This window comes from Variovorax sp. P2_H12 (assembly GCF_056403395.1).
The window spans coordinates 54,190-138,874 of sequence record NZ_JBFUFO010000011.1 but is presented as its reverse complement, the minus strand read 5'-3'; the positions used below and the strand labels follow the sequence as shown (position 1 = coordinate 138,874).

Annotated in this window: 86 protein-coding genes and 2 pseudogenes (1 of these 88 cut by a window edge); 25 read left to right on the top strand and 63 right to left on the bottom strand. The window is 63.8% G+C overall.

The window, feature by feature from the left end:
* Positions 1–159 precede the first annotated feature (159 nt).
* Complete coding sequence (locus AC1DYK_RS10290; RefSeq protein WP_478166184.1) at positions 160–1,599, bottom strand: ParB/RepB/Spo0J family partition protein; 1,440 nt, start codon at positions 1,597–1,599, stop codon at positions 160–162.
* A gap of 510 nt (positions 1,600–2,109) precedes the next feature.
* On the opposite strand from AC1DYK_RS10290, the pseudogene AC1DYK_RS10285 reads away from it, so the two are divergent.
* The 3 genes and pseudogenes from AC1DYK_RS10285 to AC1DYK_RS10275 all read left to right on the top strand — a co-directional run.
* A pseudogene (locus tag AC1DYK_RS10285) lies at positions 2,110–2,313 on the top strand (IS21 family transposase); the annotation flags it as partial.
* 279 nt (positions 2,314–2,592) lie between these two features.
* Positions 2,593–3,075 (top strand): helix-turn-helix domain-containing protein, encoded by a 483-nt coding sequence (locus tag AC1DYK_RS10280; RefSeq protein WP_478166183.1) that lies wholly within the window; start codon positions 2,593–2,595, stop codon positions 3,073–3,075.
* Positions 3,072–3,725, top strand: coding sequence for a nucleotidyl transferase AbiEii/AbiGii toxin family protein (locus tag AC1DYK_RS10275; RefSeq protein ID WP_478166182.1), 654 nt, complete (start codon positions 3,072–3,074; stop codon positions 3,723–3,725). Before AC1DYK_RS10280 ends, AC1DYK_RS10275 begins: the two co-directional genes overlap by 4 nt.
* Before the next feature lie 473 nt (positions 3,726–4,198).
* Here AC1DYK_RS10275 and AC1DYK_RS10270 read toward each other — a convergent pair whose 3' ends face one another.
* From AC1DYK_RS10270 to AC1DYK_RS10210, 13 genes are all read right to left on the bottom strand, one after another.
* Entirely contained in the window at positions 4,199–5,053 is an 855-nt protein-coding gene (locus tag AC1DYK_RS10270) for an SDR family NAD(P)-dependent oxidoreductase (protein WP_478166181.1), read from the bottom strand.
* Positions 5,054–5,154: 101 nt separating this feature from the next.
* On the bottom strand, positions 5,155–6,156 hold the full coding sequence (locus tag AC1DYK_RS10265; RefSeq protein ID WP_478166180.1) for an NADP-dependent oxidoreductase: 1,002 nt from the start codon (positions 6,154–6,156) through the stop codon (positions 5,155–5,157).
* A gap of 91 nt (positions 6,157–6,247) precedes the next feature.
* On the bottom strand, positions 6,248–6,970 hold the full coding sequence (locus tag AC1DYK_RS10260) for an SDR family NAD(P)-dependent oxidoreductase (protein ID WP_478090965.1): 723 nt from the start codon (positions 6,968–6,970) through the stop codon (positions 6,248–6,250).
* A gap of 63 nt (positions 6,971–7,033) precedes the next feature.
* Complete coding sequence (locus tag AC1DYK_RS10255; RefSeq protein ID WP_478166179.1) at positions 7,034–7,942, bottom strand: alpha/beta fold hydrolase; 909 nt, start codon at positions 7,940–7,942, stop codon at positions 7,034–7,036.
* Positions 7,943–8,008: 66 nt separating this feature from the next.
* Positions 8,009–8,995, bottom strand: a complete 987-nt coding sequence (gene acuI, locus AC1DYK_RS10250; protein WP_478166178.1) for an acrylyl-CoA reductase (NADPH) — start codon at positions 8,993–8,995, stop codon at positions 8,009–8,011.
* Positions 8,996–9,072: 77 nt separating this feature from the next.
* The gene (locus AC1DYK_RS10245; protein ID WP_478166177.1) at positions 9,073–9,654 is read right to left on the bottom strand and encodes a TetR/AcrR family transcriptional regulator; all 582 of its coding nucleotides are present in this window, start codon (positions 9,652–9,654) and stop codon (positions 9,073–9,075) included.
* Between the two features lie 29 nt (positions 9,655–9,683).
* Positions 9,684–10,949, bottom strand: coding sequence for an NADH:flavin oxidoreductase/NADH oxidase family protein (locus tag AC1DYK_RS10240; protein WP_478166176.1), 1,266 nt, complete (start codon positions 10,947–10,949; stop codon positions 9,684–9,686).
* A 7-nt stretch (positions 10,950–10,956) separates the two neighbouring features.
* Positions 10,957–11,355, bottom strand: coding sequence for a helicase (locus AC1DYK_RS10235; protein ID WP_478166175.1), 399 nt, complete (start codon positions 11,353–11,355; stop codon positions 10,957–10,959).
* A gap of 36 nt (positions 11,356–11,391) precedes the next feature.
* Positions 11,392–12,135 (bottom strand): alpha/beta fold hydrolase, encoded by a 744-nt coding sequence (locus tag AC1DYK_RS10230; protein WP_478166174.1) that lies wholly within the window; start codon positions 12,133–12,135, stop codon positions 11,392–11,394.
* Positions 12,136–12,297: 162 nt separating this feature from the next.
* Positions 12,298–13,236: an alpha/beta fold hydrolase gene (locus AC1DYK_RS10225; protein ID WP_478166173.1), complete on the bottom strand. Its 939-nt coding sequence runs from the start codon at positions 13,234–13,236 to the stop codon at positions 12,298–12,300.
* Positions 13,237–13,308: 72 nt separating this feature from the next.
* Positions 13,309–14,097, bottom strand: coding sequence for an SDR family NAD(P)-dependent oxidoreductase (locus tag AC1DYK_RS10220; protein WP_478166172.1), 789 nt, complete (start codon positions 14,095–14,097; stop codon positions 13,309–13,311).
* A gap of 52 nt (positions 14,098–14,149) precedes the next feature.
* The gene (locus tag AC1DYK_RS10215; RefSeq protein WP_477650191.1) at positions 14,150–14,986 is read right to left on the bottom strand and encodes an alpha/beta fold hydrolase; all 837 of its coding nucleotides are present in this window, start codon (positions 14,984–14,986) and stop codon (positions 14,150–14,152) included.
* 66 nt (positions 14,987–15,052) lie between these two features.
* The gene (locus AC1DYK_RS10210; RefSeq protein ID WP_477650192.1) at positions 15,053–16,135 is read right to left on the bottom strand and encodes an alkene reductase; all 1,083 of its coding nucleotides are present in this window, start codon (positions 16,133–16,135) and stop codon (positions 15,053–15,055) included.
* Between the two features lie 134 nt (positions 16,136–16,269).
* On the opposite strand from AC1DYK_RS10210, the gene AC1DYK_RS10205 reads away from it, so the two are divergent.
* Complete coding sequence (locus AC1DYK_RS10205; protein WP_478166171.1) at positions 16,270–16,893, top strand: TetR/AcrR family transcriptional regulator; 624 nt, start codon at positions 16,270–16,272, stop codon at positions 16,891–16,893.
* Between the two features lie 382 nt (positions 16,894–17,275).
* Positions 17,276–17,994, top strand: a protein-coding gene (locus AC1DYK_RS10200) for an IS6 family transposase (protein WP_478166170.1) whose coding sequence is annotated in 2 segments (ribosomal slippage) — positions 17,276–17,677 and positions 17,680–17,994 — 717 coding nt in all. Because the reading frame shifts where the segments join, the coding sequence is not laid out codon by codon here.
* A gap of 82 nt (positions 17,995–18,076) precedes the next feature.
* Here AC1DYK_RS10200 and AC1DYK_RS10195 read toward each other — a convergent pair.
* The 5 genes from AC1DYK_RS10195 to AC1DYK_RS10175 all read right to left on the bottom strand — a co-directional run bounded on the left by AC1DYK_RS10195 (position 18,077) and on the right by AC1DYK_RS10175 (position 24,757).
* A complete protein-coding gene (locus tag AC1DYK_RS10195) occupies positions 18,077–18,973 on the bottom strand; it encodes a LysR family transcriptional regulator (RefSeq protein WP_478166169.1) in 897 nt (298 codons plus the stop codon).
* A gap of 55 nt (positions 18,974–19,028) precedes the next feature.
* Positions 19,029–19,835: an oxidoreductase gene (locus tag AC1DYK_RS10190; RefSeq protein ID WP_478158674.1), complete on the bottom strand. Its 807-nt coding sequence runs from the start codon at positions 19,833–19,835 to the stop codon at positions 19,029–19,031.
* A gap of 41 nt (positions 19,836–19,876) precedes the next feature.
* On the bottom strand, positions 19,877–22,954 hold the full coding sequence (locus AC1DYK_RS10185; protein ID WP_478166168.1) for an efflux RND transporter permease subunit: 3,078 nt from the start codon (positions 22,952–22,954) through the stop codon (positions 19,877–19,879).
* Positions 22,951–24,054 (bottom strand): efflux RND transporter periplasmic adaptor subunit, encoded by a 1,104-nt coding sequence (locus AC1DYK_RS10180; protein ID WP_478166167.1) that lies wholly within the window; start codon positions 24,052–24,054, stop codon positions 22,951–22,953. Before AC1DYK_RS10180 ends, AC1DYK_RS10185 begins: the two co-directional genes overlap by 4 nt.
* 85 nt (positions 24,055–24,139) lie before the next feature.
* Positions 24,140–24,757, bottom strand: a complete 618-nt coding sequence (locus AC1DYK_RS10175; protein ID WP_478090692.1) for a TetR/AcrR family transcriptional regulator — start codon at positions 24,755–24,757, stop codon at positions 24,140–24,142.
* A gap of 106 nt (positions 24,758–24,863) precedes the next feature.
* Here AC1DYK_RS10175 and AC1DYK_RS10170 point away from each other — a divergent pair, with 106 nt between their 5' ends.
* Complete coding sequence (locus AC1DYK_RS10170; protein ID WP_478166166.1) at positions 24,864–26,336, top strand: efflux transporter outer membrane subunit; 1,473 nt, start codon at positions 24,864–24,866, stop codon at positions 26,334–26,336.
* A 291-nt stretch (positions 26,337–26,627) separates the two neighbouring features.
* Here AC1DYK_RS10170 and AC1DYK_RS10165 read toward each other — a convergent pair whose 3' ends face one another.
* On the bottom strand, positions 26,628–27,764 hold the full coding sequence (locus tag AC1DYK_RS10165; RefSeq protein WP_478166165.1) for an MATE family efflux transporter: 1,137 nt from the start codon (positions 27,762–27,764) through the stop codon (positions 26,628–26,630).
* A 378-nt stretch (positions 27,765–28,142) separates the two neighbouring features.
* On the bottom strand, positions 28,143–28,496 hold the full coding sequence (locus AC1DYK_RS10160) for a DUF4148 domain-containing protein (protein WP_478166164.1): 354 nt from the start codon (positions 28,494–28,496) through the stop codon (positions 28,143–28,145).
* 339 nt (positions 28,497–28,835) lie between these two features.
* Here AC1DYK_RS10160 and AC1DYK_RS10155 point away from each other — a divergent pair, with 339 nt between their 5' ends.
* Positions 28,836–29,243, top strand: a complete 408-nt coding sequence (locus AC1DYK_RS10155) for a hypothetical protein (protein WP_478166163.1) — start codon at positions 28,836–28,838, stop codon at positions 29,241–29,243.
* Entirely contained in the window at positions 29,189–29,929 is a 741-nt protein-coding gene (locus AC1DYK_RS10150; protein WP_478166162.1) for an IS6 family transposase, read from the top strand. The genes AC1DYK_RS10155 and AC1DYK_RS10150 overlap by 55 nt, the downstream gene beginning before the upstream one ends.
* 235 nt (positions 29,930–30,164) lie before the next feature.
* Here the strand turns inward: AC1DYK_RS10150 and AC1DYK_RS10145 are convergent, their stop codons facing one another.
* The gene (locus tag AC1DYK_RS10145; protein WP_478158667.1) at positions 30,165–30,593 is read right to left on the bottom strand and encodes a CBS domain-containing protein; all 429 of its coding nucleotides are present in this window, start codon (positions 30,591–30,593) and stop codon (positions 30,165–30,167) included.
* Between the two features lie 297 nt (positions 30,594–30,890).
* Positions 30,891–31,607, bottom strand: a complete 717-nt coding sequence (locus tag AC1DYK_RS10140) for an IS6 family transposase (protein ID WP_478166161.1) — start codon at positions 31,605–31,607, stop codon at positions 30,891–30,893.
* A 23-nt stretch (positions 31,608–31,630) separates the two neighbouring features.
* Between AC1DYK_RS10140 and AC1DYK_RS10135 the strand changes: the two are divergent.
* A pseudogene (locus AC1DYK_RS10135) lies at positions 31,631–31,741 on the top strand (transposase); the annotation flags it as partial.
* A gap of 259 nt (positions 31,742–32,000) precedes the next feature.
* On the opposite strand, the gene AC1DYK_RS10130 reads toward AC1DYK_RS10135, so the two are convergent.
* The 5 genes from AC1DYK_RS10130 to AC1DYK_RS10110 all read right to left on the bottom strand — a co-directional run bounded on the left by AC1DYK_RS10130 (position 32,001) and on the right by AC1DYK_RS10110 (position 36,794).
* The gene (locus AC1DYK_RS10130; RefSeq protein ID WP_478166160.1) at positions 32,001–32,654 is read right to left on the bottom strand and encodes a hypothetical protein; all 654 of its coding nucleotides are present in this window, start codon (positions 32,652–32,654) and stop codon (positions 32,001–32,003) included.
* Between the two features lie 42 nt (positions 32,655–32,696).
* Positions 32,697–33,662 (bottom strand): tripartite tricarboxylate transporter substrate binding protein, encoded by a 966-nt coding sequence (locus tag AC1DYK_RS10125; protein ID WP_478166159.1) that lies wholly within the window; start codon positions 33,660–33,662, stop codon positions 32,697–32,699.
* A gap of 141 nt (positions 33,663–33,803) precedes the next feature.
* A complete protein-coding gene (locus tag AC1DYK_RS10120) occupies positions 33,804–34,760 on the bottom strand; it encodes a Bug family tripartite tricarboxylate transporter substrate binding protein (RefSeq protein WP_478166158.1) in 957 nt (318 codons plus the stop codon).
* Positions 34,753–36,129, bottom strand: coding sequence for an amidase (locus tag AC1DYK_RS10115; RefSeq protein WP_478166157.1), 1,377 nt, complete (start codon positions 36,127–36,129; stop codon positions 34,753–34,755). Before AC1DYK_RS10115 ends, AC1DYK_RS10120 begins: the two co-directional genes overlap by 8 nt.
* Positions 36,126–36,794 (bottom strand): RraA family protein, encoded by a 669-nt coding sequence (locus AC1DYK_RS10110; protein WP_478166156.1) that lies wholly within the window; start codon positions 36,792–36,794, stop codon positions 36,126–36,128. The genes AC1DYK_RS10115 and AC1DYK_RS10110 overlap by 4 nt, the downstream gene beginning before the upstream one ends.
* Before the next feature lie 75 nt (positions 36,795–36,869).
* Here AC1DYK_RS10110 and AC1DYK_RS10105 point away from each other — a divergent pair, with 75 nt between their 5' ends.
* Positions 36,870–37,826: a LysR family transcriptional regulator gene (locus AC1DYK_RS10105; RefSeq protein ID WP_478166155.1), complete on the top strand. Its 957-nt coding sequence runs from the start codon at positions 36,870–36,872 to the stop codon at positions 37,824–37,826.
* Between the two features lie 86 nt (positions 37,827–37,912).
* Positions 37,913–38,599 (top strand): TetR/AcrR family transcriptional regulator, encoded by a 687-nt coding sequence (locus tag AC1DYK_RS10100; RefSeq protein ID WP_478166154.1) that lies wholly within the window; start codon positions 37,913–37,915, stop codon positions 38,597–38,599.
* 7 nt (positions 38,600–38,606) lie between these two features.
* Here the strand turns inward: AC1DYK_RS10100 and AC1DYK_RS10095 are convergent, their stop codons facing one another.
* The 10 genes from AC1DYK_RS10095 to AC1DYK_RS10050 all read right to left on the bottom strand — a co-directional run bounded on the left by AC1DYK_RS10095 (position 38,607) and on the right by AC1DYK_RS10050 (position 47,859).
* A complete protein-coding gene (locus AC1DYK_RS10095; protein ID WP_478166153.1) occupies positions 38,607–39,233 on the bottom strand; it encodes an N-carbamoylsarcosine amidohydrolase in 627 nt (208 codons plus the stop codon).
* The gene (locus AC1DYK_RS10090) at positions 39,226–40,293 is read right to left on the bottom strand and encodes a 2,5-dihydroxypyridine 5,6-dioxygenase NicX family protein (protein ID WP_478166152.1); all 1,068 of its coding nucleotides are present in this window, start codon (positions 40,291–40,293) and stop codon (positions 39,226–39,228) included. Before AC1DYK_RS10090 ends, AC1DYK_RS10095 begins: the two co-directional genes overlap by 8 nt.
* A gap of 43 nt (positions 40,294–40,336) precedes the next feature.
* Positions 40,337–41,167, bottom strand: a complete 831-nt coding sequence (locus tag AC1DYK_RS10085; RefSeq protein ID WP_478166151.1) for an alpha/beta fold hydrolase — start codon at positions 41,165–41,167, stop codon at positions 40,337–40,339.
* Positions 41,164–41,946, bottom strand: a complete 783-nt coding sequence (locus AC1DYK_RS10080; RefSeq protein ID WP_478166150.1) for a maleate cis-trans isomerase family protein — start codon at positions 41,944–41,946, stop codon at positions 41,164–41,166. The genes AC1DYK_RS10085 and AC1DYK_RS10080 overlap by 4 nt, the downstream gene beginning before the upstream one ends.
* A gap of 16 nt (positions 41,947–41,962) precedes the next feature.
* Positions 41,963–43,192, bottom strand: a complete 1,230-nt coding sequence (locus AC1DYK_RS10075) for an FAD-dependent monooxygenase (RefSeq protein ID WP_478166149.1) — start codon at positions 43,190–43,192, stop codon at positions 41,963–41,965.
* A gap of 119 nt (positions 43,193–43,311) precedes the next feature.
* Positions 43,312–44,025: an ABC transporter ATP-binding protein gene (locus AC1DYK_RS10070; RefSeq protein WP_478166148.1), complete on the bottom strand. Its 714-nt coding sequence runs from the start codon at positions 44,023–44,025 to the stop codon at positions 43,312–43,314.
* Positions 44,022–44,819 carry an ABC transporter ATP-binding protein gene (locus AC1DYK_RS10065; RefSeq protein ID WP_478166147.1) on the bottom strand — a complete coding sequence of 266 codons (798 nt, stop codon included), beginning with the start codon at positions 44,817–44,819 and terminating at the stop codon, positions 44,022–44,024. The genes AC1DYK_RS10070 and AC1DYK_RS10065 overlap by 4 nt, the downstream gene beginning before the upstream one ends.
* The gene (locus AC1DYK_RS10060) at positions 44,816–45,808 is read right to left on the bottom strand and encodes a branched-chain amino acid ABC transporter permease (RefSeq protein ID WP_478166146.1); all 993 of its coding nucleotides are present in this window, start codon (positions 45,806–45,808) and stop codon (positions 44,816–44,818) included. Before AC1DYK_RS10060 ends, AC1DYK_RS10065 begins: the two co-directional genes overlap by 4 nt.
* A complete protein-coding gene (locus AC1DYK_RS10055) occupies positions 45,805–46,677 on the bottom strand; it encodes a branched-chain amino acid ABC transporter permease (protein ID WP_478166145.1) in 873 nt (290 codons plus the stop codon). The genes AC1DYK_RS10060 and AC1DYK_RS10055 overlap by 4 nt, the downstream gene beginning before the upstream one ends.
* 45 nt (positions 46,678–46,722) lie before the next feature.
* Positions 46,723–47,859, bottom strand: coding sequence for an ABC transporter substrate-binding protein (locus AC1DYK_RS10050; RefSeq protein ID WP_478158661.1), 1,137 nt, complete (start codon positions 47,857–47,859; stop codon positions 46,723–46,725).
* Between the two features lie 400 nt (positions 47,860–48,259).
* On the opposite strand from AC1DYK_RS10050, the gene AC1DYK_RS10045 reads away from it, so the two are divergent.
* Together AC1DYK_RS10045 and AC1DYK_RS10040 are read left to right on the top strand one after the other, a co-directional pair.
* Positions 48,260–48,877, top strand: a complete 618-nt coding sequence (locus AC1DYK_RS10045; RefSeq protein WP_477650111.1) for a type IV toxin-antitoxin system AbiEi family antitoxin domain-containing protein — start codon at positions 48,260–48,262, stop codon at positions 48,875–48,877.
* A complete protein-coding gene (locus AC1DYK_RS10040) occupies positions 48,874–49,719 on the top strand; it encodes a nucleotidyl transferase AbiEii/AbiGii toxin family protein (RefSeq protein WP_478166144.1) in 846 nt (281 codons plus the stop codon). The genes AC1DYK_RS10045 and AC1DYK_RS10040 overlap by 4 nt, the downstream gene beginning before the upstream one ends.
* A 438-nt stretch (positions 49,720–50,157) precedes the next feature.
* On the opposite strand, the gene AC1DYK_RS10035 is transcribed toward AC1DYK_RS10040, so the two are convergent.
* The 6 genes from AC1DYK_RS10035 to AC1DYK_RS10010 form a co-directional block, all read right to left on the bottom strand.
* A complete protein-coding gene (locus AC1DYK_RS10035; protein ID WP_478166143.1) occupies positions 50,158–51,063 on the bottom strand; it encodes a LysR family transcriptional regulator in 906 nt (301 codons plus the stop codon).
* 84 nt (positions 51,064–51,147) lie between these two features.
* Complete coding sequence (locus AC1DYK_RS10030; protein ID WP_478166142.1) at positions 51,148–52,608, bottom strand: efflux transporter outer membrane subunit; 1,461 nt, start codon at positions 52,606–52,608, stop codon at positions 51,148–51,150.
* On the bottom strand, positions 52,605–53,597 hold the full coding sequence (locus tag AC1DYK_RS10025) for an HlyD family secretion protein (protein ID WP_478166141.1): 993 nt from the start codon (positions 53,595–53,597) through the stop codon (positions 52,605–52,607). The genes AC1DYK_RS10030 and AC1DYK_RS10025 overlap by 4 nt, the downstream gene beginning before the upstream one ends.
* Positions 53,598–53,620: 23 nt before the next feature.
* Positions 53,621–53,833, bottom strand: coding sequence for a DUF1656 domain-containing protein (locus AC1DYK_RS10020; RefSeq protein ID WP_478166140.1), 213 nt, complete (start codon positions 53,831–53,833; stop codon positions 53,621–53,623).
* Positions 53,830–55,848 carry an FUSC family protein gene (locus AC1DYK_RS10015; RefSeq protein WP_478166139.1) on the bottom strand — a complete coding sequence of 673 codons (2,019 nt, stop codon included), beginning with the start codon at positions 55,846–55,848 and terminating at the stop codon, positions 53,830–53,832. Before AC1DYK_RS10015 ends, AC1DYK_RS10020 begins: the two co-directional genes overlap by 4 nt.
* Positions 55,845–56,156: a hypothetical protein gene (locus AC1DYK_RS10010; protein ID WP_478166138.1), complete on the bottom strand. Its 312-nt coding sequence runs from the start codon at positions 56,154–56,156 to the stop codon at positions 55,845–55,847. Before AC1DYK_RS10010 ends, AC1DYK_RS10015 begins: the two co-directional genes overlap by 4 nt.
* 419 nt (positions 56,157–56,575) lie before the next feature.
* On the opposite strand from AC1DYK_RS10010, the gene AC1DYK_RS10005 reads away from it, so the two are divergent.
* Entirely contained in the window at positions 56,576–57,313 is a 738-nt protein-coding gene (locus AC1DYK_RS10005; protein ID WP_478166137.1) for an AraC family transcriptional regulator, read from the top strand.
* A gap of 56 nt (positions 57,314–57,369) precedes the next feature.
* On the opposite strand, the gene AC1DYK_RS10000 is transcribed toward AC1DYK_RS10005, so the two are convergent.
* Both AC1DYK_RS10000 and AC1DYK_RS09995 read right to left on the bottom strand, forming a co-directional pair.
* On the bottom strand, positions 57,370–58,149 hold the full coding sequence (locus AC1DYK_RS10000) for an SDR family oxidoreductase (protein WP_478166191.1): 780 nt from the start codon (positions 58,147–58,149) through the stop codon (positions 57,370–57,372).
* Positions 58,150–58,359: 210 nt separating this feature from the next.
* Positions 58,360–59,526 carry a PrpF domain-containing protein gene (locus AC1DYK_RS09995; protein WP_478166136.1) on the bottom strand — a complete coding sequence of 389 codons (1,167 nt, stop codon included), beginning with the start codon at positions 59,524–59,526 and terminating at the stop codon, positions 58,360–58,362.
* A 166-nt stretch (positions 59,527–59,692) separates the two neighbouring features.
* Here AC1DYK_RS09995 and AC1DYK_RS09990 point away from each other — a divergent pair, with 166 nt between their 5' ends.
* From AC1DYK_RS09990 to AC1DYK_RS09960, 7 genes are all read left to right on the top strand, one after another.
* Positions 59,693–60,049 carry a Zn-ribbon domain-containing OB-fold protein gene (locus AC1DYK_RS09990; RefSeq protein ID WP_478166135.1) on the top strand — a complete coding sequence of 119 codons (357 nt, stop codon included), beginning with the start codon at positions 59,693–59,695 and terminating at the stop codon, positions 60,047–60,049.
* 4 nt (positions 60,050–60,053) lie between these two features.
* Entirely contained in the window at positions 60,054–61,190 is a 1,137-nt protein-coding gene (locus tag AC1DYK_RS09985) for a thiolase family protein (protein ID WP_478166134.1), read from the top strand.
* Positions 61,191–61,201: 11 nt separating this feature from the next.
* A complete protein-coding gene (locus tag AC1DYK_RS09980) occupies positions 61,202–61,981 on the top strand; it encodes an SDR family NAD(P)-dependent oxidoreductase (protein WP_478166133.1) in 780 nt (259 codons plus the stop codon).
* A 26-nt stretch (positions 61,982–62,007) separates the two neighbouring features.
* Positions 62,008–62,976, top strand: a complete 969-nt coding sequence (locus AC1DYK_RS09975) for a Bug family tripartite tricarboxylate transporter substrate binding protein (RefSeq protein WP_478166132.1) — start codon at positions 62,008–62,010, stop codon at positions 62,974–62,976.
* Between the two features lies 1 nt (position 62,977).
* The gene (locus AC1DYK_RS09970) at positions 62,978–64,168 is read left to right on the top strand and encodes a CaiB/BaiF CoA transferase family protein (protein WP_478166131.1); all 1,191 of its coding nucleotides are present in this window, start codon (positions 62,978–62,980) and stop codon (positions 64,166–64,168) included.
* A gap of 9 nt (positions 64,169–64,177) precedes the next feature.
* Positions 64,178–64,954: an enoyl-CoA hydratase/isomerase family protein gene (locus tag AC1DYK_RS09965; protein ID WP_478166130.1), complete on the top strand. Its 777-nt coding sequence runs from the start codon at positions 64,178–64,180 to the stop codon at positions 64,952–64,954.
* Between the two features lie 104 nt (positions 64,955–65,058).
* Positions 65,059–66,054: a Bug family tripartite tricarboxylate transporter substrate binding protein gene (locus AC1DYK_RS09960; RefSeq protein ID WP_478166129.1), complete on the top strand. Its 996-nt coding sequence runs from the start codon at positions 65,059–65,061 to the stop codon at positions 66,052–66,054.
* Positions 66,055–66,100: 46 nt separating this feature from the next.
* Here the strand turns inward: AC1DYK_RS09960 and AC1DYK_RS09955 are convergent, their stop codons facing one another.
* The 3 genes from AC1DYK_RS09955 to AC1DYK_RS09945 are packed head-to-tail and all read right to left on the bottom strand — an operon-like array spanning position 66,101 to position 67,715.
* Complete coding sequence (locus AC1DYK_RS09955) at positions 66,101–66,301, bottom strand: hypothetical protein (protein ID WP_478166128.1); 201 nt, start codon at positions 66,299–66,301, stop codon at positions 66,101–66,103.
* Complete coding sequence (locus tag AC1DYK_RS09950) at positions 66,250–66,807, bottom strand: TSUP family transporter (RefSeq protein WP_478166127.1); 558 nt, start codon at positions 66,805–66,807, stop codon at positions 66,250–66,252. The genes AC1DYK_RS09955 and AC1DYK_RS09950 overlap by 52 nt, the downstream gene beginning before the upstream one ends.
* 11 nt (positions 66,808–66,818) lie before the next feature.
* On the bottom strand, positions 66,819–67,715 hold the full coding sequence (locus AC1DYK_RS09945) for an oxidoreductase (protein WP_478166126.1): 897 nt from the start codon (positions 67,713–67,715) through the stop codon (positions 66,819–66,821).
* A gap of 88 nt (positions 67,716–67,803) precedes the next feature.
* Here AC1DYK_RS09945 and AC1DYK_RS09940 point away from each other — a divergent pair, with 88 nt between their 5' ends.
* The 3 genes from AC1DYK_RS09940 to AC1DYK_RS09930 are packed head-to-tail and all read left to right on the top strand — an operon-like array spanning position 67,804 to position 69,541.
* Positions 67,804–68,682 (top strand): MurR/RpiR family transcriptional regulator, encoded by an 879-nt coding sequence (locus tag AC1DYK_RS09940; protein ID WP_478166125.1) that lies wholly within the window; start codon positions 67,804–67,806, stop codon positions 68,680–68,682.
* On the top strand, positions 68,682–69,224 hold the full coding sequence (locus AC1DYK_RS09935; RefSeq protein WP_478166124.1) for an EamA family transporter: 543 nt from the start codon (positions 68,682–68,684) through the stop codon (positions 69,222–69,224). The genes AC1DYK_RS09940 and AC1DYK_RS09935 overlap by 1 nt, the downstream gene beginning before the upstream one ends.
* The gene (locus AC1DYK_RS09930) at positions 69,212–69,541 is read left to right on the top strand and encodes an EamA family transporter (protein ID WP_478166123.1); all 330 of its coding nucleotides are present in this window, start codon (positions 69,212–69,214) and stop codon (positions 69,539–69,541) included. Before AC1DYK_RS09935 ends, AC1DYK_RS09930 begins: the two co-directional genes overlap by 13 nt.
* Before the next feature lie 330 nt (positions 69,542–69,871).
* On the opposite strand, the gene AC1DYK_RS09925 is transcribed toward AC1DYK_RS09930, so the two are convergent.
* From AC1DYK_RS09925 to AC1DYK_RS09860, 14 genes are all read right to left on the bottom strand, one after another.
* On the bottom strand, positions 69,872–70,744 hold the full coding sequence (locus AC1DYK_RS09925; protein WP_478166122.1) for a LysR substrate-binding domain-containing protein: 873 nt from the start codon (positions 70,742–70,744) through the stop codon (positions 69,872–69,874).
* A 27-nt stretch (positions 70,745–70,771) separates the two neighbouring features.
* Positions 70,772–72,010 carry an MFS transporter gene (locus AC1DYK_RS09920; protein ID WP_478166121.1) on the bottom strand — a complete coding sequence of 413 codons (1,239 nt, stop codon included), beginning with the start codon at positions 72,008–72,010 and terminating at the stop codon, positions 70,772–70,774.
* Positions 72,011–72,237: 227 nt separating this feature from the next.
* Positions 72,238–72,960 (bottom strand): ABC transporter ATP-binding protein, encoded by a 723-nt coding sequence (locus AC1DYK_RS09915; protein WP_478166120.1) that lies wholly within the window; start codon positions 72,958–72,960, stop codon positions 72,238–72,240.
* Positions 72,953–73,705 carry an ABC transporter ATP-binding protein gene (locus tag AC1DYK_RS09910; RefSeq protein ID WP_478166119.1) on the bottom strand — a complete coding sequence of 251 codons (753 nt, stop codon included), beginning with the start codon at positions 73,703–73,705 and terminating at the stop codon, positions 72,953–72,955. Before AC1DYK_RS09910 ends, AC1DYK_RS09915 begins: the two co-directional genes overlap by 8 nt.
* The gene (locus AC1DYK_RS09905; RefSeq protein WP_478166118.1) at positions 73,702–74,715 is read right to left on the bottom strand and encodes a branched-chain amino acid ABC transporter permease; all 1,014 of its coding nucleotides are present in this window, start codon (positions 74,713–74,715) and stop codon (positions 73,702–73,704) included. The genes AC1DYK_RS09910 and AC1DYK_RS09905 overlap by 4 nt, the downstream gene beginning before the upstream one ends.
* The gene (locus AC1DYK_RS09900; protein ID WP_478166117.1) at positions 74,712–75,581 is read right to left on the bottom strand and encodes a branched-chain amino acid ABC transporter permease; all 870 of its coding nucleotides are present in this window, start codon (positions 75,579–75,581) and stop codon (positions 74,712–74,714) included. The genes AC1DYK_RS09905 and AC1DYK_RS09900 overlap by 4 nt, the downstream gene beginning before the upstream one ends.
* A gap of 15 nt (positions 75,582–75,596) precedes the next feature.
* Complete coding sequence (locus AC1DYK_RS09895) at positions 75,597–76,775, bottom strand: ABC transporter substrate-binding protein (RefSeq protein ID WP_478166116.1); 1,179 nt, start codon at positions 76,773–76,775, stop codon at positions 75,597–75,599.
* Positions 76,776–76,862: 87 nt separating this feature from the next.
* Positions 76,863–77,504 carry an isochorismatase family protein gene (locus tag AC1DYK_RS09890; RefSeq protein ID WP_478166115.1) on the bottom strand — a complete coding sequence of 214 codons (642 nt, stop codon included), beginning with the start codon at positions 77,502–77,504 and terminating at the stop codon, positions 76,863–76,865.
* Positions 77,501–78,544 (bottom strand): 2,5-dihydroxypyridine 5,6-dioxygenase NicX family protein, encoded by a 1,044-nt coding sequence (locus AC1DYK_RS09885; RefSeq protein WP_478166114.1) that lies wholly within the window; start codon positions 78,542–78,544, stop codon positions 77,501–77,503. Before AC1DYK_RS09885 ends, AC1DYK_RS09890 begins: the two co-directional genes overlap by 4 nt.
* Before the next feature lie 23 nt (positions 78,545–78,567).
* The gene (locus AC1DYK_RS09880; protein WP_478166113.1) at positions 78,568–79,563 is read right to left on the bottom strand and encodes an amidohydrolase family protein; all 996 of its coding nucleotides are present in this window, start codon (positions 79,561–79,563) and stop codon (positions 78,568–78,570) included.
* 17 nt (positions 79,564–79,580) lie between these two features.
* Positions 79,581–80,096 carry an aromatic-ring-hydroxylating dioxygenase subunit beta gene (locus tag AC1DYK_RS09875; RefSeq protein ID WP_478166112.1) on the bottom strand — a complete coding sequence of 172 codons (516 nt, stop codon included), beginning with the start codon at positions 80,094–80,096 and terminating at the stop codon, positions 79,581–79,583.
* Positions 80,093–81,403 (bottom strand): aromatic ring-hydroxylating oxygenase subunit alpha, encoded by a 1,311-nt coding sequence (locus AC1DYK_RS09870; protein ID WP_478166111.1) that lies wholly within the window; start codon positions 81,401–81,403, stop codon positions 80,093–80,095. Before AC1DYK_RS09870 ends, AC1DYK_RS09875 begins: the two co-directional genes overlap by 4 nt.
* 9 nt (positions 81,404–81,412) lie before the next feature.
* Entirely contained in the window at positions 81,413–82,684 is a 1,272-nt protein-coding gene (locus tag AC1DYK_RS09865) for an NAD(P)/FAD-dependent oxidoreductase (protein WP_478166110.1), read from the bottom strand.
* Positions 82,681–82,998: a non-heme iron oxygenase ferredoxin subunit gene (locus AC1DYK_RS09860; protein WP_478166109.1), complete on the bottom strand. Its 318-nt coding sequence runs from the start codon at positions 82,996–82,998 to the stop codon at positions 82,681–82,683. The genes AC1DYK_RS09865 and AC1DYK_RS09860 overlap by 4 nt, the downstream gene beginning before the upstream one ends.
* Positions 82,999–83,735: 737 nt before the next feature.
* Here AC1DYK_RS09860 and AC1DYK_RS09855 point away from each other — a divergent pair.
* On the top strand, positions 83,736–84,685 hold the beginning of the coding sequence (locus AC1DYK_RS09855; RefSeq protein ID WP_478166108.1) for a xanthine dehydrogenase family protein molybdopterin-binding subunit. Its footprint extends 1,432 nt past the window's final position; only the first 950 of its 2,382 coding nucleotides appear in the window; its start codon is at positions 83,736–83,738; the stop codon falls past the right edge of the window.

Below are 84,685 nucleotides of genomic sequence, written 5' to 3'. Positions count from 1 at the left end.
CAGTCCGCATCCTTGTCTCGCCACAGATGTCGCCCCGCAGATCCGGCGGCATGACCAATCAGCAGGCCAACGACCCTCAATACGCGAGAGGCTGTAAGGCCGAACATTGCTTGCATTCCAGGGGAGCCCTTGTAGTATCAATCTGCACCAAAAATACGGTCACCCCACCAACGCCAACGCCACATGCGCGTTGTCCGTCAACGCGGCTTGAAGCGCTGCCGTCCGATGGGCCGTCAGGTCAAGCATCAAGCGCTCGGAGAACTCGCCGCGCTCGCCCTTCACCGCCGAGCGACTTTGCAGGTGCGCCGGCACCGGCTTGCCCGCCTTCTTCAACTCCGCCACGAGCGCCTTCTTGTCCTGCGCGCGCATCAGCCCGCGCGTCACCTCGATGCGCCCATCGTGAGACATCGTGACGATGACGCCGCAAGAGGCAAGCTGCTTGGTACTCCATTCGGCCAGCGAGGCGTGCAGCAGCGAGATGCTCTCTCGAATCTGCTCGGCGTCGGCCTCGGCCTGCTCGATTCGCACTGCGAACGTCTCCCGTTCCTCGCTGTCCTCTTCGACTGTGTCCCACTCGCGATTCAAGGCGGCGATCGCCGCGCGGGCGTCCTCGGCCAGGGCCTTCCATACCTCCATCCCCTGCGCTTGCTCGTCGGTCATCTTGCGAGCTTTCGGCCGTTCACGATCGAAGCTGTTCATCGTCGCGTAGTCCACCCGCAGATGTGCCTCTACCCAGGACCAGCCCGCTGCCCGCTCCACCTCTGCCGCCTCATCCAGACGGGCCACTGCCAGTTGGTGAACCAAGGCGCCATACTGCAACCAGCATTCATCGGTAGACACGGAGAACAGGTCGCGGCGGACGATCCCGCCCGCAGCCTCGTAGGCCTCGATGCCGACAAACCTCGCGAGTGCACTGTCCCCTTGAACTTCGTCGTCGTTCACAAGCGCCTGCCTGAGCATGTACGCCGAGCGGTTGTACTCATGCAGCGAATCCCACGCGGCGATCTGCAGCGCATGGTCATCCACCAGGCACAAGACCTTCAACTGATCCATATCCGCCTGGCCGTCGCGGAACAACTGGATGAAACGCGGTGCGAGGTTCGCGAGCTTCATGCGCCGCTGCACCGTCAGAACAGACACGCCGAACTGATCGGCCACCTGCTTTTCCGTGCGGCCCTCCGCGATCAGCCGTGCGAAGGCCTCGAACTCGTCGGCAGGATGCATGTTCAGCCGACCCGAGTTCTCTGCCATCGAGATTGCGACGGCACGCTCGGACTCGTACAGTCGGCAGTCGATGCCTTGGTCCTCGGCGAAGTAACCCTCTGCTGCCAGGGAAAGACATGCGGCCAACCGCCGACCGCCCGCGTCCACGGCGAAGCGGCCATCGCCGACCGCAGTGACGGACAGTCGTTGAAGCAAGCCCTGCGACTTGATCAGCGCCGCCAACTCTGCGAGGCCTTGGTCGCTGCGTTGCTTGCGCACGTTGGCAGGAGAATGAAACAGCTGGCTCAGCGGGATGGTCACATCGCGGCCTGCGGAAGCTGAAGCGGCATCACGGGTCTGTGCAGTTGCATCCACGATCGTTTCGGTATCGGTCATATGAAATTCCTTTTGGTGGTTAAAAAAGCTACCGGGTCCCTAGATTTCGAGCCCATCGATTGATGGGTTCGAGGGCGAGTGGCTGGCTCCCGGATCTCGCCGCCGTTTCCCTGAGTTCGTCGCCCGGGGAACGGCGCGGCGGATCGGACAGGGGAGCAAGGGGGAAGACTTCGTAACGCGACAGCGTTATGAACACCCCCTTGCAGGGCGAGAGCCCGGTCCCCGGGCCGAGCGGACGCAGAGTCCCCGGAAGAAGCGACGAACTCAGGGGAACGGAGAGCACGGCAGAACCGCCACGCGCCCTCGAAGCCGGCGCGCGCCGAGCGCCTACGCGGCCACGGGCCGCCTGGCCAGGGCAAGCGCAGCGCGCAGGGCGACCGGAGGACGCAGCGCCGCAGGCGCGCAAGCGTCAAGGATGGAAGCCCGAAGGGAGGAGACACCGAAGGTGGCTCGATGCGAAGCACGACAGCCTGGTCCCGGAACGGGAGACGCCCTCTGTGTTCAGCCCCGATGTCGTTCCAACCCGGCGAGGCGATGCAGGTCGACTACGGCGAGGGCGCGCCCACGCGCGTGAAGGGCACCGAGCGCTTCCGCAAGCCGCGCCTGTTCGTGGTCACGTTGCGCTATTCCCGGCGCACCTTCCGGCGTTTCGTGTGGTCCAGCCAGGAAGTCTGGGCCCAGCTGCATGCGCGAGGCGAAAGAGCAGCCGGCGGCTGCGGAGACGGCGAGGCGGGTCTCGACTGCGACGCCCGAGGTTGCTCGGGAACGCCTCGACAGGCGTGCGTTGGCAGGAGCCAGGATGCGGTTTCAGCATGGACAGGAAGGGTCCGGCGGAGCGATCGGTCCGCACTTGCCTCCGGCAGCGCCGGCGCGCCCCGTCGGTTTTCAGTGGCGGTTTGCGCAGTCGGCGAGCGGCTTGGCGCTGACGTGTGAAACGTCTAGAATGCCCAAAATATCAGACATATTTTGAACTGTTGACCTACCATGAACCTGATGGATATCGGCCATGCAGTCCGGATCCGGCGCATGGACCTGGGCTTGTCGCAGGTGCAGCTCGCGCACCTGAGCGGCCTGTCGCGCCAGACGCTGGTGGGACTGGAGAACGGGACCTTGAACGATCTCGGCGTCAACCGGGTCGCGCAGGTGTTGGCGGTCCTGGGCCTGGACACGCCTGAGCCATCCACGCAGGCCCGCGACAAGAAGCGCGGTCTGTGGATGGCGGCCAAGACGGCGAGCGTCAGCTACGCGCGCGAGCTGGCTCCTGAAACGCTGGGCCAGGCCTTAGCCAGCGGTGCCGTTCCCACGCCATTCGCCGCGCACTTGACCCATCTGCTCGACGAGGCCCCGGTGCCGATCGTCGTGATGGCGGTGGAGGAAGCGGCTTCAAGGGCGCATGTGTCGCCACGGCAGGTATGGCGCAACGTGGCGAAGCTCGCCAAGGCACTGTCCGTGCACCGCCAGGGACTGTGGGCATGAAGGTGCAGTTGCCCGGTGGGGCCTGGGAGGCACTATTTCCCCGGGCGCTGGTGCTGATCGACGAGATCAGCAGGCACGGCGGGCTCAGCGACCCGTTCTGGACGTTCGGTGGCGGCACCGTGCTGATGTTTCGCTACCGGCACCGCCTAAGCAAGGACATCGACATCTTCGTCCCGGATCCCCAGTACCTCGGCTTTGTCACGCCGAGGCTGAGCGATGCGGCGGGGGACTTGACGGCCGACTACGTTGAAATGGCGGGCTCTTTCGTCAAGCTCCAGTTCGAGGAAGGTGAGATCGATTTCGTGGCCGCCCCCAATCTGTTGGACGATGCTTGGGAGGAATGGGACATTGGTGGCCGCATCGTCAAGGTGGAGACGGCTGCCGAGATCATTGCGAAGAAGATGTACCACCGTGGCGACCGCGCTACGGCGCGGGACCTGTTCGACCTGGCCTTAGTGGCCGAACGCGAGCCGCAGGAACTGGCGCATGCCAGATCGTTCCTGCTGCGCCACCGGCAAGCCTTCCTGGCGCAGATTCAGGATCCACATCCCAGCCTGCGCGCCGGATTCGATGCCATCGCCACGCTGGAATACACCCCGAGCTTCGAGCACTGCGTGACGGTGGCCACCGAATACCTGCGCGGGTTGTGACTACCGAAAGATCAATCTCCGGCCGAAAGCAGAATCCAGGTCTGCGCCCATCGAAGAAAGTGGGGAAGCATCGGGCCAGCCCTCGCGGGCGATGCGCACGACCTGTTCGTTGCGAAGCGGCCGATTGCTCCTGAGGAGGCGCCGGTTGACCCGCGCATGGAGCGCGGCGAAGCGGTTGATCGAAAGCGGATGGTGCTCGGGCACATCGCCCGCAAAACGCGACCGAGGCAGCCTTCTCGCCGGGCATCTCCATGGCTGCCGAATTCAACATCAATCCGGTGAAATTCGAATGAAGTGGCGCAGTCCGTTCGCCAATGCGATCCGAAGGCGATGCGTTGTCAACGCTGCTTTCAAATGTCGCAGCGCCAGCGAAGTTGAAATGTCGCATTTCTGGCTTCTTCTGATGGGCCCGACGAACGCCGTGACTGCCTTGCCTCAGGCGATCCGCTCACTTTGTTAGTTGCCTGCTTCTCTCAAGTCACTCTTCGCGCCGGCAGCGTCAACCGCGGCTTGCCGAGCACTTGAGACGCAACCCGCGACGCGAACCGCCGCGTCAAGAAACGCACGCCGAAGCACGACAGCTTGTTGAACAGGCCGGGCACCACCGTGCGCTTGCCGCGCAGCATCGCGCGGATCGCGGCGTGCGCCACGAACTCCGCGCTTTTCGTCGACGCGTTCGCGATCCACGAGTAGTCGCCACCTCCGGACGCGGCGTGGAACGCGGTTTCGGTGCCGCCAGGGCAGATGCAGGTCACCGACAGCGGCGTGCCGCGGTGCTCGTCGTGCAGGCCCTCGCTGAAGTTGCGGACGAAAGCCTTCGACGCGGCGTACAGCGCCATGTTCGGCACGGACTGGTACGCGCCGGTAGACGCGATGTTCACCATGTGCGCGGGTCTGGTGCCTGCCTTGCGCGCGTCGACGAAGCACCGCGCGAGCGCGACGAGCGAGGTCATGTTGAGTTGGACCAGCTCCGCGTCGCGCGCCCAGTCGACCTCGTCGAACCGGCGGAAGTAGCCGAACCCGGCGTTGTTGATCAGGATGTCGATCGGGCCGCTGGCGGTCGCGGCGTCCCACAGCGTGCGCGCGGCATCGGGCTTACCCAAATCTGCGATGACGATCTCGACCTTCACGCCCTTGCAGCTTGCGGCGACCGCATCGAGTGCGTCGCGGCGCCGCGCCGTCAGCACGAGATCAACGCCGAGCGCCGCGAGCTCACGCGCGATGGCCGCGCCAATGCCGCTGGCTGCGCCGGTCACCAGCGCGCGCTTGCCAATGTTGCCGGTTGTGTGTGTACTCAAATCGTTCTCCTTGTCGTGTAGATCGGCCAAGGAACTCCAAGGCCTGCGAGGTGCGCGCGTCGGCCATACGATGGCGTGACCAGCCTGAAAAAGGGCTTGATCGAAGACGCTGGCGGAGGCATGCGCGGCAGCTACATCATTTGCACCACGACCTTGCCCTTTGCGCGTCCACCGTCTACGTAGGCCAACGCTTTGTGGGTGTCCTGAAACGGGAATACTTTGTCGACGATGGGGCGGATGGCGCCTGATTCGATGAGGGACGTGATCTCGCGCAACTGCGCCCCATCGGCTCGCATGAAGACGAAGGTGTATTGGCCTCCGATCTTCTTTGCCTTGTTCCTGATGCCGAAACTCAGCAGGCGCAGCACCTGTTGGAGCGGCCAAGCCAGTCCTCGCGCAGCTGCGAACGCCGGGGTGGGTGGCCCGGAGATGGAGATGAGATGCCCGCCCGGCTTGAGAATCTGCAGGGACTTCTTCAGCTCGTCGTTGCCGAGGCTGTTCAGCACCACGTCGTAGTCACGAAGCACGGTGGCGAAGTCCTGCTGCTTGTAGTCGATGACGACGTCCGCGCCCAATGCCTTCACCCAGTCGATGTTGGCCGTACTGGTGGTCGTGGCCACGAACGCCCCGAGATGCTTGGCCAGCTGGATGGCGATGGTGCCGACGCCACCGGAGCCGGCAGGGATCAGCACCTTCTGCCCCTTTTTCAGCTTGGCGGTTTCCACCAGCGTCTGCCAGGCGGTCAGCGCCACCAGGGGAAGGGAGGCGGCCTCAAGCATGCTGAGATTCCTGGGCTTCAGCGCCAGCGACGATTCCTTGACGGCAATGAACTCGGCGAAGGTGCCGATGCGATCATCGTCGGGGCGCGCATAGACCTCGTCGCCGGGCTTGAAGCTGCGAACGCGAGCGCCGACCCGCACGACTGTACCGGCTACGTCGTTGCCCAGAATAAGGGGGAGGCGGTAGGGAAGAATCAGTTTGAATTCGCCGCTCTTGATCTTCGTGTCCAGAGCATTGACGCTCGCCGCGTGGATCTGGATCAGAACGTCATCGTCCCGCACCTCCGGTTCGGGCATTTCGCCGATGCGGCCAGCTTCTTTCTTTCCATAGCGGTCGATGATGAATGCTTTCATGAGAGCGCTGTTCTCCAGAGTTGTTGAATGATGGGTTTCGGGGGCTGCCCGCAGGGTGAACTCTTGAGCCTTGGCGCTCGAGTCGACAGTGTTACCAGTTCTCCTTGAACGGCCGCAGGTCAAGCTCCTGCGTCCACGCCGATGTCGGCTGCCGGTGCAGCATCCAGTAGTTCTCGGCGATGGCGTCATAGCCGAGGAGTCCTTCCGCACCGGCACGCTCCACCCTTGCTGGAAAGGCGCTCTGAAGCCGGTCGCCGAGGATGCCACCGTCGATGACGACATGCGCGACGTGGATCCCCTTCGGACCGTACTCGCGAGCCATGCTTTGCGCGATCATGCGCAGCCCCGCCTTGGCGGCTGCGAAGTGGGCGTAGCCGGGCTTGCCGCGCAGGCTGCCGGAGGCGCCCGTAAAGATCACCGTGCCGCGCCCCAATGGAACGAGCCGGCGTGCGGCCTCGCGACCGACCAGGAAGCCGGAGTAGCAGCCGACGCGCCAGAAATCCTCGAACTGCGCAGCGGTCAACTGCGTGAAATCGATGACGGCGTTGTTGCCCGCGTTGGAGACGACGACATCCGCTGGCGCGCGACCCGGCCCCGGGTTCATCGCGCGGTCGAACGCGGCGATCACCTGTGCTTCGTCGGTCACGTCCGTCCGAAGCGCTTCGGCACTGCCAACGCCCGACGCGGTGATCTCGGCAACCACCGCCTCGATCTTGGCCGAGGTACGCCCTGCCACGATGACGTGGTACCCCTCGCGCGCGAAGCGCTTGCAGACGGCACCGCCGACGCCGCGCACCGATCCCACGCCGAACACGACTGCAGTTGGCTGATTCATTTCTTCGTCTCCATTCTGTTGATGAAAGTGGCCGTGCTTGCGTCATCGCACAAGCGTGCCTTGAACTGATGCGTTGTATTGGATCGCTTCAGCATTGAGAAGGGACAGCGCCTCTGGAACGAACGCGCTGTGGTACTGGAAGATCCCGCCATGCCCGGCGTCTTCGTAGATGATCAGTTTCGATCCCGCAATGCGGCGCGCCATGTCGTTGCTGTTCACGGTGGGCACCATGATGTCGTTGTCGCCATTGGCGATCAGCACCGGAATGCGGATGCTGCCCAGATCCTGGGGTGCCTGCCGGCCCCAGGCCTTGATTGCTTTCAACTGTCGCAAGAAGGCGCTGGGCGTCGGCCCCTTGTCCCGATCCGCCTTGCGCTCTTTCAGTCGCTCCAGGAAGGCCTTCGCGGCTTGGCGACCATTGGGTGAGGACGTGAAGAACAGGTAAGTCTTCGGATCCCGAAGCGTCAGCAAGCCCTTGATCATCAGCGGCCAGGAGATCGCCCCGACCTCGTCAATGCCCTTGCCGCCTGCGGGCCCCGTGCCGGTCAGGATGAGTCGGCGCACCAGGTCAGGGGCTTTCAACGTGATGTCCTGCGCCACGAAGCCTCCGAGGGAGAAGCCGAGCAGATCAATTTTCTTGAAGCCGAGCGCGTGGACCAGCGCGATGGCATCACGCGCCATGGCATCGATGGTCACGGGCGCGGTTCCGCCTGATGCGCCGATGCCCCGGTAGTCGGTGGCGATGACGCGATGCCTGCGGGCAAGGCCATCAACGATCCGCGGGTCGAAGTTGTCCAGTACCGCGCCCCAGTGGTTGAGCAGGATCAGTGGCACGCCATCGCGCGGCCCCAGGTCACGGTATGCGAACACCGTCCCCTCGACGTTGATCGATCGGGTGGGGGCGTTGGCGTAAAAGCTGCCCGCCCCCCGTTGTTTGTCGGCGTTGGTCATTGTCTATTCCATGTGTCTTATGCGGAGCGAAAAATCATGAGGAGCGCATGGCCGCCGAACTGATGGTTACCCGTTCACATCGACGATGGTGCGCCCCTGGACTTTTCCGGCGAGTACCCGGTCGGCGATGCCAGTCACTTCGGCCAGGCCGATTACCTGGGTCGTGCGTGCGAGCTTGTCCAGTTCCAGATCGCTGGCCAGCCGTGACCAGGCCTGTAGGCGCACGTGCTGCGGCGCATTGACCGAGTCGATGCCGGCAAGGGTGACGTTGCGCAGGATGAAGGGTAGGACCGAAGCAGGCAGATCCGCGCCCTGGGCCAGACCGAAAGCCGCGACCACCCCGCGATACTGGGTCTGCGCCAGCACGTTGGCCAGCGTATGGCTACCGACCGAATCAATGGCTCCGGCCCAGCGCTCCTTGGAGATCGGTGCGCCGGGTTCGCTCAGGGTGTGGCGGTCGATGATGTCAGCCGCACCAAGAGCGCGTAGGTAATCGGCTTCCTCGAGACGACCAGTGGACGCGATCACCCGATAGCCGAGCTTGGAGAGCAGGGCGATCGCCACCGAGCCGGCGCCGCCGTTAGCGCCGGTCACCAGGATGTCGCCGCGCTCCGGCGTTAGGCCGCCATGTTCCAGCGCCAGCACGGACAGCATCGCGGTGTACCCAGCCGTGCCGATGGCCATGGCATCCCGGCTCGAAAAGACCTCCGGGATCTTGACCAGCCAGTCGCCGCTCACCCGCGCCTTCTGGGCGAAGCCGCCGTGGTGGGTCTGGCTCAGCCCCCAGCCGTTGGCCAGCACGCGGTCGCCGGCCACGATGCCGGGGTAGGTCGAGGTCTCGACAGTACCGGCAAAGTCGATGCCCGGAATCAGCGGAAACTGGCGAATGACCGGTGACCGGCCGCTGACAGCCATCGCGTCCTTGTAGTTCACCGTCGAATAGTCGATCGCGACGGTGACGTCGCCCGGCATGAGGTCGGCTTCGTTGAAGTCGACCAAGGCCGTGGAAATCACTTCGCCGGTCTTGGTGGCCAGCAGCGCCTTGAAGGTCATGTTCACTTCTCCTTTGAGGTTAGGGGTTTCATATGTTGAGCATCATGCTGACGCGCAAAAAAAGGGCGGATGCAAACTCAATCCTCCCCAGGGGCGAGATGCTTTCGCGCCGCCTCCAGCACCGATTCGGACAGAGGTTCTTCGTCGACCGCGCGCGCCAGTACCACCGCCCCAATCATCGTGGCGGCAGTCGCCAGGGCGCGCTCGTGCGCACCGGGCTGGCCCCGGTCGGCCGATTGGCGGGAAACGACGTCGATCATGTCTTTGATGCGGCGCGTGATTGCGCGCCGCACCGCCGGCGCCTGACGTGGCATCTCCGTTCCCAGGGCGGCGACCGGGCAGCCGACCTCCGGGTTCTTCACATGATCTTCTGACAGATACGCGCGGACCAGTGCCTGCGAGGATCGCTCGGCAGGCACTGCGGCCGTGATGCGCAAGAAGGTGGCGATGGCCTCGGCACCTGCGCGATCCGCCAATTCGGCCAGCATGGCCTCGCGCGAGGCGAAATGCGCATAGAACCCGCCGTGGGTGAGGCCGGCCTGCTTCATGATGTCGGCAATGCCGATGCCGTCATAGCCACAGCGGCGGATCGCGCGTGCGCCAGCTTCGACGATGCGCTCGTGTGTGGCTTCCTTGGATCGGATTGTGGATCGTTTCATATGGCGCTCACCAGCGATGAGTTCTGATCTCAATCCCTTGGCACTAAAGTACGCACCCGCAGGCGCCGCGTGCGAAAGGTGCCCCAGCCGTTGTTGAGCGCGGACTTCAGGAATGCCGGCAGCCCACCTTCGTCGGAACGTGGCGCCTTGCCTCTTGCAATGCGCTTGAGCTGGCGCGTGTACCAGAGCACCTCCATGATCCCCATGCGATCGACCGCCTTGATGCCGGTGCTGATGGGGCGCACCTGCTGGAGGCTGTCCCGCGATTGGAGCAGGGCGGCTGGCGCGTCGGGGTCGATCGCCAGCAGTCGCGCGAGGCCCACGAGATCGAGCGCGCCGGAGCGCAGGGCCGCGTTCATGCCGGCGGCCGTGCGAAAGCCGCCCGTGACCATCAGCGGCACCTTCACGGCGGCGCGCACCTTGCCGGCAAACTCGAGGAAGTAGGCTTCGCGGGCCACGGTGGAAGCCTTCTTAGCTTCCTGCATCGCACCGCTCATGGCGGGTGCCTCGTAGGTGCCGCCAGAGATCTCGACCAGGTCGATGCCCGCGTCGGCCAACTCGCGGATCGTCTCGAGTGACTCTTCCTCGGTAAAGCCTCCGTGCTGGAAGTCGGCCGAGTTGAGCTTGATGCCCACCGCGAACTCCGGACCGACCTGACGGCGGATCTCCGCATAGACGGCGAGTACGAAGCGTTGCCGCTTCTGGGGGCTGCCGCCCCACTCATCGGTGCGGCGGTTGTGGTGGGGGGAGAGGAACTGGTTGATCAGGTAACCGTGCGCACCGTGGATCTCCACGCCGCTGAAGCCAGCCTTCTTGCAGATCGCCGCACTGCGGCCGAAGCGTTCGATGACGTCCTCGATCTCGCCCGTCGTGGCTTCGCGTGGTGTCTCGAAGAAGGCAGCCATGTCCTCGCGGAAAGGAACGGCCGAGGGCGCGAGGTTGAACGCATTCAGCCCCTTGGTCGACTGTTTGCCCGGATGGTTGAGCTGGGCCCAGATGGCCGCCCCTTGCTCAGTCGCAGCTTGTGTCCACTGGCGCAGGACAGCCAAGTCCGACTCGTCCTCGATGACGACGTTGCCAGGCTCGCCCAATGCGCGGCGGTCAATCATCACGTTGCCCGTCATGATCAGTCCCAGGCCCGAGGCGCCCCAGCGTCGGTACAACTGCACCAGGTCGGAGTTCGGACGATTGTCGTAGGTGCCCAGCGCCTCGCTCATGGCCGCCTTGGCGAGCCGGTTGCGCAGCACGCTGCCATTGGGAAGTCGAAGGGGTTGGTTCAACAGATCGGCTTCCATGGGTGGCTCAGAACGTGGTGCGGTCATAAGGGGAGACGGCCTTCGGCGGCTGCAGGAATGCCGTCAGGCCCTGGAACCACATCACCTCCAGGAAATCGCCGCTGATGGTCAAGTCCTTGCTGCCCAGGCCTCTCAGGAAAGCGGCCTGACTGTCCTTGGCCGAAAGGATCGAGAAGCCTTTGCCGGCATCCTTGAAGCTGAAGGTGAAGCGCGGCTGGTCCACGAGCCCGGCCACGGAGCGGATGGCGCCATTGCGGATCACGAAGGTGCGGCCGACACCCGCGTCGGTGCGGATCTGGAACACCAGTTCCTTGCCCGCGACGTAACGTGCGCAGTCGGGGTTGTTCTTGATCTGCCGCTGCAGCAGTTGGGTGAACATCCACAGCAGGAATTTGAACTTGAGCATGGTCGGTGGCTTCGGGACGATGGATCCGGGCTGCCGTTACTCACCGAGGAAGTGCACGGCGTGGTGCAGAAAGCGCTGCGGATACTGGAACTGCGCGCCGTGCCCGGCATCGGGGTAGATGAACAGCTGCGCGTTGGGGATGTTGCGCGCCATGTAAAAAGAATTGACCGTCGGGATCATCACGTCGTGCACGCCGTTGAGGATGAACGTCGGCTGCTGGATACCGCGCAGGTAAGCAAACGGATCGTCTTCAGCAACCTTGGGCAGGTAGTGCATGTTGGCTTCGATCTGCGCAGAGGCCACTTCGTGGGACGAAGGCGGATCCTGATCGGCGCGCCGGTGGCGGCGTTCCCAGAACTCGCGGGCGGCCTGTTTGGCGGCCTCGGACCGGCCGAAGAACAGGTACTCGAAGTCTTCGTACACCGGTACCGGTCGTGGCGCCGTGGTCAAGACCTTGGGTTCCATATCGGGGTCGCCGCCCCGCGGGCCGGTTCCAAGCAGCATCAGCTTGCGCACCAGATTCGGATGGCGCCAGGTCAGGTCCAGCGCCTGGAAGCCACCGAGCGAGAAGCCCAGGACGTCGATCTGCTGCAAGCCTAGTGCGCGAACGGCTGCCGCCGCGTCATCGGCCATGTCCTCGATGCGGGTGCGAGGGGTGCCGCTGGAGGACGCGATGCCACGGCCGTTGTAGAGGATGACCTCGCGGCCCTCGGCAAGACCGTCCGTCATCAACGGGTCCCAGTGGTCCATGCCGCCACGGAAGTGCTGCAGGAGCAGCAAAGGCGGCTGCGAGGTGTTGGCGTTGCCCCAGCGGCGGTAGGCGAATCGAGTGCCACCGACCTCCACAAACTGGGTGGGTGCGGTCAGATGCGTGACAGACATCGGGGTGTCCTTGAATGGGAGAGTTGAGATGCAGCCCGGTGCAGAAAAGCCGGCTCCGAATCACTTCGCCAGGAAGGCCAGCGCCTTGGGCACGAAGTCCTCGTGGTACTGGAAGATGCCCCCGTGGCCCGCATCGGGGTAGACGATCAGTTCGCTGTTCGGCAGGCGCTTAGCCAGGTCGTACGTATTGCTGGTCGGCACCATCCGGTCGTCGTCACCATTGGCCACCAAGACCGGCTGCTTGACCACCGACAGGTCGGTCGGGCGTTTCTGCCCCCACGCACTCAGCGCCTGAAGCTGGGCCACATAGGCACCTACGGCGATCTCCTTGTCCCGGTTCTCGGTGCGCTCCTGCAGGCGCTTCAGGAAGGCCTTCCCGGCCTCGATACCGTTTGGCGTGCGCGTGAAGAACAGGTACTGCTTCGGGTCCTGGCCGGTGAACGTCGCGCGCAACAAGTCGTAGTTCGACACGCCCGCCACGGTGCTGATACCCGGGCCGCCCGCAGGTCCCGTCCCCGTGAGGATCAGCTTGCGCACGAGTTGCGGCTCCTTGAGCACGATCTCCTGGGCGATCATCCCGCCCATCGAGAAGCCGAAGAGATCCACCTGCTTGAACCCCTTGGCCTTGATGAAGGTGATGGCGTCGTCCGCCATCTGTTCGATGGTGTTGGCCGGCGAGCCGGTGGAAGCGCCGACGCCGCGGTTGTCGAACGCGACAACGTGATGTTTCGCGGCGATGCCATCCACCACGCGGGGATCCCAGTTGTCCAACACGGCGGCCAGGTGGACGAGGAAGATCACCGGCGTGCCGCCGCTCTTCTGGCCCAGCTCGCGGTAGGCGAAGTCAACGCCGCCCGCGGAGATGAGCTGCGTCGGCACCCCCCTCCATACCGTGCTCTGCGCTGTGGCGATCTTGGTGGGGGCACCCCAGGCCACCGGCGGTCTGTCGGCCGCGGCGCAGACCGACAACAGGATGGCAGAGAGTACGAGCAGGCACAAGCCGACTCGTGATAGGTGAAGCATGAGGTCTCCGTTTGGATTTGTGAGGGATCGGTGAGGAACTGGCCGCAATCAGAGTTGCGATTGATAGCGCTCGGCTGCGTGGGCTTGCCGGATGTCCGACAGCAGCGCCTGGCGCGCAGCGTCCAGTGCATCCCAGCGCCCGGCCTCGTGCAGCGGCGGGATCGTGACCAGCTCACGGCGATCGAAACCGACGAGGGCCGCATCGACCAGTTCGCCGACGTCCATCACGTCGGTGAGCGTGTTGACGTCGATGCCAGCGCGGCCCCAGATCTCCGTGCGGGTGGCCGCGGGCAACACGGCCTGCACGTAGACCCCCTTGGCAGCCAGCTCCAGGCTCAGACCCTGCGACAAGAACAGCACGAACGCCTTGGTGGCGCCGTAGATCGACATGCCAAACTCGGGTGCGAAACCTACCACCGAGCCGATGTTGACGATCGCACCAGTGCCCGACTGCACGAAGCGAGGAGCGGCTGCTGCGGCCAATCGGGTGAGCGCCGTGGTGTTGAGCGCGACCAACTGGTCGATGCTCTGTGCGGACTGCTGCAGGAAGCCGCCCGATTGCGCCATGCCGGCGTTGTTGATCAGGATGCCGATGCGGGCGTCGTCGCGCAGGCGCGCCTCGACCACCGCGAGTTCAACCTGCTGGGTGAGATCGGCTTGCAGCACGTCAATGGCGACCTTGGCCTCATCACGCAGGCGCGCCGCCAGTGCTTCCAGTCGCACCTTGTCGCGCGCGACCAGCGCCAGGTCGTGGCCCCGGCGGGCGAAGCGCTCGGCGTAGGTGGCTCCGATGCCGCTGGAGGCGCCGGTGATGAGGACGGTGGGCAGTGTGCTCATGGATTCTTTCTCTGCAGGTCGTTGGTTGCTGCGGTCAGGAGGCGGTGTCGATTTAGTCCAGGAACAGCCCCGTGTGGGCGACGAACAGCTCTGGGTACTGGAATTGCGAGCCGTGACCCGAGTCCGGGTACAGGATCAACTGCGCGTTGGGGATGTGCTGCTGCAGCGTGAACGAGTTGATGCTCGGCACCATGATGTCGTCGTGACCGTTGACGACCAGCGTGGGCTGCTTGATCTCCTTGAGGTAGGCATAGCGCTCACCGCGCGGCTGCGTCCACTCGACGATGGATGCGAACTGGGCCTTCAGGACCTCGACGGAGGACGCCGGATCTGAGTCCTTGCGCTCCGTGCGTCGCTTCCAGAACGCGCGGCCAGCAGCTTGACCGGTCTCGGACGGCGAGAAGAATAGGTACAGGAAGTCTTCTTCTGTGGGAACGGGATTGCCCGCGACCTGCATCACGCGCGGATTGGGGTTGGACTCGCCGTTACGCGGTCCGGTGCCCACCAGCACCAGCCGCCGCACGAGTTCGGGGTGGCGGTGCGCGAGGCTCTGGGCGACGAAGCCGCCGATCGAGAAACCCAGCACGTCCACCGCAGTCAACAGGCCCAAAGCCTGCACGAAACTTGCGATGCCGTCAGCCATGCCATCGACGGTGGTGGCCGGCTCTCCGCCAGAACTGGCCACGCCGGCATAGTTGACCAGGATGACCGGGCGGCCCTGCGCCAGGCCGTCGGTGACGAGCGGGTCCCAGTTGTCCATGCCGCCACGGAAATGTTGAAGGAACACTAGCGGCGTGCCGGTCTCGGCGCCAAAGCGCCGGTAAGCGAAGCGAACACCATTCGCGTCAACGAACTGGGTGGGCGCGGTGAGATGGATATGAGTCGTCATGTGAACCTCGTTCTAGATAAGCCGCAATGGGGACCCACCGTCGAGTCCCACGTGAATCGCCCGATCTCAGTCAGCAAGCGCCGGGTAGTCCGTGTAGCCCGCAGCCCCTCCGCCATAGAGCGTGGCCGGATTGAGCTGCGCCAACGGTGCGCCGGTCTTCAGGCGTTCGACCAGATCGGGGTTGCTGATGAACGGGCGGCCGAAGGCGAACAGGTCCCCCTTGCCCTCGTTGAGCCGGGCAGTGGCGAATTCCAGGTCGTAGCCGTTGTTGGCCAGGTAGGTCTGCTTGAACCGGCGGCGCAGCGCGTCGTAGTCGAACGGGGCGACATCGCGCGGGCCGCCGGTCGCGCCCTCGACCACGTGCAGGTAGACGATGCCCAGCGCGCTGAGTTGCTCGGCGATGTAGTCGTATTGCGCCTGCGGGTCGCTGCTGGAGATGCCGTTGGCCGGTGACACGGGAGAGATGCGCACCCCGGTGCGATCGGCACCGATTTCTTTCACCACGGCGCCGACGACTTCCAGCAACAGGCGCGCACGGTTCTCGATGGAGTCGCCGTAGGCGTCCGTGCGCTGGTTGGCGCCCTCCTTGATGAACTGCTCCAAGAGGTAACCATTGGCGCCGTGGATTTCCACGCCATCGAAGCCGGCAGCAATGGCGTTGGCCGCGGCTTGGCGAAAGTCGTTGACGATGCCCGGCAGCTCGCTGATTTCGAGGGCGCGTGGCTCGGACACATCGGCAAATCCGTTGTTGACGAAGGTCTTCGTCGCCGCGCGGATGGCCGAGGGCGCGACCGGCGCAGCGCCGCCAGGCTGCACGTCGACGTGCGAAACGCGGCCCACATGCCAGAGCTGCACGAAGATGCGCCCACCCTTGGCATGCACGGCTTCCGTGACCTGGCGCCAGCCCGCGATTTGCTCGGCCGTATACAGACCCGGGGTGTCCTGGTAGCCCTGGGCTTGCGCCGAGATCTGGGTGGCTTCCGTGATGATCAGGCCGGCCGAAGCGCGCTGGGCATAGTAGGTCGCGGCCAGTTCGCCGGGCACCAGCCCGGCGCCAGCCCGGTTGCGGGTGAGCGGGGCCATGACGATGCGATTGGCGAGCGTGAGGCTGCCCAAGGCATACGGTTCGAAGAGCGTGTTCTCGGTCATGTTGGTTCAGCGTCCAGTGTTGGGAGAAGCATCAATAATGACGAACATAATCTAAAATGTCAAGACTTTGATTATGGTCGACATCAATGTATAGTGAAACCTTCAAGCAGGCATAAACCCACCGTCGACGAGAAATGAAGATCACCAAGGCACAGGCGCAGGCCAATCGGGCGCACGTGATCGAGACGGCGTCCACACTGTTTCGGGAGCGTGGCTACGATGGGATTGGTGTTGCCGATCTGATGGCTGCTGCTGGCTTCACCCACGGCGGCTTCTACAAGCAGTTCCGCTCCAAGGCCGACCTCGTGGCCGAATCGGCAGCCTGCGGCATTGCTCAGACAGCGGCGCTGACCGCCGGCGTGGACATTCCGGAGTTCGTGAATGTGTACCTCTCGCGCGAGCACCGCGACGCCCGCGCGAGCGGCTGCACGATGGCTGCGCTGGGCGGGGATGCTGCGCGTCAACCGGAAGCGGTCCGGGCCACGTTTGCGACCGGCATCGAGAGCCTGCTGGCTGCGCTGAGCCGCGAGGGGCTTGCGTTGGACGATGCAGCCTCAGGCAAGGCGAGAGCCAAGTCTCTCGACATACTGGCGCGCGCGGTCGGCGCCATCGTCATGTCGCGCGCCTGTCCGGACGATTCACCGCTGGCTGACGAGATCCTTGAGGTTTGCCGCGACGAGATCCTCGCGTCGCTGAGGCTTGCTGTGAGTCCGTCTGTGGCAGCGCGCGTACCTGTGCGCAAGCGGCGCACGGGTTGATCTTCGGCCTTTAGCGAGCGGCAACTGGTCGAGCAGATCCAATGGCCAAGGGTGCGGGGGCCACGACCTTGCAGGGCAACCTGACAGCACGGCTGGAGCGCGGTGAGTTCGATCTGATCGCTCTGAGCCGCGTACTGATTTCAGACGTGCAATGAGCGGACAGAGTTCGCGAAGGGCGCACGCAGGAACTGAAAGGCTTTGATGCCGCCAATCTGGCCGCGCTGGCCTGACCGGACGGCGCTGGATGGCACTGCCCAGCGCGTGTTCCCACGGTCTCATGACCGCAGATGCGCACTTCGCTGCTGCGAAAGCCGGGCTGCGGGTTCTGGTGCAATCTGTGTCTCGGGATAGGCTACCCGTTTTGTGAACTACGGGCAGGTCGATGGCGAAGAAGCTTCAGAGCATGGACGATCTGTTCAAGGGACGGCTCTTCGAGCGAGAGATCATCGTTCTATGCGTCCGCTGGTATCTGCGCTACAAACTGAGCCTGCGTGACCTCGTGGAAATGATGGCCGAGCGCGGCCTTGCCCTGGCCCATACGACGATCATGCGCTGGGTCCAGCGTTTCGTGCCTGAGTTCGAGAGGCGCAGGAATCGCTTCGCCCGCAAGGCCGGTCGCTCGTGGCGCGTGGATGAGACCTACGTCAAGATCCGAGGCAAGTGGACCTATCTTTACAGGGCTGTCGATCGAGACGGCCAGACCGTGGACTTCCGCTTGAGCGCGAACCGCGATGTCAAGGCGGCCAAGGCGTTCTTCTGCAAGGCGCTGGCGACTCAAAACGACCTCCAGTGACCATCACGCTGGACGGCTACGCTGCCTCGCATCGCGCCGTGCGGGAACTGTCCGCGCAAAGCACCCTTTGGAAGCGCACACGACTGCGGTCGTCCAAGTATCTCAACAACATGGTCGAGCAGGACCATCGGGGCGTGAAGTCGCGCATCAACCCCATGCTCGGCTTCAAGGTCTTCGATCGAGCGGCCGTGACGATCGCCGGCGTCGAGCTGCTGAATCGCATTCGCAAAGGCCAGTTCAGTCTCCGCCGGATGCGCGTCAAAGGCCAAGCCGCGCCCGCGGTCTGGAATGCAGTGCTCTCAGCATGATCAGCGCATCGCGCTCACGAATTTGTTCGGCCGCGCGGAAGATTTGCACCAGAACCGTCGTCAACCCATCGCGCGCCAATCCTTAACGCGCGCCAGCAGGTCTAAACCGGTTTTCAAGAAAATCAAGCAGTGCACGGTGCACCGCCGTGCTGTGTCGACGCTGCAGGTACACGGCGGAAAGCCACATGTCGCTGCGCACGAAGTCCGACAAGACGGGTACCAGTCGTCCGCTCTCGACGTAGGGTTCGAGCATGACAGAAGGCAGATAGACGACGCCAGCCCCCAGCAGTGCGGCCTGGATCAGTGGGCCGGCTTCCGTTGCATCCAGCCTTCCGTGAACCGCGACCTCGACTGGCTGCCCGTCTGCTTCGAACCGCCACTTCGGCAGAGGATTCAGATGGGTACTGATCAGCGCGACGTGGTGAGCGAGGTCGCTGGGATGAGCTGGCACGCCGTGCTTGCGCCAGTAAATGGGCGCGGCGCAGACACTGAGCTCCATTGCCACCAGCTTTCTGACGATCAGGTTCTCGTTGGCCGAAGCCCCGAATCGGAGAGCGATGTCGACGCCATCCTCCGCAAGATCGACCATTCGGTTCGTGAGAACCAGACTGATGCTGACTTCGGGGTAGTGGCCAAGGAAGGCGTTGATCAGTGCCGGCAACTCCGTCAGGTCCATGCCGTGCGGCGCCGAGATGCGCAGGCGCCCGCTCGGGACCCGCGCGCGGTTCTGCAGTTCGGCTTGCGTGACGTCGGCCAGCTCAAGCATCGGCTTGCTTCTTTCGAGAAGCAGGTGGCCGGCGTCCGTCAGGCTGACCGCACGGCTGGTGCGGTTCAGCAGCCTGACACCGAAACGGCGTTCGAGGGTTGCGATGTACTTGCTGATGGTGCCCCTCGACAGCGACAGATGCTTGGCGGTGCGGGAGAAGCTCCCGGAAGAGGCGACTTCGCTGAATGTGCGCAGGAGGTCCAGGCTGTCCACGATGTTCTCCGTCTTTGATGGGCGATGTTCGTCAAGACGCTTGAGCGCCCGGCCCTCAGGCGAGCCCGAGTTTTCTTCGCAGGCTCGCATCCACGGGTCCGGACGGCAGGAAGCGGCGCAACTTAGTTAGAAGCGACGCTTGCCCGGGGGGGGTGTAACGCATGCGCCACGGGCCGAGGCCCGCTTCGACGACGGTGCTCGCCACCCTGTGCGGTTCGGGCGCATTGTTGACGCTGTCGGACACCGAGACTGTCACCAGGTCCCGTTCGCGGTCGTAGCCCGCGATCCGTGTCTTGGCTCGGGGCGCATTGGCGTCGAGGTTGGTCCGCGTGAAAGCCGGCTGCACCAGGGCGGCGCGAATGCCGAACTGGCGCACTTCGTGATCGAGCGATTCAGACAGCCCTTCCACCGCATGCTTGGTGGCCGCGTAGATCCCCATGTACGGCGCGGGCAATACGCCGAGTACCGAGCTGACGTTGACGATTCGCCCACGACGATGCGCACGCATGTGAGGGAGTACGGCGCGCGTCATGCGGAGCATGCCGAAGACGTTGGTGTCGAAGAGCGCCACGGCCTCGGCCGTCGAAGTCTCCTCGACCGCACCCATCATCATCATCCCCGCGTTGTTGACCAGCACGTCGATGCGCATGGCACGGTCAATCACGGATTCGACGCCGAGTTGAACCGAGCGTTCTTCCCGAACGTCGATCTCGACGAACTCGACACCGGCCAGTGCGGGCGCATGGCGTAGGTCGCGCACGGTGCCGAACACGCGGCAGCCCCGCGCGACGAACATCTCCGCGGCTACGCGCCCGATGCCCGAGGACACTCCCGTTACGACGACAACTGATGAAACTGACATGGTGGTTCTTTCGGTCTTGAACGAATGGTGAGGAAGCGCCATCAATGCGTGGCCGGGTTGCCCTTGCCGGGCCGGATCCTGAACCAGATGGCATACATGGCCGGCAGGAATACCAGCGTCAGGATCGTCCCCGCGAACGTCCCGCCGATCAGCGTGTAGGCGAGCGCCCCCCAGAACACCGAGTGCGTCAGCGGGATGAACGCAAGGATCGCCGCGAGCGCCGTCAGGATCACAGGGCGGGCACGTTGCACTGTCGCCTCTACGACAGCATGGAACGGGTCGAGCCCTTGCTCCTGATTGTGGTGGATCTGCCCGAGCAGGATCAGCGTGTTGCGCATCAGGATGCCCGACAGCGCGATGAGCCCCACGAGCGCATTGATGCCGAAGGGCTGCTGGAACAGCAGCAAGGTCGGTACGACGCCGATCAACCCTAGCGGGCTCGTGAGGAACACCATGACCATCGCGGAGATCGAGCGCACCTGGAAGATGATGATCAATAGCGTGATCGCCAGCATGATCGGGAACAGAGGCAGCATCGCCTTGGTCGCCTTCTCCGATTCCTCGATGGAGCCGGCCTGGATGATGTGGTAGCCGGCCGGTAGGTTCTGCATCAGGGGCTGCAGCTTCGCGGTGATCGCGGTCGACACGTCGGGGGGCTGCAGCCCGTCGGCGATGTCGCCCTGCACCGTGATCGTGGGCATGCGGTCGCGTCGCCTCATGACAGGTTCTTCCATGCGCACCTCGACCTCGCCGACCTGCGACAGCGGAATGCGCTGGCCGCCAGCGCCGGCGAGCGTGAAGTCCACAACCTTCGCGGGATCGAGCCGGGTTCCGCCGGCGGAACGGGCCACCACCTGCACCGTGCGGATGTCCTCACGTACGGTGGTCACCGGCACGCCGCTCAGCAGGAATTGCAGTTGTTGCGCCACCGCGCTGGAGGTCAGCCCGACGGCCTGAAGGCGGTCCTGGTCCAGGGTGAAATGCAATGTCGGCGTACGGGTGCCCCAGTCGGTACTGACGGTGCGCATCATCGGGCTGGCATCCATGACTTGGCGCACTTCGTCCGCGATCTTGCGCAGCTCGTTCGCATCGGGCCCGGTGACACGGTAGGCGACAGGAAACGGCGAGTACGGGCCGAACACGAGCTGGGTCACGCGCACCCGCGCCTCGGACGCGAGGCCGTCGGCAATGGCATGACGCAACCGGTACTTCAAGGACTCGCGTTCCTCCTGGCTGGCCGTGCGCACCACGATCTTGGCGAACGACGGATCGGGCAGTTCGGGCCCCATCGCAAAATAGAAGCGGGGCGCGCCCTGTCCTATGTATGACGTGACGATCTGTGCCTCCGGCTGCGTGGAAAGCCAGGCCTCGACCTTGGCCGTGGCGTCGCTGGTCTGGGTGATCGAAGTGCCGTAGGGCATCTGCACTTCGACGAGCACTTCGGGCCGGTCGGAGATCGGAAAGAACTGCTTCTTGACCACGCCCATGCCGAGAATCGACACGATGAAGAGGCCCACCACGGCGCCCGCCACCAGCCACTTGCGCGCAATGACGCGTGCCAGAACACGACGCAGCCGGTTGTAGCGTGGTGTGTCATAGATCGCGGCGTGGCCGCCTTCGATCTTCTTGAAGTTCGGCAGCAGCTTGACGCCCAGGTAGGGTGTGAACACCACGGCGACCACCCAGGATGCGATGAGCGCGATTCCGACGATCCAGAACATATTGCTGGTGTACTCACCCGCGGTCGACGGCGCGAATCCGTTGGGCATGAAGCCGACGGCCGTGACTAGCGTGCCCGATAGCATGGGCGCCGCCGTGTGGCTCCAGGCGTATGCAGAAGCGGCCACATGGCTGTAGCCCTCCTCGATCTTCACGACCATCATTTCGATGGCGATGATGGCGTCGTCCACCAGCAAGCCGAGCGCGAGGATGAGCGAGCCGAGCGTGATCCGGTCGAAATTCTTGCCGGTCGCGGCCATCACCACGAAGACCACCGCTAGCGTCAGCGGCACTGCCGCGGCCACCACGAGGCCAGCACGCCAGCCCATGCTTAGAAAGCTCACCAGCATCACGACCAGCAAGGCCGCGAAAAACTTGATCATGAACTCGTCGACCGATGCGCTGATGTTCACCGACTGGTCCGTGACCTTGGTCAGACTCAGGCCCAGGGGCAACTCCGCGTTGATGGCACGGGCCTCCATGTCCAGCGCCTTGCCCAGATCGAGGCCGTTCCAGCCTTCCCGCATGACCACGCCGATCAGCAAGGCAGGTTCGCCGCCGTTGCGGATCATGAATGTGGCCGGGTCTTCGTACCCGCGCTTGACCGTGGCAACGTCCGATAGCTTCAAGGTACGGCCTTGCGCGATCACCGGCGTATCGCGGATCTTCTGTAGCGTGTCGAATGCGCCGTCCAGTCGAATGAAGACCTGCGGGCCGCTGGTTTCCACCGACCCAGCCGGGCTCAGCGCGTTCTGGTTGTTGAGTGCGGCGAACACGTCCTGCGGGCCGATGCCCAACGTCGCCAGCCGGTCGTGCGCGAACTCGACATAGATTCGTTCCGACTGCTCCCCGGCGATGTTGACCTTCTTCACGCCCGGCACGTGCAGCAACCGTTGCCGCAGCGTTTCCGCATCGCGCACCAGCACGCGCTGCGGTTCTCCCTTGGCCTTGAGCGCGAAGAGGGCGAAGGTGACGTCGGCGTACTCGTCGTTGATCATCGGCCCGATCACGCCGGAGGGGAGGGTGCCCGCTTCGTCAGCGACCTTCTTGCGCGCCTGATAGAACTCTTCCTGCACCTGCGCTGGCGGGGTGCTGTCGAGCAATGTCAGGGTCGTGAACGCCAGGCCGGGGCGTGTGTAGGTCTCCGAGCGGTCGTAGTAGCGCAACTCCTGCAGGCGCTTCTCGAGCTTCTCGGCGACCTGGTCCTGCATCTCCTGCGCCGTGGCGCCGGGCCAGGCCGTAATGATGGTCATCACCTTGACGGTGAAAGCGGGATCCTCCGCGCGGCCGAGCTTGAAGAACGCGACCAAGCCCGCCAGCGAGACCAGGCAGATCAGGAACAACGTGATGGAGCGTTCGCGTACAGCCAGCGCCGACAGGTTGAAGCGGCCTTCGCTCATGGGCGAGCTCCGCCCGCGGCCGGCGTCGCGATACGCACCTGCTCGCCTTCGCGCAGCAGGTGCGCCCCAAGCGCGACGACCCGATCTCCCTGTTTGAGTTGACCGGTCACCCGCGCACGGTCGTCGTCAAGATGCTCGACAGCCACCGGCTGCCAGCGCACCGTCGACGGATCTCCGCCAATGACCCACACGCCCGTTGCCTTGCCTGTGTCGAACAGGGCGCCGATGGGCACCTGCGCACTGCTTTCTCGCGCGGGCCTGCCGTCCGCGATGTGGACCGTGACCGTGGCACCCAGGGGCGCGTTGGCCAGTTCGCCCTCGAGCACGTATCGCGCCTCGAACGTGCGCGTGAGCCGGTCGGCCGCATCCGAGAGCTGCCTGAGCTTTACTGCCACTGCAACGCCTTCCTTGCCGAAGAGCGTGGCCTGCCCGCCCGAGCCGACGACAGGGCGCATCGTTTCGGGCAACTGGACCACCGCCTCCCTGCGCCCAGCCTGCGCCAAGCGGACCACCGGCTGCCCGGCGTTGACCACCTGGCCGGGCTCGGCCAGCGTCTCCAGCACCGTGCCGTCCGCATCGGCGGCAAGTTCTGAATAGCGGTTGGAGTTGCGCGCGACTTCCGACTGTGCTTCGGCCGCACCGAGCTGGGCTTGAGCGGCATCCGCCGCAGCCTTGATCTGGTCGTAGGCCGAGGCGGAAATGGCCCCGGTGCCTCTCAGGTCGCGGTAGCGAAGTTCTTCGTCGCTCGCCTGCTTGGCACGCGCCCGGGCAGCGGCCACGGCCTCCTGCTGTGCGCGCGCAGCCAACCTCAGGTCGACCGGGTCGATGCGCATGAGCAGTTGCCCGCGCTTGACAGTCTGACCAGCGTCCACGAAGCGCTCCAGCACTTTTCCTGAGACACGGAAGCCCAGGTCGCTTTGAACCCGCGCGGCTACGGTGCCTGTGAAAGAGCGCGATGCGGAGTCGGCTGCTTGGACGGTGGCAGCGCGCACCAGCGGTGTCTGGGTGCGCGGATCTGGCGGCGCTTTGTCGTCGCAGGCGACCAACGCGAATGGCAAGGCGCAAAAGAGTGCGGATGTAGCGAAGCGGCGCGAAAGCATACGGGTCCCATTGACGAATCGATCAGGACCCAAATTCTGATACTAGTGACCATATTAGTCAATGGTCACAAGAAATATTTAGTTTTTATGGCGACAAGCTGCGCAGCACCAGGCCGGACAGCTGCGCCGGCGCCTGGTCGGTGTGATCGAAGCTGTGCCGCAGGATCAGGGGGTTGATATAGGGGTGAACGACCAGATAGATCGCCGCCGCCGTCTCGTCGATCGGTGTCTTGCGCTCGAAGTCGCCGGACTCGCGCCCTTGCTTCAGCACCTCGACGAGCAACTGCTGGATGCACTCTTCGTGTGCGATGGCCGACTGCCAGCGTTCGCTGGCCGCCGAGATGGCGATCTCGTAGAGCTTGCGGTCCTGGAAGAACAGACGAAGGCCCGAATCAACGATGGCCTTGAACATGCGGCGCAGTTTCTCGGGTGGACGGTCGGTGCCATCGACCGCAGCGCGGATGTCCACTTCGATCTCCCGCAAGCAGTTCGAGCAGATCATTTCCCCGATCGCCTGCTTGGACTCGAAGAACTTGTAGATGTATGCCTTGGAGAAGCCGATGGCCTTGGCGAGGTCGGAAACCGTGGTCTTCTCGTAACCGTACCGGCTGAAGTGCTCGGTTGCCGCAAGGACAATCTGCGCGCGCACATCGTGATCTGCCGGCCCCCGTGTGGCAGGGGAAGAGGAAGTTGCATTGCTCATGGCGACAGCTTAACGCTCCCGGAAAAAGGCCACAACAAGTGACCAAAGTGAATTATAGTCACAACTTCGTTTGATGGTCTCGTCCCACTCGTTCCAGAAATCGCCCATGTTCCAACGCACCCTTGTCATTCCCCTGCTTCTCAGCCTTCTCGCAGGTTGCGCTGTCGGTCCTGACTATGTCCGACCCGCCACCACTCTGCCGGACCAATTCATCGGCGAAGCAGCCCTCGACCGGCGCGCCGCTACCGCGAACGCCGAGTTGGTCGCCTGGTGGACTGCGTTTGGCGATGCACACCTGGCCCGCTACGTCGAACTCGCGCTGACGCAGAACCTCGATCTTGCGCAAGCATCTGCCCGCGTGGCGCAGGCCCGTGCTGGACTCGGTGCTGCGAACGCAGCGATGCTGCCCGCGGGCAACCTCAGCGGACAAGCTGCCCGGGCCTACCAGTCGGTCGAGACGCAGTTGGGCCAGGTTATGAACTCGCAACCAGGTTTCGATCGATACGGCAACGCCTATGAAGCCAACCTTGGCGCAAGTTGGGAACTGGACATCTTCGGCGGCCTGCGTCGGGGCCGTGAGGCTGCGCTGGCCGACTACCAGGCATCGGAGGCCGGCGCAGCCGCCACGCGCCTGACCGTGGCTGCGCAGACGGCAGACATCTATATCACGCTACGCGGACTGCAGGCCCGCCTCGACGTGGCACGCCGGCAAGTCGGCACGCAACAAGAACTGCTCTCGAAGGTCGACTTGCTCTACGGCAAGGGGCTGGCAGCCGAACTTCAGTTGAGGCAGGCCGAAGGTGCGCTGGCGCAGGTTCGTGCGGTGCTTCCAGTGCTGGAGGCGGGCGAAGCTGCGGCCATGAACGCGCTCGACGTGATGCTGGGTGCGGCGCCGGGCGCTCACCGTGCGGAACTGGCCGCACCGGTTGCCATTCCCGTCGCACCGCGCATCGGCGCCACCGGATCACCCGGCGAGTTGCTGCGACGGCGGCCCGACCTGATCGCCGCCGAGAGGCGACTTGAAGCGTCTAACGCTCGCATCGGGGTGGCCATGGCCGAGTACTACCCGAAGCTGTCCTTGGGGGGGGTAATCGGCAGCGCCACGTCCGTGGCCAGCGGTAACGTGTTCACCGGCGGGGCCAGCCAGGCCGCGGTCTTGCTCGGCCTGCGCTGGCGCCTGTTCGACTTCGGGCGCATCGATGCGCAGATCGAACTCGCAAAAGGGCAGGAGGCGGAGTTGCTCGCGGCCTATCGTCTCGCGGCACTGCGCGCGACCGAAGACGTGGAAAATGCTTTCTCCGCCCTGGTCAAGCGTGAAGAACAAGCCACCTTGCTCGCGCAGGGCGAGGCAGCGCTCGGTCGTGCACGAGGCGCCTCGTTCACGGCCTATCAGCGAGGTGTCGTCAGCCTGATCGAAGTGTTGCAAGCGGACGAGAGCCTCCTGCGCGTTGCTGATGCGAAAGTGCAGGCGCAAACGGAGGCGGCGCGCGCGGCGGTCAGTGCGTTCAAGGCGCTGGGCGGCGGCTGGCAAGCCGAGACCGCTGACGCGGTGGCAATCCGCGCAGACGTACAACGATAACGGAGAAGCTCCTCTGTCAGCGCACGACGTACGATCTCGAGTTGTCGATCAAAGGGCTCTTGGTTTCGACCGACTGGGAGGAGTTCATGCGCTGCTGAAATCGGGGTCGGCCCACCTGCCTATCATGCACCGGACTCTGTCGATGGATCTCGAGCAGGTTCAGGCAACGCACCGTCGCCAATGGGCAGTGACCATGTCCCGACTCAATCCTGGCGGACGGCCTTAGAGCGCAGGCCAAATCCGTGGCGACCGATCGAAGCAATCCAACGCGGCCCTTCGCTCCCACGCGATCTAGCGAATACCCCGCCTCACCCGGGCGAAGCCCCACGCCGTTACCGCGGAACCGACGATGGCCCCCACGGCCACCAGCAGGAAGGCGGACTCAAGACTGAGCTTTCCCGCGAACACCAGCGCTGCGGCGGACAGCGCGCACATGAAGCGGAAGCTACCCGCAGCGAGCGGCCAGCCGACGCGCCGCGCGCCTTGCCCCGCGAAGTACAACGCCATCGCGATCGCGATGAAGCCGAAAATCGGGCCCATCACCCTCAGATAGTGGCCGCCGACGGCCCATATGTCGGGGTCGTTCGTGAAGTGAGACATCCACAGCAGGCTGGGCAGGAACGCCACGCTGAGGCCCAGCACTTCGAGCAGGCCACCGACGAACAGTGCATTCACCAGCGCAGCGCGGCGCGCTCGCGGGATGTCGTCGGCGCCGATGCAGGTTCCGACTACGGTGATGGCGGCGGTACCGAAGCCGAACATCACGGGCACCAGCAGCATTTCGAGCCGGGACGCGATCCCGTAGCCCGCGATCGTTGCCACGCTAAGGGTACCCGCAGCGGCAGTGATCGCGCCGATCGAAAGCGTCGACATCGCCGCGTTGAGGGTTGACAGCAAGCCCACGCCAAGGATGGCACCAAAGTGGTCACGCCGCAGCGGGTGCCGGCGAAGTCGAAGTTTCGAGCCCCCCAAACGCATATAGACAAAGATCGCTGCCAGCGAGCCCGCGGTGCACAGCACCTGTGCGATGCCCGCACCGGCCACGCCCATTCTCGGAAGCCCCAGTCCGCCCAGAATCAGGATTGGGGAAATGAGGAGTCCGGCTCCGACGCTGCCGAGCATGATCAGTGCGGGCGTCCTGACGTTGCCCGCGCCTCGCAACGCCGATTGCAGCAAGGTTGGAACCCAGAACAGGACCGCGCCGTCGAAGAGAATGTTCGAGTACTGAAGCGCTTGCTGCCAGGACGTGCCAGTGCCGCCCAATCCGCGATAGAGCATCGGAGCCGCGGCGATCGCAGCCACGGTGAAGAGTCCGCCTGCGACGATCGCGATCACGACGCTGTGCCAAACAAGGCTTTCGGCCTCGTCTTGCCGGCCAGCGCCGAGCGCGCGCGACTGCGGCGGAAACCCCACCCCCGACGCCGCCATTGGAGACCATGGTCATCAGCAGCATGACAGGCACGACCAGCGAAGCCGATGCCATCGCGTCGACACCCAGCCCGCTCACGAAGTAGGTTTCGGCCATGCTCAATACCGTCTGCATGAAAAGCACGGCCACCGTTGGCAGTGCGAGCCGAATCAGCAGCAGCAACAACGGCGCGTGCAGCAGGGGGTTCCGCGTCATCGGGTCGAACGTGAATCGCGCGGCTGAAACGGCCGACTCAGAAACTTCGCCGGCGCCGGCGTTGTGGGAAGTTGTCATCAGGTTTCGACCAGCCGTTGGCGTCCAACGTGGCGACCCGCGGCTTGCCGCCTTCCTGCCACGGTTTTGTGCCTGCCTCACGCAGAGCGTGAGGCAGGGATTGCTCAATTGGCTTTCGCGCGCAGGTCGGCGGGGTGCGGCAGCGTCGAGATGACCTTGCTGTTGAAGCGGGAGCCCGTGGCGACATTCTGGTCGGGCCTCAAGTTGTGGTGAATGGCTTCGGCTTCAACGAGCGCACGTGCCTTCGATTCAGCCAGGGTCTCGACAACGCGAGAGCCTCTGACCACGTTCTGGTTCGGAGCCGTGGCAGTGCGCACCGCTTCGGCATTCACCTCCTCGCGCGTCTTGAAGGAGATTGCGTTGTGCACACCGTCGTACGCCTCTGCGTGGGCGCCGGCAGCGACCAGAAAGGTCAGTACCGGGACGGATACGATCTTCATTGCTTTCGTGAATTTCATGGAACTTCCAGAGTGAAGGGGTGGCGCAAGCTTCCTGCGGTGCTCATCGCGAGTGCCTGCCGTTCAAGTCTTGCGCCGAATGCGAGTTCGACGATCACGCGATCGGGACACGCCACGTTTCCGTCGTCGAAACCTTATGCGGTGCTGCTGTCGGTTTCCCTTCAATCTGTCAACTTCGCTCTTTCATTCTGTCAGCGCCAGATCATGGAGAGCCTTGATGCACGGCGCTTTCAAGGCGAGCGCCTGCTCACAGTCGCGATTTGGCGTCGGCTCGGCCCGCCAGATTTTTGGCCCTTTCAATTGGCACAACCTTGCGTTTGACCCCTTCAATCTGTCACCATGTTCGCACTCACCTGCGAGTGGATGGAGATGGGTCATTTCCAGGCGCTTCCTGACGTTGTTGCGGTCGCCTCCGATAGACTGGTGGCGATCGTTCGTGTCGAACCCGATGGCAGCGTCGTCGTTCGCGACCTTGCCAACGGCGTCTTGAGAACAACCTCGGCGTCGGAGTTGAGTGCCCCAGCATCGCTGTCTGCTTCTACCGGGACGGCGCTCTCGTACATGGCGCTGGCGACGGACGCGCAGTGGGAGCGCGCTCGGCGGCGAGAGGCGGTCGTTGCCGGGCTCGTGAACTCCTCCAACCTTGGCGACCAGGTGGCATTGTCACGTTGCCGATGGCGTAACCTTTCGCCATGCAAAAGACGAGAAGATCGCTGTATCACGGTCACCGGTTCCCTGCGGTGGTGATCAGCCAGGCGGTGCGCTGGTATTTTCGATTTCAACTGAGCCTGCGCGACATCGAGGAGCTTCTCTTCGAGCGCGGTGTGGTCGTCAGCTACGAGACGATCCGGCGCTGGTGCGACAAGTTCGGCGCGAGCTTTGCGCACGGCGCCAAGGGCGTGCGCCGCAAGCCGGGATCGACCTGGCATCTGGACGAGATGTTCGTGACGCTGCGGGGTGAACCGTACCTGCTGTGGCGCGCCGTCGATCAGCATGGCGTTGAACTGGACGTCCTGGTGCAGAAGCGCCGCGACAAGGTCGCAGCCAAGCGCTTCTTCAAGCGCGTGCTCGCCGCCTGCCCAGAGGCGCCACGCAAAATTGTCACCGACCAGTTGCGCAGCTATCCAGCTGCCAACGCAGAGATCCCTCAGCTTGCGACCGTGCGGCACGTGTTCGTGAAGGCCTGTGCGCGCGTGAACAACCGCGCCGAGAACAGCCATCAGCCCACCCGTGAGCGCGAGCGGCGCATGCGAGGCTTTCGCCGTCCCGAGCGCTCGCAGGCTTTCCTCTCGAGCTTCGGTCCCATCCGCCAGCACTTCGCTCTCAAGCGCCATTTGCTGCGCGCATCGCTCTACCGCAAGCAACTGGCCTCACGCTTTGATGCATGGCGCCTTTTCACCGGCAGCGCCCAAGATCCGTCCGCCGCCTTCTGAGCCTTTGATCCCCTGCCAGCTTTTCGACCTGGCATCGCCAACGTGACAAAGCCGTCAGGAGATGCCTCGAGATATTCGGTGTACTTCAGGACCACGTGCCGCTTCCCGATCTGATCCGTGACCTCGATGTGCTCCGTGGCTGTTTTCCTTCGTTGCGGCATGCGCCTCCTTCGGATGTCCAACAGAAAATCACCGCGATCGTTTTGAGTGCAGCCTGTACGACGATGTGCGCGCCTCACGTCTGAATGTAGGCACGCAGTTGGTCGATCGTCTGCTCATGATCGGCAATGATGTCATCCATCAGATCCCGGATGGAGATCATGCCGATCACCTTGCCCGCGTCGACCACCGGAAGATGGCGAATCCGCTTGTGACTCATCAGGCCCATGCACTCGCGCGTGCGAGTGGTGGGCGTGACGGTCATGACGTTGGGCGTCATGATTTCAGATACCTGCACCGCCTTGGAGCTCTTGCCTTGGAGGTCGACCTTGCGCGCGCAGTCTCGTTCGGAGACCACGCCGACGAGCGTGCCGTCGGCGATCACCATCAGTGCCCCTACCTCGTAGCGAGCCAACAATCCAAGCGCATCCAGTACGGTGGCCTCCGGTACGGTGCGCCAGGCGGACGAGTCGCGACGTTTGAGCAGTTCCGAGACTGATTTCATGGGCACTCCTCTGGTTGGTTGGAAACACCCCGCAAGAACTGCGCCCAAGCGTCTTTCGTTACGCTCGCGTCGGTTCGTTACCCAGCAGGCGCAGTTTCGGGGTCCTGCGGCAGCCGCAACCCCAACTGCCCCATGACGGCATGCTCCTCCGCGATGGTCGACGAAGTTTCGCCATCAAGTCGGACGACGAATGCCTCGGCAGGGTTTGCCGTTCCGTGCAGCAAGCTGAAATAGGCTTGCTCGGGTTCTGTCGCAATAGCAGCGCCGGCTCGGGCAAGTGCACGTCGCTCGTGTCGCTCAGAAAGCCAGAGAGTAGAACTTTTCTGCCGGGGACGAGGCTTGGCCTTTGACGCAATCCAACAACTGGCCCTTCCTGATCATATGCATGGTCTCGATGCCGAAAATCACCGCTCGCGCGGATCGAAATGACTTGAATCCAAGCATCGGTCGCACGATGCGCTTGATAGAGCGGTGGTCTTGTTCAACAATGTTATTGAGATATTTCGACTGGCGCATCTCGATGTCCGCACCGGAGTCGGATCGAATGCTCTGAATGGCTGCCGTGTTGGCGCCGCTCTTGTCAATCGTGATCTTCTCGGGCACACCGTGCAGACCGATGGCCTGCTCAAAGAAGCTTCGTGCAGCGGCATGATCTCGCTTGGCGCGCAACAGAAAGTCGACGGTGTCGCCGTCGCGGTCGACTGCCCGGTACAGGTACTTCCACTGGCCGGCGACCTTGATGTAAGTTTCGTCCATCCGCCAGCTCGTGCCAACGGGGCGTTTGCGCCGTCGGAACACGGTCGCCAGCACCGGCAAGATCTTGATCGCCCAGCGATGCACGGTGGCGTGATCAACGACAACGCCGCGCTCGGCCATCATCTCCTCAATGTGGCGCGGACTCAGCGGATAGGCTGCGTACCAGCGCACACACGTGAGCATCACCTCCAACGGGTAGTGCATGCGCTTGATCACCTTCTTCAGGGCTTTGACTATCGACGGGGTCTCGGATTTCATACAGCCGAAGATTACCGTGCACCGCTACTGCGACAGAGCCGTTCCGGGTGATCAAGCAGCAGTTCGGATTCACGAACGTGCGCTATCGCGGCTTGGCGAAGAACACGGCGCAGATCGTCATGCTGTTCGCATAGTCGAACCTGTGGATGGCGCGGCGAAAGTTGATGGAGGGTCGAAGGATGAGTGCGTCTGCGAGGCCCGAAACGGGCCTGCAAGGCGGCCGGAGCGGCTGCCCCGCGCAGCAAATCGTTGCCGAGCTTGCTCGATCGAGTCATCTGGTTGCGTCGGCATCACCTTATTCTTTCAGCCGTGATTGCAGATCCTGTTCTGCAGAACATCCTTCGCGAATGGCAGTCGGGCCAGCAGGGCGCTGACGCTGCTTGCGCCGAGCACTCACCGCAGTGCCGATGCGCTGATGTCCATGCGATAGCGATACACGCGCGCGTCGATCAGTTCACCGTACTTCTGCACCGGCACTTGCAGTTCGGCCACGACGCGTTGAGCGGCGGCCTCGCTGGTGCACTCGATGATCACGTAGCAGTCCTGGCCGCCGACGTAGCTGGCATCCGCCGTCACGGGCCTGGAGAGATTCGCATCGGCTTCGACGAAGTGAACGGATGCCGTGCCTGGTTTGTCAAGCACGTCGACGATGCCCGCCAGCGCCGGCATCATGGCCGGATCGCCCGACGGACGCAGCCTCACGAGCGCAAGCGCAATACCTCGCGCGACCCCTTCACTGCGCACAAGGCGCCCCACGACGCGGGTCGGCTCGATGAAGCGGGAGATGTGGTGGTTGGACCAATCTGTCTGTTTCGCCAGGGCCGCCCGGTAGGCGGCACCGTTCAGCACATCGAATTCGGTGGTGCTGTAGATCTGCAGGTAGCGGGTCGGCGCGCCGACCGATTCGTAGCGCCTCGCCTCGATGAAGCCCGGAATCGCCACGCGTTCGGCGAGATGCTCGCGGTCGAACCACACATTGAAGTCAGCCTCTTCGCCGGGCAGCACTTCCATGGACGAGATCAGGATTCCTTTTCCGGCGAAGACCATGTTGTTTCTCTGTTCAGTTGATGGGGTTGGCAGCTGCGTGGATCAGTCGACCCGAATGTTCGATTCAGCGATCACCTTCTCCCATTTGAGACGGTCGCGCGTGATGGTGTCGGCCAGTTTCTTCGGCGAGCCGCCTTCGAGTTCCATGCCCATGTCGATCAGCTTCTTCTTCACGTCCGGCTCCTGGAGGATCTCGTTCACGTTCTTGTTCAGCAGCGCGATGAATGGCTCTGGCGTGCGGGCGGGTGCCACCAAGGCGAACCAGTGCAGCAATTCGAAGTTGGCGAAGCCCTTGGTCTGCGAGACGGGCGGCAGACCGGGGTAGGCCGGCGAGCTCTTCGCGGTGGTGACCGCGAGCGCCTTCAGCTTTCCGGCCTTGGCCATTGGCATCGACTCCGGCCCGATGGCCATCATCACCGACACCTGACCTGACATCAGATCTTGGAGCGCAGGCGCGCCACCCTTGTAGGGCACATGCGTCATGTCGACGGAAGCCACGCGCTTGTACAGCTCCATGCCCAGGTGGCTGGGGTTGCCGGCGCCGCTCGAAGCGTAGTTGATCGGCGTGGGCGAAGACCTTGCAAACGCCGTGAGTTCGTCGATCGAATTGACCGGCAGCGAAGGATGGACCATCACGACGCTGGGCAGGGTCACGGCCATCACGATCGGCGCGAGATCCTTCTCGGGGTCGTAGGCGAGACGTCCCTTGTAGAGGGTCGGGTTGACCGAAAGCCCCGCGGTGGAAGCCAGCAGGATGGTGTAGCCGTCAGGGGGCGCCTTGGCGACGAAACTGGCGCCGATCTGTTCGGTGGCGCCCGGCTTGTTGTCCACCAGCACCGGCTGCTTGAGCCGCTGTGACAGCTGCTGCCCAATGAGTCTCGCCACCGTGTCGGATGCGCCGCCGGGCGGGTACGGAACCACGAGGCGGATGGGCTTGTCGGGGTAGTCCGCTGCTGCCGATGCAAGGCCGGCCATCGCCAGCGAGAGGGCACACACAACACGAGTCAATGAGATCTTCATATGCATCCAATCAAAAGAACGAAGACTCATCGTATGAACTTGCCGACGTGCTAGATAGCGAGAAATTCGCATCAGGCAACATGACGAGAATCTATCAAGTCGAGGCGTCGCGCACGGCAATGATGCAGATCACTGCGGCGTGATCTTCGCGGCCTTCACCAGGCGTGCGTAGTTGTCCGCATCCTTGCGGATGAACTCCCTGAAGGCATCGGGCGAGTCCCCCACCGGGATGAGCGAGGTCTCTTCGAGCTGCCGACGCAAGTCGCCGCGCAGCGCGTTCTTGATCGCCGTGTTGATCCGGTCGATCACGGCACGGGGTGTGCCGGCCGGCGCGGCGATGCCGGTCCAGGTGACGACTTCGAACTCGGGCAACCCCGCCTCCTTCATCGTGGGGACGTCCGGAAGCAGCGGCGAGCGCTGGCTGCTGGTGATGGCCAGCGCTCGCAGCTTGCCGCTCCTGGCATAAGGCAAGGCCGTCGGCGAGGTGTCGAACAGCATGTCGATCTGCCCGCCCATGAGATCCACCAGGGCCGGGGCGCCCCCCTTGTACGGTACATGCAGCAGGTCGACGCCGGCCTGCTGCATGAAGATCTCGGTGGAGAAGTGCTGGGCAGAGCCGACGCTGGCGCTGCCGAAGCTCAGCTTTCCCGGACGCGCCTTGGCCATCGCGATCAGCTCCTTGACGCTGTGGGCGGGCGACTGGCTGCCCACGACCAGGATGTTGGGCTGATCGACGATCCGCATGATCGGCGCAAAGGCCTGCAACGGATCGAAGGGTGGATTGGCATACAGGAACTGGTTGGCGGCGAAGACACCGGCGCTGCCGACGAGCAGCGTGTAGCCGTCCGGAAGTGCCTTGGCGACATAAGCGGCACCGACATTGCCCGAGGCGCCCGGCTTGTTGTCGACCACGAAGGGCTGCTGCAGGGCGTCCTGCAGGCTCTTGCCGATCAGGCGCGCGACCAGATCCACGCTGCCGCCCGGAGGAAACGGAACGATCAGATGCACTGGCTTCGTCGGGTAGTCCTGGGCGGTCGCGCACTGGACGACGAACGCCAACAGCACGGCGAGCAGCTTGCTAGGCATTGCAGGGCTCCGCCGACGGGGCGCGAGACGGATGCAGTGCCGCGCTGACTTCGGACGCGATGCCGAGCAATGCGTGATCGTCGCCCGCACGGCCGACCAGTTGCAGCCCGATGGGCCGCTCGTCGTTGTCCTGATCCGTCGGCAGCGCGATGCCGCACAGCGCGAGCAGGTTGATCGGGCGGGTGAAGTGGACCGGAGCCAGGTTGTGGTCGATGTCCTCGAGTCGCGGCGCGGTCATGGCCGTGGTGGGCATGGCGATGGCGGACAAATCGAGTCGGTCCATTTCGTCGGCGAAGGCCTGCCGCCAGCGCGCTGCAGTGGCCTGGGCCTGCAGGTACTGCACCGCCGTGGTCGCCCGGGCGGCGATGAGCCGCGGCCGCACCGACGGATCCATCGGCGCGTTCGGGTCGTCGAGCAGGCGGTCATTCACCCAGGCACCCTCGGCGATCATGATGGCATTGGTGGGTTCCTTGAACGCTACCAGCGGCGCCGGGAAGCGGAACGGCACCAGGCTGAAGCCCGCCTCTTCGAGCCGTTGCAGACTCTGTCCGTGGCTTCGCGCGATCGCTGGCGCGAGGGGCGCGAGTTCGTCCGCGTCGAGGACGCCGATTCGCTGTCGGGCGTCGGGCGTCGCAGCGGGCGCGCCGACCAGCGCCTCGAAGCACAGCCGCGCATCCTGCACCGACGACGCGAGCAGGCCCAGGCTGTCGAGGCTGTCGCTGAGCGGGTGGACGCCGCTGCGCGGCAGCGCATCGATGGTCGGCTTGAAGCCCACGATGCCGCAGAACGCAGCGGGCACGCGCACCGAGCCGCCGGTGTCGGAGCCGATCGCCCACGGCACCAGGTGGGCCGCCACGGCCACCGCCGAGCCGCTGCTGGAGCCGCCCGGTGCCAGGGTGTCGGTGGCGCGGCCGGCCGGATTGCGCGGCGTGTCCATGTGCGAATTGGTGCCCCAGGCGCCCAGCGCGAGCTGCACCATGTGGGTCTTGCCGACGATGACGCCGCCGGCGTCGACGATGCGCCGGACGATCTCCGCGTCCTGCTGCGCGATGTTGTCCGACAGCATCGGGGAGCCGGCCGTCGTGGGCTTGCCCTGGATGTTCACCAGGTCCTTCAGCGCCACCGGGATGCCGTGCAGCGGGCCGCGGTCGCGGCCGGCGCGGAGCTCCTGGTCGGCCAGGGCCGCGGCGGCCAGGGCCTCGTCCTCGTAGACCGCCAGGAAGCTCTTGAAGTGGCCGTCATGCGCGGCGATGCGGCGCAGGCACTCGCGCGTGAGCGCCACCGAAGTCGTCGTGCCGTTTCGCAAGTCGCGTGAAAGCTCCGCAATCGGTGCGAAGGCGGGCGGTCGGGTCGGGTCGGGATTCGTCATGCGGCTTCTTCCTGAAAAAAGAGTTGTGTGTCCAGAATCTGGGGATAGGTCTCGCCTGCGCGCAGCCGAGCCAGCGTCTGCTGTTCGGCCTGCTGCAGGGCGATCGCTCGGTCGGCCAGGGCCCGCGCCTCGTCGGGCGCCATCACCAGGATGCCGTTCTCGTCCGCCAGCACGGCGTCGCCGGGATACACGCGCACGCCGCCGCAGTCCACCGGCAGGCAGAAGCTGCCCGACCGCCCGCCGGCGCGGGTGGTGCGGGCGCTCAGGCCGCGCGCCCACACCGGCACGCCGAGTTGGCGCAGATCCTCGATGTCCGTGACGCAGCCATCCACCACCACGCCCGCGACCCCGCGAAGACGCGCGGCCAGCACGCTGGCGCCGCCGATGCACGCGATGGTCTCGTCGCCCGCCCGGTCGACGACCAGGAAGTCGCCGGCCCTGAGCTGCCCGAGCGCGTGATGCAGGACGGAGCCGTCGGAGCCTTCGCAGCGCACGGTGACGGCGGTGCCGACGCTGCGCGTCACGGCCGCCATGGCGCGGATGCGGCCGTGCAGGAAGCCGAGTTCGTGAAAATGGCCGATGGTGGCCGGTTCGGCCTCCTTCAGCAGGGACAGCAGCTGCGGCGCGCAGGGTGGCGGCAGCTCTCCTATTTGGATGCCAGTCATTTCGGATATCGTCGTTGTCGAATGATGGTCATCCTAAGTACACGCCCCCGACACGGATACTGATCAATTCTCAAGATGGTTAATACAGGTTCCTTATCAACGAGGTTCACCCTGCACCAGTTGCAGGCCTTCGTGTGGACCGCGCGTCTGGGCACGGTGCACGCGGCGGCGCGGCACCTGCACCTGACCCAGCCCGCGATCTCGCACCGCATCCGCGACCTGGAGGAGGAACTGGGCGTCCAGCTTTTCGAGCGTCAGAACCAGCGCCTGCAGGTGACGGACCTCGGGCGCAACGTGCTGGTCTATGCCGAGCGCGTGCTGGCCTCGGCGCAGGACATGGCGCGGCTCGACCTGCGGCGCACCATCACGGGGCTGGTGCGCATGGGGGTGGACGAATCCTGCGCCATCATCGGAATGCCGCAGATCCTCAAGGACATCAAGGACGGCTATCCGGCGCTTCGCGTGGACCTGACGGTGGGCGGAGGCGCCCAGTTGCTGCAGAAGATCAACAACCACGAACTCGACATCGCGCTGCACACCGGGCAGAGCAGCCAGCCCGACGTGACCAGCCAGTTCATTGGGCTGACCCAGCACCAGTGGGTGGCGGCGCACGACCTGATGGTGGCCGATGAAGACTTCGTGCCGGCCCACGCGCTGAATCACCGCATCGTCTGCAATGCGCCGCCGTCGACGCTGCATGAATCGGCGTCGCGCTGGCTGGCCTCGGACGGCTATGCCTTCGAGGAGTACAGCAGCTGCAATTCGCTATCGCTGATGGTGGCGTTGGTCGCCTCCGGCCACGCGATCGCCATGCTGCCCGCATCGATCACGCGCCGGCAGATCGCCGAAAAATCCCTGCGGGTCTTGCGCGCCAAGCCGGCCGTGCCGCACGTGCCCTATTACTTCTCTTACCTGGCGCATCACCGCAGCGAGACGACGGCGAGGATCCTGGATATTGCGCTGCGCAACCTCAAGGAGGCGGGTTTCTTCCAAGCCGACGATGCAGCTGAAGGTGGCGATGAGCGTGGGTAAGGGATGAGTTGAAGAAGCGCGAGAAAGTGAGACGGTGCGGATTGCGGTCGGTATCATCGCCCTAATAATTAATTAATCAGCCAATCATGAACAGAAGGAAGAGCCAGCCCGAGGGGGACAAGACGGCGACCAAGCACAAGGGACCGGGGCGCCCGGAGGGCGCGAGCGTCGTCCGGGAGGAGATCCTCGACGCCGCCGAACAGATGTTCGCGAACCTCGGCTATGCCGGCACCACGCTGCGCGAGGTCGCGACGCACGCCAATGTGACGCAGGCGCTGATCAGCTACTATTTCGGTTCGAAGTTCGGGCTCTTCGAGGAAGTGTTCCTGCGGCGCGGCCAGGTGATCTCGCAACAGCGCATCGAGAACCTCGAGGCGATGTGCGCTGCGGGCAAGCCCAACGTGCGCGGCATCGTGCGCGCCTTCCTGCTGCCGACCCTGACGCTGCGCGACACGCCGCAGGGCCGGGCCTTCCTGCGACTGCAGGCCCGGCTGCACACCGAGCCGCCCGAGATCTCGTACAAGCTGCGCACCGATGCGTATGGCGGCTCGACCCGGCGCTATGTGGAGGTGTTGCGCGAGGCGCTGCCGAAGCTGGGCGAGCTCGATGCCTACTGGCGCGTGACGCTGATGATCGGCACCTACCTCTATGCCTTCTCCGACACCCACAGGATGGAGGAGATGACGCCCAAGGGCCTCTACGACCCCGAGGACACCGAGGGGCTGATCGAGCAGGTGACGCGGTTCGTGGTCGGCGGATTCGAGGCGAAGTGACAGCAGGCTAGGCGGCGGCCGCCAGGCGTTCGCGCAGCGCATCCGAGCTCATCACGTCGCCATACTTCTGCTGGATGTCGAACAGGCTCGCATCGTGCGGCGCGATGGCGCGGTCCCCCACGCAGTCCGACAGCACGATCGGTGCGAAGCCCCAGCACATGGCATCGACCACGCTCGCGCGCACGCAGCCGCTGGTGACGCAGCCCGCCACCAGCAGGGTGCGCACGCTGCGCTGCGTGAGCCAGGGTGCGAGCGAGGTGCCGAAGAAAGCCGAAGGCACGTTCTTTCGCACCACCAGTTCGCCTTCCCGAGGCGCGAGCTCGGCGACGATGGCGCTGGCGGGCGAGGCTTCCTTCAGCGTCAGCATGCCGGGCACCTTCGCGCTGAAGATGTTGGCGTCGCCATTGTCGTCGGCATAGACGATGCGGCTGTGCGCCACCGGCCAGCCGCGCTCGCGCGCCAGCGCCAGCAGCGGCACCGTGCGCGCGATCGCCGGCGCGATGTTGCCGCCGCCGAACACGGCCGGGTCAGCGAAGCCGTTGACGAAGTCGACGATCAAGAGCCCCAGCGGCGGCCGCACGCCCAGGCCGGCACCGAAGCCCTGGCGCTGGTAGACCCGGGCCTCCTCATGCATGCGCGGCTCCTGCGGTCTCGTCCATGAGTTCCTCGACCACCTTGCCGTCGCGCACCACCTGCAGGTCGTCGACGAAGACGTCGCAGCGGCGCATCGGAATGTCGATGTGGCAGGCGGTGGTGCGGCTGCCGCCGGCCTCGTTGTTGGGGCCGAGCGAGAACAGGAAGTTGCCGCTGACCGCGCGCGCGTCCATGCCCAGCGTGGCCTCGCGGTCGTAGAGGCCCAGCGTCGACCAGTAGGCGCGCTTCTGAAGCCCCCAGCCGATGTGCGAGATCGCGTAGGCCTCCGGATCCGCGAAGGACTCGATGTACTCGCGCAGCAGCTCGGCCTCGGTGCCGCCCTCGATGCTGCTCACGAAGCCTTCCTGCACCGTGAGCTCGATCGGCTCGCCCACGTAGGACTTCATCGGCAGCAGCACGTCGCCCTTGGCGAGCACGATTCGCCCGTGCGCGCCGCCTTCGTTGGGCCAGGTGAAGGCGAAGCCGCTGGGCCAGTGGTCCCAGCGCCCCGGCTGGTCGACGAAGCCGTATTCGGCGGTCACCGGGTATTCGCCCAGCGGGCAATGCAGGTCGGTGCCGCCGGGCGACCTCACGCGCATCGACTTGCGGCCCTTGAGCAGGGCCGCGCCGGCCTGAACGCGGTGGTAGTCGGCCAAGGTCGGCACCATGCGCAGCAGCACCTCGGGCGGCTCGACCGCGAGCAGGATCTTGGTGCCGCTGGCGAGGATCTCATGCTGCTCGGGCGAGAACAGCAGCGTCATCAGGTCGAGCACCAGGTCGCTGGCCTTGAGCGCCGCGATGGCGGCGCGGTTGCCCGTGAGCGGCGTGGTGCCGAGGTAGGCCAGCGTGTCGCGGCTCAACGATTTCTCCGCGTTGACCGGCGGCAGGTCGAGACGGCTCACGCAGGCACCCAGCATGGTGGCGGCGGTGATCGCGCAGCGCAGGGTCTGCGGATGGGTGTGATCGCTGGTGAGCACGGTGACGGCGTCGCCGGCGCCCAGCTTCGAAAGGGTCAGGACCTGGGTCCAGGCGCGGATCAGGTCGGTGTCGCTGACAGCCATGGGTTCTCCTTGGAATGCGATCGGTGATGGGGTGAAGGCGGCATCAGTCCAGCGGATGACCGAGGAAGTCGCCGAAGGCGCGGTGAAAGCCCTGCTCGTTGTCCCAGGGGATCATGTGGCCGGCGCCGGCCACACGGGCCTCGCGCAGCGAGGGCGCGAGCGAGCGCATCTCGTCCACGTCCGTCTCGCGGACCACGTCGCCACGCTCGGCGGTCATGAGCAGCAGTGGCACGTCGATGCGCGGAAGGTCGGCATGGATGTCGTCGCGCTGGAAGTCCTCGAAGCTCTGCACGATCGCGCGCTCGTCGCAGGTGTGGAGCCATTGCGCGCGCAGGCGCAACTGCTCCTCGCTCCAGGTCGGGCAGAAGTCGCGCATCTGCTCGAGCGTGATGCCGTGGCGCGCGAGCCGGATCGAATCCACGTACCAAGGCAACTTTGCGGGATAGGCGCGGCGGCCCGGGCCGGACACCGGTGGGTCGACCGCCACCAGCCGCGTGAGCCCGGCCGGGCGGCGCCCCGCGGCGCGGATGCCGATGCGCCCACCCATCGAATGGCCGACCAGCGCGTAGCGCTGCAGTCCGAGCGCCTGCGCGAACGCGATCACGTCGGAGGCCTGGGCGTCGAGCCCGTAGTCGAGCGCGTCCGATGACTCGCTCAGGCCGCGGCCTCGAATGTCGAGCACGTAGGTGTCGAAGTGGCGACCGAAGCGCTCGGCGACGAAGCCCCAGGTCACGGCCGGGCTGGTGATGCCGGGCAAAAAGATCACCGCATCACGCGTCGCGCGCTCGCCCTGCGCGCCGCCATGGCGCAGGTAGTGCTGGCGGATGCCGTTGGCATGCACCTGCGCGCCGTAGAGGAATGTGGAATCGCTCATCCCGTGACTGCCTTGCGCGATGTCGCATAGGCGCCCGAAAGCAGCGCCCCCGCGCCCGGCACCACCTGCTCCAGGCCGAGCGCGCCGAGCATGGCGTAGGCGGTGGCCACCGCGGCCGTGACCACCGGCTTGCCGGTCGCAGCCTCGACTTCCGCGATGGCCGCGAGCGATGGCATCTGCACGCAGGCCGACAGCACGATCGCATCCACGTCGTCGGTCTTCATGCCGGCGACGATGGCCGGAAGCTTGCGCGGGTCGTGCCGGCCCACCTCCAGGTTGTCGGGAATCTCAAGCGCGCGCCAGTCGACCACCTCGAAGCCTTCGTGCTCGATGTAATCGATCACCACCTTCGTGAGCGGCACCATGTAGGGCGCCACCAGCGCGATTCGCCTGGCGCCGATCACGCGCAGCGCATCGACCAGCGCGCCCGCGCTGGTGACCACCGGCGCACTGCCTTGGTTGCCTTCGGTGGCGGCCCGCAGGCGCGTTTCGGATTCGCGGTGGTAGCCGCGCCCCATCGCCATGATCGCCACCAGGCAGGCATAGCCGAGCACGTCGACGCGGGCATCGCTGAGTTCGAGCGCGCAGCGGTCGGACTGCGCGTCCATCGCTGCGAGTTCGTCCTTGTTGACGTGCTTCATGCGCATGCGCGCCGAGTGGAAGGTGAAGCGTTCAGGCCGGATCTGCTCGCGCAGCCGCAGCATCGCCGGGATCTCGGTCTCCATGGTGGTGTTCGAGCTCGGCACGATCTGGCCGATGCGGAAGTTCCTGTTACTCATGTGCAGTTGCTCCGGTTCAGGCCAGCGAGGCTTCGGTATCGAAGCGCTCGATGCAGCGCGTCGCGTCGTATTCGTAGACCCACTCGGCCTTGATGCCGACCGCATTCGGATTGCTCGCCTGCTGCTGCTGGAAGGCCAGGTCGCGCTGCCGCTGCTCCTCGGGCGTCGACAGGTGGTAGGTGCGGCCGCGCTCGCGGGCCTCGAGTTGCACCCGCGCGGTGCGCGGCAGCCGTTCGGCCTCGTAGGCGCGCAGCGCGGTGTCCTGGTCGGTGCCGAAGTGCGCCAGCGCGGCGGCCAACACATAGGCATCCTCGATCGCCATCGCCGCGCCCTGCGACAGGAAGGGCAGCATCGGGTGTGCCGCATCGCCCAGCAGCGTCACCCGGCCTTGCGACCACTGCGCCATCGGGTCGCGGTCGAACAGGCCCCACTTGAAGATCTGCGAGGTGTCGGTGCGCTCGAAGAGCCGGATGATGCTCGGATGCCAGCCTGCGTAGGCGGTCAGCAGTTCCTCGCGCGTGCTGGGCTCGGTCCAGGACTCGGCCACCCAGTCGGCGCTCTCGTTGACCGCCACGATGTTGACGGCCGCGCCGCCCTTGACGTAGTAGGTCACGATGTGCGCCTTCGGGCCCATCCAGAAGGAGGCATCTGGGCTCACGAAGGGCAGCGGGTGCTGCTCGACGGGCACCAGCGCGCGCCAGCACATGTGGCCGGTGAAGCGCGCATCGGTCTTGCCCCACAGCGCATCGCGCACGGGCGAGTGGATGCCGTCGGCACCGACGATCAGGTCGGCCTCGAAGCTCGACCCATCGGCGAAGTGGGCGACCGCCCCATCTTCGTCCTGCGTGACGCCGGTGCACTGCACATTGAAGCGCACGCGATCGGCCGGGATGCCCTCGCACAGGATCGCGTGCAGGTCGGCGCGGTGCACGTGATAGAAACCGGCGCCGAAGAGCAGCGGGCAGGCCTCCTTCAGCGGGGTGCGGAAGAGTTCGCGCGCGTCCTCCCAGTTGCGTCCCACCATCGCCTTGGGCAGGAAGCCGATGCGCTCCAACCCTTCGCCGACGCCCAGCGCCCGCAGAACCTTGGCCGCGTTGGGCGTCATCTGCACGCCGGCGCCGATTTCGCCGAAGGCCGCTGCGCGCTCGAACAGATGGGCATCGATGCCGCGCAGGCGCAGCGCGCGCGCCAGTGCCACGCCGCCGATGCCGGCACCGACGATGCCGACGCGAATTGCTCTATTCATACTCGAATCTCCTGGTTGACGATGCCGCAGTGCGGGCCGCGGCATGATAAATAAACGTTCAATTAATTAATGAATTGGCGACGAGTCCCTGGCACGGCGCAGGACGCCGCCCGCCCGCCTCAGCCGCCCAGATAGGCGCTCAGAAGCCCCGGGTCCTCGAGCAGCCCTGCGGCATCGCGCTCGGCGACCACGCGGCCGGTCTCGAACACATAGGCGCGCGAGGCCACCGACAGCGCGTTGTGCACGTTCTGCTCGACCAGCAGTACGGTCACGCCGTGTTGGTTGATCTCGCGCACGAACTCGAACACCTCCTCGGCCATGCGCGGGCTCAGGCCCAGGCTGGGCTCGTCGAGCAGCAGCAGCCGCGGCTCGGACATCAACGCCCGGCCGATCGCCAGCATCTGCTGCTCGCCGCCGCTCAGGGTACCGGCCAGCTGGCGATGCCGCTCCTTGAGCCGCGGAAAGCGGTGGTAGACCACGCCGACACGCTTCTCGATCTCGGCCTTCTCCTTGCACAGGTAGGCGCCAAGCGTGAGGTTCTCGTACACGCTCATCGCCGGCCACACGTGCCGCTCTTCTGGCGACTGCGCGATGCCCAGTCCGACGATGCGGTCGGCCGCCATACCGCCGATGGTCCGGCCGTCGAACAGGATGTCGCCGCGCGTCGGCCGCAGCAGGCCGGAGATCGCGCGCAGCGTGGTGCTCTTGCCCGCGCCGTTGGCGCCGATCAGCGCGACCACCTCGCCGGCGCGCACCGTCATGTTGACGCCGTGCAGCGCGGCGGTCTTGCCGTAGCTCACGTGCAGGTCGTTGAGTTCGAGCAGTTTGCTCATGATTTCTTCCCCCCGCCCAGATAGGCCTCGATGACGCGCGGATCGCCCTGCACCTGCGCCGGTGTGCCCTCGGCGAGCTTCTCGCCGAAGTGCATCACGACCACGCGGTCCGAGACGCCCATGACCAGGCCCATGTTGTGCTCGACGATCAGGATCGATTTCACGAAACGCCCGCGCAGTTGCTTCAGGATCTCGCCGAAGCGCCGGGCCTCCTGGCTGTTGAGGCCGGCGGCTGGCTCGTCGAGCATCAGAATCTCGGGCTTGGCCGACAGGGCGAGCGCGACTTCGAGCAGCCGCAGCTCGCCGCAGGACAGCATGTAGGCCGGCACGTCCATGCGCTCTGCGAGGCCCATGGTGTGGACGATCTGCTCGGCGCTCTCGCGCACCGCGCGTTCGGTCGCGCGCACCTTCGAGGTCGGGAAGAAGGTGCTCCACAGCGACTGCTTCGCTTCGAGGTAATGCCCGGTCAGCACGTTCTCGAACACGGTCAGCGACTTCAGGATGTTGGTCTTCTGGAAGCTGCGCACGATGCCACGCCGCGCCATGCGGAAGGGCTTCTCGCCGGTCACTTCCTGGCCGCTGTAGCGCACGCTGCCGCCGGTCGGCGTGTAGAAGCCCGTGATGAGGTTGAAGCAGGTGGTCTTGCCTGCGCCGTTGGGCCCGATCAGCCCCACGATCTCGCCGGCACGAACGTCGAAGCTGATGTCCTTGACGGCCTTGATGCCGCCGAAGGACTTGCTGAGTGCGCGCACTTCGAGCGAGCCTCCGCTGGCGGCCAGTGGTGCGGCGCTCATGCGGGCCTCCCTGCCGTGCGTTGCGCCGGCGCGGCGGGCGCTGCAGCCTGCTTCGTGCGGGTCTCGCGGCGCTGCGTGATGAAGCCCATCAGCCCGCGCGGCAGGAACAGCACGATCGCGATCACGGCCAAGCCGAACAGCGACAGCCGCAGCTCCTTCGCCTCGCGCAGGTACTCCTCGAGAAAGGTCACCAGCAGCGCCCCGATCAGGGGCCCCACCAGCGTGCCCTTGCCGCCGATCAGCACCATGATGATCATGCTCACCATGAAGGCGAAGCGGAACACCTCGGGTCCGACGAAAGAGATGTAGTGCGCGTAGAAGCCGCCCGCCATGCCCGACAGGAAGGCGCCGAGCACCAGCGCCAGCATCGAGTAGGTCAGCGGGCGGATGCCGATCGACTGCGCGACGTAGCGGTTCTCGCGCACGGCGACCGCGGCCCGGCCGGCATTCGAGTTCACGAAGCGGAACGACAGATACAGCGCCAGTGCCAGCAGCAGCCATGCCGCCACGTAGTAGAACTGCTTCGCGCCGAGGTTGCCGACGTCGGCCAGCAGCGCGGGCTGCGGCACGCCGGCAATGCCCATCGGTCCGTTGGTCAGCGCGATCCAGTTGTCGGCCACCAGGCGCAGCACCTCGGAGAACGACAAGGTCACGATCACGAAGAACGGCCCCTGCAGCCGCAGCGTGATGCCGCCGATGATGACGCCCATGACCGCAGCGAGCAGCCCGGCCACGGGGATGGTGGCCCAGATCGGCCAGCCGTAGGTGGTCGAGAGGATGGCGGCGGCGTAAGCGCCGGTGCCCAGGAAGGCTGTGTGGCCGAGCGAGAACTCGCCGACGTAACCGACCACCAGGTTGAGGCTGGTGGCCAGCACCGCGTAGAACAGCACCATGATCGCGATGTGCAGCACGTACTGGTCGCGCACCAGGAGCGGCACCAGGGCAGCCAGCGCCATCAGCGCCAGGAGGCAACGTTTTTCGAATCTCATGCACGCTCCGCACGTTTGGCAAACAGGCCGTAGGGCCGAAAGACCAGCGTCAGGATCACCAGCACGAAGCCGATGATGTCGACCCAGCCGGTCGCGACGTAGCCGCCCCACAAGGCCTCCGAGACGCCGAGCAGCAGGCCCCCCGCGATGGCGCCGGGGAAGCTCCCCATGCCGCCGAGGATCACGACCACGAAGGCCTTCATGCTCACCAGCCCGCCCACCGATACCTGCGCCGAATAGATCGAGCCGAGCAGCATGCCGGCCAGCGAGGCGATCACGGTGCCCATCGCGAAAGTGCTGGCGTAGACGTTGGCGGTGCGGATGCCGACCAGCCGGGCCGCCATCGGGTCCTGGAAGGTGGCGCGCATCGAGCGGCCGAGCCGGGTCTTCTGGATCGTCAGGTAGGCGGCCAGGATCAGCAGCGCGCAGACCGCAACCGCGAACAACCGCAGCTTGGTCAGCACGATCGGACCGAGAAACACCGGGCCCGCGGAGATCGGCGCCTCGACCTTGAGCGGAGAGGTGCCGACCATCAGCAGGGCCGTGTTGGCGAGGAAGATCGACAGGCCGATGGTCAGCAGGATGCCGGGCTCTTCGCCCTGGTCGCGGATGCGCTCGATCAGGAAGCGGTCGATCAACCAGCCGAATGCGCCCATCACAACGGCGACCAGCAGCAGGCCCGTGAAGAAGTCGAGTCCGAGCCGCGTGGTGGCCCACCAGCCCATGACGCCGCCGAGCATGTAGAGCTCGCCGTGGGCGAAATTGACGACCCGCATGAGGCCGAGGATCAGGGTCAGTCCCAGCGCCGACAGGGCGTAGAACGAACCCGTGACCAGGCCGTTGACGAGGTACTGTGGCAACAGTTCCATGTTGGGTTTCCTTGTGCCGCTATGCGTTGCGCGAGCGTCGGCCGCTCATGGCTTCTCGGTCGCGGCTTCGGCGACCACGCGCGGTTCCTTGTTGGCGATCTGCACCAGCACGACGTCGAAGCCATAGCCCTCGCCCTTCTCGGTGAAGCGGAAGCGGCCGTTGGGCGCGGTGTAGTCGGTCTTGCGCAGTGCGTCGCGCACCGCTTCGGGCTCTGCCTTGCCGGCGCGCGCGATGGCTTCCATCATGATGTTCATCGCGTTGTAGCCGGCGGCGCCGTACTTGCCGGGCTTCTCCTTGTAGCTGGCGGTGTAGCGCTCGACGAAGGCCTTGTTGGCTTCGCCCGGCAGGCTCGACGCGTAGGGCACCGCGGCGTAGATGCCTTCGGACGCATCGCCGGTCAGCCCGACGAAGTCGGCCGTGGCCCAGGAGCCGACGCCGAAGATCTTGGTCTTGAGGCCGAACTCCTTGAACTGCTTGACGAGGATGGCGCCGTCCTGCGTCTCGGCGGCAACGAAGACGCCGTCGGCATTGCTCGCGCGCAGCTTGGTCAGGAGCGTGTAGAAATCGGTCGCGCCATGGTCGAAGTACTCCTTCATCACGGTCTTGACGCCGAGCGCGCTCAGGTCCTTCGAGAAATCTTCGACGCCGCCGCGGCCCCAGTCGTCGTTGACGCCGATGTAGGCGACGGTCTTGAGCTGCAGCTTCTCGGCCAGGATCTTGCTGAAAGTCTTCGACATCAGGCGGTCGGTCTCGGCCGAGCGGAAGAAGTACTGCATGCCCTTCTCGGTCAGGTCGGCCTTGGAAGACACGCCGGTCAAAAGCGGCACCTTGTACTTCTCGGCCACCGGCATCACGGCGGCGGTCGCCGAGCTGCAGAAGGCGCCGGCCAGCGCCACCACCTTGTCGCGCTGGATCAGCTTCTCGGCGGCGTTGACCGAGTTCGCCGGACGGCACTGGCCGTCTTCGATCACCAGTTCGATCTTGCGGCCGAGCACGCCGCCGGCCGCGTTGCGGCGCTCGACCGCGAGCTTGGCACCGCTCACGAAGGCCTGGCCGTTGTAGGCGACCGAGCCGGTGAGGGGTTCGATGACCCCGACCTTGATGGCCTCCTGGGCCGTTGCGGCGGACCCCAGGCCGAGTGCCAGGCTGGCGGCGCAGGCTGACTTGAACAACTTGAACATCGACGATCTCCTTCGAAGAAATGAAGTGATGGCGCCGCCGGCCGTGCCGTCGGCGAAGACATAATTAAACGATCAATTAATTTATGGGCCGAGAATAGCATCCGATGGGATGCACCATTTCAGGGTTACTACGGAGTCCGCCAATTAATTAAACGACTAGCAAGCAAGCTTGATGCCAGCCGAGAGCCTTGCGCCCTTGCATTGGATCCAGTCTGGCCACAGCCACGCCGGAGTTTCGGTTGACGGCTGCGCAGGATAGATCGTTGCCTCCCCGCCGCGGCGGGCGGTTCGTCTTCCGCCCAGATCTATGGCGCGGGGCAGGGCGGGAAACGGCGCCGTCGTTGTTGGATTATCTAGTCGTTTATTGACAAATGACTAGCTATTGCAACATACTCCCAGCATGACCTCTGGCTCCAACCTCACGGTCGAACAAGCCGTCCTCGTCCTCGCAGAAAGACAGCCACTGCTTCGCGCGCGGGACCTGGCCGGGCAGAGCCTGCCTACGGTGGCGCTCACCAGACTGGTCGCGGCAGGCAAGCTCGAGCGCGTCGCCCGCGGCGTCTACAGCCTGCCAGGGCGCGCACTCAGCGAGCACCGATCACTGGCTGAAGTGGCGTTACGCGTGCCGCGTGGTGTGGTGTGCCTGCTATCTGCGCTGCGCGTCCACGGCATCGGTACACAGGCGCCGTTCGAAGTCTGGGTGGCAATTCCTCGCCACTCCCCCACGCCCCGCCTGGACCAACCAACGCTGCGCGCAGTGCGCATGTCAGGGCCCGCGTTGACCGAAGGAATCGAGCCGGTCGTGATCGATGGCGTGAAGGTACCCGTGTTCAACGCAGCCAAGACGGTGGCCGACTGTTTCAAGTATCGCAACAAGATCGGCCTCGATGTGGCTCTGGAAGCGCTGCGCGATGGATGGTCGAAACGCAAGCTGTCGATGGATGCGCTATGGCACTACGCCACGGTCGATCGCGTAGCCAATGTGATGCGCCCCTATCTTGAAAGCGTCACGGCATGAGCCGCAACCTGGCTGCATCCATCCGAGCACGCTTGAAGCAGCGCGCCGATGCGACGAAGCAGGATTTCAATCTGATCCTCACCCACTACGGGCTTGAAAGGCTACTGTACCGACTGTCAATCTCGCCGCATGCAGCGAACTACCTGCTCAAGGGCGCCCTGCTGTTTTCTCTTTGGTACGACCAGCCGCATCGGCCGACGCGTGATGTCGACCTGCTCGGATTCGGACCGGACGACGTCGACACCGCAGTTTCGGCTTTTCGCGCGATCTGCCAGATCGCTGCGGAGGATGGCATTGCGTTCGACCCAGCCTCCGTCAAGGCCTCGGTCATCCGCAAGGACGCGGGCTACGGCGGCGTACGGATCGACCTTCAGGCGAAGCTCGATGGTGCGCGCATCGCATTGCAGGTAGACATCGGTTTCGGCGATGCAGTCACACCAGCGCCGGAATCGGTGAACTACCCGGTCCTGCTCGAGGACCTGCCCGCCCCGCGACTGCGCGCCTATCCGAAGTACACCGTGGTGGCGGAGAAGTTCCACGCGATCTGCTTGCTGGGCATGGCCAACACCCGTATGAAGGACTATTTTGATCTCTGGGTTCTGCTGACCGAAGGCGCTTTGGATCCCGACGAACTGCGCCGCGCGGTCGAGGCCACGTTCGCGCGGCGCAAACTCGCCATGCCCACCACGTTACCGTCTGGCCTGAGCGGTGCATTCGCACGGGATGCGGCGAAGCAAACCCAATGGGCCGCGTTCCTGAAGAAGAATCGGCTGGATGTCATGGACCTGTCCGAGGCCGTCGCGCTGTTGCGCAGCGAGTTCCAGGCACTCGGGTCCACGTGAACCGCCCAATCCAGAGAAGCCACAATACGCTGCACCGTGCTCCTCGTCGTCGCATGAAGACGAGCGCTCACATGGCAAAGAAGAAAGCGAATCCATCGTGGACCGACGTCAAGGCCAAGCTGGACGACCGCGCATGCTCCAGCACCCCATTCACACGTGCACCCATTGCCCAAGCGACAGCGTGACGTCGACACGAACAGGGCGCTGTGCTGATCGGAATGGTCTACCGGCCCCGTCGACGTCCTGTCTGGGGATCTTTACTCAAGAACAATTGTGTAAAACGCCGCTGGGTACGCTGGCGCTGCCTCAAGGGGCGCACATTTATCGTAGCGAACAAACGCTTGCTGCGCTGCGTTAGAGAGCATTCAAGGTGGTCGGTGACACGGATCGAGCAGCGCAGGCATCAAGGTCATCCGGCTTGCCGGCGGGACGCGGATCTTAGGCCGGATTGCTGTGTGTGCCGCCGCGCATACGCACTTCTAGCAATTCCAGAAGTGCGCGTAGGGCTGCACTGTTGTGCCGGCGCTGCGTGTACGCCGCGTAGAGCCAGACGTCACGCGGCATGAACTCCTTGAGCACTGGAACCAGACTGCCCCGCTCTGTGTATGGTTTTGCCAGCAACGCCGGCACACACACAGCGCCGATGCCGTCGAGCGCCGCGGCGATGAGCGCGCTCGAGTCGTTTGCATCCATGCGACCGTTGACCGGGAGGTTATATGGCTCGCCATCGACTTCGAACGGAAGGTGCGGCGCGCTCGCTGTCAGCGAGTATGTGAGCACATCATGCCGTCGCATGTCGTCAGGTGTTTTAGGCATGCCGCGCTTGGCCCAATAACTGGGCGTGGCACAAAGGATGAGCTCCACGCGTTGAAGGCGACGCACGATCAGATTCTCGTCGCCGATCCGCCCAAACCTCAGGGCGACGTCGACGCCTTCCTCTACGAGATCGACCACACGATTGCCGATTTGGAGGTCGACATGGACATCTGGATAGCGCGTGAGGAACTCGCTCAGCAGGCTAGGGAATTCGGTTTGCGCGAGCCCGTGAAGTCCCGCGACGCGCAGACGTCCGCTTGGATGCGAGCCATGTGCCTGTAGTTCGCTCTGAGTCAACTCGGCCATCTCCACCAACGGCGCGCTGCGTAACTGGAGGAGCCGTCCAGCGTCGGTCAGTGTCACCGATCGCGTTGAGCGGTTCAGCAGCCGTACGTTGAAGCGCGCCTCGAGGATCGCTACATGCTTGCTTGCGCTGGGCTTCGAAATGCCTAACTTGTCCGCAGCGCGCGAGAAGCTGCCCAAGTTCGCAACCTCCAAAAAGGTCCTAAGAAGGTCAATTGCGTCCATCAAGATTCCAAATACTTATGGAAGTCCTCATCGGTAAACTGCTATTCAGCCAACATCTGAGATCAAAAAGTGATCAGGCAGTAGCTAACGCGTAGCCTTTGCAATGACGTCGTCCGTTTCCCAGCCACCTCCCAGAGCCAAAAAGACCGCTACTTGATCCTCGGCCAACTGAGCTGCCGATGTTGCAAGCGCGGCTTCGCTGGCTGCGAGGGTGCGCTCTGCATCCAGTGATTCAAGCTGCCCAGTCTTGCCGTTCAAATAGAGCGTTCGGGCTTGCCGGGCGACGGCGGCACTTTGATCACGCGCGGCTGAGAGTGCAGCATGGCGTTCCAACTCGCGTGCGTAGGCATCAAGGGCGGTTTCAACCTCGCGCAGTGCCGTCAGTACGGTCCCGTCGAAGCGGGCAGCGGCAACCCGCGTGGTGGCCTCGGCCTGCGCGATGCGAGCGCGGGCAACGCCGGTGTTCGGTAGCGTCCAGCTAATTAACGGGCCCAGACTATAGCTGAGCGTTTCACGGGTTCCAACTTTGACCAAGAAGCCTGCCGAACTGGCCGAGAGGCCCAGTGCTACCTTGGGGTAGAGGTCGGCTGTTGCTACGCCGATGCGGGCGGTGGCGGCAGCCAAGCTGCGTTCGGCCTGGCGAACGTCGGGCCGTCGGCGCAAAAGGGCCGTGCCGTCTCCTACCGGCAGCAGTCCTGCCAAGTGCGGCGGCTGCTCGCACGCGGCCACTGCCGCAGGGAAGTCGCGAGGTGCTGCGCCGGTCAGCGTTGCCAACCGGTACAACGCGCCTTGGCGCTGAGCCTGAAGTGGCGGCAGCGCAGCACGTAATTGTTCCAGTTGGCCTTGCGCTCGTGCAATGTCGATTTCCCCCACCTTGCCCGCTTGTTGAAGCCGCCCGGAGAGTCGGATCGCCTCTTCCTGCAAGCGAACCGACTCATGCGCTGCGCGCAAGCGATAGCCGCTTGAACAGAGGGTCGCATAGGCATGTGCCGTCCCGCCGGCCACGCTCACACGCACCAGGTCTACCGCCGCCTGCGCGGCGCCAGTGCCGGCCTCAGCCGCTTCGATGGCGCGGCGAAGTTGCCCGAACATGTCCAGTTGATGAGACAAGGAAACACCCGCGCTATACGTGCCGCGGCTAGGCGGTTCGGCGTCCCTCTGCAGGAGACTTAGACCCGACGCATGCCCAAAGCCAGGGCCACCGCTGACAGCCAGCGTTGGCCTCTCATTTCCGAGTACCTCGGCCTCCAGCGCCTTGTCGCGTTCCAAGTTGGCCACGGCCTGCCGCAAATCGGTGTTGTGTTCCAGCGCCTGCGTCACCAACGTGTCCAACCGTCGGTCGTTGTAGAGCCGCCACCAGTGCGGCGGCAGAGTCGTTTCCGCCGCATATCCACTGGCAGATCGGAATGTGGCCGCAGAGGCCGCCTGCGCGGCGGAGAGGGAGGTGGGGGCCGCATAGTCCGGTCCAACGGGCGCGTGGGCACAACCGACCAGCAATGCGCTTGCCGCCGCGGCGGCGGCCAGGAGTCGATACACGGCGCTCACCCTTGGCTTTCTGATCGTCTGGGTGTAGGACGCGTGGCTCTAGCGGCCTCAAGTATCTCAACGGTGACCGTCTGGCCTGCGACCAAACGGGTGCCTGAGGGCATCTGATCGAGCTTCACGCGCACGGGCACGCGCTGTGCAAGCCGGACCCAGTTGAACGTGGGATTGACGCTGGGAAGCAGGTTGGCGCTGGTGCTGCGGTCGCGGTCAGCGATCCCGGCGGCGATGCTCTCTACGGCGCCATCGAGCGCCGCTGCGCCCATGGGCGTCACTCGCACCCGGTCTCCTAGATGGATCCTGGCCAACTTGCTTTCCTCGAAATAGCCTTCGACATAGACCGAACCCGCATCCACCAACGCCATCACGGGGTGGCCAGCGCTTGCGTAGGCCCCTTGGCGCAGGTCGAGATTGGTCACGAGCCCGGCGGTGGGTGCGCGCACTTCTGTGCGTTGCAGGTTCAGCCTCGAAGTCCTCAGGGCGACCTGCGCTTGCCGTAAGGCCGCTTCGGCCGACTGAAGTGCGCCTTTCGCTTGATCTACCTTCAGGCGTGACTGCTCGCGAACTTCCAGTGAGATCAAATCGCCCAGATCGGAATTGCGGTTGCTCTCGCGCTGCGCCTGTGCGAGCGTGATGCGCTGGTTGCTGATTGCGATGCTCTGACTCGCGACAGCGGCCTCGGCCTGGTCTAGAGCCAGATCGAAGCGAGCCTTGTCCACAGAGAACAGCAAGGCGCCGGCGGCAACGGACTGGTTATCTTGCACAGCCACATCTGCAACCATGCCTGACACGTCAGGCGCGACCTGCACGATGTTGGCCCGCACCCGCCCGTTGCGTGTCCATGGGGCCAGTTCATAGTGGTCCCATAGTTGCCAGCCGGCCCAGCCGGCGGCGGCCACGATCAGCACTGTCACCAACAGGCGAACGACTGGACGGGCGAGACGAGGAGCCCGGGAGGGGAGGGAGAGGGTGTGGAGGGTGTCAGTTTTCACGGGTAGAACGGGAAGTTCGGATTTCAGTACCAGGTGGCGGTGGCGCGAGTGAGATAGGTCAATGCGTAGAGCACCAGGACATACAGCGCGAGGTCAAAAAGGGCGGGGTGCCAGACCCATCGGTAGGCACCAAGGATTGCCAGCAGACGTCGCATGGCCCATGCGCACGCCAGCGCGCCGCCAGCAAGCAGTAAAAGCCAGGGCAGTTGCACCCCGAAAAGATTGACTTCGATCATGGTTGGAGTGCGGCGGGCGCCGATGCAAAGAGGTTGCGTCGAAGACCCACAAGTGCCGCGATAGCGCTTGGCTCGATGTCTCCGTTCACGGCGTCAAGCAACAGCCGATCTATTTGTGGCAGCAGCGACTCGCCGCGAGGCGGCGCACCTGCTATCTGGGCGCGGAAAGCGAGGGTCAGTTCCTTGAAGAGGCGGGTGGTAGGCCCTGACGAAAGGCCCGCACGATGCAGTTGCAGCCCAACTATGTCTGCACCCAAGCGCAGTTCGCGCAACGCGCGGTGTGCTGCGATCTGGATCGCTTCGGAACCGTCAGGTGCTACGCGCGGTGCCAACAGCGCGATCCTGTCGAGCATGCGGCCGGCAAAGGCGTCGCGGGCGGATGCGTCCTGCGGATGGGCAGCCAGATCGGCGAGGTCGCTCCAGGTGGCACGGCGTATGCGCTCGGCGCTCCATTCACGCCCGACGCTGCGCATGAGAGCTGTCACGCGGGCCGCTATCAGTGCACCCACAAACAAAGCCAGGTTGGAATTGATGAAGCTCATCAGGTCGGCATTGGCCGTATCCTGCAAGGCGAGTGTTCCAGCGACGCCGAAGAACATTCCAAGAGCCGCCAATGAACTGGCCGGTCGTGCCATATAACACCCGACCAACAAGAGCAGGGGCGCGACGCACAGCAGCAGCATGCCGAAGTCATGGGCCAGCGGCATGACCCCTAGGACATAGAAGACGGACACCGGCAATGACCACATCAGTGCCTTGATGAATTGGTGCATGGCTGGCACCGGATCGTCCATGGTGGCGAAGAAGCTGCAGAAGACTGCGGCGCCCATGGGCACGGCTGAGCCCGAAGGCCAGCTCGTAGCGATCCACAGAGCGCAGGAAATGCAGGTCGCCAACACCACAGTGATCCCCGAGCGGATCGCGAGCCCTCTGTCCAGATGAAGCACGCTGCGACCCAGAGCCGGAGTGCGCCGCAACGGCACTGCGTTTCCGGCCATGCCGGCGTTGATATCGCTGCGCAGCGTGGTGCAGGACCCCCAGCCCGCGACCAGGTCTTCCAGGCGGGTCACCAAATCAATCCGCAGTGCGCGGATCCAGGACGAAGAGGCCGGACCGTCCGCTATGGCGCGAAAGGCGGCGCGCGCTTCGTCCACTCCCGCGGTTGTCGCGCTCGGGTCCAACCAGCTTGTATGCCCCGCGAGAGTTAAGGCAATGTCATCCGGCACTCCGCCTGTGGCGGTGCTCAGCGCTTCCAGGCGATCTTCTACCGCCGACAGCACCGGGGTGAGGGCCGCGATACGGTCTTGCAGGGCGTCGATGGCGCCCCCTGTCCAGCGCAGGTTGGTGGTGTCAAAGGGCACATGTGTGGACAGAAGACGCAGCTGTGTGATGTCCAGAGCCAACCGCTGGCGGTCCGCAGCAATGCGCTCGTCTTTCGCTTCCTTTGGTCTTCGCAGCAGGTCAGTGAGCCATTGGCGCGCATCGCCAAGTGCTCGATCCATCACGCCAAGCAGGGAAGGGCCCAGTCCGGCAGGAAGTGCAACGCTGTGGACCACGTCGGCACACAGGATTCCCAGCCCGATTTCAGTTAACCGCGTGACGGCCGTGTCGAACATCGCCGTGGGAGCTTCTACCAGAGGGAAGCCGATCATTGCGGCTGAATAGCCCGCCAGCATGAAGATGTACGAGCGCGCGCTTCGGTCCAGCAGCGAAAAATAAAGACACAGTCCCACCCACAGCGCTAAGGCCAGCGACAGGAGCTCTGGGGAACTAGACAGCGAGGGAATAAGTACCACGGTCGCTGCGCACCCCAGCAAGGTGCCCAAAAAGCGGTAGAGGGCCTTGGAGCGCACATTTCCGGCCAGAGGATGGGCCACAATGTAGGTGGTCATCATGGCCCAGAAGGGCCGGGGTAGACCGAAGCGGCTGGCCAGGTAGAGCGCAAGCATGGCTGCGACGAAGCTCTTGAGAGAAAAAAGCAACTCCTGTCGAGAGAAACGAGGCAGCGCAATCATGTTGCGTCGCCCTGAGAAACCGTGCGAGCATCCCTCAATACGACATGGGAGCGCGAGAGCAAACGGGAGACCGTAATGCTGGCGAAATCGCGAAGCCATTGGTGAGCGAAACCGGCGAGCTGCGTCAGTTCCCGCACCAGAATCGTTGGACGCAGCGGCGTGCCGAAGCGCTGCAGGATCGATTCCGAGAGTGCTCCGCCGGCGGTGTTGCGTGACCGAAGCGCCGCGCCTATCAGCACAAGGCCGATGAGAAGGATGAGGAGTGACTGGATCGAAACCATCTCATTCTTAATGCGAATCATTTTCATGCGACGATGCTACTTACCGGCACACGAGCCGAGAATTGCAAACTTGGACGAATGACTTCTCTTTTCGGTCATCGAGGAGGTGGCGCGTCAGGCAACGATGAGGTACCTGCATCAACGCAGTCGGATGTCGGTCGGCTTGGGATCAGACCTGAGGCGTGCCTTGCCCTTCACAACAGCAGAGGAACAAGCGCGCCGACGTGGCGGCGGTGCCTTCGGTTCAACAGCTGGAACAGCAGCCCACCTCGCCCGACTCGCCGATCTCAACCGGCCTCGAACCTGACACCCGTCGCGCGACGCGACACGAATCGTCGAGACAAGGCAGGAATAGGCTGCATGGCGGAACTCATACCACTTTTGTCAATATGCGAAGAGCAGAATTCGGCGAGCCAGATCTAGACTACGAGCCATCAGTACCCGTCATGGCGCTGCGCGTCGATGTGGCGGCGCGTGAGCGAGAGATCCCTATTCACGAGCACCGATCTGGCCAGCTCGTGATCGCACTACGCGGTGCCGTCTCGTGCGACGTGCCCGGTGCGCTCTGGATGGTTCCGCCGCAAGCGGGCGTGTGGATTCCGGGCGGTACGCCGCACAGTAACCACGGAACGGCGAACGCGCTGATTTTCTACCTGTTCGTCGCCCCTGGCGCAGCCCCTCTGCCTGCCAGTTGCTGCACCTTGCGCATCAGTCCGATGCTCAGCGAGATGATTCAGTACCTCGCAGGACTACCGACCTTCTACGAGGTTGGCGGGCCGACCGATCGACTGGCACATGTGCTGCTTGACCAACTTTGCACAATGCCCACGGAAGAGATCTTCCTGCCCATGCCTGAGGACGCAAGGCTTAGAAAGATTTCAACGGCGATGATGCTCGATCCCTCCGATCGCAGGACCCAGACAAACTGGGCAAGCGAACTTGGCATGAGCGACCGAACGTTGACTCGACTGTGCACTTCGCTGACAGGCCTGAGTTTTGGCCGCTGGCGACGCCAGCTGCATATGATCGTGGCGCTTCGGGAACTGTCCGGTGGCGCGACCGTCCAGCAAGTCGCTTATGACCTGGGCTATGAGTCGCCGTCTGCCTTCAATACGATGTTCAAGAAGGCTTTTGGAAAGCCGCCCGCAACCTATATCAATGACCGCTTTCGGGTCAGTGTATGACGCGTGACCTTAGGTCGGCGAGTCGCTAGACGCCATCGTCAATCTTCCTGGCGCGCTCACCTGTAGGCGCGGGCGTGGGTCACACCGCCGTCGACCACCAGGGTTGAGCCCATCACGTAGTCACCTGCACGCGAGGCCAAAAATATCGCTGCGCCCGCGATGTCCTCTGAGGTACCGATGCGTCTGGCGGGTATGTATTCGGACAATTCGTCCCCGCGGTCGCGCGCGTTGCGGTTCATTTCGGATGGAAACGCACCAGGCGCAATGGCACTGACCGCGATATTGTCCTGCGCCAAACGCAGCGCCATCCGCCGTGTAAGGTGAATCAAGCCCGCCTTGCTGGCAACGTAAGAATAGTTCTCCTGAGGATTGAGCGCGATTCCATCGGTGGAGGCAATGTTGATGATCTTTCCCACACGCGCCGTGGCCGCAGCGCGCAGCGGCTCGGACAGGGCCTTCGTCAAGAAGAAAGGCGTTTTCAGATTGAGATCGACCACCTTGTCCCAGCCGCTTTCTGGGAAAGCGTCAAAGTCTTCTCCCCAAGCAGCGCCGGCGTTGTTGATCAGAATATCCAGCGTGGTTTCATGCTGCGCGTAGGCAGCGGCCAGGGCCTGGCAGCCAGTAACCGTGGACACGTCGTAGGGCAGTGAGACGCAGTGGCCGTGCTTCGACAGCTCTGCAGCCGCCAGATCACACGCCGCAGCTTTGCGCGCGCTGATGTAGACGCGCGCACCCTGGGTCAAGAACGCTTCGGCGATCATGCGGCCAATACCCCGAGATCCACCGGTGACAAGCGCTGTTCGGCCTTGCAGAGAAAAAAGATCTTGCGTCATCAATGCAATGCCTTCGCCGTGGTGTTCATACGCATAAGAAATGTCTACTATTTGACCTTTAAGCACCGGGCGGCGCCTTGGCTGTGCTCGAAAATGACACGGAAGATCAGGCACAGTGCAGGCAGAAGCCAAGCTGCTTAGCGCCAAATTCGGGAACGAACATGCCGTCGGCGCCGCTGTTTTCAGAGATGCCGCGCCACCCGTTCGGTGAGATCAGCCGACTTCGAGAAGTGCTCGCCTCACGTAGGCAGTTCCATCGAACAACCGTCGAGCAGTGCGAGTGAAGTGCACTTCGCGGACCGTCCACTCGTCCTCGACAGAGTGCTGGACATTCGCAAAGATCTTGAGCACGCCACTCGGATGGCCAATGCGTATGCGCGTCGGTCCGGCATGCGTCCCTCGGGCTTCGGCCGGAATCGTCCCTGCAATCTGTGCTGCCACGGAAAGGCAGACTGATCCACCGCCAGGGAACGCCTTATGCATCGCGCCGCCGTTGAGAACCATGCGCGCAACGAAGTCGATCTCCGATGACTTAATGATTCGGTTCCCGGTGATGGTCCGATAATCTTGCGGTGCGCTGATGAGGATCTGATAGGGAGTGAGGGTCCCTGACGCTGGCAAGTTGCAACGATTGGCGGCCCATCGCCTGACTTCCTCGGCCATCTCGTAGATATCAACACTGAGCTGCCCGGGGAGTTCCGTGCCGGTGACGCCCAGATCGGCCGCGCGAATGAACACACACGCCGTGCCCACATCGACGATCGAGACGGGTATCTCGCGACCGAGCTTTGAGACGTAGACAGAATCGCGTGCCTGCCCGGTAGGCAAGAGCTTGCCCGTCGTGGCTCCGCTGGTGCCTGAGTAGTCCAATGCGACCTCTGCGCCTGTCCCGGGGACCCCATCCACTTCGCTGTCACCCTCCACGCGCGGCTCACCGTCCGCACATTGCACCACCATTCGGAGAATTTTCCCGGTGTTGGTGTTGTGGACCCGAACCGTGGTGACAGGCTCTTGCACGGGAATCAACTGTTCCTGCAGCGCATAGACCCCAGTGGCTGATGAAATGTTGCCGCAAACTATTTCGAAGCTCACGGTTGGCTGATCGATGCCGATCTGCACAAAGGTGTAGTCGATGTCGGCGTCCAGGCGTGACGGCGGACCAATGATGGCGCATTTGCTCGTCAGAATGTCGGCCCCGCCGAGCCCATCGATCTGGCGAACATCCGGGCTGCCGAACAGAGCGAGAAGGAATCGCTGAAGCGCCTGGGGGTCGGTGGGCACGTCCCGCTGCGCGAGAAAAACAGCCTTGCTGGTGCCACCGCGCATCATGGTGACCGGCACGCGAATTTGTTCTTTCATCGCTTCAGTGTGCACGTCCACTTGGCCGCCGTCCTTTCAGTTTTGCTGACATTGCTTTAGCGTGGCTGCAGGCTTTCCATGCTTTAGCGTGGCTAAAGTTTGCCAAACAGAACTCCAATGACCACATGGCCGTGGATCCCCATACTTCCTGTCGCCGTGGCAAGCGCTGCGCGAACAGGAGATACTTTTGAAGATCATCAAGCGAACGGAAGCTCACTTCCGTGAAACCGCTGGCGGCATGGTGCTGATCGCCGCACACGTAGCCGGGCAGCCGCCGCAATTCCCACCGATCGAGTTCGTTCACAACGATCAAGAGATCAGGGAAATCGAGCTCGGGCCGACCGGCTCGCTCTACAGCTTCACCGTCGTTCACCCTGGCAAGGACAAGCCGCCCTACGGTTTGGCCATGGTCGACTTCGAGCCCGGCGTGCGTGCGTTCGGGCGGCTGCTGTTTGATACCCAGCCACCCGCCATCGGAAGCCGCCTGCGTGTGGTGCCCCTCACGTTGCCTGACGGCACGCCCGACTACGCCTTCCAGGAGTGATGCCATGAAACAACCCCTGATCACTGGCGTGGGCATCACCGATTTTGGTCGCTTCCCGGAGTTGACCGAGGAGGCCATGGCTCAGTCGGCCATTCTTGACGCCTTGACAGATGCGGGCACGTCTCTTTCTGAGGTGCAGGCGTTCTACTGCGGCAACGCACTCGGCGCCTCGTTGCCGGGGCAACGCGCGTTGCGTGAGCTGCATGTCAACGGAGGCGCGGTCTACAACGTGGACAACGCCTGCTCCAGCGGAGCGACTGCGCTCAACCTCGCCTTGCAGGCGCTCAAGGTTGGGCAGTACGACACCGTGGTGGTGTTTGGCATGGACCATCTGAGCAGCCTCGGAGGCGGGCCGTTGCAGCTTAGCCAGAAGGACTGGAACAACCGGCGCGGCATGATCATGCCGGCCCTGTACGCCATGCGTGCCAAGCGCTACATGCACGACCATGGCCTCAAACTGGAGACGCTTGCGGACATCTCTGTCAAGAACCGAAAGCATGGGGCTCTGAATCCCATCGCCAAGTTCGCGAAACAGGCCACGCGCGAGGAGGTGCTCGCTTCCCGCCCCGTGGCCGATCCGCTCACGCTGCTGCAGTGCTGCCCCGCCGTGGTGGACGGGGCGGCGGCTCTCGTGCTGAGCACCCAACCTCCGAAGGGCGTTGCAAAGCCGGTGCGGGTGCTGGCGTCCGTGGTGCAGTCTGGCCTCTTCGAAACCGCGCCGGTCGACATGACCGAGGCCGAGATCACAGCCCGCGCCGCCAAACTGGCATACGAGCAGGCCGGCATCGGGCCGCAGGACCTGAGCCTTCTGGAAGTGCACGACGCGTTCACCATTTCCGAGTTGCTCTATTACGAAGCGCTGGGCCTTTGTGCCCGTGGCGATGCCGCGGGCTTTCTGCAAAGCGGCGCGCCCGCCCTGGGCGGGCGGGTGCCCGTCAACCCGAGTGGCGGCCTCATCGCCAAGGGGCATCCCCCGGGTGCGACCGGTGTTGCACAAATCGTGGAGGTGTGCGAGCAACTGCAAGGCCGTGCCGGAGCGCGGCAAGTGCAGGGCGCGCGGATAGGCCTCACGCAAGTGACCGGTGGCGGTATCTGGGGTGTGGACCACGCGGCCTGCTCGATCAGCATTCTCTCGCTCTGATGGCAACCAGTATGAACCAGACAAATAAAACCGCGCCTGCCTCGCTGCGAGGCCTTGTCGCCGTCGTCACCGGCGGGGCGAAGGGCATTGGCTTTGGCATCGCCCGTGAGCTGGCGGAGGCTGGCTGCCGCATCGCGCTTTGGGACCTGGACGACGATGCGCTGAAGGAGGCCGAGCGCACCCTCTCCAGTGACGGGTTTGACGTGAAGACCTTCAAGGTCGACGTCGGCTCTGTGGAGCAGGTAGAGGCGACCGTGACCCAGCTCCTGGCGTCCCATGCGCGTATCGACATCCTGGTCAACAACGCCGGCATTGGCGGCGACAGGCTCGTCTCCAAGATGGATCTCGCGTTCTGGAGCCGAGTGATCGAGATCAATCTTCATTCTCAGTTCATCTGCTCCAAGGCAGTGCTGGCGCACATGGCGGAGAACCGGTTCGGACGCATCATCAACATCGGCTCCCGCGCCTGGTTGGGCAATCGCGGTCAGGCTGCGTACTCCGCTTCCAAAGGCGCCGTAGTCAGCCTGACCCGCTCGCTGGCGCTGGAATACGCACGCAAGGGCATCACCGTGAATGCCATCGCGCCCGGCATCGTTGAGACGCCACTGTTTGAAACGCTGACGGAAGAGGTCCGGCAAAGTCTTCACAATACGGTGCCGATGGAGCGGATCGGCCAGCCGCAAGATATTGGTCGCGCCGTCCGCTTCTTCGCGGAACCCGGCTCCAGCTACGTCACCGGCCAGCTTCTCTACGTCTGCGGTGGCCGCAGTCTGAGCAGCCCGTCTGTGTGATGCCAAACCACAATGGGAGAGCCGTGGTGAAACGCAGGACCTTCATCAACTTTGTCGCGGCACTGGGACCCGTATCGACCACGCCAGCGTTCGCGCAGGAGTATCCGTCGCGGCAACTCCGATTGCTCGTGCCCTACACCGCTGGGGGCGGCACCGATCTCGCGGCACGCGTCGTGATGAAGAAGCTCAGTGAGCAGTTGGGCCAGCCGATCGTCGTAGAGAACAAGCCTGGAGCTGGGGCCGCACTGGCCTACGCCGAACTCTTGCGCAGCAAGCCTGACGGATACACGTTGACGACGGGCTCCGGCATTACGTCGCTACTGAATCTCCTGAATAGCAAATTGCCATTCGATGCCGCCACGGACCTGGTGCAGGTAGCCCCGTTGGCGAGCGTGCCGATTGTTCTGATTGCGGGCAACAAGGTTCCTGCCCGAAACATGGCCGAACTGATCTTCCACGTCAAACAGAACCCGGGTATGACTTATGGAACGCCTGGTCCCGCGACTCCGCATCATCTTGCCGGAGTGCTGCTCGCTTCAATGGCCGGGCTGCAATTGACCCATGTCGGCTACCGCGGCACCGCTCCCGCCGTTCAAGACGTCATCGGCGGGCATCTACCGCTTGCGATCGTCGGTCTGTCGACCGCAATTCAATTCGCCCGAAGCGGTCAGTTGAAGGTTCTGGGCGTTGGCAGCGCAAGGCGCTCCGAACTGGCACCTGAGATCCCGACACTGGCAGAAGGCGGCGTGAAGGGGTACGACGCAAGCTACTGGTATGACGTTTGCGTGGCAAAGGGCGTTCCGAAGGCCGTCGTGAGTCGCCTGCATGCTGAGGTTGCCAAGGCCCTGCAGGACCCCGAGGTTCGGACAGCGCTCACTTCGGCGGGGCTCGAACCTATGGCGGTCACACAGGACGAGTACCAACGGATGTTGCAAGCGGAACGCGCCAAATGGGAGCCGATCATCCGCGCCAACAATATCCAAATGGGTTCGTAGGATGCTGGGAAATTCTCTCAATGGCTTGAGGGTTATCGACTTCACCCAGGTGATGGCCGGGCCGACCTGCACACTGTGCATGGCCGATCTCGGTGCCGATGTCGTGAAGGTCGAGGCACCTGCAGGCGATCTCTCGCGGGCGCTCTCGCCCTGGGTCCATGGCGAGGGCGTTCCCTTTCTTGCGCTCAATCGCAACAAGCGCAGCATCGTGTTGGATCTCAAGCAGCCGGTGCACCGGCAGGTGGCGTTGCATCTGATCGCCGAAGCGGATGTCGTGGTGGAGAGCTTTCGCCCGGGCGTGATGGCCCGGTTCGGGCTGGACTATGCCACGGTGTCTGCTGAGAACCCGCGGCTGATCTACTGCTCGGTCTCGGCGTACGGCCAGCACGGGGCCGGAAAAGACCTGCCGGGGGTGGATGGCGTACTGCAGGCGGTGAGCGGCCTCATGAGCGTCACTGGCGCACGCGATGGAGAGCCGTGCAAGGTTCCGGTGCCGGTGGTCGACCTGATAACGGGGTCGCTGGCCACTATCTCGGTTCTGGCCGCCTTCGCTGAGCGGCAACGGACGGGTTTGGGGCAGCACGTGGAAGCCAGCATGTTTGCCAGTGCCATCGCGCTGCAGCACGTGAGTTTTGCGTCCTACCTTGCGGATGGCCAAGTGCCCGGTCCACAAGGCAACGCAGCGCCCTATTCAACGCCGAACGAAGCGCTGCGTTGCGCCGATGGGTGGATTATGGTAGCGGCATATCACCCTGCACGATGGCAGGCCTTGTGTGCCGCCGTCGGCGCGCCAGAACTGGCATCCGATCCGCGCTTCGCCGAGAACAAGAGCCGGCTGCAACACCGCGAGACGCTGCTGGGCTTGCTCGAAACACGCATGCTTGTCCATCCCCGCGCTTTCTGGCTCGAGAAGTTCACCGCCGTGGACATCATTTGTGGCCCTATCAACAACTATTCCGAGGTGACGCAGTCCGCGCCCTTTGTCGAAGCAGCGCTCACGGAGAGCTTGCAACATCCAGTCGCAGGTGCTTTGACGATGCCACGCAGCGTGTTGGGCGCGGTTGGCGAGCGCCCTCAGGCGCGACGAGCTGCGCCAACGCTCGGACAGCACACCCGTGAGGTGCTTGTCGAATTAGGCATGCCGTCTGAAGACGTTGAGGCGGTGATCGCCGCCTGCTCTACACACAACTGAAGCAATCCCATGCCCATCACCAAGACAGTCCAGGATGGCATCGCCATCGTCACCCTGAATCGGCCCGAAGCCATGAACTCCATCGACCCAGAGTCGAACGAGCAATTGCTCGAGATCTGGGATGAGGTATCGAACAACGAGGACATCCGCGTACTCGTCCTCACCGGCGCGGGCGAGCGTGCGTTCTGCACAGGTGCGGACCTCAAGAAAACGATGCCGCCTGCCGACAGCGCAGCTCGGCAAGTCTTTCGCGGCGACACCAGACATTCCAATTTCGGCACGCTGCAAACGGACAAGCCCGTCATCGCCGCGATCAATGGTTATGCCCTCGGCGGCGGACTGGAACTGGCTTTGCTTGCGGACATCCGCATCTGTTCTGAAAACGCGCAGTTCGGCTTGCCGGAAGTGCGGGTCGGCAGCATCCCAGGCGCCGGCGGCACGCAACGCCTGATTCGCGCGGTGGGGCAGTCGGACGCGATGCGGATGCTGCTCACGGGCGAACGCATTGATGCCAACGAGGCGTTGCGGATCGGTTTGGTCAGCAAGGTGGTTCCCCTTTCCGCGCTGCAGGAAACGGCTGTCAACCTTGCGCGAGCAATGGCGGCCAATGCGCCATTGGCGATGACCGCCGCCAAGCGACTGGCGATGACCGGGCGAGAGCTGCCCCTTGCCGGTGGACTCGAACTGGAACGCCAAGCCTTTGGAGTGCTCAGGGATAGCGAAGATCGACTGGAGGGGCGCCGTGCTTTCGCCGACAAGCGCGCTCCGGTTTTTCGGGGTCGCTGACTTGCCTCGCAGAGAGGGCGCAAAAGTCGTTGCTCCCTCTGCCCTCGAATCACTCAAGAGGTCTCGTGCGACGTTGCAGACCGACGTGACTGACCTGAATTTCCATGGAGCAATTCTTGAATAAATTGCGTATCGCCTGGCTCTACAACCTCGCACTCATCGTTGCCGCGTCCTTCGGCGCGCCGGCGGCCATAGCGCAGCAGGCCAGCCGCCCGCCCGCAAGGATTCTTGTGGGCTTCTCGCCTGGCGGGACACTCGATGTCGTCACACGGGCGCTTGCGGATCAGTTGCATGAGCCGCTCAATCGCACAGTAGTTGTGGAGAACCGGCCCGGAGCCGGCGGAAAGATTGCGATCGATGCGCTGCGTGCCGCCCCTGCCGACGGAAGCGTGGCAATGCTTTGTCCTGACTTCCTGCAATCGATCTATCCATTCGTCTTCAACAAGCTCAACTACGCTCCGGAGCGGGACATCCTGCCGGCGTCGACGGTTGTCGAGTTTCCGATGGCGCTGGCTGTACCAGCGTCCTCGCCCGTCAAGACCTTTGCTGAATACGCCCAATGGGTGCGCGCCAATCCTGAGAATGCCAACTTCGGCCATGCCGCATCGGGAGGTCCGACCCATTTCTTGGGATTGCAGATAGCCAAAGTCATCGGGACACCGCTACAGGACGTGCCGTTTCAGGGCGCTGCCCCGATGATCGTGAACCTCGTTGGCGCCAATGTTGCAGCGGGAAGTTCAACTGTCGGAGACTTTGCACAGCACCACAACGCCGGCAAGCTTCGCGTGCTTGCAGTCACCTCTGCGCAACGCTCGCCGCTTCTGCCTGACGTTCCAACGTTCAGCGAGCTCGGCCGAAAGGAGCTCACCGCAGTCGGCGTATTGGCCATCTGCCTCCCTCCTGGAACGCCTGCAGCCGTCGTCTCCGAATGGAGCACTGCGATCCGACAAGCCGTTGCAACCGAGCAGTTTGCGCGCAAGATCCGCACGCTCGGCTTTCTGGCGACGGGAAGCTCGCCGGCTGACGCTCGTGCCAGGTTCAGCGAAATGCGCGCCTTCTGGGAGCCTGTGGTCAAAGCTTCGGGATTCAGATCGGACTAGTTGTGAGCCGTCAATAGGTTGTTTGCAGTTCATTTGAGGGCGAGCATCATTCCTGCTGCCCATTCGCGACGAGCACTGCATCAATGAGGAACTCGAAGGTGTGCGTCTGGAGACGCTGGACGAGTCGCTTGGCGATCATCGAGCCGGCGAGCAGCGCGAGGCCGACGGCGAGCCCGCGTGCAATGACGGCCGGCGTCAGCACCCCGGCGATGCCGAAGGTGCCGAGCTTGCCCGCATAGAGCAGCATGCGCTTGCGGCCTCCGATCCGAGAAACGCGCCGCCGCTCATTCCGTAGCCGGTGAACACCGGCACGCTGAGCGGTCCGGTGGACAGCACGAATCCGGGGAGGAATCCGACGAGCGCTCCGGCGGCGGCCATGTGCCCGATGCGCAGGTGGACGCGGGAGCGCCTGATGAGTCGGCGCAGCGGAATCATTGAGAGGAAGAAGGCTGCGAGGAACACGTCGACGACGATGGGCGGGATCGTCATCAGCGTGTGGGCACCGAGTACGGCGGCGGGGACCCCCGTCAGAGCGTAGGTGAGCACCGGCCACCAGCGGATCTCGTGCCACCAGACGATCACGCGCCCGATATTGCCAAACAGGGAGGCGATCGCCATGACGGGCACAGCGGTCCGCGGCCCGTATTGGGGAACCAGGACGGGCAGCATGATCAGCGATGAGCCGGTGCCGACAACGCCGCTGAGCACTCCGGCGCCGAGGGCGAGGAGGAAGAGGAGTGACAGCGCGATCATCGAGCGCAGGATCAGCCGGGGCCATCGCTCGCGGCTGCGAGGAGCGGCACCAGGATATCGCTGATCGGCGTCGGGACGCCCAAAGCGCGGCCGCGACGCGAGACGACCCCGTTGCGAATATCCCATTCGAGCGGCCGCCCGGTTTCGCGATCCGTGAGGATGGAGGTGCCCATGTCTGCGGGAGATGCCTGGAACTTGTCGAGAATCTCCTGCGGCACTTCGTCGGCGAGTTCTGCACCTTCGGCGCGGGCCACGGCCAGGCATTCCCGCAGATAGGCAAGGGCGAGCTCGGCGATATCGGCCCGGCCGAACATGCCGGAGCGGCGGTGCGTGAGCACCATGAGTCCGGCCACCGCGTTCTGCAGCAGCTTGCGCCAGGCCAGCGCGCGGAAGTCCGCGGCCAGTTCGACGCGGCACCGTGTGCCTTGCAGTGCCTCGGCTGCCACGCGGGCGTCCGACGTGTCTGGCAGGCTGAGGCGCATGTCTCCGCGCAAGCGCACCGAGCCATCCGAATGCGCCTGTGCAGGGAACCACACGACCGCTGGAACGATCCGCTCGCGTCGGGCATGCAAGGTGATCCCTTCCAACTGCTCGACTCCGTTTTGCAGAACGCAGACGACAGTTTCTGGGCCGCTCAATGCGCTGAGCCATTCTGCCGCCGCCTCGATCTGTGTCGCCTTGACCGCCAGAAAGACGAGGTCGACGGTGCGCCCGAGCTGTGCGGGATCCACCCAAACCGGACCGGGAACGGTGATGAGGTGATCGCCATCGTGCAGCGTCAGACGATCCCGGGGCGTGCGGCCGCACAGCAACGGCGTGCGACCGACTTCGTGCAGTGCCACCGCGACCGCGGTGCCGATGGCACCTGGACCCAAAACGGCGATGGATGAAGCGTTTGCAGTATTCATGAACATAGGTTTCTTTGAGCGTCTCGTTCAGCGTTTGTGCACGCCGTGCTTGCGCTCCTCGCGAGCGCACTGTAATCTATTACGAATCATGAAAGAAGATGGTAATAGAGTTTCAGGCGACGCGCCACTGGTGCAGCTGATTGGAAGCATCCAGGCCCGAAGTGGTGACCTCGCTGCCAGCGAGGCGAAGGTCGTCGAGCTACTGCTCGCCGACCCCCTTTTCGTTGGCGCTAGCACGACCGCGCAGGTGGCTGCCCGCGCCGGCGTTTCGCCCCCGAGCGTGATCCGCGCCGCCCGTGCAATCGGGTTCAGCGGGTTCACGGAGCTCAAGATCGAGATCGCTCGTGCCCGCGGTACGACCCGGTTCTTCGCGCCGCCTGACGTACTTACCGCGGGTGCAACGACGGCAGCGGTGCTCGAGGCCTCGATCCGCGCAGGCACTGACGCACTGACCGCGCTGGGCGGTGCCCTTGAGCTGTCCGCGCTCGACCAAGCGGTCAGCACCATCCACTACGCGCGCCAGGTGATCGCATTCGGAGCCGGCCCCTCTGCGACGGTCGCCGCCGATGCGGTCTTCCGTCTGCGCGCGGTCGGCGTGACGACCGTCGGCATCCCGGACCATCTGTCGGCAATGATTGCCACGCGCCTCCTCGGCCCCGGAGACGCTGTCATCGCCGTCAGTTCGACCGGACGCACATCGACGACGCTTGCCATCGCCGATGCGGCGTCTTCTGCCGGCGCCTCGCTCATCGCCGTCACCAACCAGTACGGCACCCCCCTGGCGACCCTCGCGAACATCGCGCTTGTTGTCGGAGGTGCACCATTGCCGGCCCAGATGGCCGCGGCCGGAAGTCGGCTGGCGCAGCTCGTGGTGATTGACGCACTGGTCGCGGCGCTCGCTCTGCGCGACCCGGAGCGCAGCCGCCGCGCGGAACGGGCGGGTATCGACCTGCCCGATATCGGCTGATGCTGCCCGACACCGTCGCGATGGTCCTCGCCGCGGCGGTCGCCCACGCGGTATGGAACCTGGCCTCGAAGTACAAGCGCGGTGATGCTTTGTTGTTCGTCTGCGCCTATACCTACGCTTCGGCGCTGCTGTGCGTCCCGATCAGCATTGCCTTCGTCGCAAGTGGGCAGCAAATGCTCGACTGGCGGCTCGTGGCGAGCGCCTCTGTATCGGCGGTGTTGCACACCGTTTACTCTCTCACCTTGCAGGTTGGCTACGACCGCGCCGAGATGGGGGTGGTCTATCCGGTCGCCCGCGGCACAGGGCCGGTGCTGACGATGCTCTTCGCAATCCTCCTCCTGAGCGAACAGCTCACCGCGGCCGCGATGTTCGGCGCTTCGCTCGTCGTGGCAGGCATTCTCGTAGTCTCCGGCAACCCGTTCAGAAGCGGGAGCCGCCGCCCGCTTCAAGGTTTGCTCTGGGTGCCGCGACGGGGGCGACCATTGCCGCCTACACGCTCTGGGACGGCTACTCGGTCATCGCGCTGCAATTGGCGCCGCTGAGCTACTACGCTGCCACGCTGCTGCTTCAGAGCCTGATTCTGACCCCAAGTTTGTTGCGCCGACGCCATCGTATTCGAGCGTCCATCCGTGCCGACGCCGTGCCGATCCTCATAGTGGCTGTGTTCTCCCCGCTCGCGTACATCTTGGTTCTCACCGCCATGCTGAAGGCGCCGGTGGCGCTCGTCGCGCCCCTGCGCGAGTCGTCCATCGTCATCGGCTCGCTCGTCGCGTGCAGACTGTTCCGCGAGGGTCATCTCGCGCGCCGCATCGCCGGCGCGGCGGTCGTGCTGGCCGGAATCGTGGCGATCAGTCTTTGACGCTTTCGTCGAGCCAACTCAGTTGGCGGTAGCAAAGGCTCACAGGTGATGACGGGCTGTACCCAACACGAGTCTGGATGAGGCGCAAATCTCCAAAAAGGGGCGAAGCGATGGAGTCTGGCATCCGGGCCGCTGCCTGCCGTGGCCGAAAGACTCCATTCGCCCACGCTATGCAGAGGTTGCATAGCGCGCAGCCACCGCTGTCACGGGGCCGTACGAAACTCGAAGAAGAACCTGCGTGGTGCTGGTTGCTCGCCGGGTGACGGCAGCCTGCTGAAAAGTGGTACCGAAGTGCGATGGGCAATGGCAGTGCGTCGCCTCGCTCCGTTGCTACCGGACAGAACGGATCCAATCTCGGAACAGCCTCACGGGAGCCTCGGCCGCTTTCAGCGGATCGCAGACCAAGTAGTAACCTGATTCCGTTCTCGCGACGTGATCCACGGCTACGACGAGCCGCCCGCTGCGGATGTCGTCGTCAACGTAGGCTCGCTGGGCGATGGCAACGCCCAATCCATCAGCCGCAGCCTGGTAGCACAACGCCGCATTCGCCAAAGTGATTCCATGCAGGCGCGGGGGATCTACCAGATGAGCGGAGCTGAACCATAGCGACCAGGCTTCTGGCCGCATCATTGAGTGCAGCAGGTTGGCTTGCAGGAGGTCTTGAGGTGTCTGCAAATGCCTGGCCAGGGTTGGTGCGCAGACTGGAAGAAATTCGTCGTCGAAGAGGTGGTCCAACTCGACATCAGTCCACTCTCCCATGCCATGCCGGATCGCGCAGTCAGCGCCCTCGAGCCGGATGTCGTCGGCCATCGCAATCGTTGCGATCTCGATATCAATGTCGGGATGACGCGCGTAGAAGCCGCGCAGACGAGGTACCAACCATCGGATGGCGAGGCTTGGCGTCACCTTAAGACGCAGCCGCTTGTCGAGTTGGATGTCGGCCACGTCATTCAGCGCATCGTTCAGGCGATCGAAGGCATCCGAGACGCGGTGGGCCAGTCGCTTGCCCACCGCAGTGAGCTCGATCTCGCGGCCAGATTTCTGAAACAGCTGCGCTCCGAGCCCGACCTCCAACTGCTTGATCTGCTGGCTGACCGCACCGGGCGTCACATGGAGCACCTGAGCGGCGCGCGTGATCCCCTTGGCGCGACACACTGCGTCGAACACCCGCAGCGGGCCCAGAAGCGCACGGAGGCTGTGCATTGCGGCCAAACCGGAGGCTGAGCGAACTCAGCTCTCGCCCGAGCCCGCTGCTGCAACCGTGCCGGTCGCGTGCGCGGCCGGACGCTCCGTGAGGCAGATCATTGCAGCTGCAAGCAGCAATCCCGCTGCCAGACAGAGCCAGGAGATATAGCTTCCAGAACTGTCAAAAAGCCGTCCTGCGAGGAATGGGCCGACGCCGGCTCCAATGGCCACCGTAGCATACACGCCTCCGAAGAGGGTGCTGTAGAGGTTCAGTGGAAATCTTCGGCTCACCAGATAGGCCGCCAGGTCGAACTCCGCGCCAACAGCGAAACCTGTCATAAGCAACCCGGGAAGCACCAGCGCAGGTTTGCCCGTTGACAGAAGCAGCATGCCGGTTGCAGACAGGGTGAAGAGCGTGGCTGACAAGCGCGCGGCATCGAACATGTCGAGCAGAAGACCGGTGACGATCCGTCCGACGATGACCGCCACGCCAAGGATGCTGGCGAGACCGGCGGCGCGATTCGGGGAAAGCCCGAGGTCGGTGAGCATCGGAACGATGTGCACGATCGTTCCGAAGATGCCGACCGAGCACAGCAGGAAGACTGCGGCAATGCGGAAGAAGCGTGGATCGGCCAGAGCTTTCAGGCTACCTTGGGGCGCGCGGCGACGCCCTTCCTCGGCCGGGCCCGCATCCGCGCCCCGGAGGAAGTAGGCGATCAATGGCAGAAGTGCAAGGACCACGGCAGCGAGGCCCAGGTATGTGGCTCGCCAACCAAAGCTGGCGATAGCCGGCGTGACGATCAGCGGTACGAGGATCGCCCCGACGCCGGTTCCGGTAATGGCAATGCCCAGGGCCAGGCCGCGTTGACGAGAAAACTTGCCCACCAGAATCCGTGTGAAGGACAAGGGCGAGGTCGCGCCACCGAGCAGTGTCAGGACAGTGACCAGCGTCAGAAAACTGGCCAACCCCTGTGTCCAAACGCCCAGAAGCACGAACGACGTGGACAGACCAACCAGGGAGATCAGGGTGCCGCGTCGCGCGCCGTACCGGTCGATCAGCTGCCCGATGAACGGCGCAGCGCATCCGAGCAGAACGCTGCTGATCAACGAGCCCAGAGACGCGGTGCCTCTAGTCCATCCGAACTCAGCAGCGAGCGGCTTCAGGAACAGACCTGAACTGTAGAAGTAGAGGGACGAGACTCCGCTGGCCAGGCCGAGGAAGCAGCCGAGGACATAACGCCAATGCTGCCGCAGTTCCAAAGGTGCATGAGGAGTGGGCGTCATGTGCAGATCCTTGAATCGAAGTGGAAGCAAATAGAAGAACGAAGTCGGCACCCTTGCCGACAGAAGTCGACAGCGCCCTTCGCCCGCAACGGCAGTCGAACACGACCGAGAGATCGCTGGCCACAACGTTCGACCGCGGCCAGTCGATTGGCAACGCTCATCACTCCCCGAGCGAGTGAGCCCTTCGATTGCGGCAAGGTCACCTTGGGCAAGCAATGGATCCGTCTTCAGCACTTCTGGATACCGATGGTTCGGTTCAGCAGCTCCTCCTCGTCGCGCAGCGCTGCCGCTGAGCCGGAGTAAGCGGCGACGCCGCGCTCCAGAACGATGACGTTCGTGGAGAACTCGAGGACGACGTCCACGTGCTGCTCCACGAGGACGCAGCCGACGCCCAGCTGATCGCTCATCCGAACGATGGCATCCATCAACTCCTCGCGCACCATCGGGGCCAGACCTTCCAGCGGCTCGTCGAGCAGCAGGATGCGGGGCTGACCGACGAGTGCCCGGGCCACGGACAGCATTTGCTGCTCACCGCCCGAAAGCTGCGTGCCGCCGTTGCGTCGCCGCTCCTTGAGGCGCGGGAACAGGGCATAGATCGGCGGCAGGGCCACGCTGGCCGAACGCCCCTGCAGGCCCGACAACAGGTTTTCCTCCACCGTCAGCGAGGGGAAGATATCGCGGCTCTGCGGCACGTAGCCGAGGCCGGCCCGTGCGCGCGAGTACGTGTTGACGCCACTGATGTCACTGTCGCCGAAGTAAATGCCACCCTTCATCAGATCGGCCAGGCCCATCGCTGTCGCCAGCGTGGTTGTTTTGCCGGCGCCGTTGCGCCCGATCAGCCCGAGACGCTCGCCTTCGCGCACGCAGAAGCTGAGATGCTCGACGACCGGCACGCCGCCATAGCCTGTTGTAACGTCGTCAAACCGAAGTTCAATGGGGGGCTTAGGCATGACCGTCTCGTCCGAAGTAGATTTGTTTGACTTGTTCGTTGGCGGCGACTTCCTGCGGCGAGCCCTCGACCATCACCGCACCGGCAACGAGGACGATGATGTGCGAGGCAAAGCGGAAAACCAGGTCCATGTCGTGCTCGATGAGCAGCACGGACAGGTCCTTCGGCAGACTCTCAACGGCGTCCATGACGCGGCCGCCTTCTCCCTGCGGCACACCGGCGCCAGGCTCGTCTAGCAGCAACACCTGTGGCCTCATCGCAAGCGCCAGCGCGATCTCTGCAAGCCGCTGCTCGCCGAGCGCCAGTTGCCCCACGACTCGACTCGCATAGGGGTGCAGGCCCAGCATGCCTAGCGTCTCGTCGACCTCGTCATGGACGCGTGCAGAACGCGTTGGCGAGGGCCACCACTGCATGGAGGCCCGGAGCCGCTGCAGCACGGCAACCTTGACGTTTTCCGCCACCGTCAGGTCTTTGAACAGACGGCTGATCTGGAACGTGCGAACGATGCCGCTGCGCACGCGTGCGTACTGCGGTAGCTGGACGATCGAGCGGCCATCCAGCTGGATGTCACCGGACCGCGGTTGCATCGCCCCGCTCAGCAGGTTGACCAACGTCGTCTTGCCAGCGCCGTTCGGCCCGATCAGTGCCGTGCGGGCGCCTTGGGGGAGGGACAGCGTGACGTTCTGCGTGACGGCCAGACCTCCGAAGGAGTGACAGAGGTTGTGGGTTTGGAGTCGAGCGGTCATTGGGCCCCCCCGTTGCTGCCAAGCCGCTTGGCGTACGTCGCGGCCCGGTCCAGAATCCCGATCAGGCCTTCAGGCAGGACGATGAGTACGACGATCAACATCGAGCCAATGAAGAACAGCCAGTGATACGGGTTCAACGTCGATGCGATGTGGTGGATGGTCATGTACGCGACGGTGCCGAGCACGGCGCCCGCCAGGCGGCGCGTGCCACCCAGCACAATCATGACCACGACACCCGCGGACGTCGTGAAATCCAGCATGAAGAGATTGGCCACTTTGCTAGTTTGTGCTGTCAACGCGCCAGCCAGCCCCGCCACGATTCCGCCCACGGTGTAGACGGCCAGCAAGTGCAGGTAGACACGCCCCCCCAGCGCCTGAACGCGCCCGGGGTCCTGCCGAATTGCCTTGGCCGTCAAGCCAAAGGGTGATTCCACCAAATTGCGCACGAGGAAGTACACCAGCACCAGCGCGCCCAAGGCATAGAAGTAGCCGGTGTGGCCTAGGAAGTTGAATTCCCAGATGCCGAACAGGGGGGCAATGCTGAAGCCAGCAAGACCGTCGTCGCCGCCGGTGAGCCATCTGGCCCAGTTGGCGAGCTCAAGCAGCAACTGGGCCACTGCGATGGTGAGCATGACCAGCGTGAGTTTGGTCGAGCGCAGCATCACGGCGCCGCTCAGCAGCGCGATCACGCCGCCGCCCAGGCCGCCAAGCAACAAGCCGACGATCGGATCGGCCGTCAGATACAGCGCAGTCCAGCCCGCGACGTAGGCGCCGGCGCCGTACAGCGCGGCTTGACCCAAGGTCGCGATGCCGGCCTGGCCCAGCACGAGACTCAGCGACAGCGCGAAGATGGACATGGTCGCCATGTTGGTCAGCAACCCGAGGTCCTGCGGGAACAGCACGAAAGCAAGCAGCCCCGTCAGCATCAGCACGATCTCGACACGCAACTGCATCCACGGGCGAGTGCGAGACGGTGCAGCCACCGCCATGGGTGGGCTCACCGCGCTCATGCCTGTCTCCCGAAAAGCCCTTGCGGTCGGATCAGTAAGACGATGATCATCGTCAGAAAAAACGCAGCCGATGCGAGCTGCGGAACCATGTACTTCATCGAGGTCTCCACGATGCCAAGCAGCAACGCTGCAAAAAATGAGCCAAACAGATTTCCGTTGCCCCCCACGGCCACCACCGCCAATAGGATCACCAGGTATTTGGAGGCGTAGGTCGGCTCCATCGGAAGCAGCTCTGCGCCGGCGATGCCGCCCAGGGCCGCAAGCGCTGCGCCGATTGCAAAGGTGGCCGCGTAGATCTTCGTCGTGTCGATGCCTATGGCCCGGGCGATGGGCGCGTTGTCGACTGCAGCGCGTACCCGGATACCAAAGGAAGACCGGTCCACAGTCAGCCAGAGAACAGTAACGACCACTAACCCGCAGGCGACGACGATGAGCCGATGCCGGGGGATGGAGCGAAAGCCCAGGTCCACCGTGCCGCTGAATGCCTCGGGCAGCGCGACGGATGTCACCGAGGATCCAAACATCAGGTTGACCGCTGCTGTCGCGACAAACATCAGCCCGATGGTCACCAGCATCTGGTCGAGATCTTCGCGCCGGTAGAAGCGGCGCAGCAGGATGCGCTCGAAGAGCACCGCCACTACGCCGACCAGGGCGATCGCCAGCACGAAGCCTAACCCGATGGGAATGCCCAGGCGCTGCGGAATACTGGCCGCGAGAAACCCGCCAAGCATCGCGAAGGCACCATGGGCCAGATTCACGACCCGCATCAGACCCATGGTCATCGACAGGCCCACTGAGATCATGAACAAGATCATGGCGTACGCGATCCCGTCGACCAGAATGCTGCTGAGAAGCGCAATAGACATGCTGCAGTCTCTACGTCACTTGGACGCGTTCTGAATGCGTCCGTAGTCGGGTTGCATCTCGAAGGTCCGGAATTCCCGATTGACGAATCGTCCGGAAGCATCCTTCTCGACCACGCGCATGTAGACGTTCTGCACGAATTCTCGGGAAACCGGGTCGATCTTCACCGGGCCACGCGGGCTTTCCCACGAATGGCCCTTGGCGGCGGCCAATGCCTTGGCACCATCGCGCTTGCCGTCCGTTGCCGTGACCATGTGATAGATCACATGCAGGCCGTCAAACGCGTTCGCCAACTGGACGGTCGGGATGGCCTTGGGCGCTACTTCGCCCAGGGTCTTGATGACGGTGTTGTTCAGCGGCGAGTTGTGCGACGCCGAATAGAACATGCCGGTCTCGATGCCGAGCAGATCCGGGCCGATCGCGCGCAGTTGATCCTCATCAGTTTCGCCCGTGCCCAGAAAGCGAACGCCTGCAGCCCTCAAGCCCGCTTCGTTGTAGGCTTTGATCATCGCATAGGTGGCGGGGCCGCCAGGTCCGAAGACGTAGAGGGCATCAGGCTTGAGCGCCTTCACACGCTGCATCAGCGGGCCGAAGTCAGTCGTCTTCAGCGGCGCACGGATAGCTTCAAGCAACTTGCCTCCGCCGCCGACGAACTCGGTGGTGAAGGCTTTCTCTGCATCGAGGCCTGGGCCGAAGTCGCTGACCAGCGTGACGACGTTCTTGACGTTTTTCTCCAGCGCGTACTTGGCGACAGGGACGGCCATCTGCGGCAGCGTGTAGGAGGTTCGCAGCAGGTACTCCGACTTCTCGAGAAGCGACGATGTCGATGCGTTGAAGATCACGACCGGCACCTTGGCCTCTTGCGCGAGCGCAGCGACAGCCAATGTGTCGGGCGTGAAATAGAGGCCGGCGATGTACTGGGCGCCTTCCTTGATGACAAGCTCCTGCGCCAGTGCCTTGGCTTGCGCGGGATTGATCTCAGGAAGGTCGCGGTAGATGACTTGGATCGTGTGCCCACCCGCTGTCGTGCCGTTGAGCTTCTGGTACGCCTTGGTCGCGCCTTCCCAAGTTTGACCTACCACAGAGAACGGTCCCGACATTGGTGCGATAACACCTACCTTGATGACGTCGGCACGGCTTTGGAACGCAAGCGTCGCGAGTGAGACCGCTAGTGCGGCAGCGAGTTTGATGGTCATTCATTTCTCCAGGTAGTGGGGGTTGCTGGCACGGTATGCGCCGGGGTTTTGACGGAAGTGACTGACGGGAATTTCGAGTGCTAGGTGTCAGGCCGAGACGTCGTGTTCTTCCGGGGCGGTTGCTTCCAGGGCAACATCGCGGGGCATCAAGGTCGCGTACTTCTGGTTCATATCGAAGAGGTTGGCTTCGTGCGCCTGCAGAGACCGGTCGCCAACACAGTCGGTGACGACGAGGGGACGGAAACCGTGGCACATCGCATCAACCACGCTGGCGCGCACACAGCCGCTCGTCGTGCATCCCGCAATCAGCAAGGTCTGCACGCCGCGTTGAGACAGCCATGCCGATAGCGAAGTGCCAAAGAAGGCCGAGGGATTGGTCTTGCGCAACACCAGTTCGCCGCTGCTGGGCTGAAGCTGTGGAACGATCTGGCTTTCCGGTGCGTCCTCGCGCAGAGCGAGAATAGGCGGAACTTTGAGCGCAAAGATGTTGGCGTCGGCTCCATCGTCCTGGTACACGACCCGCGTGTGCGCGACTGGCCAATTGCGTGTGCGTGCCGTCGCCAGAAGACCTCGCGTGCATTCGATAGCCGGTTCGATGTTGCCACCGCCGAACGTAAGCGGATCGGCGAATCCATTGACGAAGTCGATGATCAGCAGGCCGTACGGCGATTTGGGCGCGACGGTATTGCCGAATCCCTGTTTCTGATAGATGTCCTGATCGGCGCTCATTGAAAAGCCTCGTCGATCACCTTGCCATCGCGAACCACGACGGTGCCGTCTAACTTCACCGTGCAATTGCGCAGCGGAATGTCCAGGTGACAAGGCGTTGTGCGAGGGCCACCGGCCTCGTTGTTCGGCCCCAGCGAGAACAAGAAATTGCCTTCGAACGAGCGCGCATCCTGACCGGTTGTCGCCTCGCGGTCCATCAGCGACAGCGTGTGCCAGTAGCAACGTGGCTGCATCCCCCAGCCGATGTGCGCAATGGCGTAGGCCTCGGGGTCTTTGTAGGCCTCCATGAATTCGCGCAGCATGGCGGCGTCGACGTCACCTTCGATGCTGCGCACGAAACCGTCGCGCAGATTCAATGTGATCTTTTCCGAGACGTAGTTCTTCTGCGGCAGCAGGATGTCGCCGCGATCAATCACGATGGTGCCGTCGCTGCCGCCCTCGTTGGCGAAGGTAAAGAGAAAGCCGCTTGGCCAGTGATCCCAGCGCCCGGGTTCCTCGCAAAAGCCGTATTCGCAGATGATCGGAAACTCACCGAGCTGGAAAGTCACGTCCGTGCCGGCAGGCGACGTCACGTGCATCTTCTTTGCTTTTTTAAGCAGCTTCGATGCGTCCAACACGCGCTTGCGATCGGCCTCGGTGGGCACCGCCCGCACCAGTACCTCGGGCGGCTCCACGGCCAGGAGGATCTTCGTTCCAGACTCGAGAATTTCCATCTGTTCGGGCGAGAACAGCAGCAGCATCAAGTCCAGGACGAGGTCGCTATTCTTCATCGCCGCGAGTGCGACTGGATTATTGGTGAGGGGTGTTTCGCCCAGGTAGTTCATCAGGTCGCGGCTGGTGGCTTTCTCCGCGTTGATGGGCTGCAACTCGATCTTGGTTACGATCGCGCCGGCGGCCTGAGCTGCAATCGTCGCAGTCTGCAGCGTTTGCGGATGCGTGTGGGGGCCGCACAGAATCGAGACCTTTTGTCCGCGCTCCACCTTGCTGAGCTTCAGAACCTCGTCCCAAGCCTTGACCATTTGATAATCGCTGACTGGCATTTTTCGTCCTTTGGAAAGAAGTGTTAGAACTGCAGGAGCGCAAGGTCTTCCGGGCTGCCTAGCTTGAAGAGCCGGCGCGCATTGCCATGGCACACCTGCGCACGGGTTTTGTCGTCTAGCGGCGCCTCCTCGATGAAGGTGCAGGCCTCGGCGGTTGACTCGTACGGGTAGTCCACCGAAAAGAGCACAGCCTGCGCCCCAAGCTCGCCAATCGCACCCAGCAGTGACGGTGCAGAGCACACGCCAGACGTGGTGATCAGAATGTTGCTGCCGATGTACTCGCTGGGTTTGCGCGCCAGCTTGATACCTGATGGATACGCAGCGAAGCGGCTGTCCATGCGCCAGCGCTGGTATGGCAGGGCCTCCCCCATGTGGCCCAAAAGCAGGATCAGGCGCGGGAATCGGTCGAACACCCCGCCGAACAACAGGCGCAATGCATGGCCTGCCGTTTCCACCCCCCATCCCCAGGCGGCTCCTTGGAGCACCGGCATGCCCTCCAGCAGCGCCGGTGGTTGGCTGAACGCGTTGGGATGCAGATAGATGGGCACGCCGAGCGCCTGCGCGCGCTCCCAGAACACATCGAATTCGCCACTCTCGTAGTAGCGTCCCATGGTGTGGCCGTTGATCATCGCGCCTTTGAAGCCATATTCGACGACAGTGCGTTCCAGCTCCTGGGCCGCGGCTGCTGGGTCCTGCAGTGCTACGTGGGCAAAGGCGCCGAAGCGTCGCGGATGGCGCGCCACGCGCTCGACGAGGAACTCGTTGTTCTCTCGCGCCCGGCGGATGGCGATGTCGCGATCCACCTCAGCCTGTACACCGGGCATCGTTTGCGACAGTACGACGTACTCGATGTTCCCAGCATCCATCTCCGCCAGGCGCTGATCGTCGAAGTCGGTCAGCTTGGCGTCGAGCTTGGCGACGAATTCGACTGGCAGCGCTCGCGTGTATTTGGCCGAGTACTCGTCGAAGCCGGGGGCGGAGAAGTGCTCCTCGAGCGCGATCTTTGGGGTTTGATTCATAGTCGTCCTAAGTGGCCTCAGACCGGATATGCCAAGGCGGTGTCAAGAATTTCCGTGTCGTGCACCACTTCGCGGCTGGCAATAAGCAGCCGGTCGCCTTCGCGCACGAAACTGTCGTGATAGATGCCGGCCAAATGCACTGTGGACGGGCCCTCCACCAGGGTCTGCATCAAGATGAAGGGCGTTTGGGAACTGATCGTGCTTCCTGTTTCCTGCAGTACTCGCGTGATCCCCAGCACGTGCAGCATGTGCCGCGGCGCGAACATCTGCGAGTGCGCGACGGCAAGGGCGCGATCAATGATCATGTTGAGACCCTCGCAGTAAACGAGGCCCACGGGCATGTTCAAAAGTGCGTTGTGGCGAGAGGTAATGCGGTACGTTGCTTCCTCGCTGAAGAAGTCGGGCCAGCGCTCGACGTCGTTCGCGTCCAGGGCGGCGCAGTACTCGGCATGAAAGGATTCGATCTCGGCGCGCAGCTCGGCCGCGAGCTTGGGCGCGATCGTGGATTGGGTGTAGGCGAGTCTCTCCTTCATGCTGCGCTCTCCGCGACACGGATGTCCATGACGTCTCGGTAGTATTGGTAGAGGGAGCGGATGCAGGACTCTGAGATGAGGTTGCGTGCCGTGCCTTGATGGCCAGAATCGAGCTTGATGACGTTGTTGTCCGTGGACGAGTTGCGCAGGCCTTCCTGCACGAACTTCAATGCCTCGTTGTCCTCAAGGCCGAGGAAGCCGGAAGGGCCCATCAGGTTGCCCTGGCGAAGGCGGTGCCGCGTCATTTCCGGTGTGTCATCTTCATAGCCGAACATGGTCCACTGCATCACCATGCTGTTCGGACCGTTCGGGATGATCTGGCGCACACCCATCGTGTTCATCTGGCGCTGAACGATCAAGTTCGGCCACATGGTCATCATGTTGGCGGACCAGGGCGACTTGAACTCTCGTACGTAGTCCAGGAACCGTTCGTCGCGCAGCCTGAGGTTGTCGCTGAACGATCGCATCTCCGCTTTGTCGTCGGCGGCAACAGTGGCATAGATCTCGTCTGGCTTGGCCGAAGCCATGAAGCCGTGGCGGCCATGCTCCTTGTCGGCGAACACGATCGACTTGATGCCAGGCACCAGTAGGCCAAACACCACGAGAAATGAATGCAGCAGCGTCGCGTGGTACGGATCCTTGAGGTTCTCGTGGTACATCTTCCAGTTACACGGAAGCTCGTTGCGGCAATAGCCCAAGATCTTGAGTTTCTTGCCCGAGAACGGGACGTCGAACTCCTCGACGATCTCCTTGGTCATGTACTCTTCCAGCGGGGGGGTCTTGTCGGAGTAGGTGGCGAACACCACGCCGTTGCGTGTGGCCACCCGCAACTGGCGGGTGCCGTGGTCGGCGTTCTTGAAGTCCGCCGGCATGCCGCCCACCTTGTTGATGCCGCGCTTGAAAGGAACGCCCTGCAGGTTTCCCTTGAGGTCGTACGACCATTGGTGATATGGGCAGACGAATTCCTTCGTATTCCCCTGACTGGAGCGACAGAACTCGGCACCGCGATGGGCGCAGCGGTTTTCGAAGACGGAGATCGTGTTGTCCTCTGCACGAACGATCACCACGGCCGTGGCGCCGACGTAACCGCGCTTGTAGTCGCCCGGGTTTGGAATCTCCGCTTCCAAGGCGACAAAGTTCCAGGTGTCCCCCCGAAAGATGCGTTCGATCTCCTGGTCGTAGATGGCCTGGCTGGTGTAGACCCAGTCCGGAATGTTGTTCAGGGCGTCCGCTGGCCAGACACACTGCTCCAAGGGCGGATTCTTTCGGGCATTCGTGATGCCGATGACCGCCTGTGATTGATACATGGAAACTCCTTAGGCTTTGAGAGGTGGTTGAACGGTCGCGACGGCGTCGGTTTGCATCTGCTTGGCCCATGCGCGTAGATTGATGGTGTCCAGCTGAAAGTCCTCCAACTGCACGGGCTGCCCACGTTCGAAAAGAGGGCGTATCGCTCTCAGATCGGAGCCTGCATTGATCGCCACGCCGTGTAGCGGAACAGAACCCCGATGGCCAAGCCACAGCACCTTGTCATTGGACGGATCGCCGCGGCGCACATATTCAAGATCGGGGGCCGGCAGGCCAAGCACCTGAATGTTGTGTTTTCCTTGGTCGGTCCAGAACCACGGTACCGCCGGCACCGGAAGAGGAGCGCCGAGCATGGCGGCGGCGGCAGTGCGCGCCTGCTCATTCGCGTTTTGCCATGATTCCAGGCGCGTTGGCGCAGCTTGGCCCGGGCGCTGTTGACTGGTGCAGTCGCCGCACGCGAACACATGTTCGTTGCTGGTGCGGCAAAACGCATTCACCAGAATGCCACCGCCTGCCGCAATCTCGAGGCCCGCATCGCGGGCAAGAGCGTCGTTGGGCGTGAGACCGACTGCGACGATCAACTCATCAACTTCCAGATCGCCGACGTCGGTGATCAAGCGCATGCGACCGCTTGGCAGTGAATGGACGTCGCTGATGGAGACCCCGAGCAGGATCTGTGCGCCTGCATCTCGCAATCCAGATTCCAACCATGCCGACGCCTCAGGTGGCAGAAAGCGATCGAGCAGGGATGCTGCGCGCTCGAGGACTGCCACCGTCGCTCCTGCCGAGAGTGCGGAGTTTGCAATTTCGAGGCCAAGAAAGCCGCCGCCCAGAATTGCGACTTGCGGCTTGACCTGAAGGGCCGCTCGCAGCCGCCGCGCGTCATCAAGGGTGCGGATGTAGTGCACGCGGGGATCGGCGGGCGGGGCGGATGCAAGTGTGTTGGCCTCCCCGCCTGTAGCGATCAGACACACCTCGTACTCGAGCACCTGACCGTCTGCAAGGCTGACATGCTGCTGAGGAAGATCCAAGGCAACCGCGTTACTGCTGCTCATCAGGTCGATATTGCTGCGCGTCCAGGATTCTTCCGTGAGTACGTCGAGCCTGGGCTCTTCAGCAGCCACTAACACGGCCTTGGACAATGGCGGGCGCTCATACGGTCTGTGGCGCTCCCGGCCCAGCATCGTGATACGACCGCGGTAGCCATGCTCGCGCAGAGAGTGTGCCGCGACGGCCGCCGATTGACCCGCGCCAACGATGACAACTCCGGGTGACGTCATTTGCCGACAGGCGACAACACGTAGATGTCGTCGCCCTCCCGCTTCACGGCATGAGTGCGCAGGTCCACGGTGACCGGCGCGCACAACGCCTTGCCAGTACGAACATCAAAGCGGCCTTGATGCAATGGGCATTCAACGCATCCATCTTCCACGAAACCCTCCGACAGCAGAGCCGTGGCATGCGTGCACATGCTGTCTGTGGCGAAGAACTCGTCTTCGATTCGGTACAGCGCGACGCCGTAGCCGGCGACATTGACCGTCTTAGCTTCATCGTTACTCAGCTCTTGCGCTGAGGCGACTTTGATCCAATCCATGGCTCCATCCTGTAGTTGCAGCACCCAGAAAATATACTCAGTGAACTGTCATATTAGTTCGCTTTCCTGATGCTTTCAAGTACGGGTTTCTACTCGGTAGCGCCGCACCAGATTGGATCCTCGAGCCCTGGATCGGGGGCCAAAACAGGGCATCTTCATTGAGCAATGGCACCAAAAATAGAGAGGCAGGACCTTAGGGTTTGCGTCAGCAAATATCGGCTTCCCATGCGGTACGGTCAGGCATATACTTGTGCACGTGAACTGTCATATATTGCGGCATGAGCTTCAGGATCCACGTTGGCAAGCATGACGCGGCGTGATGCGGCCCGGTGGGCTAGCGTCTTGTTTCTGTGCGCCGATCACTTGGAGAAGGAGCCTCAATGCAGCGTCGAAAGTTGCTAGACAAGATCGTCATTGCGGGTGGCGGGGATTCGCAGTACTTTCGGAGCCGCGTGCACAGCCGGTCGCGCTGCGCTCGAGGAAACCGGTTCGCTCAGGGGCTTTGACGACGTCGAGTTCTTGTGCGGGCGCGTAGTCGAATTGGTGAGCGGCGATGCGGTGAGAAATGCGGAACGTGGAATGCAGTCACGAGCGAGGCACGCTTTGATTGCAGGGAGCGCGGCAGTGGCGTATGACTCTGATCAGTTCGGCTGGTTTCGGATCGCGGAGACCGTGCTGGGTCGCTGCACATTCAGTGCGGTCCGGCACAAGGAAATTAGTTAAGGAAAAGGAAACGCATGGACCAAGCAGACATTCCGGCGAGACTGCTAAAGCGCGAGGGCATTGGAGCCCGGGTTCCTCGCAAGGAGGACGCGCGTCATATGGTAGGCAAAGGCAATTTCGTTGGTGACTTCGTATTGCCGGGCCTCCAGGAGGTTGCGTTCCTGCGCAGCCCTTTGGCGCACGCCAGCATCACTGGCGTTGAGATTCCTGAGGAGCTTACCGGGAAGGTGTTCCTGCGCGAGATGATGACGGATGCAGCAGACATCGGTTCACCTTCTTCGCTACCTACATACCAATACTCAGCGTTGCCGCCGCTGGCCTCGGGCAAGGTTCGCCACGTAGGGGAGGCCATCGCCATGGCTGTTGCTCCTACTCGTGCAGTGGCGGAAGACCTACTCGAGGAAGTGCAGGTCTCGTATGACGAGCTGCCCGTCTACCACAGCGCTGAGTCCTCTCTCGCGGCTACGGGGGAGTTCCTGCACCCTGGGTGGAAAGACAATGTATTTCTCACGCTGCGGGCCAATCGCGACTTCGATGAACTTGCCGCGAAGGCGGAGGTGAAAGTCAGTCGCACGGTCGAGCTCTCACGTCAGTGCATCGTGCCGCTAGAGGGAAAATCGGTGTTGGCCTACTGGGATTTCCAGGCCGATCAACTCGTGGTGGTCAGTGCGACCCAAGTTCCGCATTTGCTGCGCATCGGAATAGCCCAGCACCTCTCGATGAATGAGGAGGCTGTGCGCGTGGTGTCGCCCGACGTCGGCGGCGCCTTTGGCTACAAGGGTCAGCTCTACCCTGAGGACCTGTGCATAGCCTGGTTGGCCAAGACGTATCGGACGCCATTCCGCTATCTCGAGGATCGACGCGAGCATCTGATCGTCGGTGCCAACACGCGGCAGCATCACTACCAGCTCACGGCCTATGCGGACCGAACGGGAAAGCTCCTGGCGTTGGACGCTGTCATCAC

What these genes read in the sequence shown, in the direction of transcription:
- AC1DYK_RS10290 (WP_478166184.1), bottom strand. Translation starts at nt 1,599, where the DNA reads ATGACCGATACCGAAACGATCGTGGATGCAACTGCACAGACCCGTGAT.
- AC1DYK_RS10280 (WP_478166183.1), top strand. Translation starts at nt 2,593, where the DNA reads ATGGATATCGGCCATGCAGTCCGGATCCGGCGCATGGACCTGGGCTTG.
- AC1DYK_RS10275 (WP_478166182.1), top strand. Translation starts at nt 3,072, where the DNA reads ATGAAGGTGCAGTTGCCCGGTGGGGCCTGGGAGGCACTATTTCCCCGG.
- AC1DYK_RS10265 (WP_478166180.1), bottom strand. Translation starts at nt 6,156, where the DNA reads ATGAAAGCATTCATCATCGACCGCTATGGAAAGAAAGAAGCTGGCCGC.
- AC1DYK_RS10255 (WP_478166179.1), bottom strand. Translation starts at nt 7,942, where the DNA reads ATGACCAACGCCGACAAACAACGGGGGGCGGGCAGCTTTTACGCCAAC.
- acuI (WP_478166178.1), bottom strand. Translation starts at nt 8,995, where the DNA reads ATGACCTTCAAGGCGCTGCTGGCCACCAAGACCGGCGAAGTGATTTCC.
- AC1DYK_RS10245 (WP_478166177.1), bottom strand. Translation starts at nt 9,654, where the DNA reads ATGAAACGATCCACAATCCGATCCAAGGAAGCCACACACGAGCGCATC.
- AC1DYK_RS10240 (WP_478166176.1), bottom strand. Translation starts at nt 10,949, where the DNA reads ATGGAAGCCGATCTGTTGAACCAACCCCTTCGACTTCCCAATGGCAGC.
- AC1DYK_RS10235 (WP_478166175.1), bottom strand. Translation starts at nt 11,355, where the DNA reads ATGCTCAAGTTCAAATTCCTGCTGTGGATGTTCACCCAACTGCTGCAG.
- AC1DYK_RS10220 (WP_478166172.1), bottom strand. Translation starts at nt 14,097, where the DNA reads ATGAGCACACTGCCCACCGTCCTCATCACCGGCGCCTCCAGCGGCATC.
- AC1DYK_RS10215 (WP_477650191.1), bottom strand. Translation starts at nt 14,986, where the DNA reads ATGACGACTCATATCCATCTCACCGCGCCCACCCAGTTCGTTGACGCG.
- AC1DYK_RS10210 (WP_477650192.1), bottom strand. Translation starts at nt 16,135, where the DNA reads ATGACCGAGAACACGCTCTTCGAACCGTATGCCTTGGGCAGCCTCACG.
- AC1DYK_RS10205 (WP_478166171.1), top strand. Translation starts at nt 16,270, where the DNA reads ATGAAGATCACCAAGGCACAGGCGCAGGCCAATCGGGCGCACGTGATC.
- AC1DYK_RS10190 (WP_478158674.1), bottom strand. Translation starts at nt 19,835, where the DNA reads ATGTCAGTTTCATCAGTTGTCGTCGTAACGGGAGTGTCCTCGGGCATC.
- AC1DYK_RS10185 (WP_478166168.1), bottom strand. Translation starts at nt 22,954, where the DNA reads ATGAGCGAAGGCCGCTTCAACCTGTCGGCGCTGGCTGTACGCGAACGC.
- AC1DYK_RS10180 (WP_478166167.1), bottom strand. Translation starts at nt 24,054, where the DNA reads ATGCTTTCGCGCCGCTTCGCTACATCCGCACTCTTTTGCGCCTTGCCA.
- AC1DYK_RS10175 (WP_478090692.1), bottom strand. Translation starts at nt 24,757, where the DNA reads ATGAGCAATGCAACTTCCTCTTCCCCTGCCACACGGGGGCCGGCAGAT.
- AC1DYK_RS10170 (WP_478166166.1), top strand. Translation starts at nt 24,864, where the DNA reads ATGTTCCAACGCACCCTTGTCATTCCCCTGCTTCTCAGCCTTCTCGCA.
- AC1DYK_RS10165 (WP_478166165.1), bottom strand. Translation starts at nt 27,764, where the DNA reads ATGGCGGCGTCGGGGGTGGGGTTTCCGCCGCAGTCGCGCGCGCTCGGC.
- AC1DYK_RS10160 (WP_478166164.1), bottom strand. Translation starts at nt 28,496, where the DNA reads ATGAAATTCACGAAAGCAATGAAGATCGTATCCGTCCCGGTACTGACC.
- AC1DYK_RS10155 (WP_478166163.1), top strand. Translation starts at nt 28,836, where the DNA reads ATGTTCGCACTCACCTGCGAGTGGATGGAGATGGGTCATTTCCAGGCG.
- AC1DYK_RS10150 (WP_478166162.1), top strand. Translation starts at nt 29,189, where the DNA reads ATGCAAAAGACGAGAAGATCGCTGTATCACGGTCACCGGTTCCCTGCG.
- AC1DYK_RS10145 (WP_478158667.1), bottom strand. Translation starts at nt 30,593, where the DNA reads ATGAAATCAGTCTCGGAACTGCTCAAACGTCGCGACTCGTCCGCCTGG.
- AC1DYK_RS10140 (WP_478166161.1), bottom strand. Translation starts at nt 31,607, where the DNA reads ATGAAATCCGAGACCCCGTCGATAGTCAAAGCCCTGAAGAAGGTGATC.
- AC1DYK_RS10130 (WP_478166160.1), bottom strand. Translation starts at nt 32,654, where the DNA reads ATGGTCTTCGCCGGAAAAGGAATCCTGATCTCGTCCATGGAAGTGCTG.
- AC1DYK_RS10120 (WP_478166158.1), bottom strand. Translation starts at nt 34,760, where the DNA reads ATGCCTAGCAAGCTGCTCGCCGTGCTGTTGGCGTTCGTCGTCCAGTGC.
- AC1DYK_RS10115 (WP_478166157.1), bottom strand. Translation starts at nt 36,129, where the DNA reads ATGACGAATCCCGACCCGACCCGACCGCCCGCCTTCGCACCGATTGCG.
- AC1DYK_RS10110 (WP_478166156.1), bottom strand. Translation starts at nt 36,794, where the DNA reads ATGACTGGCATCCAAATAGGAGAGCTGCCGCCACCCTGCGCGCCGCAG.
- AC1DYK_RS10105 (WP_478166155.1), top strand. Translation starts at nt 36,870, where the DNA reads ATGGTTAATACAGGTTCCTTATCAACGAGGTTCACCCTGCACCAGTTG.
- AC1DYK_RS10100 (WP_478166154.1), top strand. Translation starts at nt 37,913, where the DNA reads ATGAACAGAAGGAAGAGCCAGCCCGAGGGGGACAAGACGGCGACCAAG.
- AC1DYK_RS10095 (WP_478166153.1), bottom strand. Translation starts at nt 39,233, where the DNA reads ATGCATGAGGAGGCCCGGGTCTACCAGCGCCAGGGCTTCGGTGCCGGC.
- AC1DYK_RS10090 (WP_478166152.1), bottom strand. Translation starts at nt 40,293, where the DNA reads ATGGCTGTCAGCGACACCGACCTGATCCGCGCCTGGACCCAGGTCCTG.
- AC1DYK_RS10085 (WP_478166151.1), bottom strand. Translation starts at nt 41,167, where the DNA reads ATGAGCGATTCCACATTCCTCTACGGCGCGCAGGTGCATGCCAACGGC.
- AC1DYK_RS10080 (WP_478166150.1), bottom strand. Translation starts at nt 41,946, where the DNA reads ATGAGTAACAGGAACTTCCGCATCGGCCAGATCGTGCCGAGCTCGAAC.
- AC1DYK_RS10075 (WP_478166149.1), bottom strand. Translation starts at nt 43,192, where the DNA reads ATGAATAGAGCAATTCGCGTCGGCATCGTCGGTGCCGGCATCGGCGGC.
- AC1DYK_RS10070 (WP_478166148.1), bottom strand. Translation starts at nt 44,025, where the DNA reads ATGAGCAAACTGCTCGAACTCAACGACCTGCACGTGAGCTACGGCAAG.
- AC1DYK_RS10065 (WP_478166147.1), bottom strand. Translation starts at nt 44,819, where the DNA reads ATGAGCGCCGCACCACTGGCCGCCAGCGGAGGCTCGCTCGAAGTGCGC.
- AC1DYK_RS10060 (WP_478166146.1), bottom strand. Translation starts at nt 45,808, where the DNA reads ATGAGATTCGAAAAACGTTGCCTCCTGGCGCTGATGGCGCTGGCTGCC.
- AC1DYK_RS10055 (WP_478166145.1), bottom strand. Translation starts at nt 46,677, where the DNA reads ATGGAACTGTTGCCACAGTACCTCGTCAACGGCCTGGTCACGGGTTCG.
- AC1DYK_RS10050 (WP_478158661.1), bottom strand. Translation starts at nt 47,859, where the DNA reads ATGTTCAAGTTGTTCAAGTCAGCCTGCGCCGCCAGCCTGGCACTCGGC.
- AC1DYK_RS10045 (WP_477650111.1), top strand. Translation starts at nt 48,260, where the DNA reads ATGACCTCTGGCTCCAACCTCACGGTCGAACAAGCCGTCCTCGTCCTC.
- AC1DYK_RS10040 (WP_478166144.1), top strand. Translation starts at nt 48,874, where the DNA reads ATGAGCCGCAACCTGGCTGCATCCATCCGAGCACGCTTGAAGCAGCGC.
- AC1DYK_RS10035 (WP_478166143.1), bottom strand. Translation starts at nt 51,063, where the DNA reads ATGGACGCAATTGACCTTCTTAGGACCTTTTTGGAGGTTGCGAACTTG.
- AC1DYK_RS10020 (WP_478166140.1), bottom strand. Translation starts at nt 53,833, where the DNA reads ATGATCGAAGTCAATCTTTTCGGGGTGCAACTGCCCTGGCTTTTACTG.
- AC1DYK_RS10015 (WP_478166139.1), bottom strand. Translation starts at nt 55,848, where the DNA reads ATGATTGCGCTGCCTCGTTTCTCTCGACAGGAGTTGCTTTTTTCTCTC.
- AC1DYK_RS10010 (WP_478166138.1), bottom strand. Translation starts at nt 56,156, where the DNA reads ATGAAAATGATTCGCATTAAGAATGAGATGGTTTCGATCCAGTCACTC.
- AC1DYK_RS10005 (WP_478166137.1), top strand. Translation starts at nt 56,576, where the DNA reads ATGGCGCTGCGCGTCGATGTGGCGGCGCGTGAGCGAGAGATCCCTATT.
- AC1DYK_RS09985 (WP_478166134.1), top strand. Translation starts at nt 60,054, where the DNA reads ATGAAACAACCCCTGATCACTGGCGTGGGCATCACCGATTTTGGTCGC.
- AC1DYK_RS09980 (WP_478166133.1), top strand. Translation starts at nt 61,202, where the DNA reads ATGAACCAGACAAATAAAACCGCGCCTGCCTCGCTGCGAGGCCTTGTC.
- AC1DYK_RS09970 (WP_478166131.1), top strand. Translation starts at nt 62,978, where the DNA reads ATGCTGGGAAATTCTCTCAATGGCTTGAGGGTTATCGACTTCACCCAG.
- AC1DYK_RS09965 (WP_478166130.1), top strand. Translation starts at nt 64,178, where the DNA reads ATGCCCATCACCAAGACAGTCCAGGATGGCATCGCCATCGTCACCCTG.
- AC1DYK_RS09960 (WP_478166129.1), top strand. Translation starts at nt 65,059, where the DNA reads ATGGAGCAATTCTTGAATAAATTGCGTATCGCCTGGCTCTACAACCTC.
- AC1DYK_RS09955 (WP_478166128.1), bottom strand. Translation starts at nt 66,301, where the DNA reads ATGCTGCTCTATGCGGGCAAGCTCGGCACCTTCGGCATCGCCGGGGTG.
- AC1DYK_RS09950 (WP_478166127.1), bottom strand. Translation starts at nt 66,807, where the DNA reads ATGATCGCGCTGTCACTCCTCTTCCTCCTCGCCCTCGGCGCCGGAGTG.
- AC1DYK_RS09945 (WP_478166126.1), bottom strand. Translation starts at nt 67,715, where the DNA reads ATGAATACTGCAAACGCTTCATCCATCGCCGTTTTGGGTCCAGGTGCC.
- AC1DYK_RS09940 (WP_478166125.1), top strand. Translation starts at nt 67,804, where the DNA reads ATGAAAGAAGATGGTAATAGAGTTTCAGGCGACGCGCCACTGGTGCAG.
- AC1DYK_RS09935 (WP_478166124.1), top strand. Translation starts at nt 68,682, where the DNA reads ATGCTGCCCGACACCGTCGCGATGGTCCTCGCCGCGGCGGTCGCCCAC.
- AC1DYK_RS09925 (WP_478166122.1), bottom strand. Translation starts at nt 70,744, where the DNA reads ATGCACAGCCTCCGTGCGCTTCTGGGCCCGCTGCGGGTGTTCGACGCA.
- AC1DYK_RS09920 (WP_478166121.1), bottom strand. Translation starts at nt 72,010, where the DNA reads ATGACGCCCACTCCTCATGCACCTTTGGAACTGCGGCAGCATTGGCGT.
- AC1DYK_RS09915 (WP_478166120.1), bottom strand. Translation starts at nt 72,960, where the DNA reads ATGCCTAAGCCCCCCATTGAACTTCGGTTTGACGACGTTACAACAGGC.
- AC1DYK_RS09910 (WP_478166119.1), bottom strand. Translation starts at nt 73,705, where the DNA reads ATGACCGCTCGACTCCAAACCCACAACCTCTGTCACTCCTTCGGAGGT.
- AC1DYK_RS09905 (WP_478166118.1), bottom strand. Translation starts at nt 74,715, where the DNA reads ATGAGCGCGGTGAGCCCACCCATGGCGGTGGCTGCACCGTCTCGCACT.
- AC1DYK_RS09900 (WP_478166117.1), bottom strand. Translation starts at nt 75,581, where the DNA reads ATGTCTATTGCGCTTCTCAGCAGCATTCTGGTCGACGGGATCGCGTAC.
- AC1DYK_RS09895 (WP_478166116.1), bottom strand. Translation starts at nt 76,775, where the DNA reads ATGACCATCAAACTCGCTGCCGCACTAGCGGTCTCACTCGCGACGCTT.
- AC1DYK_RS09890 (WP_478166115.1), bottom strand. Translation starts at nt 77,504, where the DNA reads ATGAGCGCCGATCAGGACATCTATCAGAAACAGGGATTCGGCAATACC.
- AC1DYK_RS09885 (WP_478166114.1), bottom strand. Translation starts at nt 78,544, where the DNA reads ATGCCAGTCAGCGATTATCAAATGGTCAAGGCTTGGGACGAGGTTCTG.
- AC1DYK_RS09880 (WP_478166113.1), bottom strand. Translation starts at nt 79,563, where the DNA reads ATGAATCAAACCCCAAAGATCGCGCTCGAGGAGCACTTCTCCGCCCCC.
- AC1DYK_RS09875 (WP_478166112.1), bottom strand. Translation starts at nt 80,096, where the DNA reads ATGAAGGAGAGACTCGCCTACACCCAATCCACGATCGCGCCCAAGCTC.
- AC1DYK_RS09870 (WP_478166111.1), bottom strand. Translation starts at nt 81,403, where the DNA reads ATGTATCAATCACAGGCGGTCATCGGCATCACGAATGCCCGAAAGAAT.
- AC1DYK_RS09865 (WP_478166110.1), bottom strand. Translation starts at nt 82,684, where the DNA reads ATGACGTCACCCGGAGTTGTCATCGTTGGCGCGGGTCAATCGGCGGCC.
- AC1DYK_RS09860 (WP_478166109.1), bottom strand. Translation starts at nt 82,998, where the DNA reads ATGGATTGGATCAAAGTCGCCTCAGCGCAAGAGCTGAGTAACGATGAA.